General features: G+C 67.4%; 110 protein-coding genes and 1 tRNA gene (2 of these 111 cut by a window edge). 58 read left to right on the top strand and 53 right to left on the bottom strand.

All coding sequences use genetic code 11. The annotated features are described in order from the left end of the window. Nucleotides 1-362, top strand: the 3' portion of a protein-coding gene (locus C8D03_RS16680; RefSeq protein ID WP_181301048.1) for a siderophore-interacting protein. Its footprint begins 751 nt before the window's first position; the window shows 362 of its 1,113 coding nt (coding positions 752-1,113); its start codon lies off the left edge, out of view; the stop codon is at nt 360-362. Nucleotides 363-421: 59 nt separating this feature from the next. Here C8D03_RS16680 and C8D03_RS16685 read toward each other — a convergent pair whose 3' ends face one another. The 4 genes from C8D03_RS16685 to C8D03_RS16700 all read right to left on the bottom strand — a co-directional run bounded on the left by C8D03_RS16685 (nt 422) and on the right by C8D03_RS16700 (nt 4,117). Continuing rightward, on the bottom strand, nt 422-1,723 hold the full coding sequence (locus C8D03_RS16685; RefSeq protein WP_108047841.1) for an NAD(P)/FAD-dependent oxidoreductase: 1,302 nt from the start codon (nt 1,721-1,723) through the stop codon (nt 422-424). Nucleotides 1,724-1,734: 11 nt separating this feature from the next. Beyond that, nucleotides 1,735-2,466: an amino acid ABC transporter ATP-binding protein gene (locus tag C8D03_RS16690; protein WP_108051738.1), complete on the bottom strand. Its 732-nt coding sequence runs from the start codon at nt 2,464-2,466 to the stop codon at nt 1,735-1,737. Nucleotides 2,467-2,510: 44 nt separating this feature from the next. Then, nucleotides 2,511-3,173, bottom strand: coding sequence for an amino acid ABC transporter permease (locus C8D03_RS16695; RefSeq protein ID WP_108051739.1), 663 nt, complete (start codon nt 3,171-3,173; stop codon nt 2,511-2,513). 188 nt (nt 3,174-3,361) lie between these two features. Beyond that, nucleotides 3,362-4,117, bottom strand: coding sequence for an ABC transporter substrate-binding protein (locus C8D03_RS16700; protein WP_108051741.1), 756 nt, complete (start codon nt 4,115-4,117; stop codon nt 3,362-3,364). Between the two features lie 136 nt (nt 4,118-4,253). On the opposite strand from C8D03_RS16700, the gene C8D03_RS16705 reads away from it, so the two are divergent. Beyond that, nucleotides 4,254-4,856 carry a helix-turn-helix domain-containing protein gene (locus tag C8D03_RS16705; RefSeq protein WP_108047843.1) on the top strand — a complete coding sequence of 201 codons (603 nt, stop codon included), beginning with the start codon at nt 4,254-4,256 and terminating at the stop codon, nt 4,854-4,856. On the opposite strand, the gene C8D03_RS16710 is transcribed toward C8D03_RS16705, so the two are convergent. Beyond that, nucleotides 4,843-5,832 carry a Gfo/Idh/MocA family protein gene (locus tag C8D03_RS16710; RefSeq protein ID WP_108047844.1) on the bottom strand — a complete coding sequence of 330 codons (990 nt, stop codon included), beginning with the start codon at nt 5,830-5,832 and terminating at the stop codon, nt 4,843-4,845. The two genes, C8D03_RS16705 and C8D03_RS16710, sit on opposite strands and share 14 nt — an antisense overlap. 240 nt (nt 5,833-6,072) lie before the next feature. Between C8D03_RS16710 and C8D03_RS16715 the strand changes: the two genes are divergently transcribed. From C8D03_RS16715 to C8D03_RS16740, 6 genes are read left to right on the top strand one after another with little or no spacing between them, the layout of a single operon-like run. Beyond that, complete coding sequence (locus C8D03_RS16715; RefSeq protein ID WP_108047846.1) at nt 6,073-7,116, top strand: ABC transporter ATP-binding protein; 1,044 nt, start codon at nt 6,073-6,075, stop codon at nt 7,114-7,116. Between the two features lie 53 nt (nt 7,117-7,169). Further along, nucleotides 7,170-8,462, top strand: coding sequence for an ABC transporter substrate-binding protein (locus tag C8D03_RS16720; protein ID WP_108047848.1), 1,293 nt, complete (start codon nt 7,170-7,172; stop codon nt 8,460-8,462). A 16-nt stretch (nt 8,463-8,478) separates the two neighbouring features. Further along, the gene (locus C8D03_RS16725; RefSeq protein ID WP_108047850.1) at nt 8,479-9,357 is read left to right on the top strand and encodes a carbohydrate ABC transporter permease; all 879 of its coding nucleotides are present in this window, start codon (nt 8,479-8,481) and stop codon (nt 9,355-9,357) included. Further along, entirely contained in the window at nt 9,354-10,220 is an 867-nt protein-coding gene (locus C8D03_RS16730) for a carbohydrate ABC transporter permease (protein WP_210203940.1), read from the top strand. Before C8D03_RS16725 ends, C8D03_RS16730 begins: the two co-directional genes overlap by 4 nt. Nucleotides 10,221-10,250: 30 nt before the next feature. Further along, nucleotides 10,251-11,108, top strand: a complete 858-nt coding sequence (locus tag C8D03_RS16735) for an endonuclease/exonuclease/phosphatase family protein (protein ID WP_108047852.1) — start codon at nt 10,251-10,253, stop codon at nt 11,106-11,108. Between the two features lie 6 nt (nt 11,109-11,114). Further along, nucleotides 11,115-11,939, top strand: a complete 825-nt coding sequence (locus C8D03_RS16740) for an inositol monophosphatase family protein (RefSeq protein WP_108047854.1) — start codon at nt 11,115-11,117, stop codon at nt 11,937-11,939. Nucleotides 11,940-12,022: 83 nt separating this feature from the next. Here C8D03_RS16740 and C8D03_RS16745 read toward each other — a convergent pair whose 3' ends face one another. Further along, nucleotides 12,023-12,940 carry a LysR family transcriptional regulator gene (locus C8D03_RS16745; RefSeq protein WP_146170210.1) on the bottom strand — a complete coding sequence of 306 codons (918 nt, stop codon included), beginning with the start codon at nt 12,938-12,940 and terminating at the stop codon, nt 12,023-12,025. Nucleotides 12,941-13,078: 138 nt separating this feature from the next. Here C8D03_RS16745 and C8D03_RS16750 point away from each other — a divergent pair, with 138 nt between their 5' ends. The 7 genes from C8D03_RS16750 to C8D03_RS16780 are packed head-to-tail and all read left to right on the top strand — an operon-like array spanning nt 13,079 to nt 18,813. After that, nucleotides 13,079-13,723: an isochorismatase family protein gene (locus C8D03_RS16750; RefSeq protein WP_108051745.1), complete on the top strand. Its 645-nt coding sequence runs from the start codon at nt 13,079-13,081 to the stop codon at nt 13,721-13,723. A 60-nt stretch (nt 13,724-13,783) separates the two neighbouring features. Then, the gene (locus C8D03_RS16755; RefSeq protein ID WP_108047858.1) at nt 13,784-14,770 is read left to right on the top strand and encodes an ABC transporter substrate-binding protein; all 987 of its coding nucleotides are present in this window, start codon (nt 13,784-13,786) and stop codon (nt 14,768-14,770) included. Between the two features lie 14 nt (nt 14,771-14,784). Further along, entirely contained in the window at nt 14,785-15,564 is a 780-nt protein-coding gene (locus C8D03_RS16760) for an ABC transporter permease (RefSeq protein WP_248308506.1), read from the top strand. Between the two features lie 38 nt (nt 15,565-15,602). Beyond that, nucleotides 15,603-16,418 carry an ABC transporter ATP-binding protein gene (locus C8D03_RS16765; protein WP_108047862.1) on the top strand — a complete coding sequence of 272 codons (816 nt, stop codon included), beginning with the start codon at nt 15,603-15,605 and terminating at the stop codon, nt 16,416-16,418. 1 nt (nt 16,419) lies between these two features. Beyond that, a complete protein-coding gene (locus C8D03_RS16770) occupies nt 16,420-17,226 on the top strand; it encodes an ABC transporter permease (RefSeq protein WP_108047864.1) in 807 nt (268 codons plus the stop codon). A 51-nt stretch (nt 17,227-17,277) separates the two neighbouring features. Then, nucleotides 17,278-17,925 (top strand): polysaccharide deacetylase family protein, encoded by a 648-nt coding sequence (locus C8D03_RS16775; RefSeq protein WP_108047866.1) that lies wholly within the window; start codon nt 17,278-17,280, stop codon nt 17,923-17,925. A gap of 42 nt (nt 17,926-17,967) precedes the next feature. Beyond that, a complete protein-coding gene (locus C8D03_RS16780) occupies nt 17,968-18,813 on the top strand; it encodes a fumarylacetoacetate hydrolase family protein (RefSeq protein WP_108047868.1) in 846 nt (281 codons plus the stop codon). 98 nt (nt 18,814-18,911) lie between these two features. On the opposite strand, the gene C8D03_RS16785 is transcribed toward C8D03_RS16780, so the two are convergent. The 4 genes from C8D03_RS16785 to mnmA form a co-directional block, all read right to left on the bottom strand. Continuing rightward, the gene (locus C8D03_RS16785) at nt 18,912-19,901 is read right to left on the bottom strand and encodes a succinylglutamate desuccinylase/aspartoacylase family protein (protein WP_108047869.1); all 990 of its coding nucleotides are present in this window, start codon (nt 19,899-19,901) and stop codon (nt 18,912-18,914) included. Nucleotides 19,902-20,134: 233 nt separating this feature from the next. After that, a tRNA-Met gene (locus C8D03_RS16790) sits at nt 20,135-20,211 on the bottom strand. A gap of 70 nt (nt 20,212-20,281) precedes the next feature. Further along, nucleotides 20,282-20,938, bottom strand: a complete 657-nt coding sequence (locus tag C8D03_RS16795; protein WP_108047871.1) for a class I SAM-dependent methyltransferase — start codon at nt 20,936-20,938, stop codon at nt 20,282-20,284. Between the two features lie 50 nt (nt 20,939-20,988). Next, nucleotides 20,989-22,167: a tRNA 2-thiouridine(34) synthase MnmA gene (gene mnmA, locus C8D03_RS16800; protein WP_108051747.1), complete on the bottom strand. Its 1,179-nt coding sequence runs from the start codon at nt 22,165-22,167 to the stop codon at nt 20,989-20,991. Nucleotides 22,168-22,409: 242 nt separating this feature from the next. On the opposite strand from mnmA, the gene C8D03_RS16805 reads away from it, so the two are divergent. The 3 genes from C8D03_RS16805 to sciP all read left to right on the top strand — a co-directional run bounded on the left by C8D03_RS16805 (nt 22,410) and on the right by sciP (nt 25,045). Then, a complete protein-coding gene (locus tag C8D03_RS16805; RefSeq protein WP_146170211.1) occupies nt 22,410-23,981 on the top strand; it encodes a flagellar hook-length control protein FliK in 1,572 nt (523 codons plus the stop codon). 16 nt (nt 23,982-23,997) lie between these two features. Next, complete coding sequence (locus C8D03_RS16810; protein WP_108047875.1) at nt 23,998-24,663, top strand: flagellar hook assembly protein FlgD; 666 nt, start codon at nt 23,998-24,000, stop codon at nt 24,661-24,663. A gap of 106 nt (nt 24,664-24,769) precedes the next feature. Continuing rightward, nucleotides 24,770-25,045, top strand: a complete 276-nt coding sequence (gene sciP, locus C8D03_RS16815) for a CtrA inhibitor SciP (protein WP_038359348.1) — start codon at nt 24,770-24,772, stop codon at nt 25,043-25,045. A 231-nt stretch (nt 25,046-25,276) separates the two neighbouring features. On the opposite strand, the gene C8D03_RS26230 is transcribed toward sciP, so the two are convergent. Next, entirely contained in the window at nt 25,277-25,534 is a 258-nt protein-coding gene (locus C8D03_RS26230; protein ID WP_146170212.1) for a hypothetical protein, read from the bottom strand. A gap of 124 nt (nt 25,535-25,658) precedes the next feature. Between C8D03_RS26230 and fliF the strand changes: the two genes are divergently transcribed. Genes fliF through flbD form a run of 5 tightly spaced genes read left to right on the top strand, consistent with a single transcriptional unit; the run spans nt 25,659 to nt 30,797 of the window. Continuing rightward, the gene (gene fliF, locus C8D03_RS16820) at nt 25,659-27,332 is read left to right on the top strand and encodes a flagellar basal-body MS-ring/collar protein FliF (protein WP_108047877.1); all 1,674 of its coding nucleotides are present in this window, start codon (nt 25,659-25,661) and stop codon (nt 27,330-27,332) included. 14 nt (nt 27,333-27,346) lie between these two features. Continuing rightward, nucleotides 27,347-28,432 (top strand): flagellar motor switch protein FliG, encoded by a 1,086-nt coding sequence (gene fliG / locus C8D03_RS16825; protein WP_108047879.1) that lies wholly within the window; start codon nt 27,347-27,349, stop codon nt 28,430-28,432. Nucleotides 28,433-28,434: 2 nt separating this feature from the next. Then, complete coding sequence (locus C8D03_RS16830) at nt 28,435-29,028, top strand: FliH/SctL family protein (RefSeq protein ID WP_248308507.1); 594 nt, start codon at nt 28,435-28,437, stop codon at nt 29,026-29,028. A 9-nt stretch (nt 29,029-29,037) separates the two neighbouring features. Next, a complete protein-coding gene (fliN, locus tag C8D03_RS16835; protein WP_108047883.1) occupies nt 29,038-29,388 on the top strand; it encodes a flagellar motor switch protein FliN in 351 nt (116 codons plus the stop codon). 44 nt (nt 29,389-29,432) lie between these two features. Next, complete coding sequence (gene flbD, locus C8D03_RS16840; RefSeq protein ID WP_108047885.1) at nt 29,433-30,797, top strand: sigma-54-dependent transcriptional regulator FlbD; 1,365 nt, start codon at nt 29,433-29,435, stop codon at nt 30,795-30,797. A gap of 15 nt (nt 30,798-30,812) precedes the next feature. Here the strand turns inward: flbD and C8D03_RS16845 are convergent, their stop codons facing one another. The 3 genes from C8D03_RS16845 to C8D03_RS16855 form a co-directional block, all read right to left on the bottom strand. Further along, complete coding sequence (locus C8D03_RS16845; protein WP_146170213.1) at nt 30,813-31,127, bottom strand: hypothetical protein; 315 nt, start codon at nt 31,125-31,127, stop codon at nt 30,813-30,815. A gap of 128 nt (nt 31,128-31,255) precedes the next feature. Further along, complete coding sequence (locus tag C8D03_RS16850; RefSeq protein ID WP_108047888.1) at nt 31,256-32,767, bottom strand: MFS transporter; 1,512 nt, start codon at nt 32,765-32,767, stop codon at nt 31,256-31,258. A gap of 78 nt (nt 32,768-32,845) precedes the next feature. Further along, a complete protein-coding gene (locus C8D03_RS16855; protein WP_146170214.1) occupies nt 32,846-33,154 on the bottom strand; it encodes a hypothetical protein in 309 nt (102 codons plus the stop codon). 255 nt (nt 33,155-33,409) lie between these two features. On the opposite strand from C8D03_RS16855, the gene flhA reads away from it, so the two are divergent. Both flhA and C8D03_RS16865 read left to right on the top strand, forming a co-directional pair. After that, nucleotides 33,410-35,491, top strand: a complete 2,082-nt coding sequence (gene flhA / locus C8D03_RS16860) for a flagellar biosynthesis protein FlhA (RefSeq protein WP_248308701.1) — start codon at nt 33,410-33,412, stop codon at nt 35,489-35,491. A gap of 85 nt (nt 35,492-35,576) precedes the next feature. Continuing rightward, nucleotides 35,577-36,464 (top strand): DMT family transporter, encoded by an 888-nt coding sequence (locus C8D03_RS16865; RefSeq protein WP_108047893.1) that lies wholly within the window; start codon nt 35,577-35,579, stop codon nt 36,462-36,464. A gap of 71 nt (nt 36,465-36,535) precedes the next feature. Here the strand turns inward: C8D03_RS16865 and C8D03_RS16870 are convergent, their stop codons facing one another. The 3 genes from C8D03_RS16870 to C8D03_RS16880 form a co-directional block, all read right to left on the bottom strand. Continuing rightward, entirely contained in the window at nt 36,536-37,573 is a 1,038-nt protein-coding gene (locus tag C8D03_RS16870) for a lysylphosphatidylglycerol synthase transmembrane domain-containing protein (RefSeq protein WP_108047895.1), read from the bottom strand. Between the two features lie 141 nt (nt 37,574-37,714). Further along, on the bottom strand, nt 37,715-38,098 hold the full coding sequence (gene copM, locus C8D03_RS16875) for a CopM family metallochaperone (RefSeq protein ID WP_108047897.1): 384 nt from the start codon (nt 38,096-38,098) through the stop codon (nt 37,715-37,717). Nucleotides 38,099-38,190: 92 nt separating this feature from the next. After that, the gene (locus C8D03_RS16880) at nt 38,191-38,616 is read right to left on the bottom strand and encodes a hypothetical protein (protein WP_108047899.1); all 426 of its coding nucleotides are present in this window, start codon (nt 38,614-38,616) and stop codon (nt 38,191-38,193) included. Between the two features lie 120 nt (nt 38,617-38,736). Here C8D03_RS16880 and C8D03_RS16885 point away from each other — a divergent pair, with 120 nt between their 5' ends. Further along, nucleotides 38,737-39,351, top strand: coding sequence for a GNAT family N-acetyltransferase (locus C8D03_RS16885; RefSeq protein WP_108047901.1), 615 nt, complete (start codon nt 38,737-38,739; stop codon nt 39,349-39,351). A 5-nt stretch (nt 39,352-39,356) separates the two neighbouring features. Here the strand turns inward: C8D03_RS16885 and C8D03_RS16890 are convergent, their stop codons facing one another. Continuing rightward, the gene (locus C8D03_RS16890) at nt 39,357-39,671 is read right to left on the bottom strand and encodes a hypothetical protein (protein WP_108047902.1); all 315 of its coding nucleotides are present in this window, start codon (nt 39,669-39,671) and stop codon (nt 39,357-39,359) included. Between the two features lie 129 nt (nt 39,672-39,800). Next, nucleotides 39,801-40,205, bottom strand: a complete 405-nt coding sequence (gene fliJ, locus C8D03_RS16895; RefSeq protein WP_108047904.1) for a flagellar export protein FliJ — start codon at nt 40,203-40,205, stop codon at nt 39,801-39,803. Nucleotides 40,206-40,454: 249 nt separating this feature from the next. On the opposite strand from fliJ, the gene C8D03_RS16900 reads away from it, so the two are divergent. Beyond that, nucleotides 40,455-41,669: an MFS transporter gene (locus C8D03_RS16900; protein WP_181301050.1), complete on the top strand. Its 1,215-nt coding sequence runs from the start codon at nt 40,455-40,457 to the stop codon at nt 41,667-41,669. 3 nt (nt 41,670-41,672) lie between these two features. Here C8D03_RS16900 and fliI read toward each other — a convergent pair whose 3' ends face one another. Then, nucleotides 41,673-43,013, bottom strand: a complete 1,341-nt coding sequence (gene fliI, locus C8D03_RS16905) for a flagellar protein export ATPase FliI (RefSeq protein WP_108047908.1) — start codon at nt 43,011-43,013, stop codon at nt 41,673-41,675. A 346-nt stretch (nt 43,014-43,359) separates the two neighbouring features. On the opposite strand from fliI, the gene ctrA reads away from it, so the two are divergent. Then, on the top strand, nt 43,360-44,061 hold the full coding sequence (ctrA, locus tag C8D03_RS16910) for a response regulator transcription factor CtrA (protein ID WP_103873732.1): 702 nt from the start codon (nt 43,360-43,362) through the stop codon (nt 44,059-44,061). A 151-nt stretch (nt 44,062-44,212) separates the two neighbouring features. Here ctrA and C8D03_RS16915 read toward each other — a convergent pair whose 3' ends face one another. The 6 genes from C8D03_RS16915 to chpT all read right to left on the bottom strand — a co-directional run bounded on the left by C8D03_RS16915 (nt 44,213) and on the right by chpT (nt 50,587). Continuing rightward, nucleotides 44,213-45,097, bottom strand: coding sequence for a CheR family methyltransferase (locus C8D03_RS16915; protein ID WP_108047910.1), 885 nt, complete (start codon nt 45,095-45,097; stop codon nt 44,213-44,215). Further along, nucleotides 45,094-46,209, bottom strand: a complete 1,116-nt coding sequence (gene cheB / locus C8D03_RS16920) for a chemotaxis-specific protein-glutamate methyltransferase CheB (protein WP_108047911.1) — start codon at nt 46,207-46,209, stop codon at nt 45,094-45,096. The genes C8D03_RS16915 and cheB overlap by 4 nt, the downstream gene beginning before the upstream one ends. Before the next feature lie 96 nt (nt 46,210-46,305). Continuing rightward, a complete protein-coding gene (locus C8D03_RS16925; protein WP_108047913.1) occupies nt 46,306-46,671 on the bottom strand; it encodes a response regulator in 366 nt (121 codons plus the stop codon). A 30-nt stretch (nt 46,672-46,701) separates the two neighbouring features. Then, nucleotides 46,702-47,211: a chemotaxis protein CheW gene (locus C8D03_RS16930; RefSeq protein ID WP_108047915.1), complete on the bottom strand. Its 510-nt coding sequence runs from the start codon at nt 47,209-47,211 to the stop codon at nt 46,702-46,704. Beyond that, nucleotides 47,208-49,832, bottom strand: coding sequence for a hybrid sensor histidine kinase/response regulator (locus C8D03_RS16935; RefSeq protein WP_108047917.1), 2,625 nt, complete (start codon nt 49,830-49,832; stop codon nt 47,208-47,210). Before C8D03_RS16935 ends, C8D03_RS16930 begins: the two co-directional genes overlap by 4 nt. 113 nt (nt 49,833-49,945) lie before the next feature. Continuing rightward, the gene (gene chpT, locus C8D03_RS16940) at nt 49,946-50,587 is read right to left on the bottom strand and encodes a histidine phosphotransferase ChpT (protein WP_108047919.1); all 642 of its coding nucleotides are present in this window, start codon (nt 50,585-50,587) and stop codon (nt 49,946-49,948) included. Between the two features lie 138 nt (nt 50,588-50,725). On the opposite strand from chpT, the gene C8D03_RS16945 reads away from it, so the two are divergent. Further along, on the top strand, nt 50,726-51,604 hold the full coding sequence (locus tag C8D03_RS16945) for a 3'(2'),5'-bisphosphate nucleotidase CysQ family protein (protein ID WP_108047921.1): 879 nt from the start codon (nt 50,726-50,728) through the stop codon (nt 51,602-51,604). A 24-nt stretch (nt 51,605-51,628) separates the two neighbouring features. Here the strand turns inward: C8D03_RS16945 and C8D03_RS16950 are convergent, their stop codons facing one another. Next, the gene (locus tag C8D03_RS16950; RefSeq protein WP_146170215.1) at nt 51,629-52,273 is read right to left on the bottom strand and encodes a YHS domain-containing (seleno)protein; all 645 of its coding nucleotides are present in this window, start codon (nt 52,271-52,273) and stop codon (nt 51,629-51,631) included. 221 nt (nt 52,274-52,494) lie between these two features. Here C8D03_RS16950 and C8D03_RS16955 point away from each other — a divergent pair, with 221 nt between their 5' ends. The 4 genes from C8D03_RS16955 to C8D03_RS16970 all read left to right on the top strand — a co-directional run bounded on the left by C8D03_RS16955 (nt 52,495) and on the right by C8D03_RS16970 (nt 56,431). Then, a complete protein-coding gene (locus C8D03_RS16955) occupies nt 52,495-53,028 on the top strand; it encodes a DUF1134 domain-containing protein (protein ID WP_248308703.1) in 534 nt (177 codons plus the stop codon). A 160-nt stretch (nt 53,029-53,188) separates the two neighbouring features. Beyond that, on the top strand, nt 53,189-54,448 hold the full coding sequence (locus C8D03_RS16960; protein ID WP_146170216.1) for a coiled-coil domain-containing protein: 1,260 nt from the start codon (nt 53,189-53,191) through the stop codon (nt 54,446-54,448). Nucleotides 54,449-54,590: 142 nt separating this feature from the next. After that, nucleotides 54,591-55,571: a sugar kinase gene (locus C8D03_RS16965; RefSeq protein ID WP_108047928.1), complete on the top strand. Its 981-nt coding sequence runs from the start codon at nt 54,591-54,593 to the stop codon at nt 55,569-55,571. Beyond that, nucleotides 55,571-56,431 carry a TIGR01459 family HAD-type hydrolase gene (locus tag C8D03_RS16970; RefSeq protein ID WP_108047930.1) on the top strand — a complete coding sequence of 287 codons (861 nt, stop codon included), beginning with the start codon at nt 55,571-55,573 and terminating at the stop codon, nt 56,429-56,431. The genes C8D03_RS16965 and C8D03_RS16970 overlap by 1 nt, the downstream gene beginning before the upstream one ends. A 327-nt stretch (nt 56,432-56,758) precedes the next feature. On the opposite strand, the gene C8D03_RS16975 is transcribed toward C8D03_RS16970, so the two are convergent. Together C8D03_RS16975 and ribA are read right to left on the bottom strand one after the other, a co-directional pair. Further along, a complete protein-coding gene (locus C8D03_RS16975) occupies nt 56,759-59,161 on the bottom strand; it encodes a hypothetical protein (protein WP_248308508.1) in 2,403 nt (800 codons plus the stop codon). 73 nt (nt 59,162-59,234) lie between these two features. Beyond that, nucleotides 59,235-60,362 (bottom strand): GTP cyclohydrolase II RibA, encoded by a 1,128-nt coding sequence (gene ribA, locus C8D03_RS16980; protein WP_108047932.1) that lies wholly within the window; start codon nt 60,360-60,362, stop codon nt 59,235-59,237. 337 nt (nt 60,363-60,699) lie between these two features. Here ribA and C8D03_RS16985 point away from each other — a divergent pair, with 337 nt between their 5' ends. Next, the gene (locus C8D03_RS16985) at nt 60,700-61,281 is read left to right on the top strand and encodes a cytochrome b (RefSeq protein ID WP_108047934.1); all 582 of its coding nucleotides are present in this window, start codon (nt 60,700-60,702) and stop codon (nt 61,279-61,281) included. A gap of 15 nt (nt 61,282-61,296) precedes the next feature. Here C8D03_RS16985 and C8D03_RS16990 read toward each other — a convergent pair whose 3' ends face one another. Genes C8D03_RS16990 through C8D03_RS17010 form a run of 5 tightly spaced genes read right to left on the bottom strand, consistent with a single transcriptional unit; the run spans nt 61,297 to nt 65,122 of the window. Next, complete coding sequence (locus C8D03_RS16990) at nt 61,297-62,136, bottom strand: class I SAM-dependent methyltransferase (protein ID WP_108047936.1); 840 nt, start codon at nt 62,134-62,136, stop codon at nt 61,297-61,299. Beyond that, nucleotides 62,136-63,200: a glycosyltransferase family 4 protein gene (locus tag C8D03_RS16995; RefSeq protein WP_108047938.1), complete on the bottom strand. Its 1,065-nt coding sequence runs from the start codon at nt 63,198-63,200 to the stop codon at nt 62,136-62,138. Before C8D03_RS16995 ends, C8D03_RS16990 begins: the two co-directional genes overlap by 1 nt. Then, nucleotides 63,197-63,598, bottom strand: coding sequence for a 6-pyruvoyl trahydropterin synthase family protein (locus tag C8D03_RS17000; RefSeq protein WP_108047940.1), 402 nt, complete (start codon nt 63,596-63,598; stop codon nt 63,197-63,199). The genes C8D03_RS16995 and C8D03_RS17000 overlap by 4 nt, the downstream gene beginning before the upstream one ends. A 34-nt stretch (nt 63,599-63,632) precedes the next feature. After that, a complete protein-coding gene (locus C8D03_RS17005; RefSeq protein WP_108047942.1) occupies nt 63,633-64,091 on the bottom strand; it encodes a bleomycin resistance protein in 459 nt (152 codons plus the stop codon). Next, nucleotides 64,088-65,122 carry a zinc-dependent alcohol dehydrogenase gene (locus tag C8D03_RS17010; protein ID WP_181301052.1) on the bottom strand — a complete coding sequence of 345 codons (1,035 nt, stop codon included), beginning with the start codon at nt 65,120-65,122 and terminating at the stop codon, nt 64,088-64,090. The genes C8D03_RS17005 and C8D03_RS17010 overlap by 4 nt, the downstream gene beginning before the upstream one ends. An 81-nt stretch (nt 65,123-65,203) precedes the next feature. On the opposite strand from C8D03_RS17010, the gene mdoH reads away from it, so the two are divergent. From mdoH to C8D03_RS17035, 5 genes are all read left to right on the top strand, one after another. Beyond that, nucleotides 65,204-67,054 (top strand): glucans biosynthesis glucosyltransferase MdoH, encoded by a 1,851-nt coding sequence (mdoH, locus tag C8D03_RS17015; protein WP_248308509.1) that lies wholly within the window; start codon nt 65,204-65,206, stop codon nt 67,052-67,054. Next, a complete protein-coding gene (locus C8D03_RS17020) occupies nt 67,051-67,809 on the top strand; it encodes an FkbM family methyltransferase (protein WP_108047944.1) in 759 nt (252 codons plus the stop codon). The genes mdoH and C8D03_RS17020 overlap by 4 nt, the downstream gene beginning before the upstream one ends. Before the next feature lie 6 nt (nt 67,810-67,815). Then, entirely contained in the window at nt 67,816-68,799 is a 984-nt protein-coding gene (locus C8D03_RS17025) for a hypothetical protein (protein WP_108047946.1), read from the top strand. A gap of 141 nt (nt 68,800-68,940) precedes the next feature. Then, a complete protein-coding gene (otnI, locus tag C8D03_RS17030) occupies nt 68,941-69,750 on the top strand; it encodes a 2-oxo-tetronate isomerase (RefSeq protein WP_108051757.1) in 810 nt (269 codons plus the stop codon). Beyond that, nucleotides 69,750-70,748, top strand: coding sequence for a glucokinase (locus tag C8D03_RS17035; protein WP_108047948.1), 999 nt, complete (start codon nt 69,750-69,752; stop codon nt 70,746-70,748). The genes otnI and C8D03_RS17035 overlap by 1 nt, the downstream gene beginning before the upstream one ends. Nucleotides 70,749-70,774: 26 nt before the next feature. Here the strand turns inward: C8D03_RS17035 and C8D03_RS17040 are convergent, their stop codons facing one another. Further along, nucleotides 70,775-71,113, bottom strand: coding sequence for a hypothetical protein (locus tag C8D03_RS17040; RefSeq protein WP_108047950.1), 339 nt, complete (start codon nt 71,111-71,113; stop codon nt 70,775-70,777). A 131-nt stretch (nt 71,114-71,244) separates the two neighbouring features. Here C8D03_RS17040 and C8D03_RS17045 point away from each other — a divergent pair, with 131 nt between their 5' ends. Both C8D03_RS17045 and C8D03_RS17050 read left to right on the top strand, forming a co-directional pair. Beyond that, entirely contained in the window at nt 71,245-73,050 is a 1,806-nt protein-coding gene (locus C8D03_RS17045) for an ABC-F family ATP-binding cassette domain-containing protein (protein WP_108047952.1), read from the top strand. Nucleotides 73,051-73,168: 118 nt separating this feature from the next. Beyond that, nucleotides 73,169-73,915, top strand: a complete 747-nt coding sequence (locus tag C8D03_RS17050) for an SDR family oxidoreductase (RefSeq protein ID WP_108047954.1) — start codon at nt 73,169-73,171, stop codon at nt 73,913-73,915. Between the two features lie 158 nt (nt 73,916-74,073). Here C8D03_RS17050 and C8D03_RS17055 read toward each other — a convergent pair whose 3' ends face one another. Beyond that, nucleotides 74,074-74,967 (bottom strand): metallophosphoesterase family protein, encoded by an 894-nt coding sequence (locus tag C8D03_RS17055; protein WP_108047956.1) that lies wholly within the window; start codon nt 74,965-74,967, stop codon nt 74,074-74,076. Nucleotides 74,968-75,357: 390 nt separating this feature from the next. Here C8D03_RS17055 and C8D03_RS17060 point away from each other — a divergent pair, with 390 nt between their 5' ends. Both C8D03_RS17060 and C8D03_RS17065 read left to right on the top strand, forming a co-directional pair. Then, nucleotides 75,358-75,816, top strand: a complete 459-nt coding sequence (locus tag C8D03_RS17060; RefSeq protein WP_465246449.1) for an NUDIX domain-containing protein — start codon at nt 75,358-75,360, stop codon at nt 75,814-75,816. A gap of 190 nt (nt 75,817-76,006) precedes the next feature. Beyond that, nucleotides 76,007-76,516, top strand: coding sequence for a GNAT family N-acetyltransferase (locus C8D03_RS17065; protein WP_108047960.1), 510 nt, complete (start codon nt 76,007-76,009; stop codon nt 76,514-76,516). A 111-nt stretch (nt 76,517-76,627) separates the two neighbouring features. Here the strand turns inward: C8D03_RS17065 and C8D03_RS17070 are convergent, their stop codons facing one another. The 4 genes from C8D03_RS17070 to C8D03_RS17085 form a co-directional block, all read right to left on the bottom strand. After that, nucleotides 76,628-78,727, bottom strand: a complete 2,100-nt coding sequence (locus tag C8D03_RS17070; RefSeq protein WP_108047962.1) for a hypothetical protein — start codon at nt 78,725-78,727, stop codon at nt 76,628-76,630. 3 nt (nt 78,728-78,730) lie between these two features. After that, a complete protein-coding gene (locus C8D03_RS17075) occupies nt 78,731-81,583 on the bottom strand; it encodes a DUF4159 domain-containing protein (RefSeq protein ID WP_108047964.1) in 2,853 nt (950 codons plus the stop codon). Between the two features lie 3 nt (nt 81,584-81,586). Further along, complete coding sequence (locus C8D03_RS17080; RefSeq protein ID WP_108047967.1) at nt 81,587-82,501, bottom strand: DUF58 domain-containing protein; 915 nt, start codon at nt 82,499-82,501, stop codon at nt 81,587-81,589. 128 nt (nt 82,502-82,629) lie between these two features. Then, complete coding sequence (locus C8D03_RS17085; protein WP_108051759.1) at nt 82,630-83,655, bottom strand: AAA family ATPase; 1,026 nt, start codon at nt 83,653-83,655, stop codon at nt 82,630-82,632. 205 nt (nt 83,656-83,860) lie between these two features. Between C8D03_RS17085 and C8D03_RS17090 the strand changes: the two genes are divergently transcribed. From C8D03_RS17090 to C8D03_RS17105, 4 genes are read left to right on the top strand one after another with little or no spacing between them, the layout of a single operon-like run. Then, on the top strand, nt 83,861-84,451 hold the full coding sequence (locus C8D03_RS17090) for a DUF1285 domain-containing protein (protein WP_108051761.1): 591 nt from the start codon (nt 83,861-83,863) through the stop codon (nt 84,449-84,451). Then, nucleotides 84,451-85,095 carry a CoA pyrophosphatase gene (locus C8D03_RS17095; RefSeq protein ID WP_108047969.1) on the top strand — a complete coding sequence of 215 codons (645 nt, stop codon included), beginning with the start codon at nt 84,451-84,453 and terminating at the stop codon, nt 85,093-85,095. Before C8D03_RS17090 ends, C8D03_RS17095 begins: the two co-directional genes overlap by 1 nt. A gap of 21 nt (nt 85,096-85,116) precedes the next feature. Next, on the top strand, nt 85,117-85,374 hold the full coding sequence (locus tag C8D03_RS17100; RefSeq protein ID WP_108047971.1) for a DUF6111 family protein: 258 nt from the start codon (nt 85,117-85,119) through the stop codon (nt 85,372-85,374). Beyond that, the gene (locus tag C8D03_RS17105) at nt 85,371-86,612 is read left to right on the top strand and encodes a CCA tRNA nucleotidyltransferase (protein ID WP_248308510.1); all 1,242 of its coding nucleotides are present in this window, start codon (nt 85,371-85,373) and stop codon (nt 86,610-86,612) included. Before C8D03_RS17100 ends, C8D03_RS17105 begins: the two co-directional genes overlap by 4 nt. Nucleotides 86,613-86,615: 3 nt before the next feature. Here C8D03_RS17105 and hemF read toward each other — a convergent pair whose 3' ends face one another. Beyond that, a complete protein-coding gene (hemF, locus tag C8D03_RS17110; protein WP_465246475.1) occupies nt 86,616-87,485 on the bottom strand; it encodes an oxygen-dependent coproporphyrinogen oxidase in 870 nt (289 codons plus the stop codon). Nucleotides 87,486-87,538: 53 nt separating this feature from the next. After that, entirely contained in the window at nt 87,539-88,018 is a 480-nt protein-coding gene (locus C8D03_RS17115) for a tRNA (cytidine(34)-2'-O)-methyltransferase (protein WP_108051765.1), read from the bottom strand. 192 nt (nt 88,019-88,210) lie between these two features. Here C8D03_RS17115 and C8D03_RS17120 point away from each other — a divergent pair, with 192 nt between their 5' ends. Beyond that, the gene (locus C8D03_RS17120; RefSeq protein WP_108047975.1) at nt 88,211-89,092 is read left to right on the top strand and encodes a hypothetical protein; all 882 of its coding nucleotides are present in this window, start codon (nt 88,211-88,213) and stop codon (nt 89,090-89,092) included. A 184-nt stretch (nt 89,093-89,276) separates the two neighbouring features. Next, entirely contained in the window at nt 89,277-91,142 is a 1,866-nt protein-coding gene (locus C8D03_RS17125) for an ABC transporter ATP-binding protein (protein ID WP_108047978.1), read from the top strand. Nucleotides 91,143-91,245: 103 nt separating this feature from the next. On the opposite strand, the gene C8D03_RS26875 is transcribed toward C8D03_RS17125, so the two are convergent. Further along, nucleotides 91,246-92,817 carry a methyl-accepting chemotaxis protein gene (locus C8D03_RS26875; protein ID WP_181301054.1) on the bottom strand — a complete coding sequence of 524 codons (1,572 nt, stop codon included), beginning with the start codon at nt 92,815-92,817 and terminating at the stop codon, nt 91,246-91,248. Continuing rightward, entirely contained in the window at nt 92,814-93,122 is a 309-nt protein-coding gene (locus tag C8D03_RS26505) for a hypothetical protein (protein WP_181301056.1), read from the bottom strand. The genes C8D03_RS26875 and C8D03_RS26505 overlap by 4 nt, the downstream gene beginning before the upstream one ends. Before the next feature lie 439 nt (nt 93,123-93,561). On the opposite strand from C8D03_RS26505, the gene petA reads away from it, so the two are divergent. The 7 genes from petA to C8D03_RS17165 all read left to right on the top strand — a co-directional run bounded on the left by petA (nt 93,562) and on the right by C8D03_RS17165 (nt 99,728). Next, nucleotides 93,562-94,113 carry a ubiquinol-cytochrome c reductase iron-sulfur subunit gene (petA, locus tag C8D03_RS17135; protein ID WP_282568600.1) on the top strand — a complete coding sequence of 184 codons (552 nt, stop codon included), beginning with the start codon at nt 93,562-93,564 and terminating at the stop codon, nt 94,111-94,113. 53 nt (nt 94,114-94,166) lie between these two features. Then, nucleotides 94,167-95,450 (top strand): cytochrome b, encoded by a 1,284-nt coding sequence (locus tag C8D03_RS17140; RefSeq protein WP_108047982.1) that lies wholly within the window; start codon nt 94,167-94,169, stop codon nt 95,448-95,450. 8 nt (nt 95,451-95,458) lie between these two features. Beyond that, complete coding sequence (locus C8D03_RS17145; RefSeq protein ID WP_108047984.1) at nt 95,459-96,331, top strand: cytochrome c1; 873 nt, start codon at nt 95,459-95,461, stop codon at nt 96,329-96,331. A gap of 157 nt (nt 96,332-96,488) precedes the next feature. Then, on the top strand, nt 96,489-97,367 hold the full coding sequence (locus C8D03_RS17150) for an S-methyl-5'-thioadenosine phosphorylase (protein WP_108047986.1): 879 nt from the start codon (nt 96,489-96,491) through the stop codon (nt 97,365-97,367). 4 nt (nt 97,368-97,371) lie between these two features. After that, entirely contained in the window at nt 97,372-97,899 is a 528-nt protein-coding gene (locus C8D03_RS17155; RefSeq protein WP_108047988.1) for an adenine phosphoribosyltransferase, read from the top strand. Between the two features lie 10 nt (nt 97,900-97,909). Beyond that, entirely contained in the window at nt 97,910-99,019 is a 1,110-nt protein-coding gene (gene mtnA, locus C8D03_RS17160; protein ID WP_108047990.1) for an S-methyl-5-thioribose-1-phosphate isomerase, read from the top strand. A 64-nt stretch (nt 99,020-99,083) separates the two neighbouring features. Continuing rightward, a complete protein-coding gene (locus tag C8D03_RS17165; protein ID WP_108047992.1) occupies nt 99,084-99,728 on the top strand; it encodes a class II aldolase/adducin family protein in 645 nt (214 codons plus the stop codon). 56 nt (nt 99,729-99,784) lie between these two features. Here C8D03_RS17165 and C8D03_RS17170 read toward each other — a convergent pair whose 3' ends face one another. From C8D03_RS17170 to C8D03_RS17200, 7 genes are all read right to left on the bottom strand, one after another. Beyond that, nucleotides 99,785-100,720, bottom strand: coding sequence for a dihydrodipicolinate synthase family protein (locus tag C8D03_RS17170; protein WP_108047994.1), 936 nt, complete (start codon nt 100,718-100,720; stop codon nt 99,785-99,787). Between the two features lie 111 nt (nt 100,721-100,831). Then, nucleotides 100,832-102,043 (bottom strand): M24 family metallopeptidase, encoded by a 1,212-nt coding sequence (locus C8D03_RS17175; RefSeq protein ID WP_108047996.1) that lies wholly within the window; start codon nt 102,041-102,043, stop codon nt 100,832-100,834. Between the two features lie 80 nt (nt 102,044-102,123). Then, nucleotides 102,124-102,843: a GntR family transcriptional regulator gene (locus tag C8D03_RS17180; protein ID WP_210203941.1), complete on the bottom strand. Its 720-nt coding sequence runs from the start codon at nt 102,841-102,843 to the stop codon at nt 102,124-102,126. A 10-nt stretch (nt 102,844-102,853) separates the two neighbouring features. Beyond that, nucleotides 102,854-103,708 carry an ABC transporter permease gene (locus C8D03_RS17185; RefSeq protein WP_108048000.1) on the bottom strand — a complete coding sequence of 285 codons (855 nt, stop codon included), beginning with the start codon at nt 103,706-103,708 and terminating at the stop codon, nt 102,854-102,856. Between the two features lie 2 nt (nt 103,709-103,710). Next, the gene (locus tag C8D03_RS17190) at nt 103,711-104,754 is read right to left on the bottom strand and encodes an extracellular solute-binding protein (RefSeq protein ID WP_108048002.1); all 1,044 of its coding nucleotides are present in this window, start codon (nt 104,752-104,754) and stop codon (nt 103,711-103,713) included. Between the two features lie 71 nt (nt 104,755-104,825). Further along, nucleotides 104,826-105,920: an ABC transporter ATP-binding protein gene (locus tag C8D03_RS17195; protein WP_108048004.1), complete on the bottom strand. Its 1,095-nt coding sequence runs from the start codon at nt 105,918-105,920 to the stop codon at nt 104,826-104,828. Beyond that, a complete protein-coding gene (locus C8D03_RS17200) occupies nt 105,920-106,741 on the bottom strand; it encodes an ABC transporter permease (protein ID WP_181301058.1) in 822 nt (273 codons plus the stop codon). Before C8D03_RS17200 ends, C8D03_RS17195 begins: the two co-directional genes overlap by 1 nt. 231 nt (nt 106,742-106,972) lie before the next feature. Between C8D03_RS17200 and C8D03_RS17205 the strand changes: the two genes are divergently transcribed. Together C8D03_RS17205 and ggt are read left to right on the top strand one after the other, a co-directional pair. Next, the gene (locus tag C8D03_RS17205) at nt 106,973-108,202 is read left to right on the top strand and encodes a metal-dependent hydrolase family protein (protein ID WP_108048009.1); all 1,230 of its coding nucleotides are present in this window, start codon (nt 106,973-106,975) and stop codon (nt 108,200-108,202) included. Nucleotides 108,203-108,245: 43 nt separating this feature from the next. Beyond that, the gene (ggt, locus tag C8D03_RS17210) at nt 108,246-109,853 is read left to right on the top strand and encodes a gamma-glutamyltransferase (RefSeq protein ID WP_108048011.1); all 1,608 of its coding nucleotides are present in this window, start codon (nt 108,246-108,248) and stop codon (nt 109,851-109,853) included. A gap of 22 nt (nt 109,854-109,875) precedes the next feature. Here the strand turns inward: ggt and C8D03_RS17215 are convergent, their stop codons facing one another. Beyond that, a complete protein-coding gene (locus C8D03_RS17215) occupies nt 109,876-110,901 on the bottom strand; it encodes a MaoC family dehydratase (protein ID WP_108048013.1) in 1,026 nt (341 codons plus the stop codon). 18 nt (nt 110,902-110,919) lie between these two features. After that, on the bottom strand, nt 110,920-111,477 hold the 3' portion of the coding sequence (gene ychF / locus C8D03_RS17220; protein ID WP_108048015.1) for a redox-regulated ATPase YchF. It continues 540 nt past the right edge of the window; only the last 558 of its 1,098 coding nucleotides appear in the window; the start codon falls outside the window, past its right edge; it ends in the stop codon at nt 110,920-110,922.

Raw genomic sequence — 111,477 nt, forward strand, 5'->3', positions numbered from 1 at the left:
TCGAGAACCTGGCCGGGACGGCGCAGGGCATCGCGCTGATCGAGGTCGCCGATGCGAGGGAAGAGTTGCCGCTGGCAGCGCCCGCCGGGGTCGCGGTTCGCTGGCTGCATCGCGATGCGCGCTCGCCCGGCGCGCCGTCACCGCTGCTGGAGGCGTTCGATGCGCTCGCATGGGATGCGGACGGGCCGGACCTATATCTCTGGTCGGCGACCGAGCATGAGGTCTTTCGCCAGATCCGCAGCGCGGCGAAGGAGCGGCTGCGGGCCGGTCAGGATCAGCAACTGATCGTCAGCTATTGGCGCGCGGGGCTTTCCGAGGACCAGCACGCCGCCGAAAAGCGGGCCGCAGCGCGCGCCGCCTGATACGCCACCCGCAAGACATGGCGGTGGGAGGGGGGCGGATGATCCCGCTCGGATGAGGTTCACGCCGCCTTGTCGGTCATCCCGCCATCGGTCAGCCGATACCAGGCGATGATGGCCGAGACGTAAAGTTCGTTGAGCGCATGCAGCGGCAGCGGCTTGATCGGCACGACGGGGAAGGGCAGGCGGCTCCGGTCGCCGCTGGCGATATACTCCGCCATTGCCTTGCCCATGGCGCTCTGGAGGCCGACGCCGCGCCCCATGCAGCCGATATCGACCAGCAGCCCAGGCTCCGGCTCGTGCAGATGTGGCAGGAAATCACGTGTCAGCGCCACGCGTCCGCACCAGCGGAAGTCGAAGCGCACGCCCTTCACCTGCGGATACATCTTGCCGACGACGCGTTCGAGATGAGCCCAGTCGGAGGCGTCCCTTGGCTCCCGGAATGGGCCACGTCCTCCCATCAGGAGGCGGTTCTGGTGGTCCTTGCGGAAATACAGCAACAATTGCCGCGTGTCGGAGGTCACCTGCCCCCCGGGCAGGATCGTGCCGGCGAGGTTGTCCGAGAGGGCTTCCGTCGCGACGATGAAGGAGTTCGGCCGGATCACGGTCTGGCGGAGCTTCGGGATCAGGTCGCCGGTATAGCCATTGGTGGCGACCACGACGCGCGGCGCCGTGACGGCCGCGCCCTGCGCGGTGCGGATCGTCCAGTGCGTACCTCCGCGCTTCAGCGAGACGACCTTGCTCTGTCCGTGGATGCGCGCACCGGCTGCGATGGCGGCTTTCGCCAGTCCGCGCGCATAGGCGAGCGGCTGCACGCCGCCGGCGCGCCTGTCGATCCAGCCAGCAAGATAGCGCTCGGTGCCGAGCAGCCTTGCGACCGCGTCCTTGTCGAGGAACGCGGCGTCGATGCCGCGCTGCTGCCATTCGCCGGCCCGGCGTTTCACCGTCTCGGCCATGGCCGGGGTATGGGCTCCCTGAATCCAGCCGGCGCGCTTGTACGGCACATCCATGCCGTGGCGCGCGATCAGGTCGAAGACGAGGTCGGCGGTGGAACCGACGAAGCGCGTCAGGGCCTCACCCGCGGCGGGGCCGAATTTGGCTGCGATCTCGCTCGGATCATATTTGATGCCGGGGATGACCTGGCCGCCATTGCGGCCGGAGCCGCCCCAGCCGGGTTCATGCGCCTCGAGCACGACGACGGAGACACCGGCTTCGGCCAGATGCAGCGCCGTCGAGAGGCCAGCGAAACCTGCGCCGATCACGCAGACATCGGCCGTGGTGTCGGCGGAGAGCGCCGGAGTCGGGATGGCTTCCGGTGCGGTCGCGTACCAGAGCGAGGGCTGGAGCGGAAATGGCTCGGCCAAGCTGGCCTCCTTCAGATCGGGCGCAGCACGCGGCGCAGGAAATCCTGGGTACGCGGATGGCTGGGAGCGCTGAGAACCTCGCGGGCCGGGCCCTGCTCGACGATGACGCCGCCATCCAGGAACAGCACGCGGTCGGCGACCTCGCGGGCGAAACCCATCTCATGGGTGACGACCAGCATGGTCATGCCGTCATCGGCCAGGCTCTTCATCACCTGCAGCACTTCGCCGACGAGTTCTGGATCGAGCGCGGAGGTCGGTTCGTCGAACAGGATCGCCTTGGGCTGCATGGCGAGAGCGCGCGCGATGGCGACACGCTGCATCTGCCCGCCGGACAACTGGCCGGGATAGGCGTCGATCTTCTCCGCGAGGCCGACCCGGGCGAGCAGTTCGCGTCCCCGCGCCATCGCCTGTGCCGGAGGCTCCTTCTTCACGAAGATCGGGCCTTCGACGACGTTCTCCAGCGCCGTGCGATGCGGGAACAGATTGAAGCGCTGGAACACCATCGCCATCGCCGTACGGATGCCGATGATCGAGGGCTTGTCGTGTTCGACACGCTCGCCATCGATGGTGATCGCGCCGCCATCATAGGATTCGAGCCCGTTGATGCAGCGCAGGATGGTCGATTTGCCCGAGCCGGAGGGGCCGATCAGGCAAACGACCTCCCCCTTGTCGACGCTGGCGGTGATGCCCTTGAGCACCGGGAAAGCGCCGAAGCTCTTGGTGACGCCGGCGATCTCGATCATCGGGCGGCTCATCGGCGGGCTCCCGGTCATCACCTGGTCCCCGATCATCGCCTGGTTCCCTTGCCGAAGCGCTTTTCGAGCCAGCTGGTGACGCCCATCAGTGGCAGGCACATGACCAGATAGAGCAGGGCGACGAGCGAATAGACGGTCATGTTCTTGAAGGTGGAGGAGGCGATCAGCGTGCCCTGCAACGTCAACTCGGCGACGGTGATCGTGGAAGCCTGCGAGGAATCCTTCAGCATCATTACCATGATGTTGCCATAGGGCGGCAGGACGAGCCGGATCGCCTGCGGCAGGATCACCCGGCGCATGGTCAGGCCCCAGCCCATGCCGATGGATTGCGCCGCCTCGACCTGGCCGTGGTCGATCGCCTCAATGCCGGCGCGGAAATTCTCCGACTGGTAGGCGGAATAGGCGATCCCGAGGCCGATGATGGCGGCCTGCAACGCCGTCAGCGCAATGCCGAATTCGGGCAGCACGAAATAGATGTAGAAGAGCTGCACCAGGATCGGGATGCCGCGCAGGGTGTTGACGATGACCTTGGCGAGCGTCCCGAGCCAGCCGATGCCGGACACCCGCATCAGCGCCCAGACGAGGCCGAGCACGGTCGACAGCGCGAGCGAGCCCAGCGCCACGATCAGCGTGAACTTGATGCCCTGCAGCAGCAGCGGCAGGAACTGGGTGGCATCCCTCAGGAAGGCTTGCATCGGGACCTGGAGGTCGGAGGGTTTCCGGAAGAGGTGTTCGAACCTGCAACCGTCATCCCGGACGAGCGGCAAAGCCGCGCCGCTCCGGGATCCATCGTGGGGCTCGGTTCGTTACGATGGATCCCGGAGTTCCGCTTCGCGGCATCCGGGATGACGGTGTGGTTCGCGCGGGAAAACCCGAGCAGTGCTCAGCCCAGGCCCCACTTGGCCAGGATCTTGTCGACCGTGCCGTCCGCCTTGAGCTTGGCGAGGCCGGCATTGATCTTCTTGAGCAGTTCGCCGTCGCTCTTGCGCACGCCGATGCCGACCGAGCCCGAGATCACGGGCTTGTAGGACTTGACGATGCGGACCTTGGGGAACTGACCCTGCGAGAGATTATAGGCGATGATCGGCAGGTCGAAGACGGCGGCCTGGACGCGGGCGGCGTTCACGTCGGCAAGGATGTCCGGCAGTGTCTTGTAGAGCTTGACCTCGGAGAACAGGCCGGATTTCTGCAGCACGTCGACATAGGCGGTGCCGATCTGGACGCCGATCGACATGCCCTTCATCTCCTCGAAGGAGACGTAGTCCTTCGTGTCGGTCGAGGGCACGATCAAGCCTTCGCCATAGGTGTAGATCGGGTCCGAGAAATCGATGACCTCCTTGCGGACCGGGGTGATGTACATCGCGGCCGCGACGATATCGACCTTGTTGCCCGTCAGCGACGGGATCAGCGTCGAGAACTGCATGCCCTCGACCTCGACCTTGAAGTCGGAAACGCCGGCGATCGCCTTGATCAGGTCGACCATCACGCCCTCGATCGTGTTGGTCTTGGTGTCGAGGAAGGTGAACGGGCTGCCCGTCGGCGTCGAGCCGACCTTGAGCACGGACTGCGCCTGGGCGGGAAGAATTCCGGCAGCCACGGCGCTGCCCGCCAGCATGGACAGAAAGGTCCGACGTTCCATCGCATTGATCCCCTGCTTATCGCGCGCCTCTTGCGCGGCGGTCATGATTTTCATGAGCGTGAAGATACGAGCATAGGATGATCTTGTCGGCAAGCAATTTCACGTGCATGAAATAGCGGCGACGAATGGAGCCTTCATGAGCAGCCCTGCCGCCAAGGCGTTACCGGACAAGACATCCCCGCCGGAGGTCGATCAGCAGATCGGGGCGGGCCTGCGCCGCCTGAGGCGGGAGCGCAGCCTCTCGCTGGTCGATCTGGCCGCCCGCACCAATCTCTCGATCGGCTTCCTGAGCCAGATCGAGCGCGGCAAGTCCTCGCCCACGCTGCGCGCGCTCGTCAGCATGGCCGATGCGCTGGGCATCGGCCTCGGCGATCTCTTTCCCCCGGCAGGTCTTGCCGGGGACCAGACGGCGACGATCGTACGCGGCTCGGCGCGCAGCGAGCTCCAGTTGTGGCGTTCCGGAATCCGCAAACAGTTCCTGACGCCCCACTCCGAGGGCTCGAAGCTCGGCCTCTACATCGTGGAGATGGAGCGCGGCGCCAGCACCGGCGACGAACTCTACACCCATGGCGGGGAGGAGGCCGGGCTGGTCATGAGCGGCGCGATGGCGTTGAGCGTCGAAAGCGAAAGCTGGACGCTGCAGGAAGGCGACAGCTTCCGCTTCCTGTCCTCGCGCCCGCATCGCTTCGCCAATGCCGCTGATGGCCCGACACGGGTGCTCTGGGTCAACTGCCTGTAGCTGCGGCCGAATTCACCAGAATGGACTCGACGATTTCCTGGACCTCCAGCGCCTCATCGAGCGTCGCCAGATGGTGCGTCTCGCCACGCGCCAGTTTGATCACGCCCTCGAGCTGCCGCTTGAGCGCCAGCGGACGCGCCTGTTCCTGAGGCAAGGCGCCGGGGTCGCGCTGCCACCTTCCATCCGGCAGGCGGCGCTCGGCAATCGACCAGTCGCAGAGCCGCACCGCTCCCTGGTCGCCCTCCAGCATCCAGATGTTGTGGTCGTCCTTCGGTGTTGTGCCGACGCCGCCGCTGAGCGAAACGGAGATGTCGCCCGCCTTCAGGCTCGCCTCGATCGCGCGCTCGGATCTGCCGAGTTCGGGGAAGGATGCCGTCGCGACGAGGCCATGCAGCGGGCCGACCAGCCGGCGGGTCAAGAACAGGAAATGCGACACGACCTCGCGCGTGAAGCCGCCCTGCGCGGTGCGGTCGAGCCAACCGGCGGCGTCGGCCTGCCATGGCCGCGGCCAGGTCGCAAAGCCGATCTCGATCGTGACCTTCGCGACGGTGCCGATCTCGCCCTTCGCGATCCAGTCGCGCAGGCTGGCCACCGCCGGTGAAGAGGCAAAGGGGAAGTTGACCGCCCCCCTGCCCCCGGCCTGCGCGACGAAAGCACGGGCATCGGCAACGTCGACCGCCAGCGGTTTTTCGCAGAACACGGCCTTGCCCGCGGCGAGCGCTGCTCGCGCATGCGCAAGATGCGCTGCCGGCGGCGAGGCGATGTAAACGCAGTCGCTCGCGACGATCAGCGCGGCGGCGTCGGGCTGATGCGGCACGGGAGGCAGGGTGGCGGCGATGCGCGCGAGCGCTTGCGGGGACGGGTCCCAGATGCCGGCGACGCGAAGTGTCTCCGGAGGCTGGTCGAGGATCGCACGCAGCAGCCGCTCGCCCATGATGCCCGCGCCGATGATGCCGATGGAGAGGGGGCTGGGCATGGTTGGGACTTTCGGGAATCGGCGGCGCAGGAGTTGCTCTCTGCCGCCATGCGCAGCCGCAGTCCAGCGCAACCGAGAACCGCTGGCACGAAAAGGCGGGCAACCGTCCTGCCATGATACTTTCCGGGGATTGGGCCGCCCTTGTGCCACGGCGCATTTTAGCTTCATGGTTCGTGCCACGAGGACAATGGATCATGTGCCGGCTCAGCATGGCATTTGGTGGAGCGAGCCGCGCGGCGCATGGTATCTGTCGAGCTGAAAGCCGTTTCGAAAAGCTGGGGCGGCGCTGCTGCGGTTGACGAGGTCAGCTTCTCCGTCGAGGGCGGCAAGTTCTTGGCGCTGCTCGGTCCGTCCGGCTGCGGCAAGTCGACGACACTGCGCCTGATCGCCGGGCTGGAGGAGACCAGCAGCGGCGCGATCATGATCGGCGGGCGGGACGTCACCCATGCCCAGCCGTCAAAGCGTGGCATCGCGATGGTCTTCCAGAACTACGCGCTGTTCCCGCATCTCTCCGTGGCCGAGAACATCGCCTTCGGCCTGCAGGTGCGGAAAGTCCCGCGGGCGGAACGCGATGCGCGCCTGGCGCGTGCGGCCGAGATTCTCGGGCTTTCCGGCCTGCTCGACCGCAAGCCGTCGCAGCTCTCCGGCGGGCAGCAGCAGCGCGTCGCGCTCGGGCGTGCGATTGTGGCGGAGGCCCCGGTCTGCCTGATGGACGAGCCGCTCTCGAATCTCGATGCACAGTTGCGGGTCGAGATGCGCCGTGAACTGCGGGAGCTGCAGCAGCGGCTCGGCATCACCATGATCTACGTCACCCACGATCAGATCGAGGCCATGACGATGGCGGACCAGGTCGTGCTGATGCGCAATGGCCGCATCGAGCAGGATGCTGCGCCCGACGAACTCTACGAGAATCCGGCGAGCATCTTCGTCGCGCGCTTCGTGGGGACGCCGCCGATGAACGTATTGCCGCTTTCCGCCGTGCTTGCAGCGGGCGGAGCCGGCCAGTTGACGCCGCCACCCGGGCTCGACCCGACCAAGCTTGCCGTCGGCATCCGTCCGGAAATGACTGAACTCGGCGACGCGGGCATCGCGGCCGATGTCGTGGCTGTCGAATATCTTGGAGCCGACACGCTGGTCGAGACGCGTATCGGAGGGCATGGCTTCATCGTCCGGCGCCCAGGAAAAGTGCACACGAAACCGGGCGAAAGCGTCTACATCACATTGTCACAATCGGCACTGCACTGGTTCGACCAGGCGTCCGAGCGCAAAGTGGTTCGGGGTTAAGACTCGTCACAAGGGTCGGGCGCGCGAGCCACCTCACAGGGGAGAAAACACAGATGGACAGGCGTGAATTCATGGGCGGCGCCACGGCGCTTGCGGGATCTCTGGCCCTGCCGGGTATCGCCGGCGCGCAGGCGGCCACCGAGATTGCGTTCTTCTATCCGGTCGCGGTCGGCGGGCCGATCACCAAGCTGATCGACGCCTATGCGGCCGGGTTCGAGAAGGAAAACCCCTCGATCAAGGTCAAGCCGATCTATGCCGGCACCTATCAGGAGACCATCGTCAAGGCGCTGACCGCGCATAAGAGCGGCACGCCGCCGGTGCTTTCGGTGCTGTTGTCGACCGACATGTTCACGCTGATCGACGAAGAGGCGGTGGTTCCCTTCGACAGCTTCATCAAGACCGACGATGACAAGAAGTGGCTCGGTTCCTTCTTCCCCGGTTTCATGGAAAACAGCCAGACCGGTGGCAAGACCTGGGGCATCCCGTTCCAGCGTTCGACGGTCGTGCTCTACTGGAACAAGGAGCTGTTCAAGGAGGCCGGGCTCGATCCCGAGAAGCCACCGAAGACCTGGGCGGAGCAGCTCGAATTCGCGCAGAAGCTGACCAAGCGCGACGTGTCCGGCAACGTCACGCAATGGGGCATTCAGATCCCGTCCTCCGGCTTCCCCTACTGGCTGTTCCAGGGGCTCTCGACGCAGGCCGGCGCGATCCTCACCAACCCCGCCGGCGACAAGACGGACTATGCCAATCCCGGCGTCGTCGAGGCGCTGCAGTACTGGGTCGACCTCGCGCAGAAGCACAAGGTGCATCCGCCCGGCATCGTCGAATGGGGCACGACGCCGAAGGACTTCTTCGAGCGCAAGGTCGCGATGATGTGGACCACCACCGGCAACCTGACCAATGTCCGCGCCAACGCCAAGTTCCCCTTCGGCGTCGCCGTGCTCCCCGCCGGCAAGAAGCCGGGCAGCCCGACCGGCGGCGGCAATTTCTACCTCTCCAAGAAGGCGACGCCGGCCGAACAGGAGGCCGCCTTCAAGTTCGTGCGCTGGATCACGACGCCCGAGCGCGCCGCCCAGTGGAGCGCCGAGACCGGCTATGTCGCGGTGACGCCGGCTGCCTACGAGACCGAGGCGATGAAGAAATACGTCGCCGATTTCCCGCAGGCGCTGGTCGCCCGCGACCAGTTGCCGACGGCGGTCGCCGAGCTTTCGACCCATGAGAACCAGCGTGTCACCAAGGCGCTGAACGACGGGCTGCAGGCGGCGCTGACCGGCACCAAGACGCCGCAGAAGGCGATGGAGGACGCGCAGGCCGAGGCCGAGCGCATCCTGAAACCCTATCGCTGAGCGAGAACGCTCGACGATGAACAACCGCGCGACCGCCACGGTCCATGGCTGGCTGCTTCTGCTGCCGGCCATGGCCTGCCTTGTGATATTCACGCATTGGCCGGCGGTGGCGAGCTTCATCGAGAGCTTCCATTCGACACCCAAGGCGCGCCGCCCGGCGCGCTTCGTCGGGCTCGACAATTACGAACAGTTGCTCGCCGACCCGATCTTCTGGAAGGCGATGTCGAACAACCTCTGGTTCGCACTCGGCACGATCCCGGCCTCGATCGCGCTCGCGCTCCTGATGGCGGTCTGGGTCAACGACAAGATCGTCGGGCGGACCTGGGTCAGGATGGCCTTCTTCACGCCGACGATCCTGCCGATGATCGCGGTCGCCAATATCTGGCTGTTCTTCTTCACCCCGCAATACGGGCTGCTGGAGCAGATCGTCGGCTTTTTCGGCGGGCGCAGCACCAACTGGCTGGGATCGCAGGATACCGCGCTCTCCGCTATCACCATCGTGGCGATCTGGAAGGAAGCCGGCTTCTTCATGATCTTCTACCTCGCGGCGCTGCAGGCCTTGCCGCCGAGCCTGGGCGAGGCGGCGGCGATCGAGGGGGCGTCGCGCTGGACTTACTTTCGGCGCATCCAGTTCCCGCTGCTGATGCCGACGACGCTGTTCGTGCTGATCAACGCGGTGATCAACGCCTTCCGCATGATCGACCACATCTTCGTCATGACGCGCGGCGGTCCCGACAATGCGACGACGCTGCTTCTGTTCTACATCTACCAGGTCGGCTTCAGCTTCTGGGACACGGCCTATGCGGCGACGCTGACCTGCGTGCTGTTGGCGTTGCTCGCGCTCGTCGCCTTCGTCCAGTACGGCTTCCTCGAGCGCAGGACGCATTATCGATGAGCGCGCCCGCCGGACAGACGGTCGCGGCCGCGACGCGGACCGATCCCTATGCGCCGAAGGGCCTGTCGCTGACGCTGGAATCGATCGGTGCGATCCTGCTCGCTTTGCTCTGGATCCTGCCGCTCGCCTATGCGGTGTGGGCCGCGATCCACCCGGCCGAGTTCACGACGCGCTTCGTGCTGACCGCGCCGCTGACACTGGACAACTTCACGCGCGCCTGGGCGGCGGCGCCCTTCGCCCGCTATTTCCTCAATACGTTCGTGCTGGTGACGATGATCCTCGCCTTCCAGCTCGTGCTGGGCACGCTCGCGGCCTATGCGCTGGCGCGGCAGGATTTCTGGGGTCGCGATGTCGCCTTCGCGCTGATCCTGGCCCAGTTGATGATCATGCCGGATGCGTTGATCGTCGAGAACTACCGGACTCTGGCCAAGGTCAGCCTGATCGACACGATTCCCGCGATCGCGCTGCCCTATATCGCCTCGGCCTTCGGCATCTTCCTGCTGCGGCAGACCTTCAAGACCGTGCCCAAGGAACTGGACGACGCGGCCCGCGTCGAGGGCGCGAGCCCGCTGCAGGTCCTGATGAAAGTCTATGTCCCGCTCGCGAAACCAACCTATATCGCTTATGGGCTGGTCTCGGTCAGCTATCACTGGAACAACTTCCTCTGGCCGCTGCTGGTGACGAATTCGGTCGAATCCCGGCCTCTGACCGTCGGCCTGCAGGTGTTCTCGTCGAGCGACCAGGGCATCGACTGGGCCGTGATCTGCGCCGCGACCCTGATGACCTCGGCGCCACTGCTCGTTGGCTTCCTGCTGTTCCAGCGCCAGTTCGTGCAGAGTTTCATGCGCGCGGGGATCAAGTGATCGCGAGGCTGATCGCATGAAACTGATCGCATGAAACTCATCACCTGGAACATCCAGTGGGCGCGCGGCGTCGACGGGCTGGTCGATCCGCGCCGCATCATCGACCATGCCCGGACGATGGCCGATTTCGACGTGCTCTGCCTGCAGGAGGTCGCGGCCAATTTCGTTGATCTCGACGGCAACGACGCCACCGACCAGTTCGCGCTGTTTGCCGGGCTGCTACCCGGTTTCACCGCGGTCGAGGGCATCGGGGTCGATGTCGATGACGGCAAGGGCGGACGCAAGCGCTTCGGCAACCTGATCCTCAGCCGTTACCGCGTGGCGCAGGCGCTGCGCCACCTCCTGCCCTGGGAGGCGGCCGTGACGCGCAACATGCCGCGCGTACTGGTCGAGGCGGTTGCGACGACGCCGTTCGGTCCGGTCCGCCTGATGACGACGCATCTGGAATACTCCTCGCCCCTGCTGCGGGCGACCCAGGTCGAGGGCATCCGCGAGGCGCATCGCATGGGAGCGGCACGCCAGCGCATGCCGCGCGAAGCCGGCCCGCACACCTATGCGCCGACGCCGAACACGGCGAGCGCGATCCTGACCGGCGATTTCAACATGCGGCCGGAGGATCCGTCGCTGGCGCGGCTGATGGCGCCCTTCGCGGACGAGACGCCGCCGCTGGTCGATCTCTGGCCGGCCGTGATGGGGGAGGCGCCTCCGCCGCCGACGGCCTTCATCGTCGACCGGACCTATGGTCCGCCCGGCTGCCTCGACTATGTGCTGGCGACGCCCGATCTCGCAGCCCGCGCCCGCAGCATCGTCTGCGATGTCGAGACGCGCGTCTCGGATCACCAACCCATCCTGGTCGAATTCGATGTCGGGCCAGCGCAGGCGGATTGACGGACGATGATCTTCACGCAGCAGGACCATGACAGGCTGACCGGCATTCTCGTCGAGGCCGCGCGCCGCGAGATCATGCCGCGCTTCCGCAATCTGGCGACGGGGGATGTCCGCGAGAAATCGGCGCCGGGCGATCTCGTGACCGAAGCCGACGAGGCGGCCGAGCGCTTCATCTGCGCCGAACTCGAACGGGCTTTCCCCGGTGCGGTCCTCGTCGGCGAGGAGGCTGCGACACGCGATCCGGCCCTGCTGCGCCGATTGGCGGATGCCGACCTCGCCTTCGTGATCGACCCGATCGACGGCACGCTGAACTATGCCTCCGACCTGCCGCTATTCGCGGTGATGGCGGCGGCCATCGTCCTGGGCGAGACCGTCGGCGCGGTGATCCACGACCCGGTGGTCGACGACAGCGCGCTCGCCCTGCGCGGAGAGGGCGCCTGGCTGTGCGGGCCCGGCGGCAAGGTCCGCGACCTGCGCGTCGGAGCAGCCTCCGCGCCGGAGGCGATGGGCGGCATGGTGAGCTGGCAGTATTTTCCCGAGCCGCTGCGCCAGGCGATCCCGGGGCGGTTCCCGGCCTTCGCCCACGTCTCGTCATTGCGCTGCTGCGGGCAGGAATACCGCCTGGCGGCCGCGGGGCATTGCGATTTCCTGCTCTACGGCGTGTTGAATCCCTGGGATCACGCGCCGGGTACCCTGCTCTACAGCGAGGCTGGCGGCCATGCGCGCCTGCTGGATGGCAGCGTCTACCGCACAGGGCAGCCATCCACCGGCCTGCTATGCGCGCCGGATGCCGAAAGCTGGCAGCGCGTCAGGGCGCTGCTGGTGCCCTGACACGGCCCCTTCCGCCGGACTCTTTCAGACGATTCCCCGAGGTCGATGTCGGCATCGCTTGTCAGGCGAGTTGGCTTCCGGGATCAGGCGCGACGCGCCGTCAGCCGCGTCACGAATTCGATGAAGGCTTTGGTCTGCGGCCGCACGATCTGCCGGTGCGGGATCACCGCGTAGATGTTCTTCGGCTTGCTTTCATAGGCAGGCAGGACGTGGACGAGCCGGCCTGCGTCGAGGTCCTCCTGAACATGGAAACGGTAGAAATTGCCGATGCCGCTGCCCATCAGGCAAGCTTGGCGCAACAGGTCGCCATTGTCGGAGAGCAGCCGGCTGCGGACATGGACCGCTTGCCAGTTGCCCTGGTCTCGCAGGAACCACGCCTCGGCCAGTTCCGAGAAGCGGCCCGAGATGCACTCGTGCCCGGCGAGATCGCGCGGATGCTCCGGCATGCCGAAGCGGTCGAGGTAGGCTGGCGAGGCGCAGAGCGCCCGTGGGCTTTCCGCCAGCAGGAAATGCGCGAGCTTGGATTCCGGCTCCTCCTGCAGCGTGATCGCGACGTCGATGCGGTCCCGGATCAGATCGGGTGTGGCGCTGCTCACCATGACGTCGACGGAGAGGCCGGGATGGCCGGCCAGGAATTCGTGAAGATGAGGCCCGAGCAGCGTCGCGGCGAACGAGGGCGGGGCGACGACGCGCAGATGCCCGCTCAACGCGCGTTCGGCGATCATGACGGCGGCGGCACTGTCGATCTGCGCGAGGATACCGAGACACTGGTCGTAGAAGCGCTCGCCGGCATCCGTCACGCTGATGCGCCGCGTGGTGCGGTGGACGAGGGCGACGCTGATCGCGTTCTCCAGCAATTGCACATGCTTGGTCACGGAGGAGGCGGCGAGGCGAAGCTGCCGCGCGGCCGAGGAGAAGCTCTGCGTCTCGACTACGGCGACGAAGCAGCGCAGCGAGAGGATGCTGGCATCGTTGAGCATGCCGTGTGGAAGTGTGGTCACGCGAAGACCCTATTATCGATGATATGGAAATAATATCTTCGGTTCATTCCCGGTTATCAAGACCGCCCGTCTCCTTCATGATCCTTGGCAAGGCAGCGGGGACCGCAAGGCTTCGACTGCCAGCACGAGGAGATGACCATGGACGAGATCGAGCGCGTGCAGCGCCGCGGCTTCGGCAATCGCGTCGGCTTCGGCCGCAAACCGGCCCTGCTGGTCGTCGATTTCAGCCGCAGTTTCACATCGCCGGCGAGCAGCCTCGGCGCCGACATGGCTGCCGAGATCGGCGAAGCCAATCGCCTCATCAGGGTAGCGCGCGCCGCCGGGGCACCGATCTTTCTCTCGACGATCGCCTATCACGACCCGGTCGGCGAGGCCGGCGTCTGGGCTGTGAAGATCCATGGCCTGCGCGATCTCGTGCTGGGGACGGACGGCGTCGAGCAGGACCCGCGCGTCGAACGGACGCCGGGCGACCGGATCGTCGTCAAGCGCTTTGCGAGCTGCTTCTTCGGGACGAGCCTCGCCGACGATCTGAGCCGGGACGGCATCGACACATTGATCATCGCCGGCTGCACGACGAGCGGTTGCGTCCGCGCCAGTGCCGTCGATGCCTGCCAGCACGGTTTCAGGACGATCGTGGCGCGCGAGGCGACCGCCGACCGGCTGCGGGACGCGCATGAGCAGAGCCTGATCGACATCGACCTGAAATATGGCGACGTGCTGCCGGTCGACGCGATCCTGAGCGCGTTCTCCAGCCTGAACCAAGAGATGCGCCGCACAGCCTGAGCGGTGACAGACGCGCCGAGCAGAAGCGCGAGACAACGACAATCCACCGGGAGGACTGACATGAGCGACGGAATTTCAACACGCGTGACGCGCCGTGGAGCACTTGGGCTGGCGGCGGGGGCCGCCGGGCTGGCGCTTGGCGCGCCACCGCTTCTGGCGGCCGCCCAGAAGATCCGCGTCGGGTTGCCGACCAAGACCTGGTGGCCGACGGTGCTCGCCGAGACAGCAGTGGCGCAGGGCCTGTTCGCCAAGGCCGGCCTCGACCCCGAACTGACGATCTATCGCAGCGGCGGTGAGGCTTTCGAGGCGCTCGCGGCCGGCGCGACCGATTTCACGATCGGCCTCGTCTCGCAGCAGGGCACGGGCCGCAAGCGCGGCATCATGACCAAGATCGTCGCGCTCGGCGTCGAGGCGAACACTGGCTGGAAGTTGATGGTGAAGCCGGCTTCGCCGATCAAGAGCGTCGCCGATCTCGCTGGCAAGAAGGTCGGCATCACGGCGGCCGGCTCGCTTTCGGACTTCATGGCATTGTGGACCCGCAGCAATGCCAAGGTCGACTTCACCAGCGTGCCGCTCGGCGGCGGCGGGCTGGTGCCGAACCTGATGTCGGGCAATGTCGATGCGGCGGTCGTCTATTCGCCGTTGAGCTTCCAGATGATCCAGAACGGTCAGGCGCGCGAGATTCTCGACTACGCCAAGGCGATTCCGCCGCATCTGGCGTCGGGCTGGGCGACGACCGACAAGATCATCAATGAGCGCAAGGACCTTCTGCGTGGCGCGCTGCAGGCGATGTACGGCGCGGTTGCCTACATGCAGAGCAACCCGGCAGCGGCGATCAAGATCATCGCCGAGGCCAACAGCGTGCCCGAGGCGATCGCGAAGCAGGAATATGAGGAGACGTTCCTGAAGCTGTCGAAGGATGGCCGCTTCACGCTGGAGCAGACCAAAGTCGCGATGGAACTCGCCCGCATCGGCGGTTTCGACAATCTGGCTCCGGCGGAGGAGATCGTCACCATGGACTTCACTCCGGTCTCGTCGAGCGCGTGATGGCGGAGGCGGCGGTGGCATCGAAAGCCGGCAAGCCGGCCAGCGGCGGGGTCGCTGGCCTCGTCGTCTGGATGGCGGCGCTCGGCGCACTGTTCGGCATCTGGCAGGGCGCACTTGCTCTCGGCCTGATGCAGCCCGAACTGCTGCCGCCGGTTGCCGATGTTCTCGCCACCGCTTTCGACCTGGTCAGGCGCCCGAGCTTCCTCGGCCATGTCGGCGTGACCATGGCCGAGGTGATGGTGGCCTTCGTGATCGCGGTGCCGCTCGGCATTCTGGCCGGTACGGCGATCTCGGAGAGCCCCTATTGGAGCCAGGTGCTGAAACCGATCGTCTTCCTGATCTTCTCGATTCCGAAGACGATCTTCCTGCCGATGTTCATCCTCGCCTTCGGGATCAATTTCGGCCAGAAAGTCGGTTTCGGCGTGTTCTCGACGATCTTCATCGTCCTGATCAGCAGCTTTTCAGCGCTGGAATCGATCACGAGCGATCATGTCCGCGTCGCCCGTGCCTATGGCGCGACGCGCAGCCAGATCGCCTGGCGGGTCTATCTGCCCTCGATGGCGCCGATCCTGCTCGAGGCGGTGCGCCTCGCGATGATCTTCAACCTGACCGGCATCCTGCTGGCGGAGATGTACGCCTCGCGCGCGGGGCTCGGCCAGCTCATCGCCAACTGGGGTGAGAACTTCATGCTGAAGGAGCTGCTCGCCGGCATCCTGCTGATCTCTGCCGCCGCGATCCTCTTCAACGAGGCGGTGCGCTGGTTCGAGCAGAGATGCGAGCATTGGAGGACATGATGCCTGGTACCCTGCGTTCCCGGAAGGATTCTCCCGCCATGGTCGAGGCTGCCGCCAAGCCACCGCTGCGTGTGGTCGCGTCGCTGTCCGGCGCGGTCGAGGTCAAGGATCTCGACCACACCTACAGTGCGGCGGGCCGGGTAACCCAGGCGCTCGCCGATATCCGGATCTCGATCAAGCCCGGCCGCTTCGTCGTCATCGTCGGGCCGAGCGGCTGCGGCAAGTCCTCGCTCCTGATGATGATGACCGGGCTGGTCACGCCGACCTCGGGCACGATCCTGTGCGGCGGCAAGCCGATGACCGAGCCCGACCCCGACCGTGTCGGCGTCGTCTTCCAGGAGGCGAGCCTCTACCCCTGGCTGACGGCGCAGGACAATGTCGAGTTCCCGCTCTCTCTGCGTGGCGTGGCAAAATCCGAGCGGGCCGCCCGCGCCCGCGAGAAGCTCGCTCTGGTCGGGTTGAAGGGCTTCGAGGACCGCTACCCGCATGAATTGTCGGGCGGGATGAAACAGCGGGTCTCGATTGCGCGGGGGCTGGTGCAAAACCCGCCGATCCTGATGCTGGACGAACCCTTCGCCGCGCTCGACGAGCAGACTCGCATCTCGATGGGCGATGAATTGCTGCGGATCTGGGAGGAGACTGGCAAGACCGTCGTCTTCGTTACCCACAGCCTGACAGAAGCGGCTTATCTCGCCGACGAGATCATCGTCATGTCGGCCCGCCCCGGCCGTATCATCGACCGGATCGAGGTCGATCTGCCGCGGCCGCGCACCTATGCGATGATGGCGACGCCGCGTTTCGCCGAGCTGCGGGAACGGATCTGGAGCCAGATCAAGACACAGGCGAGCGAGTAAGATGACGCTCGCCGTTTCCTCATCGGGCACTGCGGGCCTGCGCATCGAGCCGCGCACCGTACGGGGGCTTCTCGGCGTCGCGCTCCTCCTCGCCTGGGAGGCCCTGCCGCGCGCCGGGCTCATTCCCTCGCTGTTCCTGCCGCCGCTGAGCGAGACGCTCACGGCGCTGGGCAGTAACTGGCGCGATTATGGCTGGCATCTTCTGGTTTCGCTGAGGGCCATCGGCATCTCGATGCTGATCGCCTGCGGGCTGGGAATTGGCGGTGGTCTGCTTTGCGGCTCGATCGCTTCGGTCAGGCGCGTGGCCCAGCCTCTGGCCTCCGGCCTGTATGCGGTGCCCTTCGTCATCCTCTATCCGCTGTTCACCGCCTGGTTCGGCATCGGCCCGCAGGCGAAGATCGCCTTCGCCAGCATCTACGGGCTGTTGCCCTGCCTGCTCGGCACGATGGCCGGCGTCCAGACGATCGACCGCCATTATGTCACCGTCGCCCGCAGCCTGAAGGCCTCGCGCTGGCAGATGATCAGCCGGGTGCTGCTGCCGGCGGCGATCCCGACCGTGCTGTCCGCCTTCCGCATCGGCGGAGCGCTCGTGATCGTGGGCATCGTCGTCGCCGAGATGCTGACCTCGGCCGAAGGCATCGGCTATCTCATCACCCGCTACCGCACCCTGCTCGACAGTCCCCGCGTCTTTGCCGGCATCCTCGTCGTCATCGCGCTGGTCTTCGCCTTCGACGGGCTGGTGCAACTGTTCGTGCACCGGACGCGGCACTGGCGGCTCTCGACCCGCTCCGGCGAGAGCGATCCCTGAGCCGAGACCGGCCTTTCCCGATCCCACAGACACCCCGAGCTGGAGTCAGCGATGACGACCATTACCCTGTCGTTCGACAATGGGCCCGATCCCGACGTGACCCCGCAGGTGCTGAACACGCTGCGGTGCCACGATCTCCAGGCCACCTTCTTCGTGCTCGGCGACAAGCTGCGTGACCGGCGCAGGCTTTGCGAGCGGGCCCATGCCGAAGGGCACTGGATCGGCAACCACACCTTCAACCACCTCGTGCCGCTCGGCATGAGCGCGGAGGCTGGCGTGGCTACAGCCGAGATCGTCCGGACCGAAGCGCTGATCGGCGATCTGGCGCATGAGCGCCGATTCTTCCGCCCCTTCGGCGGCGGCGGCCTTCTCGACCGGCGGCTGCTCAACGGCGAGGCGCTCGCCCGTCTCCAGAGCGAAGCCTATACTTGCGTGCTCTGGAACGTCATTCCTGAGGACTGGATGCATCCGGAGGGTTGGGTCGAGCGCGCCCTGGCGCTGTGCTTCGCGCAGGAGCACGCGCTGATCGTGCTGCACGACCTGCCGACGGGCGCCATGAAGCAGCTCGACCGCTTCATCGTCAGCGCGCGCGATCGCGGTGCGTCCTTCCAGCAGGATTTCCCCGCCAGTTGCGTGCCGATCGAACGCGGCCGGCTCGTCAGCCCGGTCGACGGCTATGTGACCGATCTCGCGGCCTGAGCCGCTGCCCTTCGCCTTTCAACCCGCAACATCAGGTGTTCCATGAAGCTCTGCCGCATCGGCCAGCCCGGCCAGGAAAAACCCGCTCTCGTCGATCGCGACGGAGGGCTCCGCGACCTGTCGGGCATCCTGCCCGACCTCGGGGGCGCTGCCTTGTCGGCGGCCGGCCTGGCAAAGCTCGCCGCGATCGACCCCGCGAGCCTGCCGCTGGTCGCGGGGTCGCCGCGCTACGGGGTCCCGGTCGCGGGCACGTCGAAATTCATCTGCATCGGCCTGAACTATTCCGAGCATGCGGCTGAAGCGAACCTGCCGACGCCGCCGGAGCCGATCGTCTTCCTCAAGGCGAATTCGGCGATCTGCGGGCCGAACGACGATACGGTCGTGCCGCTGAATTCGACGAAGCTGGACTGGGAGGTCGAGCTCGGCATCGTCATCGGCGAAACCGCCCGCAACGTCGCGCCGGACAAGGCGCTGGATGTCGTCGCCGGCTACTGCGTCATCAACGACGTCTCCGAGCGCGCCTTCCAGATGCAGAGCACGCAATGGGACAAGGGCAAGGGCTGCGACACGTTCGGGCCGACCGGTCCCTGGCTGGTGACGCGAGACGAGATCCCCGATCCGCAGGCGCTGGGCATGTGGCTGACCGTCAACGGCAAGACAATGCAGGACGGCAACACCCGCACGATGATCTTCGACGTCAGGACGATCGTCTCCTATGTCAGCCGCTACATGACGCTGATGCCCGGCGACATCATCGCGACCGGGACGCCGTCCGGCGTCGGCATGGGCAAGAAGCCCGAGCCAATCTGGCTGAAGCCCGGCGACGTCGTCGAACTCGGTATTGCGGGCCTCGGGCAGCAGAAGCAGGCGATCGTTCCCTACCGCTGAGTGCGCGGCTCTGTGCTCCTGGGCGCTGGCGTGCAAGGGGGTACAGGCGTCGGCGGACAGACGCGCTGCAAAAGGACGTCAACCCGCGCAGGGTCGGTTCAGGGCCGGCTCTTGCGCGGGCTCGCCACGCCGAAATGGCAGATCGGCTCGCCGGGCCTGGCGGTCTTGCTTGGGAAGATGATGTAGCCGTCGCAGGGCGCAGTCACGGCCGTGCCGTCGGCGCGCCTCGCCATCACGGCGCCCACGGGCACGATATCGCCTGTCTTCCAGCCGTCTTCGACCACATCGCCCTCCGCCTCGCAGATCACGACCTCGGTCATGTGGATGACGCAGTCGAGCGCTCCCGGGGGAGGGCGCGCATCGATCAGGCCGAGATGGGCCAGCGTGTTGCGGATTGCAGCATAGCCGACCTCGATCGAAGCCGGGTCGTCATGCCGGCCGCATTCGAGCGTCACCCCGTAGGCGCCAGCGAAGCGCATGAATTCGGTCGTGCCGTAGCCTTCCGTCACGGCCAGGCGCGGCAGGTTCAGCCTCTCGCGCGCGGCGATCAGCTTCACGTAGTTGTCGAGCCAGCCATGGATCGCGACCGGAACGCCGAGGCATGCGGCGAGGGCCAGTTCCGCGGCGTCGTGCCGGAAAGGTTCAAGGTTGCCGTTGTTGTTCTCGGGGCCGAAGAAGGCGAAGGGCTCGCCCTCGCCGCGGAAGGAATGCACGTCGAGCAGCACCTCGTGCTCGCGCAGCAGCGCGCAGAGGCGCCGCCCGATCCTGTCCTCGTTATCGATCGGCTGCGGCCGCTCATACATGTCGCGGTTGAGGTTGCGGTCTCCCTCGCGGCTGTTCTGACGGTAGGCCTTCGGGTTGGTCACCGGCACGAAGGTGACCTCGCCGCGCCGGATCAGCAGGCGTCCCGCACGGCAATCGTCGATGATGCGCGCAATGGCGTTCGGGCCGCAGGTCTCGTTACCATGCACCGCGCCGAGCACGAGCAGCTTCGGTCCGGATTTCAGGCCATGGAACCGCACGCTTTCGAGCGGAGCCTCATCATCGGCCGGCACGGTCCAGGCGGCGTTGGCTGGCTGCGATGGCATGTCTGATCCTGATGGCTGGAGAGCGTGGGGGCGGGCTCTCGCCGTCCACGCCGATCATGCCCCTTACAATGATTCGCCGATGTCGAGGCCGGGGCGCAGCACATGGTGGCACGCCATCCGGGGACAGCGGGGCGATGCCGGCAGGATAACCTGCGGCGATCGAGGTCACAGCGCATCTGACGAAAGGGATCGGAGGTCGGTAAGCCCCCTCGACGCATATCGTCGGAGGCCGATGGTAGCGGGAGAGGGACTTGAACCCCCGACACGCGGATTATGATTCCGCTGCTCTAACCAGCTGAGCTACCCCGCCCCACAGATCGGTGCACCGCTGAGCGGCGATCCGTCGGAGGCCGCGATATAGGGGGCGGGGCAGGGGCTCGTCAAGCCTTGGTGGAGGAGAGCTTGGCAGAGGAGAGCTTGCGCAGGCGCACCACCTTGAAATAGCCGGAGCCGACATGGACCGTCTCATAGCGGCCCGTCTTCGCCGCCCAGCCGGTCAGGCGGCTGACCTTGAAGTCTGAACTCCAGCCGACGGCGCGCGCCAGCGGAGCCAGCGCGGTCCAGACAGCGGCGAAGGGGCCGCCATCGTCGACGAGGCGGCTCGAGATGACGATCTCGCCGCCGGGCTTGAGCACGCGGTCCATCTCGGCCAGGGCCTGCTCGGCGTCGGGCACCAGCGTGATGACGAACTGCGCGGTCACGGCATCGAAGCGCTCGGCCGCGAAGCCGAGCCGGCAGGCGTCCATCACCATCAGGCCCCGGACATGCGTCAGCTTCTGGTTTGCCACCTTCCGGTTGGCGACCTTCAGCATGTCGAGCGAGAGATCGGCGCCGAGGACGTGCGAATCCGGTCGGAAATAGGTGAGCGTCAGGCCGGTGCCGACACCGATCTCGAGAATGTCGGGCCCGCAGGCGCAGGCGGCTTCCACAGCTTCGCGCTGCGGCCTGGCGAGCAGGCGCTGATAGATCTTGTCGTAGATGCGCGCCCAGCCTGCATAGATGCGCTTCTGGGTTTCGAGATGGTCGGGCACCGGCATGGAGCGGCTCGCGGAATTCGGAGGAGATCGGAAGGTCGGCCGGGCCGACGTCAGGACAGGGCGAGGGTGAGGCCCGGCCGCGCTGCGGGAAGCCGCAGTTCCGGCCTGATGATGGTGCCGCCGCCGAGTACGCGGGTGCCGGGCCCAGCATCGGCATAGATCACGCAGGCCTGGCCGGGCGAGACGCCCTCCTCGTCGGTGGCGAGGTCGACCTTGAGCCCGGCCTCGTCGCGCGTCAGCCGCGCTTCGCGCGGGGGCCGCGTCGAGCGCACGCGCACGGCGACGTCCAGCCCCTCCGGCGGCAGGGCGTCCAGGGGGATCTCGCCGAGCCAGTTCAGGTCGCGCAGCCTGATCTCGCGGACGTTGAGCGCCTCGCGCGGGCCGACGATGACGCGGGCCGTATCGGCGTCGAGGCGCAGCACATAGAGCGGTTCAGGCGTGCTGAGGCCCAGCCCCTTGCGCTGGCCGACGGTGTAGCGCAGCACGCCGTCATGGCGCCCGAGCACGCGGCCGTCGAGATGGACGATGTCGCCGGGACGGGCAGCGCCCGGCTTCAGCCGCTCGATCACATCGGCATAGCGGCCATTGGGAACGAAGCAGATGTCCTGACTGTCGGGCTTGTCGGCGATGCCGAGGCCGAGCTCGGCCGCGAGCGCACGCGTCTGCGCCTTGTCGATATGGCCCAGCGGGAAGCGCAGCAGGTCGAGCTGTTCCTGCGTCGTCGCGTAGAGGAAATAGCTCTGGTCACGGTTCGGGTCGGCCGCGCGGAACAGTCCGCGATGGCCGTTCGGCAGCTCCCGGCCGACGACATAATGGCCGGTCGCCAGGGCATCGGCGCCGAGTTCGCGGGCGAGGCCGAGAAGGTCCTGGAACTTCACCGTGCGGTTGCACTCGACGCAGGGGATCGGCGTCTCGCCCGAGAGGTAGCTCTCGGCGAAGCGCTCGATCACCGCGTCGCGGAAGCGGCTCTCATAGTCGAGCACATAATGCGGGATGCCGATCTGCTCGGCGACGCGGCGGGCATCATGGATGTCCTGCCCGGCGCAGCAGGAGCCGACCCGGTGAACAGCCTCGCCATGGTCATAGAGCTGGAGCGTTACGCCGATGACCTCGTAGCCCTCGCGCTGCAGCAGGGCCGCGACGACGGAGGAATCGACGCCGCCGGACATCGCCGCGACGACGCGCGTCGCCGCAGGCGGCTTGGCGATGTCGAGGGAATTGCGGGGCATGGTCATGGAAGGATGCGGAGTCCGGCGGGAAAGCGGGCCATCGCCGGCTCTATACCGGCTTTGGGGCGCCGCTGCCAGCGGTGATGGGCAAATCCTGCCGCCCGGCCGGGGCAGGGTGGCCGTTCTTGCCGCCGATTTCGCCGGACGCTCCTTATAACCCATTGAAATACTTAATCTGGCCTGTGGCTTGGCATTTGCTCCAAGGGCTGGTGGCGCTCTGTGCCCATGCACCGGATGAACCGATGTCGATTCAGCCTCTGTCGAATTCTCCGCCCTCCGCCGAGCCTGCGGTTCAGCGCCGGCGTGCGGCCGAGCGGGAGACGGGGGGCGAGAGCGAGAGCTTCGTCCTCCCGCGCGAGGAGCCCGCGCGGGAGGCTGCGGCCCCGGTTCGGGAGAGTGCGCGCGAGACGAGGCGCGAGGCCGGCGAAGCGCGCCGTGCCGCCGACGAACCAGCCTCGACCGAGACGCCATCCGAGACCGCCGCGAAGCCGACAGCCTCGGAAGCCGATTCCAAGACGCCGGCGGCCGAGACGGTCAAGACGACCGGCAAGACGGGCGCGAAGACGGCCGGCAAGGCAGCTGAACCGGCATCGACCGCGCCGCCGGCATCGCCGAACCTGGATATCGGAGCGCTGGTCAGCATTGCCGTCGCAGCGCAGGCCGCATGCCTGTCGGAGGTGGCGGGAAAGACCGGCGCGGCGGGCGAGACCAAGATTGGCGAGGGCAAGGAGACTGCCGTCGCGGGTGACAAGGCCGAGGTTGACGCAGCCAAAGGCCCGATCGCAGCGGAAGCGAAGGCCGAGGGCGTTCCCGTCCTCCTCGCTGCCCTGCCTGTGCCCGTCGCAGCCGTTCCGCCAGGGCCCGCCCCGACGCTGCCACCCGCTCCGGCGGCGACTGCCGCTGCGGCCGAAGGCGATCGCCTGTCCGGCAAGGCATCCGCCACGGCCGCTGCCGCGCTGGCCCTGGCCTCGGCGCGCGAGGCCGCGACGGGGCCCGATTCCGAAACCGCGCCATCGCCCGCCGCGACAGCAGCTACGTCGCCGGTCGCCAGGCACGGCGTGGCGAATGCCGCGGCCGAGGCGATGCCGCTTCCCGCCGCTGCCGATGCCGCCCCGACGCAGGGCGCGGGGCAGGGCGGCAGCGATCCGCTTGCGCCGACGCAGGTTCAGGCACAGGCTTCGGGACCGGCTGCTCCGGCGCCGACCGATGTCAATCCGATCGAGGCGCTGCAGCAGGCTCTCAATCCGATCGATCTGTCCGCGCTCGGCCAGCAGGGCGGGGCCAGGCCCGAGCCATTCCGCATCCTGACGACGCCGGAGCAGGTCGCCGCGCAGCAGCTTCCTGTCGCGCAAGGCCAGGGGGCGGCAGACGGCCCGCCGACCCCGCTGCATGTGCTGCCGATCGAGATCGGCCTCAGGGCACTGGCTGGCGCGCGCCAGTTCGACATCCGGCTCGACCCCGGCGAACTCGGCCGGGTCGACGTCAACCTCTCGATCTCCGACAAGGGCGAGGTCAGCGCGAAGATGGTGGTCGACCGCGTCGAGACGCTGCATCTGCTGCAGCGCGATGCGCGCACGCTGGAGCGGGCCTTCGAGCAGGCTGGCCTGAAGCCTTCCGATGCGGGCGTCGAGATCACCCTTCGCGACCCGTCCTACCAGTCGGGCTTCCGCCAGAACCGGCAGCAGGACGAGGCGCCGCAGGGCGCCCGCCGCTTCGGCTCCGAGGCCGAGGCCGGCGAGGACAGCCCCATTTCCACGCAGCCCGCGCCCGTTCGCCGTTTCGTCAGGCTCGGCGGCGTGGATCTCAGCGTCTGATCAAAGGAGGAGCGCCATGGCCGTCTCCGGCACAAGCAACAGCTCGTCGACAAGTAACAATACGTCCACGATTTCGGGCGGTGCGTCGATCGCCAACAACTTCGACCAGTTCCTGACCCTGCTGACGACGCAGCTCAAGAACCAGTCGCCGCTCGACCCGCTCGACACCAACCAGTTCACGGCGCAGCTCGTTCAGTTCGCCGGCGTCGAGCAGCAGCTCAAGACGAACGAGACGCTGAGCTCGCTGCTCAGCCTGAACGCAGCCGGGACGGCGACCAGCGCGGTGGGCTTCATCGGCTCGACCGTCACAGCCGATGGCGCGACGACGCGCCTGGAAAACAACAAGGCCGAATGGCAGGTCAACGTTCCGCGCGGCGGCTCCGCGACGATCACGATCAAGGATTCCAAGGGCAGCGTGGTGCAGACGCTGACGAAGAGCCTCGTCGCGGGCGACCAGACCTATACTTGGGACGGCACGACCTCGACGGCGCAGAAGGCCCCGGCCGGCGAGTACACGGTCACGATCGATGCCAGGGACGCGGCGGGCGCCGCGATGACGGCCACGACGAAGATCAGCGGCGTCGTCGACGGCGTCGACTTCACCGGCTCGATTCCGACATTGAAGATCGGCGCGATCAGCGTGCCGATCGACCAGGTGAAGAGCGTCGTCCGTGCGAAATGATCGCGAATCGCAAATGCAGAAAGCCAGCGTCTTCGCCTTAGGCAATTCTTAAAGCCGCAGGCCTATGCTCAGCACAAGTAGCTCTGTTGAGTTGTGTGAGTGTACCATGACCGAGCCTTTGCGACCACGGGTGAAGTACGTGATCGGACCGGATGGCAGTCCGCTGACGATTGCGGATCTCCCCCCGATGAATACCCGCCGCTGGGTGATCCGGCGCAAGGCCGAGGTCGTCGCCGCGGTGCGGGGCGGCCTGCTCAGCCTCGAGGAAGCCTGCCAGCGCTACACGCTGACGGTCGATGAATTCCTGAGCTGGCAGATGTCGATCGATCAGCACGGTCTCGCCGGCCTGCGGACGACGCGAATCCAGCACTACCGCCAATAGTCCGGCGTTCTTCGGACATCGTTCAAGGCGCCGGTCCTTCGGGACCGGCGCCTTTCTCGTTTTGGCGCCAGAGTGCGGGGGCAGCTCAACCGGCTCCCCAGCGTCGAAAACGCCGTCGGAGCCTGTTTCGCCGTGCGGGACCCGTCATGACAGGGCGCGATCCGGCGTCACGCGCGCTTGCGCCTGTCGGGCGCCTTCAGGCCAGATGGCGAGGGAATGCCGACGAAGGCGTCAGTCCAGAGCGGGCGCGCGTTCCGCCATATCGAGAAAGATCGCTGCGCAGCCAAGCCAGAATATTGCAGTCCAGAGCAGCATCCTATCCTCCCAGGTTGCGCTTTTCGTTGCCGTCGCAACGCAACTCAGCATCAGGTCACCGGCACTATGAACGAATTTCAGCGCGGCATAACTGCTGATTTCGTTGCTGCGTTGCGAATTTTCGCTCGCATCTGCGAAATTCCAGCCCGACGGACATAGCCCGCAGCGGGCCATGGAGACAATCTTTAATGCTGGCCCGGCAAAAATTAACCGGGCGCTAACCATGCACCGGGAAAAACTTGCCTAGTGAGCCGCTCCCCATGCGCGGCCACGACGGCTTTGTGAAACGGATAGCGGCGTGAGCGGCATCGTCCAACAGTTCCAGCGCTTCGGAGCGGCCCGCCTGGCGGCCATGCTCGCGGTGACGCTCGCGCTTGTCGGCTTCTTCGGCTTCGTCATGCTGAGGATGTCGCAGCCGGCGATGAGTGTTCTGTTTTCCGATCTGTCGCAGCAAGACGTCAGCGCGATCCTGAAGGATCTCGACACGCGCGGCGTCAAATACGAGCTGCGCGGCGACGGCCAGACCGTACTCGTCGCCAAGGCGGATGTGCCGCGCCTGCGGCTCGACCTCGCCAGCAAGGGTATCCCGGCCGGCGGCGGGGTCGGCTACGAGATCTTCGACAAGGGCGATGCCTTCTCGTCGACCAGCTTCGTGCAGAACATCAACCATCTGCGCGCGTTGGAGGGCGAGCTGTCGCGGACGATCCGGTCGATCAGCCGGGTCCAGGCGGCGCGGGTGCATCTCGTCATTCCGGAAAAGCGCCTGTTCGAGCGCGACCGCGAGCCGCCGCGGGCCTCGATTGCCCTGAAACTCGCCGGCGAGCTCGATGCGGCGCAGGTGCGGGCCGTGCGCCATCTCGTCTCGTCTGCGGTGGATGGGCTCAAGCCCGAGCGGGTCTCGATCGTCGACGAGCGCGGGCGATTGCTGGCCGATGGCGCCCAGTCCGACAACGGCATCGCCGGCCTTGGCATCGAGGAGCGCCAGGTCGGTATCGAGAAGCGCCTGAAGCTCCAGATCGAGGACATCGTCGCCAGCATCGTCGGCCATGGCCGGGCGCGGGTGCAGGTTTCGGCCGCCCTCGACAGCAACCGGATCGAGAGCCGCTCTGAGACCTTCGACCCCGAGAGCCGGGTCGTGCGCTCCAGCCAGAACCGCACCGAGGCCTCGACGACCTCGGAGGGCGGTGGCGCCGTGACGGTCGGCAACGAATTGCCGGGCGCCCAGCAGAACCAGGGTGGCGGGGCCGCGCCCAAGGATGCCACGCAGAAGAACGAGGAAGTGGTCAACTACGAAATCTCGCGCACCACCCGCACCGAGGTTCTGGAGGGCGGCAGGGTCAAGAAGCTCTCCGTCGCCGTGCTGGTCGATGGCACCTATACGCGTAGCCCCAACGGCGACGTGACCTATCAGCCGCGCAGCAACGAGGATCTCGAGCGCATCGGCCAGCTGGTCCGCACGGCGGTCGGCTTCGACGATGGGCGCGGCGACAAGATCGAGGTCGTCAATCTGCGTTTTGCCGAGGCGCCGCCGGCGGTGACCGATCTGGTCGAGCAGAGCCTGATGCAGCAGCTCCTTTCCTTCACCAGGGAGGACCTGATCCGTTTCGCCGAGCTTGGCGTGATCTCGCTGTTGACGCTGATGGTCATCATGGTCGTCGTGCGGCCGTTGCTCAAGCAGGTGCTGGCGCCGGAAGCCGGTGCGCGCCTGCTGCCGGGTTTCATCCGCAACGGCGTGCTGGTCGCCGCGGACGACACCACTGGCGATCCGGCCGGATCGCGGGCCCTCGCCACGATATCGGAGGGCATGCCGGTCGAGGTCGAGGCGCCGTCCGAGCGGATGCTGGCGGTCGCCCAGATCAAGGGGCAGCTCAAGGCCCAGTCGGTCGAGAAGATCGGCCAGATGGTCTCGCAGAACCCGGCCGACAGCGTCGCCGTTCTGCGTGGCTGGATCCACGAAAAAGCCACGGCATGACGGGTCTCTGAGCCATGGCGGAAGCACGTTCCATCGCCACGCAAAACACGGGCGGCCGCGAGACCGGCGCAATCGAGGGCGGCGGCGGCGGCGTCACCAATATCGCCGAGATGACGGGCCCGCAGCGGGCTGCCGTCATCCTTCTGGTTCTCGGCGAGGATCATGGCCGCAAGATCTGGTCCGAGTTCGACGACGAAGAAATCCGCATCATCACCCGCGCCATGGCCGAGCTCGGCACCGTCGATGCCGACGATGTCGAGCGGCTGATGCTGGACTTCGTCGGAAAGCTGTCGAGCGCCGGCGCAGTGACCGGCTCGTTCGACCGCACGATCTCGCTGCTCGAAAAGATCCTGCCCGGCGACCAGGTCGCGATGATCATGGAGGAGATCCGCGGTCCGGCCGGGCGCAACATGTGGCAGAAGCTCGGCAACATCGACGCCGTGGTGCTCGCCAACTTCCTGAAGAACGAATATCCGCAGACGATCGCGGTGATCCTCTCCAAGATCCGGCCGGAGCATGCGGCCAATGTCCTGCGCCATCTCCCGAATGATCTCTCGATCGAGGTCGTCGGCCGGATGCTGCGGCTGGAATCGGTGCAGAAGGAAGCGCTCGACCATATCGAGAATACACTGCGCACCGAATTCGTCGCGACGCTGACCCAGACGCGCCGCCGCGATCCGCACGAGATGATGGCCGAGATCTTCAACGGCTTCGACCGCCAGACCGAGATCCGCTTCCTCTCGGCGCTCGATGCGTCCAACCAGGAATCGGCCTCGCGCATCCGCGCCTTGATGTTCACCTTCGAGGATCTGTCGAAGCTCGATGCGGCTGGCCTCCAGACCCTGATGCGCCAGGTCGACAAGGACACGCTGGCGCGTGCGCTCAAGGGGGCCAGCGAGAGCATGCGGGAGTTCTTCTTCGGTGCCATGTCGCAGCGCGCCGTCAAGAACATGCAAGACGACATGCAGAGCCTCGGACCGCTGCGTCTCAAGGAAGTCGACGAAGCGCAGACCAAGCTGGTCACGCTCACCAAGGACCTGGCCGACAAGGGCGAGATCGTCCTGTCCAAGGGCAATTCGGAAGACGAACTGGTCTATTGATGATGAGCAGCGCCACGAAATTCACGTTCGGCACCGATTTCCGCGAAGGCGGGCGGCGTGCCGCGGGCGAGGCGGACATCGCGGCCGCGCGGGCCGAGGGCGTCGTCGCCGGCCGCGAGCAGGGCCGCCGCGAGGCGGAGAGCCAGCTCAACGGTCTCGTCGCGCAGCTCGCGCGTGCCGCCGAGCGCCTGGTGGCGCAGGAGGCGGCCCATGCTGCCGAGGTCGAGGCCCAGGCGGCCTATGTCGCGATCGTCGCGGCGAAGGCGCTGGCCGGGGCGGCGCTGTCGGAGCGGCCGCTGGCCGCGCTGGAGAACGGGCTGCGCGAATGCCTCTCCCATGCGCGGCTCGCGCCGCATCTCGTCATGCGCGTCAACGAGGGCGCGGTGGAGGCGGCCGAGAGCCTGGTCAAGCGCATGGCGCAGGAGACGGGCTTCGCCGGGAAACTCGTTGTCCTGGGCGAGCCCGACATCGCGCTCGGCGACGGGCGCATCGAATGGGCCGATGGCGGCTTCGTCATCGAGACGGAACGACTTGCGCGGCTGGTGGAGCAGGCGGTCGCGAACGCCTTTCCCGGCTTCCGCCCCCCTGGACGGTAAGGACGACAGATGAGCGCGGACAACGATCTCAACCTGCCGCCGCTGAACCCGGCCGACCTGTCCTTCGACCACAATGACAGCTCGGTGGCGCGGTCGGGGCCGATTCCGGTGAAGACGGCGGAGGATCTCGAACAGGTCTTCGACGTGCCGGTCAACGTCTCGGCGGTGCTCGGCTCCTCGAAGATCGCGATCGGCGACCTGCTCCAGATCGTGCCCGGGGCCGTGCTCGAGCTCGACCGGCGTGTCGGCGAGGCGATCGACATCTTCGTCAACGAGCGCCTGGTGGCGCGCGGCGAGGTCGTCGTGGTCGAGGACAGGCTCGGCGTCACCATGACCGAAATCATCAAGGCCGACCGGTGATGTCCGGCCGACCCGTCACGCATTCACGCAGAAAGGCCTGAGCCATGCGCCTCATCATCGCCGGCGGTCTCAAGGGACAACTCATTGCGGCCGCGAAGATCGCGATCGCCCATGGCGCCAACGTGACCCACACCGAAGGGCTGGAGCAGACGCTGGCCGTGCTGCGCGCCAAGGGCGCCGACCTGCTGATGGTCGAGGTCGCGCTGCCGGTGGCGCAGTTCGTGGCCGCGCTGGAGGCCGAGCGCATCCGCACGCCGATCGTCGCCTGCGGCACCTCGACCGATGCGCGCGCCGCCGTCGCCGCCATCCAGGCCGGTGCGCGCGAATATGTGCCCCTGCCGCCCGATCCCGAGCTGATCGCCGCCGTGCTGGAGGCGGTCGCCGCAGACCAGTCGAGCCTGATCTGGAAGGATCCGGCGATGGAGCGCGTCGTGCAGCTCGCCTCGCAGATCGCGCGCTCGGATGCGCCCGTGCTGGTCACCGGCGAAAGCGGCACCGGCAAGGAGGTGATCGCGCGCTACCTGCACCAGAAGTCGCTGCGCAAGGACAAGCCCTTCGTCGCGGTCAACTGCGCCGCCATCCCCGACAACCTGCTCGAATCCGAGCTGTTCGGACATGAGAAAGGGGCCTTCACGGGCGCCATCGCGCGCCGTATCGGCAAGTTCGAGGAGGCCAATGGCGGCACGCTGCTGCTCGACGAAATCTCGGAGATGGATGTCCGCCTCCAGGCCAAGCTGTTGCGTGCACTGCAGGAGCGGATGATCGACCGCGTCGGCGGCAGTCAGCCGGTGAAGGTCGATCTGCGCATCATCGCCACGTCGAACCGCAATCTCGGCGACGCCGTGCGCGAAGGCTCGTTCCGGGAGGATTTGTTCTACCGGCTCAACGTGGTGCATCTGCGCCTGCCGGCGCTGCGCGAGCGGCCGGGGGACATCCTGGCGCTGGCCGATCACTTCGCCCGGAAATATGCCGAACTCAACGGCATGCCGCTGCGCCCCGTCGCGGCCGATGCCCGCAAGCTGCTGCTCTCCAACGCCTGGCGCGGCAATGTCCGCGAACTGGAGAACACGATCCACCGCGCCGTGCTGCTGGCGAAGGGCACCGAGATCGGGGCGGATGCGGTGATGACGCCGGAAGGCGAAACGCTCGGTCCGGCGGGGGCGCGTGACAGTGCCGCGCGCGCCGCGCAGACCGCTGAAGCGGTGACGCGCTCGCTGGTCGGTCATACGGTCGCCGATGTCGAGCGCGAGCTGATCCTCGATACGCTCGACCATTGCCTCGGCAACCGCACCCATGCGGCCAAGATTCTGGGAATCTCGATCCGCACGTTGCGCAACAAGCTCAGCGAATACACATCCGCCGGGATCGTGGTTGCCGAACCGGGTCAGGCGCGGGTCAACGCGCTCTGACCGGGTCCTGGATGTTTACCAGTAGCGCCTGCGGTAATAGCGCGGGCGGTAGTAGCGCGGACGCGCATAGTATCGCGGCCGGGCGTAATAGCGCGGCCGAGCATAATAGCGCGGGCGGCGATAATAATAGTACTGGCTGAAGTCGGCGTCCGTCTTATCGAGGGCATCCTTGACCTCGGCGGTCACCGCCTCGTCGTCGCGGGCCGGCACCGGCGCCGGATCCGGCAAAGGCGCGACCTTGGGCTGGGCAGCTTCAACCGCAGCCACCCCGCCAATGCTGGCGGCGGCCATGCCGCCGATCAGTGTCATGATGAATGAGCGTCTATCCACGACGTCCTCCAAAGGCTGTTGCACCGCATCTTCCATTGCCTTCATACGGTGAAAGCGCGGGTGAGAGGTAATGCATTTAGATGATGCTTTGTTCCCTGCAGCGGATTTTCGCTCTTATGGCTAAGGCTCTAGGCTTTGCTTTGTAACGAGCCGGGCCCCGTATGGTGTTCGTGCTCGAGCGCCTGTTCCTCGACCGCGTTCAGCGGACGGGCGACGCTCTCCAGCGGCTGGCGTTCCGCCCTGACAGCGTAGCGGGCCGCGAGCAGGGCTGCTGCCAGCATCAGGAAGGCGCCTAACAGGTAGCCCGCGAAGACGCTGCCACGCGAGCCGGTGTCGATCAGGATGCCGAAGAGCCAGGGGCCGGCGATGCCGCCCGCGCCCGTCCCGACCGCGTAGAAGGCGGCGATCGCCAGAGCCCGCATCTCGACGGGGAAGGTCTCGCTGACCGTGAGATAGGCCGAGCTCGCCGCCGCCGAGGCGAAGAAAAAGACGACGCTCCAGCACAAGGTGAGCTGCTGCGCGCTCAGCAGGTCGCGCCAGAACAGATAGCCCGTTCCGGTCAGCAGGAGGCCGGAGAGCGCATAGGTCAGCGCGATCATGGTGCGGCGACCGACCGTGTCGAAGAAGCGTCCAAGGATGAGCGGGCCGAGAAAGTTGCCGGCGGCAAAAGGCAGGATGAACCAGCCAATGGCCTGTGACGAGACCTGATAGAAATCGGTCAGGATCAGCGCATAGGTGAAGAAGATCGCGTTGTAGAAAAAGGCCTGCGAAACCATCAGGGCAAGCCCGACCAGCGCACGCTGCCGGTGGAGGACGAAAAGGGCATGGAAGACCTCGCCCAGCGGCGTCACCGCGCGCGGGCGAAGCCGCGTCATGTGCAGCTTTTCGTCGGGGTTCCAGGTCACGCCCGCGCGGGCCTCGATCGACGCGACGATGGCGGCAGCTTCATCGGTCCGGCCGTGGCTGATCAGCCAGCGCGGACTTTCGGGAATCCACTGCCTCAGGATCAGGATGACGAGCCCGAGTGCAGCGCCGATGAAGAAGGCGAGGCGCCAGCCGATCTCGGGGTCGATCACGGCGGGGTTGAGCAGGACGATTGCGCCTGCGGCGCCGAGTGCGGCGCCGACCCAGAAGGAGCCGTTGATGACGAGATCGACCCAGCCGCGCACGCGGGCCGGGACCAACTCCTGGATCGTCGAGTTGATTGCTGTGTATTCGCCGCCGATGCCCATGCCGGTCAGAAAGCGGAAGAGGATGAAGCTCCAGAAGCTCCAGGAAAAGGCCGTCGCGGCGGTGGCCGCGAGATAGACCAGAACGGTGATCGTGAAGAGCTTCTTGCGGCCGAGGCGGTCGGTCAGCCAGCCGAAGAACAGGGCGCCGAGAACGGCGCCGGCGATATAGGCCGCGCCGGCCATGCCGATTTCGGTGTTGGTGAAGCGCAGCGCCGGGCTTTCCTTCAGCGCGCCGGAAACCGAGCCGGCGAGCGTGACCTCAAGCCCGTCGAGAATCCAGGTGACGCCGAGAGCGACCACGACCAGCGTGTGGAAACGCGACCAGGGAAGGCGGTCGAGCCGTGCGGGAACGTCCGTCGCAATGACGGCGGGGCCGGCTGTGGTCCTGGGCGAATCCGGCGCTGTCATGCCGGGATCTCCTTTCTGCTGTCGCCTTGGTTCGATGCGAAAAGGCGGAGGCGGCGCTGGCCGCCTCCGCCTGCCGAATCAGCGGACGATGACGCGTCGGCGCACGACCGTCCGGCGGCGATAATAGGGCCGCGGCCGGCGGCGCACGATCACACGTTCACGCACAACGGGTGGACGATAGGGACCACGACGGCGCACGACGCGCTCGCGCACCACGACCTGGTTGAAATCGGCATCTGTCTTGTCGAGACCCGCTCGGGTGGCCGCATCGAGATCACCAGCCTTCACCGGAACCTGAGGCTCGGCCGCCTGGGACAAGGCGATGCCTCCGAGGCTGGCTGCGGCGAGACCGCCGAAAAGGCTCATCACGAATGAACGTCTATCCAAAGTCATTCTCCAGTATTCTGGTTCTTCAGAACCGGTTATGTCGCCACGCGCCAAGTGGGGCGGCCGAATGGGGCTGTAGAGCGGCAGTTCAATAACGATCCGTTCAGGAAAGGGTTCCCGTCGCGGTTTTTTGGCCGTCTTAACCACTCGTTCACCATGAGGCCGGCAAGAATTGCCGGGTTGCGCATGTTTTCGGCGCAGGGAGCAGGCTGGTCGATGACCGATGTGACGGCAGGAGGGGGCGGCGGCTTCGACATGAGTCGCGGGGCGATGGGGAAACTCCTCAACCGCCCGGACCTGTTTCTCGCCATCGGCGTCATGGGCATCCTCGTGGTGCTCATCTTCCCGCTGCCGGCGCTGCTGCTCGACCTGCTGCTGGCGCTCTCGATTATCCTGTCCGTGCTGGTGCTGATGACGGCGCTGTTCATCGAGGAGCCGCTGGAGTTCTCGGCCTTCCCGACCGTGCTGCTGATTGTCACCATGTTCCGGCTGGCGCTGAACATGGCCTCGACGCGGCTGATCCTGCAGCATGGGCATGAGGGTGGCGCGGCCGCCGGCCATGTCATTGAGGCCTTTGCCAATTTCGTGATGGGCGGCAATTTCGTGATCGGGGTGATCGTCTTCACCATCCTGATCATCGTGAATTTCGTCGTGATCACAAAAGGTTCTGGCCGTATCGCGGAAGTTGCGGCGCGCTTCGCCCTGGACGCCATGCCGGGCAAGCAGATGGCGATCGACGCCGATCTCTCGGCCGGGCTGATCGACCAGGATGTCGCAAAAGTCCGGCGCAAGGCGCTTGAAGACGAGGCCAATTTCTTCGGCTCGATGGACGGCGCCTCGAAATTCGTGCGTGGCGATGCGATCGCGGCGCTGCTGATCACCTTCATCAACGTGCTCGGCGGCATCATCATCGGCGTCGCGCAGCAGGGCATGAGCTTTGGCGCGGCGGCCCACAACTACACCACGCTGACGGTCGGCGACGGCCTCGTCAGCCAGATCCCGGCGCTGATCGTCTCGACGGCGGCGGGCCTGCTGGTCTCGAAATCGGGCGTGCGCGGCGCCGCCGACAAGGCGCTGGGCAAGCAGCTTTCGGGCTATCCGAAGGCGCTCGGCATGTCGGCGGCGGTGATGCTGCTGATTGCGATCCTGCCCGGCATCCCGATGCTGCCCTTCCTCGTGCTGGCCGGGGGCTCGGCCTGGCTCGCTCGCCATTTCGGCCGCCTCGCCAAGGCGAAGGAGGCCGAGGTCGCCGACGCGGCGCAGGCGGCCTCGCCGCTGCAGGCCGACGGCACGCCGAAGGAAGAGACGCTCAACGACCTGCTCAAGCTCGACGAGCTCAAGATCGAAATCGGCTACGGCCTGTTGCCGCTGGTCAATTCGGCCGGCGGGCAGGACCGCCTGACCGACCAGGTGCGCGCGCTGCGCCGGCAGCTCGCGGCCGAACTCGGCTTCGTCATGCCGGCGGTGCGCATCGTCGATAACGTCCAGCTCGAGGCGAACCACTACTACATCAAGATCAAGGAGATCGATGCGGGCCACGGCATCGTCTATGCCGGCCAGTACATGGCGATGGACCCGATGGGCGGCAGCGTGAACTTGCCCGGCCACAACGTGCTGGAGCCGACCTTCGGCCTGCCTGCGACCTGGATCGACGGCGCGCTGCAGGACGAGGCGCAGCTGCGCGGCTTCACGGTGGTCGATGCGGCGACGGTGATCTCGACGCATCTCACCGAGGTGCTGAAGTCGAACATGCCGGAGCTGCTCTCGCATGGCGAGGTGCAGAAGCTGCTGCGCGAGCTGCCCAAGGACCATGCCGACCTCGTCAAGGAGATCGTGCCGAGCCAGATCTCGACTACCGGCATCCAGCGCGTGCTCCAGCTCCTGCTTTCGGAGCGCATCTCGATCCGCGACCTCGCCACCATCATCGAGGGCATCGCGGAGGCCGCCGGCGGGCTCAAGAACCCGCGCGACATCGCCGAGCATGTCCGCATGCGGCTGGCCCGCCAGATCTGCGCCCAGTTCTCGAACATGCAGGGCAACCTGCCGATCATCACGCTCTCGCCCGCCTGGGAGAGCGTCTTCGCCGAATCGATCGTCGGGCAGGGCGAGGAGCGCCATCTCGCGATGCAGCCGTCGCGGCTGCAGGAGTTCGTGCATCAGGTCCGCGAGAAGTTCGAGGACGCGGCCCGCATCGGCGAGATGCCGGCGCTGGTCACCTCCGGCATGGCAAGGCCCTTCGTGCGCCAGATCGTCGAACGCTTCCGGCGCGAGACCCCCGTGCTCTCGCAGGCCGAAATCCATCCCCGCGTGCGGTTGAAGACCGTCGGCACCGTCTGAGGCCGGCCGCGGCCGCGCATTTCCACGGGTGAGGAATGCCGGCGGCGCAGTGGTCAGCACGGCAGGGCGCCGCTAAGCCGGCCCGATGTCGCGAAACGCCCTCTTCTTCGCCGTGATGTGCCTGGTGTGGGGGCTGACCTTCCTGCCGGTGAAGATCGCCGCCGTCCATGTGCCGCCGGTGTTCTTGGCATGCGTGCGCTTCGTTTTTGCCGGAGCGGCGCTGTTGGCCTGGGCGGGGCGGGACGCGTTCAGGGTGCCGGTGCGGGTTTGGCCCCGTCTCGCGGGGACGTCGCTCCTGGTCAATGCCGGGGGCTATTCCCTGGTGTTCTGGGGCGTGGCCCATGCGCCGACCGGGCTGGCGGCAATCGTCAACATGGCGACGATCCCGATCTATTCGCTGCTGGCGAGCCGGGTGATCGAAGGGCAGCCGATCGGGCGCTCCCAGGTCGCGGCGATCGCGCTCGGTACGGCCGGGCTCGGCTTCCTGTTCGCGACGCGGGCCGCCGGTGGCCTTGATGTCACCAAAGGCGATCCGCTGGAACTCTGGGGGCTGGCTTCGGTCGCCTTCGGGACGCTGCTCTACTGTGTCGGCGCCGTGCTGACGCGTACGATCGCGACGACGATGCCAACGCTGACGCTCGCCGCCTGGCAGACCCTGTTCGGTGCGGTCGCGCTGGCTGGCGTGTCGTTCGCCATCGAGCCTGTCGGGGTGCAACAGATCGCGGCGGTGTTCCAGTGGCCGGTGCTGCCGGCGGTGCTGTTCCTGGTGGTCGCGGGTTCGCTGATGGGCTTCACCATCTATCTGCGGCTGCTGCGCGACTGGGGAGCGTTCAGGGCAGGGCTCTACGCCTTTGTCAGCCCGGTGATCGCGGTCGGTGTCGGCGTCGCGGTGCTGAACGAGCCGTTCGGCTGGGCGGAGGGCGCTGGCGCTCTGATGATGTTCGGCGCGGCGGCGATCGCGTTGCGACGCTGAGGCGTCGTTTTCTTAAGCGAAGCGAAGATCCGGGAAACGCCAGATGCCGGGCTCAAGCCCGCGCGAAGGCCCTATGGCGGCGGCGCGATGCGGGTGTTGCGCTTGAGCTGGGCTCGTTCGAAAGCGAGCACGACCGGCAGCGAGATCACCAGCGGGAGGATGAGATAGAACATCCTCCAGACCAACAGGGCGGCGAAGACGGCAGGCGCCGGGATGCCCGGCATGACGGCGAGGAAGACCGCCTCCATGACGCCGACGCCGCCGGGAACCTGGCTGAGGAGCCCGGCGGAGAAAGACAGCAGGAAGGCACCGAGCACGATCAGGAAACCCGGATTGCCCTGCGCGGGCAGGGCGAAATAGATGATGCCGGCGGCGCCCGCCAGTTCCAGAGGCGCAGCGAGATATTGCCGCGCCACGATCGGCAGCCGCGGATAGATGACCTCGAACCTGCCGATCCGGAACGGCCTGAACTTGAGCCAGGAACCGATGGTGTAGAGCGCCACGAAGCCGAGCATCCCGACGCCGATCAGCCGCGCCGTGCTGTCGCCGATCGTGAACCAGCGCGACAGCCGCCCGAGCGGGCGCAGGATTTCGGGCTCGTAGATCAGCACGAGCCCCATCAGCAGGATCGTGCCGAAGGCGAAGGTGAAGGAGCACAGCGCCACCAGCACGGCGACCTCGCCGGCCGTCAGCCCCTTCGCCGTATAGGCGCGATAACGCACCATGCCGCCGGAAAAAACCGAGGCGCCGATATTGTGCGACAGCGCATAGGTCACGAAGGAGCACAGCGAGATGTAGAACCAGGAGATGCCCTTCTCCTTGCCGATATGGATGAGGGCGATGCGGTCGTACCAGGCCAGCGCGGCATAGGCGACGAGGGTCGCGAGCGCTGCGTGCAGGAAGGCGTCGGTGGGAATGACGGCGATCTTCTGGCCGATCCGGCTGGCGACGATGCGCAGATTGTCCCAGAAGCTGCCCTGCTCGAGCAGGGCCTCGATGGCGGCGTCCGTTCCCGCTTCGGCCTTGAGCTTCTCCCAGAGCAGATCGACCGACCAGACGACCGCGACGAGTCCGATGATCGGCCAGAGATAGTCGAGATAGCGTTTCATGAGACCCGCGGGCTGCGAGGAGGCGTCGGATAAGACGAAGGCACGCCATCCGCCGGGATGGGGCGGCGCGCCTTCGCCTGTGTGCCAGTGGGCCGGGGCAAGGGCAAGCGGCGTCGCCGCCGCCCGCCTGCGATGGGAGCGCTATTTGCCGTTCGTCTTCAGCCACTCGCGCATCATCGCGATTTCCTTCTCCTGGTCGGCGATGATGCCGGTCGCGAGCGTCTTCAGGGCGGGGTCCTTGCCATGGGCGAGCACGACCTTCGCCATGTCGATCGCGCCCTGATGATGCGGGATCATGCCGCGCACGAAATCGGCATCGGCATCGCCGGTGAAGGCGATGTCCATGTCCTTGTGCATCTTCATGTTCGCGGCCTTGTAGGCCGTGGTCGCAACACTGTCGCGGGTCTTGGCGGCCGGGGCGGCCTGGCTGGAATGGCTCTGATGCTGCTGGGCGAGGGCAGGGCCGCCGAGCGCGAGCAGGCTGATGAAGGCAGAGGCGATGCCGGTGGAGATCAGGCGATTCATGGGTGTTGTCCCTGGTTCGGAGATGGCGGCGCGCCGGCCGTTCGGGCCCGGGCGACCGCTCGTCGATGTCGGTTGGGTTCAGAGGGGCTTTTTCAGGGAGCCGCGCGTCGTGGCGGTCGCTCGGCCGGTTCCGGGCCGGCTTCGGCGACGGCGCGGGCCTGGTGCAGGATGAGACGCTGCCAGCCTGTCGTCAGGGGTTCGACATCCAGTGCCGGGGCCGAGCCGAGCAGTCCGCAGCCGAGAATGCAGCAGGACGGCATGGAAGGGCCGGCCTTGCCGGGTTGGCTGTCGTCGTCATGACAGGGCGCCGGTGACTGTGCCTGATGGGCGCCGTGATGGGCGTGGGGTTTCGCCATGGCCGGCGACCGGGCCGGGGCGGTGGCATGGAGGGAGGAAGCGGCCAGCGTTGCATGCGGCAGGACCGCCAGCAGCATGACCGCCAGCGCCGCCGCGAGACGCCAGAGCGCCGCGCCGCCGCGCCGCCGCCGTCCCGATATCGAAGGAATGCCGTGCCTCATCGCGTCATGATCTTTCCGCCGCGATCATGTCATGATCGCGGCGCGGCGCTCTTTCAGATTCGTGATTGCCGAACAGACCTGCCGGATTCTCCAACCGGCCCGTTTCCCGAAGATGACGCGATGACATCAACGCTGACCATCAGCCTCACCGGCACCACCGATCTGCCGCCGGGCAAGATCGCCGCCATCGTGACATCGCTCGAGATGCTCGCGCCGCCGCCGGTCCGGCCCGATCCGCCCGGCGTCGAAGGCTTTGCGCTGGAGCGCATCGGCGCTGCCGAGGTCGAACGCTATCTCGCCATGTATCGCCGGCTCGGCGAGCGCTGGATGTGGTTCAGCCGGCTGGTCAAGCCTGTCGGCGAGGTCGAGGCGATCCTGGGCGATGCGAACGTCGAGACCTTTGTGGTCCGGCACGAGGGCGCTGATGTCGGCCTGCTGGAACTGGATTTCAGGGTCGGGAGCGAAGCCGAGCTCGCCTTCTTCGGCCTCGATGAGCGCGTGCTGGGCAAGGGGGCCGGGCGCTGGCTGATGAACCGGGCGCTGGCGCTCGCCTGGGCGAAGCCGATCTCACGCTTCTGGGTGCACACCTGCACGCTCGACCACCAGGGCGCGCCGGAATTCTACCAGCGCTCGGGATTCGTGGTGTTCAAGCGCGGGATCGAGGTCGATGACGATCCGCGGCTGGCCGGCCGGATGCGGCGCGACTGCGCCCCGCATCATCCGGTCATCGGCTAGCAACGTCAGAGGCGGGCCAGCCCCCAGCAACCCGCGCCAAACAGGGCCAGCCATGGCCATGCCAGCGCATCGAGCCAGTTGGGGCCGTGGTGGACCGGGCTGCCGCTGGCCCAGAGGGTGAAGAGCGCTGCAAAGCCGGCAAGCGTCGAGAGCCCCATCAGGGCGCTGGATCGGGCGATTTTGCGAGGACGGGCTGCCATCGCCGGCCGTGCCAGCGCGGTAGCCCAGGCCAGCAGGGCGATCAGACCGTAGATCGCTGCGCTGGCCGCAAGGACGGCCAGCAGGATGAGGCCGTCCATGCGAATGGCGATGTCGCTCATCCGGCTCTCATCAAGAGGGCAAAGCCGGATTCAGGCGAAAAGCCGGTTCCCGCTTCTTCGCATCCCGCTCTGGCATCAACGCAAACCGGCCGCGACGCTTCGGTCGGTTTACCGATTGGACGCGGCCGGTCAGGCGCGCGGGCGCAGGCCGATCGAATCCATCATCGCCTGGTCGCGGGCGGCTTCGGCTGCGCGCTCAGTGGCCCGCTCGCGGTCGTCGAGAATCTCGACCTTCTTCATGTCCTCGAAGGCTTCCTGCAGCTCGGCCTTGGCGTCGTCGAGCTGACCCTTCAGATTGTCGGCGGACTGACGCAGATTGTCGCGACGGCCCAGCGCGGCCTTGGCATAGGTCGGATAGGCGAAATGGGCAGGGTCGGAAATGCCGGCCCGCGCTTCCTCGCTCTGGATTTCACGATCCAGGTCGGTCGCCATGCGATGAAAATCGGCGATCATCATCTCGATCTGGCTTACCCGGCGGCGTTTTTCATCCACCTGGAAGCGTTTGAGACGCAAAAGTGTCTCTCGCGACTTCATGTCGTTTCCAACTCCTGATTACGCATCGATCGAACGCCGACCCCTCGGCGCGCGACCGGAACTCCATACCGCGAGACAAAAAGCACAATGGCGCAAGGAGGTTGACCGTTCCTTACCGAAAACCGCTGCTTTTGACGCATGGCGCAGCCGCGCCCGGGCTGCTGACGCCTGCGGACGGGGCGGTCTAGTAGCTGTCGCCTGCATCACGACCCGCAGCATCGTCCTGCGTCCCGCCCGTGGATCCTCGCCTTGCCAGCCTTGCCGCGCCTTCCGGAGCATGGACTGCTGATCTGCGGTCTCGTCGTCACGCGCATCATCGGCTGGGGCACGACATTCTATGCGCCCTCTGTGCTGGCGCGCGACATCGGGCGCGATCTCGGGCTCGACATCACCGTGCTGTTCGGCGGCATCACCATCCTGCTGGTGACGGGGGCTGCCCTCGCCCCGGCCGTCGGCCGCCATCTCGACCGCGAGGGCACGCGCCGGGCGATGTGCATCGGCGCCGTGGTCTGCGCGATCGGGCTGGCGTTGCTGGGCGCGGCGCAGGGGCCGGTCAGCTATCTCGCGAGCTGGGTCGTCATCGGTGTCGGGCATGCCTTTTCGCTGGCGAATGTTGGCAGCGTCACGGTGGCCCAGTTGATGGGCTCGCGCACGAGGCGGGTGCTCGGCCTGATGATGCTCGCGACCGGGCTGTCCTCGTCTGTGTTCTGGCCGCTGGCGGCGCTGCTCTCCGAAGCCTGGGGCTGGCGGGCGACCTGGCTGATCTTCGCCGCGATGCAGATCGTCATCGTGCTGCCGATCTATGCCGCGGTCCCGCGCCGGCACAGGCCCGATGCCGAAATCGCCAAGGCCGTGCCGCCCGGAGCCGAGCTCGAGGCCGACAGGGAGCGCGTGCCGCCGCAGCATCGCCGTGCGGCATTCTGGCTCGTCGCGGTGGTCTTCTCGGCGAGCGGGCTGGTGTCCTGGGGCCTGCCGCTGCATCTGATCGACCTGTTGCACAACTCCGGCATCGGCCAGGCCGAGGCGGTCGGCATCGCCGCGCTGAGCGGCCCGGCGACGCTGCTGGCGCGGCTGGTCGACGCCATGATCGGGGAGCGGCTGCCGGTGGAGCGGACGGCGCTGGCCGGGTTGATGCTCGGGCCGCTATCCTGTTTTCTGCTGGTGCTCGGGCCCGGGTCGCAAGTTGCGGCAGTCGCCTTCGTGCTCTGCTTCAGCGGGGCGATGGGCGTGATTTCCGTCGCCCGGGCGACGCTGCCGCTCGCGCTGTTCGGACGGCGCGGCTTCGCCACGATGATGGGCCGGCTGACCGTGCCGCAGAACCTCGCCTTCGCAGCGGCGCCGCTGCTCTTCGCGGTGATGATCGAGCAGTTCGGGCGGGATGTGGCGCTGATCGCGTCCGCCGCGATCCAGGTTTTCGCCCTGCTGGCGATGGCGGCGCTGATGCGGCGGCTCGGCCGGTCCTGACGATCAGCTGTTCATGATCGCAGCGAGCCTGGCATAGCATTCGGCCAGCGGCGTGGCGTCGTCCTTCGCCTGCTTCAGGAAGCCCTCGAGCGCGGGGTTGAGGCGGATCGCCTCGTCGACCTCGGCCGAGGCGCCCTGCCGATAGGCGCCCAGCCGGATCAGCTCCTCCATGTCGGCATAGGTCGCGAGCGTCGCACGCGCCTTCTGGACGACCGGGTAGAAGGCCGGGTCGCAGGAGCGTGGCATGGTGCGCGAGACCGATTTCAGCACGTTGATCGCCGGGTAGCGCCCGCGCTCGGCGATCGAGCGTTCCATCACGATATGGCCGTCGAGGATGCCGCGTACTGCGTCGGCGACGGGTTCGTCGTGGTCGCCGCCATCGACGAGGACGGTGAAGAGGCCGGTGATCGCACCGCTTCCGACGCCCGGACCGGCGCGTTCGAGCAGGCGCGGCAATTCGGCGAAGACCGTCGGCGTATAACCCTTGGTGGTCGGCGGTTCGCCGGCCGCGAGGCCGATCTCGCGCATCGCCATGGCAAAGCGCGTCACCGAATCCATCAGGCACATCACCTGCTTGCCCTGGTCGCGGAAATATTCGGCGAGGGTGAGCGTGGTCATGGCGGCCTGCTTGCGCATCAGCGCCGGCTCGTCGGAGGTAGCGACCACGACGACGGAGCGGGCGAGGCCCTGCGTTCCGAGATCGTCCTGCAGGAACTCCTGGACCTCGCGGCCGCGCTCGCCGACGAGGCCGATCACGTTGACATCGGCGCGCGCATAGCGCGCGAGCATCGAGAGCAGCACCGATTTACCGACGCCGGAGCCGGCGAAGATGCCCATGCGCTGGCCGAGGCAGCAGGTCAGGAAGGTGTTCAGCGCCCTCACGCCGAGATCGAGCGGCATGCCGACGCGCTGGCGCGAATGGGCGGGCGGCGGGTCGTTGCGGAAGGTGAAGAGGGTCTCGCCCTGCGGCAGGGGAGGGCCGCCATCGACCGGCCGGCCGAGCGCATCGACGACGCGTCCTAGCCAGGCGGAGGTCGGCCTGATGCCGGGCGGGGTCTTGTCGACATAGGCGGGGCAGCCGCGGCGCACGCCATCGAGCCCGCCATAGGGCATCACCAGCGCCTTTTCGCCCGAAAAGCCGATCACCTCGCAGGGGACGCGGCTGCCCGGTGCGATCTCGATTTCGACGCGGCCGCCCAGGCTCATGGCGCCGATCGGCCCGGCGATCTCGACGAGCAGGCCGCGCACGGCGACGACCCGGCCGTACACGGTCAGCGAGTCAAGCCCCGCGATCGTGGAGGCGAGGCCGGAGAGGCGATCGTGGCCATGCGCGGCGCTGTTCATGACTGCTTCCGTAAACCTTTCATTTACCCGAGTGATTAACACTGTGTTTCGAGGCTGCGTCGCGGTACGGGGTCATTTCGACCCGGTTCTTCGAGGCAGTCTCCGCGAAAGGCAATTTCGCGGGCGAACAGCGAAACGATCCGTGTCAAATTCGACTCACCTCGACAAGGATCGTCGTATTTCTCCCAGGAAGCGCTTGCGCACGGGAATCACGGTTTGTTAACCATTGTGCCCGTAGCGTGTCGCGTGAAGTTTCATCGGGCAAGCGCCTTCTCGCTCAAGACCGTGCGGGTCCGGGCGAATCACTCAGGTCGGCTTGCCTGCGGGCGAAATTGGGGACGTTGACATGCGGGTTCTGCTGATCGAGGACGATAGCGCGACCGCCCAGTCGATCGAGCTGATGCTCAAATCCGAGAGCTTCAACGTCTATACGACGGATCTCGGTGAAGAGGGCGTCGATCTCGGCAAGCTCTACGACTACGACATCATCCTGCTCGACCTGAACCTGCCTGACATGTCCGGCTACGAGGTGCTTCGCTCTCTGCGCGTCGCCAAGGTCAAGACCCCGATCCTGATCCTGTCGGGCCTCGCCGGCATCGAGGACAAGGTCAAGGGCCTGGGCTTCGGCGCCGACGACTACCTGACCAAGCCGTTCCATAAAGACGAGCTCGTCGCCCGCATCCACGCCATCGTGCGCCGCTCGAAGGGCCACGCACAGTCGGTCATCACGACGGGGGACCTCGTCGTCAATCTCGACACCAAGACCGTGGAGGTCGACGCCGCCCGCGTTCACCTGACCGGCAAGGAATACCAGATGCTGGAGCTGCTCTCGCTCCGCAAGGGCACGACCCTGACCAAGGAAATGTTCCTGAACCACCTTTATGGCGGTATGGACGAGCCCGAACTCAAGATCATCGACGTCTTCATCTGCAAGCTCCGCAAGAAGCTGGCGAATGCGTCGGATGGCAAGAACTACATCGAGACGGTCTGGGGCCGCGGCTATGTGCTGCGCGAGCCGTCCGAAGTCGAGGAACGCATCCCGGCCTGATGCCGGGTCGGGCGGCCGTCACAGGGCGGTCATGTTCCGATGACATGAAGATCGCAACCTGATCGTCGGATGTACACGACAGGTTGACGGGGACCCCGCCGAGAGGCGGGGTTTTTGTTTGGCCGGAGTTTCCGGGCATCGGCTATGGCCGTCAGAACCGGGCGCTGCCCTGGGCGAGAACCGGCTCGATGGGCAGGGACATGTTAGCCGCCTGTGCGCTGGCGGAACGGCGCTCGCGATAGAGCCCGCGATGCTGCCGGTCGGGGACGATCGTCGTGGTGATGCCGATGACCGTCTCGGCTGCACCGAGGACGACGGCGCCTTCCGGCGCCAGCCGCGGTGCGAGCGCGGCCAGAACCTTCGCCTTGGTCGGCACATCGAAATAGATCAGCACGTTGCGGCAGAAGATCACGTCGAACTGACCGAGATGGGCGTTGGGATCGAGCAGGTTGTGCTGCTTCAATTCCACCATCGCGCGCAGGCGGTCCGAGACCTGCCATTTGTCGCCCTGCTGATGGAAATGCTTCAGCAGCATCTGGATCGGCAGGCCGCGCTGAATCTCGAACTGGCTGTAGATGCCAGTGCGGGCTCGCTCCAGCACTTCGCCGGAGATGTCCGTGCCGATGATGCGGATATTCCAGCCGGCGAGACGGGCGGCCATCTCGTCCAGGATCATCGCCAGCGAATAGGCCTCCTGGCCGGTCGAGACCGCCGCGCACCAGATGCGCAGGGACCGCGTCGCCGCATTGGAGGCCAGCTTCTCCGGCAAGATCACGTTGCGGAACAATTCGAACGGCGTCTGGTCGCGGAAGAACAGCGTTTCGTTCGTCGTCATCGCCTCGATGACGGCGTTCTCCAGCGAGGCGTCGCTGCCCTGACGCAATTGTGCGACCAGCGTCTCGATGCCGTCGATGCCGCGCCGCCGGCACAGGATGCCGAGCCGGCTCTCGGCGAGATAGCGCTTTTCCAGGCTGAGCGAGAGCCCGGAGCGCAGATGCAGGAGCAGGCGCAGGAAGTTGAAATCGGCGTCCGTCATGAGGGCTGACCGGCACGCACGAGGCCGCGGATCGCCGGGCCGATTTCGTCGAGCGGGATCACGGCGCTGGCATGCTGCGCCCGCACCACCGAGCCGGGCATGCCCCAGATGGTGCTGGTGAGCTCGTCCTGCGCGATCACGGCGGCGCCGGCGCGACGCAGCGCGCCCGCGCCCTCCGTGCCGTCCGCACCCATGCCGGTCAGCACGAGGCCCAGGGCGGCCGGGCCGAGATGGCGGGCGGCGTCGTTGAACAGCACGTCGACGGCGGGGCGGCAGAACCTGACCGGCGGGCCGTCGCTGATGCTCGCCGCGATATGGCCGAGCCGTCGGTCGATGCCGAGATGGCGGCCGCCGGGCGCGACATAGATTGTGCCGCGGCCGAGGCGCTCGCCGTCGAAGGGCTCGCGCGCGGGGATGCCGATATAGCTCGCGATCTGTTCGGCGAAGGAGGCCGTGAATAGGGGAGGCATGTGCTGCACGATGATCGTGGTTAGATCCTGCAGGGCCTCGCCGATGTCAAAGAGCACCCTGGCCACGGCGCGCGGGCCGCCGGTCGAGGCGCCGATGACGAGATAGCGCGGCACGGCCGAGACGATCTGGCGCAGGCTGGCCGGACCGGCCGGCGTGAAATCGACATCGAGATCCGGTGGCAGGCCGCCCGGCCTGACGCGGGTCTGGGCGATGTTTCCGAGCTTGAGCAGGAATTCGCTGCGGAAATCTAGGGACAGGGTCAGGCCGCTGCGGCTGTCGGGCTTGGAGACGACATCCATCGCGCCCTTGGTCATGCATTCGAGTGCGATTCGCGTGTTGCGCTCGGTCAGCGTGGTCGCCAGCAGAATGCCGGTATGGGGGCTTTCCTTGAGGATCTGGGGCAGCGCGGTCGCGCCATCGACGCCCGGCATGTCGAGGTCGAGCACCATCACGTCAGGCTTGAAGCGCCCGGCATGGGCGACCGCGGTCTCGCCATCGCCCGCGACGGCGACGAGATGGAACTGTCCGCTCTCGCCGAGCCAGCGCGCGAAGAGGCCGCGCACGACGACCGAATCATCGGCGATCACGACCGTCTTGTGCCTCTGGGCGCTTCCTGCGCCGGCCGGCGAAGGTCTGCTCATGCGTCACACATTCTGCTGCGCCGCCCTGTCATCGTCAGCTCTGCGACCGGCAAGCCCGAAGCGCTGTGCCGATCCGCGGCCTGGTGGCGGCTTCGCTCAAAGCAGCCCGACCTGATGGAACTTGGAGGCGACGATCTCCTTGTCGAACGGCTTCATGATGTATTCGTCGGCGCCTGCATGCATGGCCCGCGCGATGTGGGCGATGTCGTTCTCCGTGGTGCAGAACACGACCTTGGGGCGCTTGCCACCCGGCATCTGGCGCAGCGTGCGCAGGAAGTCGTAGCCGTCCATGATCGGCATGTTCCAGTCGAGCAGGACGGCATCGGGCATCTCGCCCTTGCAGGCGTCGATGGCACGGGCGCCGTCCTCGGCTTCCGTGATGCGGAACTGGAGGCCCTCCAGAATGCGGCGGGCGACCTTGCGGATCACGGCCGAGTCGTCGACGACGAGACAGTATTTCATGGTCAATCTCCAGATCGGTACGGCGACGCGTCAGGCCGCGGCTTGCAGGTCAAGTGCGAGAATGGCGTCGACGTCGAGAACGACGAGCAGGCGGTCTTCCAGGCGGTGAACGCCCGTTGCGAGGGCCGCCCAGCCCCGGTCCAGGTGAACCGGGGTCGGTTCGAAGGTGGATTGATCGAGCCGCATCACTTCGCCGACGGCGTCCACGATCAGGGCATAGGCCTCGCCCTCATGGTCGATGCCGACGGCGACCAGCTCCGTCTTGCCCTCTCTGTCTTGCTTGAGGGTGACCGGTCGCCCGAGGCGCCGGCGCAGGCAGATCGCGGTGACGATGCGGCCGCGCAGATTGAGCAGGCCGATGATCTCGGACGGCGCGCGCGGCACGAGTGTGATGCGGTTGGTGATGAAGACGTCGTGCACGCGGCCGATCGGCAGCCCGAGAATCTGGTCGCCGATCATCACGGTGACGTAGTCGAGCGAGTCGAAGGTGCCAACGGAGGCATCTACCGTGAGGCTGCGATCTGTCTGGTGAAACGTCATGCCGCCTCCCTGATGCCGGGCCTGCGCTCGGCGAGTTCGCCCAGCAGGGCACGGCGGTCGAATTTGGCGACGACCTCGTCCATGCGCTCCTGGCTGGCGCGCATATGCAGATCGGGCGTCACCAGCGTCGTCATGCCGATGAGCCGCAGGCGCTCGCCACCCGGCCCGGCGCGCAGCGCCGCGGCAAAGGCGAAGGCACCGTCGATGTCGCCGTCGATATCGATCAGGACGACGCTGATGGCGCTGCCGGCCAGTTGCTGGCGAGCGGTCTCGAAGGCGGTGGCGACGGCGATGCGATGTCCGGAGGCCTTGAGCACGGGCGTGAGCATGTCGCGCAGGAAGGCCGAGGGTTCGACGAGAAGAATCTGCGCCGGGGCCGATGGATCGGCGCGGTCGTAACCCGCCTGGCGCCAGCCGCGCTCCTGCATCGGCAGGTAGTGGGCGAGGTCGATGATGTCCGTGGCGCGCCCGCGGATCATCGCCGAGCCGACGATGCCCTTGTCCTGCGCGGTCGCCATCTCGATGTCGAGCACCTCGTCGACGATGTCGACGATCGCATCGACTGCCAGGGCGACCGTCAGCTCGCCTTCGGAGATGATGACGAGCGGTTGCAGCCCCTGCCTGCGAATCTCCGTCTCGCCGACCGGTACGACCGGCACGAGCCGGTCGCGATAATGCAGCAGAATGCGACCGCTGCCGCTCTGGAACAGCGCGGCGTCGACCTCCTCGAGGCGCGTGACGAGCGAGAGCGGCACGGCCCTGAGCCCGTCGGCGCCGGCCTTGAACACCAGCACGGTGGTCTTCTCGCTCGCGGGGGCGATGGCGGCCAACGGCGCCTCGCCGTGAAACGCGTCGCCGCTTCCCGCGGCGCCGACGAGGCCCGCCACGCCGTTGGGGTCGACGATCAGGACGACGGCGCCATCGCCGAGAATCGTGTTGCCCGAGAAGATCGGGATGTGCCGAAGCTTGCTCGACATCGGCTTGACGACGATTTCCTCGGTGTGGAAGACGCCGTCGACGAGAATGCCGAACTGCCGTTCGCCGATCTGCGTGACGACGATGAAGCCGTCGTCGAGCGAGGCTTCGGCCGTACCCATCAGCCCCGACAGCGCGATGATCGGCAGCAGGCGGCCGCGCAGCCGCAGGATCGGCGCGCCGTTGATCTCCTCGATCCGATGGTCGGCGCCGGCTTTCACGCGGACGAGTTCGCGGACGACGATCTGCGGGATGGCGAAACGCTGGTCGCCGGCAACCACGATCAGCGCCGCGACGATCGCAAGCGTGAGCGGGATTTTGATCGTGATCGTCGTGCCGAGGCCCGGCTTGCTGGCGATGTCGATCAGGCCGCCGATGGCATCGACATTGACCTTGACCACGTCCATGCCGACGCCGCGCCCGGAAATGGCGGTGACGCTGTCGGTGGTCGAGAAGCCGGGATGGAAGATGAAGCGACTGACCTGGGCGTCGGTCATGCGCTCGGTCTCGCCTTCGGTGGCAAGGCCCTGCTGGATCGCCTTGCGCCGGATGCGCTCGATATCGAGGCCGCGGCCGTCATCCGACACCAGGATGGTGACGGAGCCGCCCTCGTGATAGGCGGCGAGGCGGATCGTGCCATGCTCGGACTTGCCTGCGGCGAGGCGTTCGGCCGGGGTCTCGATCGCATGGTCGGCGCAATTGCGGACCATGTGCATCAGGGGATCCTTGATCAGGTCGAGGATCTGCCGGTCGAGCTCCGTCTCGGCGCCCTCGGTGACAAGCTCGATGCGCTTGTCGAGTTCGCCACCGAGATCGCGCACGATGCGGGGCAGCTTCGACCAGGCATTGCCGATCGGCTGCATCCGCGTCTTCATGACGCCTTCCTGCAGCTCCGCGGTGATCAGCGAGAGGCGCTGCAGCGGGGTCTTGAGGCCGTTATCTTCCTGCTTGCGCGCGATTTCAAGGAGCTGGTTGCGTGTCAGCACCAGCTCCGAGACCATCGTCATCAGATGCTCGATCGTTTCGACATTGACGCGCAGCGTGGCCGGGCCGACGGGACGGACCTCGCGGGTCGCCGTGTCGTCGCCGAGCTCGGCCTGCTCGATACGGCCGTCGCGTCCGCGCTGCGGGCCCGGCGCGTTGCGGAAGACGAGATCGAGCCCATCCTCGGTCGGCGTCCCGGCCGCCGGGGCGGCGTGGCGTGCGAGATAGGCGGAGACGGGGTCGGAGATGTCGGCCGGCGGCGGCTGCTTCTGTTCGAGCTCGGCCTTGGCATATTGCGCGAGGATGTCGAGTTCGCGGATCAGGTTCTCGTCGTTGCCGGGCGGCTCCTCACCCTTCTCGGCGAGCTCGGAAAGGATGTCCTTGACGCGGTCGATCGTCTCCAGGATCGCGGTGACGGCCATGGCGCTCACGCCGGCGCCGTCGCGGAACTGCCCGATCACGGATTCTGCAGCGTGGGTCAGCGCCTCGAGGCGCGGCAGGCCGATGAAGCCGCAGGTGCCTTTGACGGTGTGAACCAGGCGAAAGATGTTGCGCAGGATGTCGCGGTTGTTCGGTTCCTGCTCAAAGCGCACGAGTTCCCGATCGACCGTGTCGAGATTCTCGCCGGTCTCGGTCAGGAACTCTTGCAGCAAGTCGTCCATACGGGGGACCACCACTCAACGCGACAACACACTGCATCAATCTAAGCAGCAGAAGGGTTTATGATCGGTTGAGATCAAGACGAAAGCCGCGATTATTCAGCGGCTGTGCCGTTTCACGCCGCTTTATTCGCGGTGATCGTGACGGTGTCGCCGTCGATCGCGAAGGCGATGACCATTCCGGCGGCACGGGCGACCATCCCGGTGTAGAGCGGCTGGACGGCATGCGCGTCAATCGTCCCGGTCTCCGAGCGGCCGGCGATCAGCTCCTCGACATGGGCTGGAATGCGCGCATGCGAACCCGTTGCGGTGATCGTGAAGCTGCCCTGTTCGCCCTCGACTGTCGCCCGCGAAACCAGCTTGCCGCCGCGCGGGATGGCCTGGGCTGCCAGAACCAGCAGGTTGAGCAGGAGCTTGACCTGGTTCTTCGGCAGCAGGGCCCGGGGCGCATCCCAGTCGAGCGAGAGCTTCTCGTCGTTGAGGAAGCCATTCGCGACATTGCCGGCGTCGCCGATGTCGATCATCGCGCCGGCCGAGCCGGCGGCGCCGAAGGCGAGCCTGGCGAATTGCAGCCGGGCCGAGGCGTTGCGGGCGCTTTTCTTGATCAGTTCGAGCGCGAAGTCGCGCATCGAAGGATCGTCCTCCTCCAGCACCTCCAGCGCGTTGACAATGGCCCCGACCGGGCTGATCACGTCATGGCAGACGCGGCTGCAGAGAAGCGCGGCCAGGTCGAGCGGCTCGAGCGAGATGGCGGTCATGGGGCATGTCCTGGGGTCATTGCTGCGTGGCGCTCTGGGCGGAATGGACGCCGTTGCCCTGAGATATGATGGCATCTTGGTTTTCATGTGGTTAAGCCCACATATCCGGCCAGGCGAAGCGAAGGACGAGTTGCAGTGATGACGGCCCAGGGGCATGCACACCAGGCGAACGAGCGTCAGGAGACGCCGGGCCAGGGGGATTCGCGCCTTGCCGACCGGAACGAACTGGCACGATGTTTGGCGGAGGCGGCCCGCCTCAGCGGCGCCGTTCTCTTGGCGATGCGAGCCGCGCGCGACGTGACGATCAAGCCGGACGGCTCGCCGGTCTGCTCGGCCGACATGGCGGCCGATCATGCGGCCAAGCAGGCATTGGCGCGGCTTCTGCCGGGTATCCCGGTGGTCAGCGAGGAGAGCGCCTCGGCCGTCGCGCCCGCGCCCGTCTTCATCCTGCTCGACCCGCTCGACGGTACGCGAGAGTTCCTGGCCGGCGGCGACAGCTATTGCGTCGCTATCGCTGTGATCTGCGGCGAGAGGCCGATTGCGGGCGCGATCGCCGCGCCGGCCAGCGGCCGGCTCTGGTTTGCGGGGGAGGACGCCTTCGCGCAGGGCCTGACGCCTGACGGCGCCACGATCGGCGAGGCGCGCCGGATCGCCGTGCGCGCTTTGCCGGCCGAGGGGCCGGCGACGCTGGTCAGCCGCTTCCATGGCGACCGGCTGAGCGACGCCGTCGCGGCCGCATTGGGCTCCACCACCACGGTGCCGATGTCCTCGGCCGTCAAATTCGGCCTGCTCGCTTCGGGCGAGGCCGATCTGCATGTGCGCGGCGGCCCGACCATGGAATGGGACATTGCGGCCGGCGACGTGATCCTGCGTGCCGCCGGGGGGATCATCCTGATGCTGGACGGCACGACCCCCAGCTATGGCCGGATTGATCGCGACTATCGCAACCCGCCCTTCATCGCCGCGTCGAGCGAGGCCCTGGCCCGGCGCGCGGTGGCTGCCGCCGCCGCGGGCTGAGCCAACCGGCGCAGCCCGTCCGCCTCAGCGGGCGATGCTCCGCGAGACATCGTCCCATTTCGTTTCAGCCGTTTTGAGGAGATTCGCGTCCTCGACGAAGCTGCGGCGGTTCTCCGGCGTGCGGAACAGGAACAGCCGCGAGCCGATCACGGCGAATTGGCGCGGATCGGTATCGACGGCGCGACCTTCGGCGACAGCCGACGCGTCGAAGCCGTCAAAGGCGGGTTCGTAGATGTCGGGCGCATCGCGGAACGCCTCGCGGTTGGCGGCGGAGACGAAGCGCCAGACGGCACCTTGATGGACGATCTCGTAGTCCGGGTGCCCGGACATCGCGTGCTTCTCGATTCGATAGGCAACGGGATCATAACCCCGCAAGGCGAGGCCCGAATGCGGGTCGCGCTGCATGCCCTCGTCAAGCGAGGGCAGCTCGGGCAGGCCCGCGGGCAAGCCGGGCGTGGTGGCGAAGGCGGGTGTTGTGAAAGCCGCCACGGCGAGCGCGCCGATGACCACCATTCGATTGGCAACGGAAATCCGTCGCTGCCATGTTCCAGCCTTCATCGCGGCAAATCCTGAGCGTGTGCTGCCGGCGGACCCTGAGTCCGCCCTGCAATCTTCACGGGTTGGATACACTTTCGAGGGTATCAAACTGGTTACGGAACTGGTTCGCATTTGCGCAGCATCGTGCCTGGAGTTCGGATTCCGCCGGATCGCCCGGGTCGGCGTCCCCCTCTCACCGTTCTGGCGAGACCTTGCCAGGCTGTCGGCAGCCTTGGGGTCGAGACGCCGGAGCGGATCGACGGCGCGAGCTGGCGCCCCACCCGGAGACCGATTTCATGACTCATACCCGCCGCAGCCTGATCAAGGGTGGCCTGGCGCTCGCCGGTGCCGGCATGGCCCAACTGCCCGGTGCCGCTTCGGCCCAGCAATCTTACGGGCAGAGCCGGTCCTTCTCGCAGAACGAGCTTGTCGGCTCGGGCCACCAGTTCTTCGGCAATGTCTCGCGCGGGCTTGCTCTCGCGGTCGAGGAGGCGGTCCGCCGCTGGGGCGAGCCGAACGGCTACGTCCTGGGTCAGGAGGCGTCCGGCGCCTTCGTCGGAGGGCTTCGCTATGGCGAGGGCACATTGTTCACCCGCAATGCCGGTGACCGCAAGGTGTTCTGGCAGGGGCCGTCTGTCGGCTTCGACTTCGGCGGCGAAGGTGCCCGCACGATGATGCTGGTCTATGGCCTTCCGGCGGTCGAGGCGCTCTATCAGCGCTTCGTCGGCGTCGATGGCTCGGCCTATTTCATCGGCGGCTTCGGCTTCACCGCGCTGGCGGCCGAGGGCGTGACCGTCGTCCCGATACGCACCGGTGTCGGCTGGCGGCTTGGCGTCAATCTCGGCTATCTGAAGTTCACGCCGCAGGCGACCTGGAACCCCTTCTGACGCGTCCTGGTCGAAGCCAGGCCTGAAGGTGTGCGCAACGCGGATGCCGTGCCGTAACGGCAGCAATGGTGGTCTTGGCAGGCTGCCGCGCGAAAGCCGATTTCCGCTTTCCGGCGCGATGCCCTAATCTGCCGTCCCCCCGGATGTGGAGCCGTACATCTTGATCGAAGCTGTCATGCTCGTAGCGCTCGGCTTCCTGTCGGCCAGCCTGCTCGCGCTGGCGGCTGTGCCGGCGCTGGCCCGCCGGGCCGACAGGCTGGCGCGCAAGCGCGCGGAGGCTGCCTTTCCGCTGTCGCTGGCCGAGATCGCCGCCGACCGCGACCATCTGCGCGCCGAACTCGCGCTGCGCGCCCGTACCCTCGAACAGGAGGCCGAGCGCGGCTTCGCGGCCAAGGCGGCTGCGTTGCAGGATCTCGGCCGACGCGACATGAAGATCGGCGAGCTCGATGTCGCGCTGCATGATCGCGACGGACGGATCGCGGTGCTGGAAAGCGACCTCGAAACCACGCGTGGCGAACTGGCCGAGACCCGCGCGGCGCTTGCACGGGAAACCGCGACGCTTGCCGAGACGACCGCGATCCTCGACAGGCGCGTCGCCGATCTCGCCAGCGTCGAGCACGTGCTCGCAGAGACGCGCGCTTCGTTGACGGGCACCAGCGCCGATCTCTTGGCCCGCGACGGCGAACTGGCGCGGGAGCGCGAGACGCTCGGCCGCAGCCAGTCCCTCCTGGTAGAGAGCGAGTGCGAGCTTGCCCGGCTTCGGCAGGACCACGACCAGTTGCGGGTGGCGCAGGTCGAGGACCGCACGAAGATCATGGTGCTCGAAGGCAATGCAGGCGGCCTCTCCGACAGGCTGGCGGCGCAGCAGCAGGCCTTCGCGGAGAGCCAGGCAGCACTGAAGGCGATGACCGTCGATCGTGACAGCGAGCGGCTGCGGGCAAACGCGCTGGCGGCGCGGGCGGAGCAGGCGGAGGCCGGGCTCGCGGCGGCCGATGCGCGCGCCGTCGCAGCCGGGACCGCGGCGCTGCGGATCGAGGCGCTGCTGGCGCAGGAGACGCAGGCGCATGGCGGAGAAACCGAGGCGAGGCAAGCGATGGAGCAGGAGCTGACACAGGCCAAGGCGGCGCTCGACGCGGAGCGGCAGCGCGTCTCGCTGGAGGTCAACGGTCTGCGCGAGGATCTGCGGGCCCGCGAGGCACAGCTCGAAACAGTGCATGCCGAGGTCCAGACGTTGCACGGGGCTCTCGAACAGTCCCGCGCCGAGCGGGCCAAACTGAAGCGGGAAGCCGCCCAGGCACGCAAGGCGGGAGCTGTTGCGGCGGTGCCAGACCCGGCCGCCCATGCGGCGCTGCGCAAGGAGATCATGGTCGTCGCCGAGCGTCTGATGACCTTGCCGCCCGCACAGGAGGCGGCCGAATAGCGGTCGCTTCGTTCGAAAACGGCTTTCCCCCGATCGCGATCATGCTCTAGGAAGGCGCGCATTCGTCCGCGTGCCTTCGCCCGCCCAGATTTCCGCCTGCCCAGAGTCCGCTCCGATTCCTGATCGAGATGGTTCCAGCCCCGTGACAGAACCCCGCTTCGACCTCCTCTGCATCGGCGAGCCGCTGGGCGAGTTCAACGCGACCCGGGCCGAGACCGGCGCCTTCCAGTTCGGGCATGGCGGTGACACCTCGAACTGCGCCATCGCGGCCTCGCGGCAGGGGGCGAAGGCCGCCTATCTCGGCGCGCTCGGCGACGACATGGCGGGCCGTTCGATCCGCGATCTCTGGCGCCGCGAAGGGGTCGACGATGTCCATGTTTCGACGCATGCGAGCGCGCCGACGGGGCTGTATTTCGTCGATCACGGACCGAGCGGTCATGTCTTCTCCTATCTGCGCGCCGGTTCGGCGGCGAGCCTGGTCGGGCCACGCGACGTTTCGCGCGAGCTGATCGCCTCGGCGCGGATCGTGCAGGCCTCGGGCATCAGCCAGGCGATCTCGGCATCGGCCTGCGATGCCGTGTTCGAGGCCTTCGCGATGGCGCGCGATGCCGGCGTGCTCACGGCCTACGACACCAATCTGCGGCTCAAGCTCTGGCCGTTGACCCGCGCGAAGGCGATCATCAATGCCGCCTGCGGGATGGCCGACATCGTGCTGCCGGGCTTCGACGACGCGACCCAGCTCACGGGCCTGAGCGATCCCGACGCGATCGCAGATTTCTATCTCGGCCTCGGGGCGAAGATCGTGGCGCTGACACTCGGACATGAAGGCTCGCTGGTGGCGACGCCGGAGCGCCGCGAGCGGCTGGTGCCGATCAAGGTCGAGGCGATCGACGCCACCGGCGCCGGCGATTGCTATGACGGGGCCTTCCTGTCCGAGTATATCCGCACCGGCGATGCCTTCACGGCCGGCGCCTATGCCAATGTCGCGGCTGCGCTCTCCACCCAGGGTTTCGGCGCGGTCGCCCCGCTGCCGCGCCGCGCCGATGTCGAGGCCCGCATGGTGCTCGAGAAGACCATGGCGTTCGAGAAGACCTCGGCCCTCGCGGCGAAGAAAGCAGATTGATGGCGGTTCCGGTTCTCGACAAGGCGGGCACGCTGCTCGCCCGCTACGACGTGCTGATCAGCGATGTCTGGGGTGTGGTGCATGACGGCGTCTGGGCGATGCCGCCGGCCTGCGACGCGCTGACGACCTTCCGCGAGCAGGGCGGTGCGGTGGTGTTGCTCTCCAACGCGCCGAGCCCCTCTGAGCAGGTTGCTGAGCTGCTCGACAAGAAGCGCGTCCCGCGCGGCGCATGGGACCGGCTCGTCACCTCGGGCGACGTGACCCGTGCATTGATCGCCGAGAGCCATCACCGCAAGGTCTTCCATATCGGCTGGCAAAGTGATCGCGCGGTCTTCGATGGCGCCGATATCGAGTTGGTCGGCGAAGACGAGGCCGACCTCGTCGTCGCGACCGAGCTCAACGACTACCGTACCGAGACGCCCGAACAGTATCGCCCGCTGCTGGAGCGTTTCGCGGCGCGCGGCGTGCCCTTCATTTGCGGCAATCCCGATCTCGTCGTGCATGTCGGGCATGATTTGCTGCCCTGTGCGGGGGCGCTCGCTCTGATCTACGAAGATCTCGGCGGCAGCGTCGCCTGGGCTGGCAAGCCCTATCGCCCGTCCTATGATCTGGCGCTGGAGGCGGCGCGCAGCGCGCGTGGCGGCCATCCGGTCGATCCGGCGAAGGTGCTGGTGATCGGCGATGCGGTGCGCACCGATCTCGCCGGCGCCCGGTTGATGGGCTTCGACAGCCTGTTCATCGCGGGCGGCATCCACCGCGACGAGACGATCCGCGACGGGGTGGTCGATCCGGCCGGGCTGGAGGCCGTGCTGGCAGGTGTTACGGTCAAGCCGGTCGCGGCGATGGGGGCGTTGGCTTAGGCGGGCGGATCTGCCGCTCGAGCGATGTCAGAAGATCGAAGGCGGCGATCTGCGCTTCGGCAAAGCTTCCGGATCCTTCGCGCGTAAACGCGGCTACGGCCATCGCTGGATGACTTATGACGGCGTTCCAGCCCGCAGGCTTCTGAAATATCGTTATGCGGAATTGCCGGATCTCGATCTGCCAGTTGCCCGCTCGGTTCCGCCGCCAGCCTTTGAGCTTAGGGAACTGAGAGCGTCGTCGGGCCGTCCGGCTGTCCAATGTAAGCACTCCGGCAATTGTGACGAGCGCGAGCCAATCAAGAGTTTCCCTCGCCCTGCAGCGCGACTTCAACGCCGCAGAGCAGAGTCCGTCATCGTCCCTCGTAGCCGCTTCCCGACATCCTCGAACAGCCCGCGGAACGGCCTGAACATGAAGCGCACGGTCGAGCGACCGGACGGGACGGCGACGGCCCTGAACAGCACGTTGGCGCGCAGCATCTCCGCGGGCACGCCGTCGATCTCGACCTGCCACCAATGGTGCCAGACGTCGTTCAGCACGACATAGCCGCCTTGGGGCGCATCGACCTTCAGCGTGACCTCGGTGGTTCCGTAGTCGGCGATGCGAATGGAGCCCGGCGGAGGCGAGTCCGTCTGGCTGCGGAACGGCAGGGCCGGATTCGGTGGCAGGGGTGGCACGTCGCGATCGAGCAGCACGCTCCGGCGCGGATCGAATCCTTCAGGCCATCGGCCCGTCTGCAGGATCGCGTCGAAATCGGCCCTCTCGGCCTTCGTCACGAGCAGCACACGCGGAAGGGCGCGGGGATTTTCGTAGACATAGGCGTCGGGCGTGCGCGCGATCTGGAGGAGATCGCCGGGCTTCAGCGCCTTGTCGATCTGCTCGGCGGGCACGCCGGTCGCGATGAAGCGCAGGCCGAGCATGTCGGCGAGCAACGAGCGATAGCCGGGCATCAGGGCCGAGAAGGTTCGCTGGTCGGGCAGGGCGACATGGTCGCCGGCGCCGGTCGCCTTGCTGTAGAGCCCGAGCCTGAGCGGGTTGTAGCCAAGCGTGTTGTCGAGCCGGTGCACGAGGCTGGCATTGGGCCAGTGGAAGCCGATGCCGGCGAGTTCGATGCGGTCGCGCCGGTCGGGACCGGCGGTGCGGGCGGTTTCGCGCTTGAGCAGGGCGATGGTCTCGTTGGCGCTGTCGGCGCGCAGGACATCGTAGTCCTGCGAGGGCAGGGCGGTGGACTCGCTCGGGCCGTTATTGACCGAAAGATCGACCACCAGCGTCGCGGCCAGCACGATGGCGGCCGCCAGCCCGGCCCCGCGCAGCGCCAGCCCGCGCGCCGCGACCACTGCACCGACGGCCAGCACGGCGCAGAGAAGGGCTGTGACGAGCGGCACGGTCGCGACAGGGAGGCGCCCGACCGTCCAGGCGAGCCAGACGGCGAAAGCGAGCGCGCCTGCGAAAAGCGCGATCTCGACGATCCGCTGCCAGGGCCGCGCGCGCGGCGCGGTGCCGGTCATGACGAGATGGGTGACATAGCCGCCGAGCAGGGCGATGAGCGCCCCCAGGATGAAGAGGGCATCGGCCGGACGGCGGTAGAAGGAGACGCCCGGAAGCTCGAACAAGAGCTGGAAGCCCGGGGTGAAGCGCCCGAGCGCATAGACCAGCACGATCAGGGCCGCGAGGCTCAGAGCCACGATCTCGCGCCGGAGCAGTGCGCCGCGGACAAGGCCGACGGTCAGCACCAGCCCCATCGGGATCAGCCCGAGATAGAGCTGGCTCATGTTGCGGGCGAGGTAGAGGTCCTGCGGGCCGAAGCGCGCCTCGAAGGCGGGACTGGGGGCGCCCCAGAAGTTATCGAGCGGGCCGGCCGCGCCATAGAGATTGGCGAAAAGCCCGGTCAGCAATGCTACCGGGTGAAGCGAGCCCTTGCCAGCGTCGATGAGGTCGATGGCCGGGCGGTTGGATTCCTGCGCGAGGAAGGCGGTGAGCAGGATCGGGACCGTCGCGACCAGCACGGCGCCGAGCCCGCCCGCCAGCAGAGGCAGGAGGCTGGTGCGCAACGCCTGCCATGGGCTTCGGGCCATCGCGATCGCGGCGATGACGAGCCCGGCCAGGACATAGACGCCGATCAGCGCGACCTGGTCGCGGCCGAGGACCATGAAGCCGGCGACGATGCCCGCCGTGAAGCCATAGGCCAGCGAGCCGCGTTCCAGCGCCCGCGCCACCAAAGCGAGGGTGATGGCGAAGTAGCCGAGGCTCAGCACCTGCCCGACATGCTGGATGCGCCAGGCGGCGGCGGCCCCAAACGCGAAGGCCAGCGCCGCGACGACGGCTCCGGCGGGATGCCAGTCGCGGTCCCGGAAGATCACGACGAAGGCGAGCGCGCCGGCCAGCAGCGTGCCCAGCACGGCGCCGTCGCCGAGCCGGAAGCCGGGCACGGGTTCGATCGCGGCGATCAGGGCGAAGGGCGGCGAGAAGATCAGGGATTGCGGGTCAGCGATCTGAGGCGAGCCGGCAAAGACATAGGGCGTCCAGAAGGGCGAGCGCCCGCTGTGCCAGGCTTCGGCCAGGAACTGGAGCTGAGGCTGGAAATGCGCCTTGGCGTCCCAGGGAATGGTGACGATGCCCGACAGCCAGGGCCAGGACAGGGCGATCCAGGCCAGGATCACGATGCCGATCACGCCGGCCAGCGGCCAGCGCGACGGCGATTGTCCGGATTCGGGGTCGAGCAATTGCGACATCAGGCTGCGGTGCCCGAAGTCATCATGGCGATCAACCCCTTGCCGCTGGCGACGGGGCCTGCCCCATCGCGGCTCAATCCTTCGGAGCGGCCCGCGCCATCAGCGCGTCCATGTCGATGAAATGGCCGGCCCGGTCCCGCTTGGATGCGAGATAGCGGACATTATGGACATTGGGCCGCCCGAGCACGCGCTGGGTTGCCGCGACCTCGACACCGGCCGCCTTGATCGCGCCAACCTTGAGCGGGTTGTTCGTCAGTGCGGTGACGCGCGTGACACCGAGCTGCTTCAGCATCGTCGCGGCGAAATCGAAGTGGCGCTGGTCGAGATCGAAGCCGAGCACCTCGTCGGCGTCATAGGTGTCCCAGCCCTGGCTTTGCAGCTTGTAGGCGCGCATCTTGTTGGAGATGCCGTTGCCGCGACCTTCCTGATCGAGATAAAGCAGGATGCCGCCGTCGTTCTCGGCCATCCACTGCACCGTCTCGCGAAGCTGGTCGCCGCAATCACATTTCAGTGAGCCGAACAGGTCGCCCGTCAGACAGGCGGAATGCAGGCGCACGGGAACGGCAGTCGTGAGATCCGGGCTGCCGACGATGATCGCGACCTGATCGCGCAAGCCTTCGCCGCCACGGAACACGACGAACTCCGTCTCGGGCGCGCCTTCCAGCGGCACCGGAGCGCGGCCGACGATCGTCAGCGTCGCGGCCTGGGCGGCGCGATAGCTGTTCACGGCGTCGATAGCGACCTCGACCAGAGGTTCGCCGGCGATCGCTTCGCGCGAAACCGGGACGATGATGGCCGCCGGCAGCACGAGCGAGAGCCTTGCCAGTTCGAGCGCGGCGTCATCCACCCCGGAGGCCGGCGCGACGGGAGCGTCGACCTTGCCGTCGGTCTTGAGGGCCAGCATCTCGATGCGGGCCAGATCCAGCGTCGGCATCGCGAGAATGCCGGTTTCGGCCCGGTTTTTGGCGCCGAGACGGCGCAGCCGGGCCGCACTCAGCGCGACATGGGCCTTGCCGCCGGCCAGGCTGTCGAGCCGGGCGACCAGATCGCCATCCGCCAATTCCGCCGAGAGCACGAGCACCTGACGCTCTCCGGCCCGCAACAGAACCGGGCGGCCGGCGCGAAGTTCGGAAATGGCCCGGTCTACCGCCACGAGGCTCGTCTCGAGCGGGCGTCCGAACAGCGTACGCGACTGAGGCATCGGATTGTCCGTCAGAAAGGGCTTGCGCTCAGGAAGGCCTGGGCCCGGCGGGAGGTTATGCTTGTACGGGCGCAGCGTCGATATAGATCAATGCTGCACAGTTTTCCATCAAACGTGCCTGGAGCGAGGCCAGTTCCATCGCGCAAACAATTCCGAGCGACCGCCTCTCATCGAAGGGTCAGAGCAGGATCGAGCGAAAGCGGGTAGCCACTTTTTCGTGACCTGCTCGGCGGCCATGCAATCCGTTCGCGAGCGGTATAGGGTCCGGACGTTGAACGCGGGATGAATATGGAGACCGGCGCATCACGCCGGCAGGGCGGCTAGCAAGGAGGCAGGGATGACGCGGGAGCATGACGTCGTGACCAACGAGACGGCCGACCCGGTCTACAGCGCCGCCGCCCGCCACATGCACTGGGCGACGGCAGGGGCGGTCCTCGTCATGGTGCCGCTCGGCCTCGCCATGACCTATCGCGGCAACACACTGAATGTCTGGGACGGGCTGACCGACGCGCTCTACAGCTCGCACAAGCTTCTCGGCTTCCTCGTGCTCTGGCTGGTCGCCGGGCGGCTCGCCTACCGCCTGCTCAGGGGAGCGCCGCCGGACGAACCGACTTTGCTCTGGTGGCACAGGGCCGCGTCGCATCTGCTGCACTGGCTGCTCTACGGGCTGCTGATCGTGGTGCCGCTGCTGGGCTGGATCGGTGTCTCGCTCTACCCGTCGCTGACGCTGTTCGGGCTGGTCAATCTGCCGGCGCTGGCGGCGCCGAACGAGGATCTGGCGAATGCCGTGCTGACGGTTCACGGCAAGCTCGCCATCGTGACGGCGCTGCTCGCCTGCGCCCATGCCGGGGCGGCGCTCTACCACCACCTCATCCGCAGGGACGGCGTGCTGCGCCGGATGCTGCCGGGACTGAGATAACGCGTAGGTGGGCGCTCAGACGGGGCGCGCCCAGAGGTCCTGATGGCCGACCAGCGCCGAGGCGGATGGCGTCCGCGCGGCCAGCCAGCCGGCGACGGTCACCGGGTCCACCTGGCCGGTTTCCAGCGCCGCGTCGGCGATGCCTTTCGCCAGCGCCTGTGCCAGTTCGCCGCGCCGCTCGTCGATCCGCCAGGCACTGTCGCCGATCGAGACGGCGAAGCCCGCCTTGCGGAAGGCCTCCGCCATGACGTCGGTGGCATCGGGGCCGGCCGCCGGGCCAAAGCCCTTGTCGCCGTGCTGATGGTGCTTGAAAGCGGCCAGAATCCGGGAATCCGCCGGATGCGGCGGCGCCCAGGTCTCGCGGCCGTCATAGGTCAGCACGGTGTAGAGCGGCAGGCGCTGGCTGGTCAGGGCGGCGACGAAGCGCTCGATCCAGCGCTTTGAGGTAAGGTCGAACAAGGCGGCGGCCGTGACGAGATCGGGCTGCCAGCCGAGGATCCATTCGAGCTCCGTGCTCAGATCGGCCTGGCGGGTGTCCACGGTGATCATGTGGTTGCCCTTGGACAGCACGAGTTCCTCGCCCTGCTCGCGCGCCTCGTCGGCCCAACCCGCCAGCGTGTCGCGGGTGGCGGCGAGCAAGCCGGCATCGAGATCCACCAGTGTCCAGTGCTGGCGCGCCGGCAGGGCGGCATAGGTGCCGCGCAGGTTCGAGCCGGCGCCACAGCCGAGATCGACGATGGTGAGCGAGGGTTTGGCCGCGAAATGCGCGCCGACGGCGGCGAGGACCTGCGGGTTGCGGGCCGCGTGATCGGCGGGCTCGCGCAGAGCCAGCCATTCGGGGGAGAAACCACCCATCAGCCTACCTTTCGCCCGGTCTCGGGCAGACAAACCCTGGCCACGATCGCTGCCGTCTCGCGCCAGCGCGGCAACCCGGCGGCTTCCGCCCAGGCGGCATCGGCCAGGGTCCTGCGTCGGGCCGGCGCATCAATCAGGCTCGCGATCGCCTTGGCAAGCGCGCCGGCATCGCCGGGGGCGACTTTGAGCGCGGCGGCGTCCGGAGCCGTCTCGGCGGCGGCGCCGCCGGTCGTGCAGACGATCGGCAGGCCCCGCGCCAGGGCCTCGGTCAGAACCATGCCATAACCCTCGAACAGCGAGGGCATGACGAAGAGATCGGCTTGGTCATAGGCTTTCGCCAGGCTTGTGTCGTTCACGGCTCCTGCAAGCAAGATGCGGTCCTCGAGCCCGGCGGCAGCGATCTGGCCCGTCAGATCACGCATGGCATCGGGCGTGCGGTCGCCGGCGCCGACGATGGTGAGGTGCCATTTCCTGTCGCGCAGGGTGGAAAGCGCCTCGACCAGGACAGGGTAGCCCTTGCGCGGGACAATCGAGCCGACGGCGAGCAGTCGCAAGGGGCCGTCCGCTGGTCCGCCACTGGCACGCGGGGCGGGGTCGACGCCGGGCAGGGCGATGGTGATGCGTGCTTCGTCGACGCCGAAATCGGTGGCCAGCAGCCGCTTCATCGCGGGGCTCGTCGTCACGATCGCGCGGGCATAGCGCAGGGCGGCGGTCTCGCGCGCCAGCAGGCGCTGCGCTGTGTCCGGCGCAAGCCCGGTCTCGAGGCCGAGCGGATGATGGACCAGCGCGACGACGCGTCCGGCCAGCCCCGCCGCGATGCCCTCGGGAAAGGCACCATAGGCAAGCCCGTCGATCAGCAAGGTGTCGTCCCAGGGCCGGGACAGGATCGCTCTGCCCGTCTCCGCCAGATCCGCCTCTGTCGGAAAGGGGAAGGAGCCGGGCAAGGCGAGATGACAGGCCTCGATGCCAATCTCGCGCCATTCCGCCAGCAGCCTGCGGTCATAGGCGTAGCCGCCGGTCGGCAGGTCGATGTCGCCCGGGACGGCGAAGGCGATGGCGCTCACGCGAGCGCGCCCTCGAAGCTGGCGCGAGCGAGGTCGGTCTCGTGCAGGGTCACCCGGATGCGGGCCAATCCGGCACCGTCCTCGCCGAGCGCGCCGGATTTCGCCGCACCCGCCATGGCGTCGAAGATATGTTTGCAGAGGTATTCGGTGGTGGTCAGCACGCCGGCGAATTGCGGCAGCGCGTCGAGATTCTGGTAGTTCAGCGGCTTCAGCGTCCTGTTCAGCACATCAAGCGCGGCGCCGATGTCGACGACGACGCTCTGCTTCGTTAGCGTCGGCCGGAAGAAGGCCACGTCGACGACGAAGGTCGCGCCATGCATGTTCTGCGCGGGGCCGAAGAAGGGATCGGGCAAAGAATGGCCGATCATGATGCGGTCGCGGACTTCGACGGAGAACATGCGCGTTCCTTGGCGTTTAACGGGGGGCTGCGGTCTAGGTGGCGAGCGGCCTGCGGCCGAGCGACTGCGAGAGACGCAGCAAATAGCCGTCCGGATCCTGAACGAGAAATTGATGGACGCCGGTCTCCTGGCTGGCATCGATCCGATACCAGCGCTCCTCCGGACCGAAGAAGATCGGCCATGATGCCTGCCTCAGCGCGTCCAGCAGCATGTCGACATCTTTTACGGTGATCTCGAAATTGATGCCGCGTCCATAGGGCTTCTCTCGCGCGCCGGTCGTCCAGATGCCGAGCCTCTCGGCTGGGCCGGTGTCGTATTCCTCCAGCATGAACTCGACGCCGTCGCGCTCGATGGCCGCGAAACCCTGCTCGGGGCGGTCGTAGAGGATGCGGAAACCGAGCAGATCGCGCCAGAAGGCGAGGCTTGCCGGCAGCGAGGTGATGTTGAGTTCCGGCACGAGAGCGGGGCGCGGCTGCGAGCGGGGAGCGATCATGACGGCTCTCCGTAGCAAATCGCAGCGGTCAGACCAGCGGCGCCCGGCGCCAGGATGGCGGGCAGCCGGGCCGGTGCCTCGGCGAAGGGAAATTCGTCCGTGATCAATGCGTCGAGCCTGTCGTCGGCGAGCAGCGCCATGGCCGCGGTGGCGCGGCGGGCATAATCCCAGCGCGGGCGGCGGGAGGGCGCGATGCCGCCGACCTGCGTGGAGACGAGCTGCAGCCGCCTTGCGTGGAAGGCGCCGCCGAGCGGGGCCGGTACCGTGCCCTCGCCATACCAGCTCAGCTCGACGATGCGCGCCTCGACCCCTGCGGCCCGAATGGCGGTGGCGAGGCCCGGGGCCGAGGCGCTGGCGTGGAAGACGAGATCGGCCTCGGCTGGCGCATCGGCCGGTAGGGCGAAGCCGAAGCCGAGCGCCTGGGCCAGCGCCGCACGGCCGGGCTCGACATCGACCAGCGTCACCTCCGCACCCGGCAGCCTGGCGGCGAGCCAGGCGACGAGCAGCCCGAGCACCCCGCCGCCGACCACGACGATGCGATCAGCCGGGCCGGAACCGGCATCCCAATGAGCGTTGAGTGCGGTTTCCATGTTGGCGGCGAGGATGGCCCGCCGTGCCGGCACGGTCGCGGGGACGCAGGTCAGCCTGTCGGTCGGGGCGATGAAGCGGTCCTGGTGCGGATGCAGGCAGAACACCGTCTCGCCGCGCATGTGTTCCGGCCCCGCATCCACGATGCCGACGGCGCAGTAGCCGTACTTCACCGGGAAGGGGAAAGCGCCTTGCTGGAAGGGGGCCCGCATGCGCTCGTATTCGCCGATCGGAACGCGACCTTCGAAGACGAGGCGCTCGGTGCCGCGGCTGATGCCGCTCCAGAGCGTGCGGACGAGGCAGTCCTGTGCGCCGCGCTCGGGCAGCGTTTCGGCGTTCAGGGCACATTCACGCGGCGCTGCATACCAAAGCGCCGTCGCTGGTGCGCTTGCACTCGACGAAAATGCCGGCTTTAGCTCCTGCGCCGTGTCGTTTCGTGCCATGTCGCGGTCTCCTGTTCGCTCTGCCTCGTCCGCCTTGCCGAGATCGCCTTGCCCAGATCGCGCCTTGCCCAGATCGATCGCATGACAGAAACCGCCATGAACCAGCGCCCCGCTCCGACCACGTTCCAGCCGGCGGCGCAAGGCCCGGCTGTGCCGCAGGTCGACGCGAAAGCCGCCGGGCTGACCCCGGCCGGGATGCAGCCGCTCGCCACGCTGGCCAGGCGACGCCGGCTCGTCCTCGCGCTCAATCTCGCGACGCTGGGGGCGCTGCTTTGCGGCCTCTGGCAGGTTCTGGGCGCCGGCGGCTGGAGCGTGGCGGATGGCGCGATCTTCGTCGCCTTCCTGTTCGGCGCGCCCTGGACCGTGCTCGGCTTCTGGAATGCGGTGATCGGGTTCTGGCTGCTGCATGGCGTCGAGGACGGCATGGCGCGCGTCGCGCCCTTCGCGTTTGCAGGCAACGAGCCGACGCCGATCGCGATCCGCACCGCGATCCTGATGACGCTGCGCAACGAGGAGCCGGCGCGGGCCTTCCAGCGGCTGCGCGTGGTCAAGGACAGCCTCGATGCCACCGGCGAGGGCGGCTGGTTCGATTTTTTCATCCTGTCGGATAGCGACGATGCCGGTGTTGCCGCCGCCGAAGAGCAGCTCGCCGCGCAATGGCAGCGCGAGATCGGCGAGGACGGGCGCATCACCTATCGTCGCCGCAGCGACAATGCGGGGTTCAAGGCCGGGAATGTGCGCGATTTCTGCGAGCGCTGGGGCACGGATTACGAGCTGATGCTGCCGCTCGACGCCGACAGCGTGATGTCGGGCGAAGCGATCGTCAGGCTGACGCGGATGATGCAGGCTTATCCGAGGCTCGGCATCCTGCAGAGTCTCGTCGTCGGCATGCCGAGCAAATCCGCCTTCGCGCGCGTCTTCCAGTTCGGCATGCGCCAGGGCATGCGGCCCTACACGATGGGCTCGGCCTGGTGGATCGGCGATTGCGGTCCGTTCTGGGGCCATAATGCGATGGTCCGGATCGCGCCTTTCCGCGATGGCTGCCACCTGCCGGTGCTGGCCGGCGGCCCGCCGCTCGGCGGCGCGGTGATGAGCCACGACCAGGTCGAGGCGACGCTGATGCGCCGTGCCGGCTACGAGGTCCGCGTGCTGCCGGAGGAGATGGGAAGCTGGGAGGAAAACCCGCCGACCATGCTCGACTTCGCCAAGCGGGACCTGCGCTGGTGCCTCGGCAATCTGCAATATCTCAAGCTGCTCGACCTGTCCGGCCTGCGGCCGATGAGCCGCTTCCAGCTCGTCTGGGCGATCCTGATGTTCCTTGGCCTGCCGGCCTGGACGCTGATGATCGCGCTCCTGCCGCTCAAGGTCGTCGAGGATCGCGCCATCGAGGGCTACCCTGCGGGTCTCGCGGCTGCTCTCTACCTCCTGTTCCTTGGCATGTATCTGTCGCCCAAGCTCGCGGGCTTCGCCGACATCCTGCTCGGCAAGGGAGGCGCCGCACGCTATGGCGGCGCGCTACGCTTCGTCGTCTCGGCTGCGATCGAGGTCGTCTTCGCCTTCCTGCAGGGCGCGGTCTCGAGCTTTCGGACGACACTGTTCATGATCGGGCTGCTCTTTGGACGCTCCCGCATCGGCTGGAACGGCCAGGCGCGCGATGCCCGTGCGCTGTCGCTCGCGACTGCCTTCGCGGGCCTGTGGCCGCATCTGCTGTTTGCGGCTTATCTGTTCGGGACGCTGATCGTGCTGTCGCCGACCGTCCTGCTCTGGTCGCTGCCGCTGACGGCGGGCTATCTGCTCGCCATTCCCTTCGCGATGGCGACGGCGCTTCCTGCGCTCGGGGCGTGGTTCGCGGCACGCGGCCTCTGCGGCATCCCGGAGGATTTCGATCCGCCGGCCGAACTCGTCGCCATCCGCCGCGGAGGGAGCGCATGAACGCTCCGGTCTACCCGAAGGGCACCGCCAAGGCGCTGTCGCGCTCCTTGCGCGTCTATCATGGCGATGCGGCCCGCAATGCCGCGATGGATGCGCTGTATGGCGATTTCCTCCGGCCCGGCGATCTCGCCTTCGACATCGGCGCGCATGTCGGCGACCGGGTCTCGTCCTTCCGCCGGCTCGGCGCGCGCGTGGTCGCGCTCGAACCGCAGCCGGGACCGGCGCGGGTGCTGCGGCTGATCCATGGCCGCGATCCGAAAGTCACGCTGGTCGAGGCGGCCTGCGGCGACCATGACGGCTCGGTCACGCTCCGGATCAACAGCGCCAATCCGACGGTCTCGACCGCGTCCGATGCTTTCATCGGCGCGGCACATGGAGCCGATGGCTGGCGCGAGCAGGTCTGGGACCATGAGATCGCCGTCCGCTGCACCACCCTCGACTCGCTGATCGCGCGGCATGGCCTTCCGGCCCTGCTCAAAATCGATGTCGAGGGTTTCGAGGCCCATGTTCTGGCAGGGCTGACCCGGGCTGTTCCGGCGATCTCCTTCGAGTTCACCACGATCCAGCGCGACGTCGCCGAAGCCTGCCTCGCGCTGCTCGAAACGCTCGGTCCCTATCGCTTCAACGTCGCGCTCGGCGAAAGCCAGCGGCTCGAACTCGGCGCCTTCGCCAGCGCCGAGGCAATGGGCGGTTATCTGCGCGGGCTTCCCCACGCCGCCAATTCAGGCGATGTCTACGCCATCCTCGAGAGCTGAGCCTTCATGACGACACTCGCGACCCGCCTCCGCATCGCCCTGCTGGCCCTGATCTGCTCCGCTGCGCCCGCCTTTGCGGCCGGCGACGTCGCGGTCGAGGTCAGGAACGAGTCCGAGCCCGTGCTCTGCGCCGAGAAGGACAACGTCACGATCAAGGCGATCTCGCCCGAGGTCCGCCGCTTTCAGATCGAGGCCGCCCACCCGGCCTATATCGTGGGCCTCCTGCGCGACAACTGGGATGCCGACTGGACGGCCTGCGACATGACGGGCGATCCCGCCTTCGCAGCGCCGACGCCGCCGCGCCGCGTTACGTTTTACGAGAGCATCGAGTACTGGCTCGTCGGCTACACCTTCCCGACCTTCTGGCGCCCGGCGGATACGACCTTCAAGGTCGGTGACCGCGTCGAGAAGGGGCTGCACCTCGTCCAGCTCTGGAAGCTCGGCAAGACCGGCTCCTACGAGGTCCTGGTCGTCTATCCACAGGACGGCTACTGGCGGACAAGGCCGCTGCCACCGCCGCAGCTCTCGGCTGCAGCTTATGGCTCCTCGTTCCTGTTCGGGCCGATCGAGCAGGATGGCGCGCGCCCCGTCGTGAACATCAAGGAGATCGAGTTCGATCCCAAGACGACCTCGTTCAAGCTCAGCTTCAAGGACGGCTCATCCGGCACGCTCAGGCTCGACAATGTCGACGAGAACCGGATGGTGCTGGATGCCGTGCTCGACAAGCCGGTGACCGGCGGCAAGGCCTTCGTGGCGCTGCGCTCGATGTATGTCACCGAATTCAACAACGACGTCGCCCGGATCGCGCTGCGCGAGCCCGGCGCGAAGGGCTGGCGCGAGGAGCTGCTGATGCCGTTCTCCGGCGGCAAGGCGACCGATATCTGGATGGGCCGCACCACGCATTCGCGCCACAACACCTCATCACCCGACATGGTCTTCCGGCATTTCTCGGCCGATCCGAACCCACCTGCGAAGCCGGAGAAGAAATAGGCCGGGCGATAAGGCTCCTGCCGTCATTCCGGACGCAGCCGAGAGGAGGCCTGGAACGCAATCCGCTCCCGATGCGTTGGCCCATGACGCGGGCCGCGCATCGCGCTAGCGTTGGAAACCCTCACCAGCTTCGAGACCGTCATGCCTCGCTTTGCCGCCAATCTTTCGATGATGTTCAACGAATGGGCGTTCCTCGACCGCTTCAAGGCGGCGTCGGATGCCGGGTTCGCGGCAGTGGAGTTCCTGTTTCCCTATGAACATCCGGCCGAGCAAGTCGGCCTGGCGCTCGCCGGCGGAGAGCTGGAGCAGGCGCTCTTCAATCTTCCGCCCGGGGATTTCGCCAAGGGCGAGCGAGGGATCGCCGCGCTGGCGGGACGCGAGGATGAATTCAGGGCCGGCATCGAGACCGCTTTGACCTACGCCCATGAGACCGGCGTGAAGCGCCTGCACATGATGGCGGGCCTGGCCGATCCGAGCGATCCCGTCGCGCAGCAGACCTATCGCGCCTCGGTCGCCCATGCCGCCGATGCGCTGGCCCCGCATGGCATCGACCTGCTGCTCGAATCGATCAACGGCAAGGACATGCCGGGCTATTTCCTCAACGATTTCGACCGGGCGGCGGATTATGTCCGCGAGGCCGGGCGGGACAACGTCAAGCTCCAGTTCGACATTTATCATTGCGAACTGATCCATGGCGACGTCGCCGGCAAGCTGAAGGCGCTCTATCCGCTGGTCGGCCATGTCCAGATCGCCAGTGCCAACGGGCGCCATGAGCCCGACAGTGCCGGCCCCGATTATCCGGCCCTCTTCGCACTGCTGGACAAGCTGGGCTATGACGGCTTCGTCGGCTGCGAGTACCGGCCGCGCGCCGGCACGCTGGAAGGCCTCGGCTGGTTCTCGCCCTATCGCAGGCATGATCTGCACCGGCGCGACCCGATGGACGCCGGCTGATGGTCGGTTTCTCCTATCCGGTGCTGGTTGCCGATATCGGCGGCACCAATTGCCGCCTGTCGCTGGTCGAGCATGCCAGCGCCGGACACCAACCCCTGGCGCGGATCGCGACCGGCAGCCAGGCGACGCCCGAGGCCGCGCTGGAAGCGGTGCTGACGACGCTGGCGCAACGCCCGCGGTCGGCCGTTCTGGCGGTCGCAGGACCGCTCGAGGGTCGCAACGCGCAGCTCACCAATGCCAACTGGCATTTCGACGGACCGCAGCTCGGGCGGGCGCTTGGGCTGGAGCAGGGCCTGCTGGTCAATGATTTCGAGGCGCAGGCGGCTGCGCTCGCCGTGCTGGCCGAGACCGATTTGACCACACTCGTGACCGGCGAGCCGGAGGCGGGTGGTACGCGTCTCGTACTGGGGCCGGGCACGGGATTCGGTGCCGCGGCGCTGGTCCGGCGCGGCACTCGCGGCGTTCTGGTGCCGACCGAGTGCGGCCATATCGGGATCGGGCCGGAGGATGCGGCGGAGGAGAAGATCTGGCCGGCTCTGACGGCGGGGCTCCCCCGCGTCACGGTCGAGGGGCTGCTCAGCGGCGACGGGCTGGTGCGTTTCCATCGTGCCGTCGCGAGCGAATCCGGGATGCTGGAGGCCGATGTCAGTGCCGCCGATGTGACCACGCTGGCGCTCGACGGCGATCCCGCGGCGCTGATGGCCGTGGTCTGCTTCTGGCGCCTGCTGGCCCGGGTGGCGGGCGATCTCGCGCTCGCCTTCAAGGCGACGGGCGGCGTCTATATCGGTGGCGGCATCGTGCCGCGTTTGCTGCCTCTGGCCGACCGGGCGACGATCCATGCGGTCTTCTGCGGCAAGCCGCCGATGGAGGATCTGGCGGCGCGCTTCGCGCTGCATGTGGTGACCGCCCGCGACAGCGCCGAGCAGGGGCTGGCCGCGATCGCCGCTGCGCCCGAGCGCTTCGGCCTCGACGACCCGGCGCGGCTTTGGTTCGCCTGAAGGCAGGGCCTGCCCGCAGCCGGGCGTCATGTCAGGCGCTTGCCCTTCAGCGACTGGCCCACGACTCCGCCTGAACGGCGGCGCTCGGCCCGCTTCGCCTTGATCGCATCGGCATGCTCGGGCTGCGGATGATAGCCCCGCTCCATGATCTCAAGGGAATATTCCTCATAGGTCAGGCCGAGTGCCTCGGCCTTCTCCTCGCGGCGCAACGCGATGTCGCGCGGCTTCTTCCAGGCCTTGCGATGGGCGAAGCGCCAGTCGAAATAGCGGCCGACACCCCCGGACCCGGTCACCGAGCGGCGCTTGAGCTCCTTCAGTGGCGGGCCGCCATTATGGCCTATTCCGATGGGGCGTTCGCTCGGCATGGTTCTCGGGCTCAAGAGGCGCTGTGCCGAACGATAGGCGGCCGATCGGTTCTGGCAAGCGCCATCGCCTGCGAGCGTGACATGGCGGCGCTGCCGGTCTATCCCGCCTGCATTCCCCTCACGGACATGCCATGGCCCCCTTGCTCCATCTGCGCGACGTCGCGCTCACCTTCGGCGGACAGCCGCTGCTGGAAGCAGCCGAGATCGCGGTTTCGGCCGGGGAACGCGTCTGCCTGGTCGGCCGCAACGGTTCGGGCAAGTCGACCCTGCTCAAGATCGTCGCGGGCCTGGTCGAGGCCGACAGCGCCGACCGTTTCGTCCAGCCGGGCGCGACGATCCGCTATCTGCCGCAGGAGCCGGACTTCACCGGCTACAAGACGTCGCTGGCCTATGTCGAGGCGGGGCTCGGGCCGGGCGACGATCACTATCGCGCGCAGTACCTGATCGATGAACTCGGCCTCACCGGCGAGGAGGACCCCGCCACGATGTCGGGCGGCGAATCGCGCCGCGCCGCGCTGGCGCGCGTGCTGGCGCCGGAGCCCGATATCCTGCTGCTCGACGAGCCGACCAACCATCTTGACCTGCCGGTGATCGAATGGCTGGAGCAGGAGCTGAAATCGCTGCGCTCGGCCATGGTCCTGATCAGCCATGACAGGCGTTTCCTGACCAATCTCTCGCGCGCCACGATTTGGCTCGACCGTGGCCTGACACGGCGCATGGACAAGGGCTTCGGTGAGTTCGAGGCTTGGCGGGATGAGGTTCTCGCCCAGGAGGAGCTCGACCGCCACAAGCTCGACCGCAAGATCGCCCGCGAGGAAGACTGGCTGCGCTATGGCGTCAGTGCGCGCCGCACCCGCAACCAGCGAAGGCTCGGCGAACTGCACGGCCTGCGTGAGCAGCGTCGTACCGCGCGCTTTGCCGTCGGCAGTGTCAAGATGGAAGTGAGCGAGGCGCAGACGTCGGGCAAGCTGGTGATCGAGGCGGTCAACGTCGCCAAGGCGTTCGGCTCGAATGTCGTGGTCAAGGATCTGTCGCTGCGCGTGGCGCGCGGCGACCGGATCGGCATCGTCGGCCCCAACGGCGCCGGCAAGACGACGCTGATCAACCTCCTGACCGGCGCGCTCGCGCCTGATTCCGGCACGGTGAAGCTCGGCGTCTCGCTCGAGATGGTGACGCTCGACCAGCGCCGCGAAAGCCTCGACCCGGCGACACCGCTGGGCGATGCGCTGACCGGCGGCGGCTCCGACCAGGTCATGGTCGGCGACACGCCGCGCCATGTCATCGCCTATATGAAGGACTTCCTGTTCCAGCCGCTGCAAAGACGCACGCCGGTCGGGGCGCTCTCCGGCGGCGAGCGCGGCCGGCTGATGCTGGCGCGCGCGCTGGCCAAGCCGTCGAACATGCTGGTGCTGGACGAGCCGACCAACGATCTCGACCTCGAGACGCTGGACCTGCTGCAGGAGCTGCTGTCGGACTATCAGGGCACCGTGCTGCTGGTCAGCCATGACCGCGATTTCATCGATCGCGTCGTCTCGGCGACGCTGATCTCGGATGGGGACGGCGTCTGGACCGAGTTCGCCGGCGGCTACACCGACATGCTGGCGCAGCGCGGGCGCGGGGTCGGGGCGAAGATGCGGGCGCCTGTCGGCAAACCGCAGGCCGGCGTGCCGACACCGGCCGTTGCCGCCGCGCCGGTCTCGAAGCGCAAGCTCTCCTTCAACGAGAAGCATGCGTTGGAGACCTTGCCGAAGAAGATCGAGGCGCTCCAGGCCGAGGCCGCCAAGCTCGATGTGGCGCTGGCCGGCGATCTCTACACCCGCGATCCCAAGCTCTTCGCCAAGGCGACGAAGCGGCTGGAGGAGGTCACGCGCGAGATCGCGGGCTTCGAGGAGCGCTGGCTGGAGCTTGAGATGCTCCGCGAGGAAATTGGTGCGTGAGATCCTGCAAGGGAAGCGCGGGGCATGCAGCTCTGTCTGATCGACCGCCCGAAACCGCATTTGTCGCGGGCGGCCGATTCCCACAAAGATGCGCGCTTCGAGAATCCGAGGAAACACGATGAGACTCAAGGGCAAGACGGCGCTGATCACCGGCGCAGCGCAGGGGTTCGGCCTCGGCATCGCCGAAACCTTCGTCAGGGAAGGGGCCCGCGTGGCGGTGCTCGACCTCAATGGCGACAAGGCCAAAGAGGCTGCGAAGGCGATCGGTCGCAAGGCCTTCGCTGTGACCTGCGACGTCGCCAAGGCGAAGAGCGTCGACAAGGCGGTGGCGCGGGTCATCGCGAAGTTCGGCCGGCTCGACATCGTCGTCAACAATGCCGGCACGACGCATCGCAACATGCCGATGACCGACGTCACCGAGGAGGAGTTCGACCGCGTCTTCGCCGTGAATGTGAAGTCGATCTACCTGATGGCGAAGGCAACCGTGCCGCATTTCCGCGAGCATGGCGGCGGCGTGATCCTGAATATCGGCTCGACGGCCGGCGTGCGTCCGCGTCCCGGCCTGACCTGGTACAACGGCTCGAAGGGCGCGGTGAACCTGCTCTCGAAATCCATGGCGGTGGAACTCGCCGGCGACCGGATCCGGGTCAATGCGATCGCGCCCGTCGCTGGCGAGACGCCGCTGCTGGCGACCTTCATGGGCGAGGACACGCCGGAGAAGCGCGCCCAGTTCAGGGCCTCGATCCCGTGGGGCCGGCTGTCGACGCCGCAGGACATGGCCAATGCGGCGCTCTATCTCTGCTCTGACGACGCCGAGATGGTGACGGGAACGGTGCTGGCCGTCGATGGCGGGCGCTGCATCTGAGCGCGCCTGCCGATCCGCCATCGCGGCCGTCTGGCGCGGCGTTCTGTGCTTCCGGTGCTCACGGACCGATGTCCGCTCCGCTCCCGTTCTCGAACGCCACGCCAGCCGACACACGCTGACGAATTCTCAGGTGCTCTCGCGCGGCGTCTGCGGAGCCCCTAAACTGGCTTCGTATGCAGCACGATCTGCTGGCGCAGCATGACGGTGCCGTCGAGTTCGAAGCCGCGCTGCTCGACGGTGATGTGGGGGGCGGTCGCATCACCCTCGATCCGGAACAGGTGCCAGGTCGCCATTTCGCCATGCCCGAGCGGGCCGATCGAGGCCGACGGCACGCCGACGATCGGCACGTCGCGTTCGACACCCGGCCGCCAGGCCAGCGAGAATTTGTGATTATGGCCGTGCAGCACGAGGTCTGCGCCCTTGCGCGCCAGCATCGCCTCGAAGGCTGCGGCATCGACGAGCTCGCGTGAGCGCCGCGCTCCGCCGACATAGGGCGGATGATGGATCAGCACGACGCGGATCAGGCCCTCGTCGCGGGCACGGTCGAGCAGCGCCTCCGTCCTGGCGATCTGCTCGCGGCCGACGCGCCCCGTCGCCATCAGCGGCATGGTCGGGATGCCGGTGTTCAAGCCGATCAGCGCGACGTTGCCGCGCCGGCGATACCAGGGATAACCGATGCTGCCGTCGTCGCTGGCGACCCAGGGGCCGAGATGGCTCGCAAGCGCCTTGAGCGAGGAGCGGGCATAGGCATCGTGGTTGCCCGGCACGAAGCTGACGGCCTCGCGCGGGCCGAGCGTGTCGAGGAAGGCGACGGCGGTCTTGAATTCGTCGGGCAGCCCGATATGGGCGACATCGCCGGTGCAGGCGACGTGGTCCGGCATCTGCGCGCGGATATCCGCGACGATCAGCGCCAGAATCTCCATGTCATGGGCATGGCGACGCTTGCGGCGCCAGTTGACGTAGCCGGTGGCGCGCTTGCCGATGAGCTGATGCAGCGAGAAGCCCGCGAGCGGGCCGAGATGCGGGTCGGACAGATGCGCGAGTTTGAACACACCCTGCGCTTGCCCTCGCGACCACCTCTCCGTCAAGGGCGCAGATGCGTCGGCGTCGACGCAGGCTGCGCTGCAGGACGGATCAGTTGGCGGCGCCGGTCAATTCGGAGACGACGCGCGAATCGGTCAGGGTCAGGGCCGGCTTCCAGACATAGGCCGGCTTGGCCCGCAGGCGAGCAATGATGAAAGAGAGCAACATGACGACATTCCCCAGCGATGAGGCGGTGATATCTGCCTGCTTTGCGGCGCGTTTATGACGTAACGGAACGCGTAACGATGATCCGTTATGCGTTAATTGCATAGACAAATCAGTGTTTGTTAGGACATTCGCGTGTGACGACACCAGATCGGCCAACCGGACCGGCCCCAGAGCCCCAAACGCGCCGTCGTTTGCGCGAAAGGGCCCTGACGCGGCTGCTCCACCTGTATTTTCGGGTGTCGCGTGGCATGACGCTGGGCGTGCGTGCCGCCGTGCTCAACGCGGCGGGCGAGGTCTTCCTCGTGCGCCATACCTATGTCGCGGGCTGGCACCTGCCAGGCGGCGGCGTCGAGGTTGGCGAGACTTTGGAGCAGGCGCTTGCCAAGGAGCTGCGCGAGGAGGGGTCGATCCGGCTTTCCGGGCCGGCCGTGCTGCATGGCGTGTTCTTCAACCGGGCGATGTCGCGGCGCGACCATGTCGCGGTCTTCGTGGTCCGCGATTTCGTGCAGGATGGCGTCAGGCAGCCGGATCGCGAGATCGCGGAGGCCGGGTTCTTCCCACTCGATGCGTTGCCGGAAGGCACGACGGGCGCGACGCGGCGGAGGCTGACGGAGATCATCCAAGGGGTTGGCGCCGCGACGGAATGGTGAGTGTCCCTGCCGGATGGACGGCCGCCTGCCGCTCTGCTACAGCGCGGCCATCATGACGAACGGGCACCTCATCTCCCTGCTGCGACGACCGGCGCGCTGAACGCGCTTCCCGGCATGGCCCGCGTCTGTCGCGGACCCTGCGTTCTCCACGTCCAGTCCTTGTCTGCCCGTCCGCAGGTTCGCCGCCGTCATGACATCGTTGCCTTTGACCATTCGCCATGAGCTCCCTGTCGACGCGCCCGCCATCGAGCGGCTGCATGAACGCGCTTTCGGGCCGGGGCGCTTCGCGCGCACCGCGTTCCGCCTGCGCGAGGGTGTGCCGCCCGATCCGGCGCTGACCTTCGCGGCCCATGTCGGCACCTTCCTCGTCGGCTCTATCCGGGTGACGCCGGTTGCGGCGGGCGGTCACACGGCGCTGATGCTGGGCCCGCTGACGGTCGATCCCGCTTTCGAGGGGCGCGGCATCGGCGCTGCCCTGATGAACCGTTCGATCGAGGCGGCGCGAGCCGCAGGCTACGACCTCATCATGCTGGTGGGCGATGCGCCCTATTATGCGCGCTTCGGCTTCCGTGTGATCCCGCCCGGGCAGCTCGTGCTGCCCGGGCCGGCCGATCCGACACGTTTCCTGGCGCTGGAACTGGCAGAAGGCGTGCTGGCCGAGCGTCGCGGTGCGGTGACGGCGCTCAAGGCTGGCGCCTGAACCTCGCCGTCATGCTCGCCCTTGTGGCGAGCCTCCATGTGTTGAAACACGCCCCTCGACCAGCGACGACGTGGATGAGCGAGACAAGCCCGGCCATGACGGACGTGGCGGTTACGCCGTCATGTCAGGCCGCCGGTTGAAGCGCCGGCCGCTCTCTCCGATCCAGCCCGCGACGAGCGCGCCGAAGAGCAAGGCGAGGCCGATCAGGCCGATGAAGAGCGGCGAGACCTGGACGCCGCGCACGATGCCGGAATCGCTGATGCGCAGGCCGATCCAGTCCGCGCCGGCGAACTGGCTGCCGGAGCGCACCGGCACGATGCGCGGCACCGTGACGCCGGAGCCATTGTCCTGGCCGATGCGGCGCGAGGAGCCGCCGGTCGCCTCTGCGAGCGCCTGGAGCGCGGCCGGGTTGCTGACCACCTCCATCAGCTCGCGCGGGTTCTCGGGGCCGACGCTGGCGAAGGCGGTGAGGTTGTCGCCGGAGATGCGATGCAGGCCGAACTCGCTGCTCGGAATCCGCGCGGTGAACAGGCCGGGGCGTCCGGGTTCGAGCGGCACGGAGCGGGACTGGCCGTCCGGCCCGGTGACGATGACGGGCGCAGGGCTGTCGCCCAGCGTCTGGCGTTCGACCTCGATGACGCCGCCGCGCGCGACGGCGCGCAAGGCCTCTTCCTCCAGATCGGGCTCCTTCATCAGCCAGTGGCCGAGGCGGCGCAGCAGGTCGAGATGCGGGCCGCCATCGCGGAAGCCCCGGGCCCAGAGCCAGGCATGGTCGGACAGGAAGAGCGCGACGCGTCCCTTCTGCTCGCGGGCGAGCATCAGCAACGGCCGGTCGCCGGGGCCGGTCATCACCGGCGAGCCCGTGCGGGCGCGGGCGCCGACCATGCGCAGCCATTCGCCCCATTGCGGCGGCTCGACCTCGGAGCCCGGCAGGTCGCGGGTGACCGGGTGGCGCTTGCCGGGCTCGCTGACGCGGGCGCGGTAAGCCTCGTCGATGACGGAGCCGTCGGGCGCTGCCGGCAGAATCTGGTTGAGCGGCGTGCGGGAGAGCGACTGCGCGCCGGCATATTCCGGCCCCGCGGCGATCAGGAGCGCGCCGCCCTCGCGGACATAGCGGACGATATTGTCGAAATAGACCAGCGGCAGAATCGACTGGTTAGCGTAGCGGTCGAAGATGATCAGGTCGAATTCCTTGATCTTGACCTGAAACAGCTCGCGCGTCGGGAAGGCGATCAGCGAAAGCTCGTTGATCGGCGTGCCATCCTGCTTCTCCGGCGGACGCAGGATGGTGAAATGGACGAGGTCGATATTGGCGTCGGCCTTGAGCAGGTTGCGCCAGGTGCGCTCGCCCGGATGCGGCTCGCCCGAGACCAGCAGCACGCGCAGCTTGTCACGCACGCCGTCGATGGTGATGACGGCGCGGTTGTTGGCCAGCGTCAGTTCGTTGTCGAGTGGGGCGGCCTCGATCTCGATGACGTTGGGGCCGCCACGGTCGATTCTCACGGGTACCGACACGGTCTCGCCGACCGTGACCTCGCGGCGGGCGATGATCTCGCCGTCGCGACGGATCGTCAGGCTGGCGCGGCCGGGGCCACCCTTCTCAAGCACGCGCAGGCGGATGTTCTGGTCCTTGCCGACGATGCCGAAGCGGGGCGAATCGACCAGCACGATGCGGCGGTCGATCTCGGCGTTGCGGCCGGTCGTCAGCACATGCAGCGGCGCGCGCAAACCGAGCGCCTCGGCGGTCGGCGGGGTGTCATGGGCGAGCCCGTCGCTGATGACGATGGCACCGGCGACACGTTCGGAGGGCACGTCGGCGAGGCTCGCGGCCAGCGCTTCGAACAGCCGGGTGCCGTCGCCCGAGCCCTGAGCGTCGCGGACCTCGACGATGCGGGGCTCGACATTGCCGATCCCGCGCAACTGGCGCTCGACCTCGGCCTGGGCGGCTTGCGTCTGCGCGGCGCGGTCGCTCAGACGGTTCGAGCCGGAGCGGTCGACGACGACGGAGACGACGTCCTTGACCGGCTCGCGCTCCTCGAAGACCAGGGACGGGTCGGCCAGCGTCACCGTCAGCACGGTGAGCGCAAGCGCACGCAGGATGGCGCTCTTGCCCGCCAGCACGATCGCGGCGCCGGCCGCCAGTGCCGCCAGCAGGCTGAGGCCGATCAGCAGCGGCAGCGGGACGAGGGGGGCGAAGGAGAGGCTCCACATAGCTTACTGCCCCAGCCGTTCGAGCAGGGCCGGGACATGGACCTGATCGGCCTTGTAGTTGCCGGTGAGCGCATACATCACGAGGTTGACGCCGGCCCGCAGTGCCATTTCGCGCTGACGCGGATCGGAGCCGGACAGGGGCACGAGCGGCTCGCCGCGCCGGTTCACTGCCCAGGCCGAGGCAAGGTCGTTCGAGGTGATGACGATCGGCGAGACATTGTCGCCGGCCCGCGCCGGACGGCGGCCATCGGCACCGGCAGGCGGCAGGATCTCGACCCAGGTCGTGCCGGAATCGTAGCGCCCGGCGAAGCCGTCGAGGATGTAGAAGGTCTTGGTCAGGACGTGGTCGCGCGGCAGCGGCTCCAGCTCGGGGATGTCGAGCGTCTGCAGCATGCGGCGCAACTGCTCGCCCTCGGGCGTGGTGCCGCCGCCGGGCCTCGCGCTCATCGCGTCACGCGTGTCGAAGATCACGAGCCCGCCGCCCTTCATATAGGCTTCGAGCTTGCGCAGCGTCTCGGCGGTGGGGATCGGCCGTCCGGCGACGATCGGCCAGTAGAGCACCGGGAAGAAGGCGAGTTCGTCACGATCGGCATTGACACCAACGGCCTCGCCCGGCTCCAGCGCGGTGCGGGCGCCGAGTACGATGTTGAGGCCGGCGAGACCTGCCTTCGACATGTCGTCGACCGCCTTGTCGCCGGTGACGACATAGGCGAGCCGCGTCACGGCACCGGCTGCGAACAGCTCGCGCGGGATCGGCGGGCGCTGGTCGGAAGGAGCCGTCGCAGCGGGAGGCGTCGCGGCAGGAGGCTGTGTAGCCGTCTGGGCGCGCCCTGCTTCCGGCAGCAGCGTCGTCCCGGCGAGAGCCAGCGCGAGCAGGATCGCGGCCGGCGCGGCACGGCGGGGGCGGCGGGCGAAGGAGAGCCTGCCGCCAAGCCAGAGCGTCGCCAGCGTATCCGCCACCAGCAACAGCAAGGCCAGCACCAGCAATTGCGGGCGGATGTCCAGCGCGACGGGCTTGTCGACGGGCAGGATCGGCGCGCCGAGCGCGGCGAGGTCGATCACGCGCAGCGTATCGGTCGGATTCAGCGCATTCACGGCCAGCGAACCGTCCGCCGGCCCGTAGATGCCGGGCGGATGGGCGAGCGTGGCGCGGCCGGCAAAGCTGCGGGGCACCGGCTGGGCGGTTGCGGGTGGGCTGCGGAAAGTGCCGTTGCCGTCGAGGACGCGGGTCGGCGCCAGGGTCTCCACGCGGGCATCCTCTCCCTGGGGTTCAGCCGGTCCGGTGCCGGCGAGGCCGACGATCTTGCGCAGCATCTCGACGAACAGGCCCGACAGCGGCAGGTTCGACCATGTCGTGTCGGCGGTGACATGCATCATCGCGATCATGCCATCGCCGCGCCGCTCGCCGGTGACGACGGGCGTTCCGTCCTCCAGTGCCGCCCAGGTCTTGCGCGACAGGTCCGCCTCCGGCTCGGCCAGAATCTGGCGACTGACGCGGACGTCGTCGCTGATCTGGGTGCCGAAGAAGGGACTTTCGCGGCTGAAGGGCGCGAGCTTGCGCGGCGTCTCCCAGGAGAGCCCGCCGCCGAGCGTGCGGCCGCCCCGGCGCAGGCGCACCGGCGTCAGATCGTCGGAGGCGGCGGCCAGACGTGCGCCGGCGAAGCGCAGCAGCACGCCACCGCGCTGGATGAAGGCGTTGATCTTGCCGGCAGTGTCGCCGTCGAGCGCGCCGATATCGGCCAGTACCAGCACGGACAGGTTCTGCGCCAGCAATTCGCCGACGGGGTCGGTCGAGCCCGGGCGGGGCTCCCGGATTTCGGCGAAGGGCTGGAGCGCGCGCGAGACGTAGTAGGTCGGCGACAGCAGCGGCTGGGCGGTGTCCGTGGTCGCGCCCGAGACGATGCCGACGCGGCGGCGCTTGGCCCGGTCGTCGAGCAGGGCGACGGCCGCCGCGCTGCGCTCGGCCACGATCTCCAGCCGCGAAACGGCGTTGCGGACCTCGATCGGCAGCGTCAGCCGCGCCGTCGTCTGCAGTTCCGATCCGTTGAAGACGAAGGGCGCATCGCCGAGCGGCAGGCCCTTCAGGTCGAGCGCGCGGACCTGGCCGCTGGCAGGCGCCGCAGCGGCCGGGCGCAGCACCTTCACGGCGAGCGCACCGGCAAGGTTTTCCGGCGCGGCCAGCGCGATCTGGTCGGTCGGGCCGGCATGGATCGACAGGCGGCCTGCATCGGCCTCCTGCTTCAACCGGGCCAGGAAGGTCGAATCATCCGTCACGGACAAGCCATCCGCGATCCAGACGACCTCGGCATCCGGTGCGCTGCGCAGGAAGGCCTCGATCCGGGGCAGATGGGCAGAGCGGTCAGGGGCATGCGGCTGGAGCGCGAAGGCGCGCAGCCGGTCGAGCGCGGCGCGGGGCTCCGAAAGCGTGATCTCGGCCGGGTTCTCGGCAAGGCCCAGGATGGCGACGGGCCGGCCTTCGCGTGCCGCGGCGGCGAGGCGCGATTCCGCGACCAGAAGGCGCTCCGGCCAGTCAGTCGCAGCGCCGAAGCCATTGTCCATGAGCAGCAGCATCGGGCCGCGCAGCGGGCCTGCCTCGCGTGGCGGATTCCAGACCGGGCCCGCCACGGCGAGGATCGCGAGCGCGGCGACGAGCATGCGCAGCGCCAGCAGCCACCAGGGCGTATGGGCCGGCATTTCGCGCCTGGCGACGAGGTCGGCCATGATCTTCAGCGGCGGAAAGTCGATCCGGCGCGGGCGCGGCGGCGTCACGCGCAGGATCAGCCAGAGCGCCGGCAGCAGCGCCAGCGCCGCGAGCGCCAGCGGGGCGGAGAAGGCGAGGGGGAGAGCGTTCAGCATGGGCTATCTCCCCGTTCCGCGGGCCGCCGCGACGAGGCTGGCGATACGCAGCACGCCCTCGCTGGCAGGCCTGTCGGTGCGGTGAAGCGTCAGCGTCCAGCCAGCCCTGCGGCAGGCCTCGCGGATGGCGTCACGATGGGCCTCCAGCCGCTGGCGGTATTCGGCGCCCCAGGCGCCGGCATCGCCGACGCGCAGGCTGAGCCCGTCTTCCAGGTCGAACAGCTCCGCCTGGCCGGTAAAGGGGAAGGTTTCCTCGATCGGGTCGGCGATCAGCAGGACATGCCCGCGCGCGCCGCTCGACGACAGGGTGGCGATGCGTTTGGCAAGCGAGGCTGCCGGCGAGAGCCCGTCGGTGATGATGATGGCGTCGGCGAGACGCGGCAGGGGGGCGTCCGGCGGCAGGTCCGACTCCGCACCCTTCGCGTCGGCGAGGATCGCCTGCGCCAGCGTTTCGACGATGCGGCGCGAGGCCAGAGCCCGCGTCAGGCCGAGATGGCCGACGCGCTCGCCGCCATCGACCAGCGTCTCGGCGAGCGCGAAGCCTGCGATCAGTGCCCGATCGACCTTGGAGGCCAGCGCCAGCGACGAAGCGAAGCCCATCGAGGCGGAGCGGTCGATCCAGAGCCAGATCGCGTGCGAGGCCTCCCATTCGCGTTCGCGGACGAAGAGGTGCCCGTCGCGGGCGGAACGGCGCCAGTCGATGCGCGAGGAGGATTCGCCGGTGACCAGAGGCCGGTACTGCCAGAAGGTCTCGCCTGGGCCGGCGCGCCTGCGGCCATGGATGCCGTGCACGCTGGCCGAGACGCGGCGCGCTTCGAGGATCAACCTGGGCAGACGTGCCGCGAGATCGAGCGAGGCGGTGACGACCGGCCTGGCGGGCTGGCGTTCGGCGGACCCGAGAACGCGCGTGCGCAGCATCGGCTTCGGCCCTCCTAGATCACGTCGCTTTCGGACGACTTCGTCCGAAAGCGAAAAATGTGATCGATTCTAAAAGTTTAGAGCATTGCTTCAGCAAAAAACCGGTTCCCACTTGCTTGCGCAATACTCTATCCGATCCGTTCCACGAGCTTGCCGATGACGCCCTCGACCGTCTCACCATCGGCGCGGGCGGCAAAGGTCAGCGCGACGCGGTGCTTCAGCACGGGAATGGCGAGCGCGACGACGTCGTCGACGGAGGGCGCCAGACGGCCTTCCACGAGTGCGCGGGCGCGGCAGGCGAGCGTCAGCGACTGGCTGGCACGGGGGCCGGGGCCCCAGGCGAGCTTGTCGGTGATGCTGGCATCGCTGCCTTCGCCGGGGCGGGCGGAGCGAACGAGATCGAGAATCGCGTCGACGACGGCCTCGCCGACGGGCAGGCGGCGGACCAGCCGCTGCGTCGACATCAGCGTCTCTGCGGTCATCGCCTGGGCCGGCTTGTGCTCGGAGGCGCCGGTGGTCTCCATCAGGATGCGGCGCTCGGCCTCGCGGTCGGGATAGGCGACGTCGATCTCGAGAAGGAAGCGGTCGAGCTGGGCTTCGGGCAGGGGATAGGTGCCCTCCTGCTCGATCGGGTTCTGGGTCGCCAGCACGTGGAAGGGGGCGGGCAGGTCGTAACGCTCGCCGCCGACGGTGACATGGTGCTCCTGCATCGCCTGCAGCAGCGCCGACTGGGTGCGCGGGCTGGCGCGGTTGATCTCGTCGGCCATCAGCAACTGGGCGAAGACGGGGCCCTTGATGAAGCGGAAATGGCGCTTGCCGTCGGCAGTCTCGTCCAGGACTTCCGAGCCCAGGATGTCGGAGGGCATCAGGTCCGGCGTGAACTGGACGCGCCTGGCGCTCATGCCCAGCACGGTGCCCATCGCCTCGACGAGCTTGGTCTTGGCGAGGCCGGGGACGCCAACGAGCAGGCCGTGGCCGCCTGCGAGCAGCGTGATCAGCGAGAGATCGACCACCTTCTGCTGGCCGAAGATGACCCGGCCGATCTCGGTGCGTGCAGCGCCGATCGCGCCGAGCGCGGCTTCCGCGGCCTCGACGATTCCGGTATCGAGGCTGATCGGCGGGTTGGTCTCCGCCGCACGGACTTGCGCCACCATATCGATCTCCTTCACCCTCTGGGTCGCGTCTTGCAGGGTCTCGCAACCTGGCAACGGTCTGAGCCGTTGAGTGTGGACGGGGCGCCATGCCGGCTCAAGGGCGGAATGGCGCGGTGCACAGAACTCGGCTTCACGATTATGTGGAGTTCAAGGCAGAGGCGACGATGCAACCACTATGCCGCATGCGGCGCCTGCGGGCTTTTCGATGAGTGATCCGGGCCATTCCATCGCGCGTCTGGTTGCTGCGCTGCAAGGCGGCAAGCGCGGATTGCCGCCGGTCGAGCGCTGGAACCCCGATTTCTGCGGCGATATCGACATGAGGATCGCTGCCGACGGAACCTGGTTCTATATGGGAACGCCGATCGGCAGACCTGCTCTGGTGAAGCTTTTCTCCTCGGTCCTGCGCCGCGACGGGGACGATTACGTTCTCGTGACCCCGGTCGAAAAACTCGGGATCGTGGTCGAGGATGCTCCGTTCCAGGCTGTCGAGATGGCGGTCGAGGGCGAGGGCGATGCCCGCTCCATCGCTTTCCGGACGCATGTCGACGATCTCGTCACTGTCGGTCCCGAGCATGCGATTCGCTTCGAGCGGGAGGCGAAGGGCGGCTTGAAGCCCTATGTGCATGTCCGGCGCGGGCTCTGGGCCCGCGTCACCCGGGCACTGAGCTATGACCTGCTGGCGCTGGGCGAGGTGCGCGACGTCGAGGGCATCCCCATGTTCGGAGTCGCGGCGGCCGGCATCTTCCATCCGGCCGTGCCGGCAAGCGAGATCGAAGGCGAGATCGAAGGATCGTGATGCGCGCGCTGAACCTGACGATCGAGGAATTCGCGGCCTTGGCGAAGGAGCGGCTCCGGGCCGAGCCGCCGGCGTTGGGCGACGTGATCGCCCGGCCGCGCGGCGACCACGAGATGCAGTCGCAGCCGATGGCGCAGCCCGACGAGAAGGCGGCGGTTCCGGCTGCCGTCCTCATTCCGGTTGTCTCGCGGGCGGAAGGGCCGACGGTGCTGCTGACACAGCGCGCGGCGGCGTTGCGCAGCCATTCGTCACAAGTCGCGTTTCCGGGCGGGCGGGTCGATGCCGTTGATGGTTCGCCGCTGATCACCGCGCTGCGCGAGACGGAAGAGGAAATCGGGCTGCCCCGCGAGCGCGTCCGGACGCTGGGGTTCCTCGACGCCTATCTGACCGGGACGGGCTATCGCATCGTTCCCGTGGTGGCGTTGGTCGAGCCGCCGTTTTCGCTGACCCTGAATGCGCATGAGGTGGACGAGGCGTTCGAGGCGCCGCTGTCCTTCCTGCTCGATCCCGCCAATCACCGCCGCGACGGCCGCGAGTGGCAGGGGCTCCACCGCACCTACTATGCGATGCCGTTCGGGGATCGCTATATCTGGGGGGCAACCGCCGGCATGATCCGCAATCTCTACGAGCGGCTCGCCGGCTGAATCGACTGGACGACCAAGCCCATGCTGCGCTCGATCATCGAAGAGGTTCTTCTCTTCATTCTGCCCTTTTGCGTTTTCGCGGGGTATCTCATCGTCAAGCGCCGCAACCCGCTCGATGTCGAGCACTGGAGCCGGCATGTGTTCTGGCTGGCGATCGTCGGGCTGCTGCTCTCCATCGCGCTCGTTGCCTATGGCGGCTGGACCGCGCCGCGCAGCCAGGGCGCCTATGAGCCACCGCATATGGAGAACGGGACGCTGGTGCCCGGCCGCTTCAAGTGAGGCTGCCGCGGGAGCGCATCGCGGATTTCCTGGCGCGGCCGGCTCTCGCGGCGATGCTCGAGGCTCTCAACGGCGAGGGCGAGGAGACCCGTATCGTCGGCGGGGCGGTGCGGGACCTGCTGCTGGACGAGCCGATCGGCGATGTCGATCTCGCGACCACGGCGCCGCCGCAGGAGACGATCCGGCGCGGGAAGCGCGCCGGCTTCAAGGCGGTTCCGACCGGAATCGAGCACGGCACCGTCACGCTGGTCAGGGACGGCACCGGCTTTGAGGTGACGACGCTGCGGGAGGATGTCGCGACCGATGGCCGGCGGGCCACGGTCCGGTTCGGGCGCGATTTCGTCGCCGATGCGCTGCGGCGCGATTTCACGATCAACGCGCTCTCGCTCGACCGTGACGGCGCCGTGCACGACCATTGCGGCGGGCTCACCGACCTCGCGGTGCGGCGGGTCCGCTTCATCGGCGACGCGGGCAGCCGGATCCGGGAGGATTACCTGCGTATCCTGCGCTTTTTCCGCTTCCATGCCCGCTATGCCTCGGGAGCGCCCGACGCGGAGGGTGTCTCGGCCTGCATTGCCGGTCGGGCCGGGATCGCCGGGCTTTCGCGCGAGCGCGTCCGTGCCGAGCTGATGAAGCTCTTGGTTGCGCCGGGCGCGGCCGCGGTCGTCGCGGCGATGGCGGGTGCCGGGCTGCTGATGCCGGTGATCGGCGGCGTGCCGCACCTCTCGCGCTTCGCGGCAGTGGCCCAAGGGGCAGGGGGGCCCGTCTATCCGGCGTTCCGGCTGGCGGCGCTCACCGTGGCGGTGCGGGAGGATGCGCTGCGACTGCGGGAGGGCTTGCGGCTCTCGAACGAGGAGTTCGACAGGATCGGGTGGATCGCCGAAGCGCTCGAAGGACTTGGCGGACGCGCTGCGCCGCCGAGCATCGCTTTTCTGCGCCATCTCGCCCACCGGCTCGGCACGGACGCCGTGGCGGCGGGCCTCGTGCTGCTGGCTGCAACGGTCGACGAGACCGCACAGGCCGGGACGCAGGCGATGATCGCCGAATTGGGTGGCACGCCGCGTTTCCTGCCGAGCGGGCGGGACGTCATCGCGCTCGGTGTGCCGGCCGGGCCGCAGGTCGGGCGTGTGCTGGAGGCGGCGCGACGCGAATGGATCGAGGCGGGGGCCCCGGCGGGGAGCGCCGCGCAGGCCGAATTTGTGGCCGGCGCGGTGGCGGCATCGTCCGCCTCCCTATGAGGCTTACGGCCAGCGCACGGTCGGCGGCATCGAGGACAGGATCGAATCGACATTGCCGCCCGTTCTGAGGCCAAAGATCGTGCCGCGGTCGTAGAGCAGATTGAACTCGACATAGCGGCCGCGGCGGACCTGCTGCTCGTGGCGTTCGGCCTCGCTCCAGGGCTTGGCCATGTTGGCCCGCAGGATCGGCGGATAGGCCTTCAGGAAGGCCTCGCCGACGGCCTGGGTGAAAGCGAAGTCCCCTTCCGGGTCGCCCGACCAGATGTAGTCGTAGAAGATGCCGCCGATGCCGCGCGGCTCATTCCGGTGCTTCAGGAAGAAATACTCGTCGCACCAGCTCTTGAAGCGGTCGTAGTCGGCGATCGGCGCGCAGCGTTCGCAGGGATCACGCATCGCGGCATGGAAGGCGATGGCGTCGGGGTCGTCCTGTCGGCGCCTTGCGTTCAACACAGGCGTCAGGTCGGCGCCGCCACCGAACCAGGGCTTCGTCGTGACGACGAAGCGCGTGTTCATGTGGACCGTCGGCGCATGCGGATTCCAGGGATGGGCGATCAGCGAGATGCCAGTGGCGTGGAAGCGCGGGTCCTCGGTGGCGCCCGGAATCTGGCCGGCGAATTCAGGCAGGAAAGTGCCGTGCACGGTCGAGACATGGACGCCGACCTTCTCGAAGACACGGCCGCGCATGATCGACATGACGCCGCCACCTCCGGCTGCGCCGTCATGGTTGGTGCGCTGCCAGGGCGTGCGCTCGAAGCGGCCGGGCGCATCGGTTTCCGGCGGGAACGGGCCGGCGGCCTCGTCCTCGATCGCCTCGAAGGCAGTGCAGATCCGGTCGCGCAATTGCCTGAACCAGGCCTCGGCACGCGGCTTCATGGCGGCCACGACCGCGGGATCGGCGGAGGGCGTCTCGACGCGGTTGGGTTGGCTCATGCTTCGGTTCCGTCGCGGGGTGGATAGCTGCCGGTCTGCCTCAATGCCTCGCCCAATACCATCGCTGCCGCGAGCGCGACATTGAGAGAGCGCAAGCCGACCAGCATCGGAATGTGGACGCTGGCGTCCGCAGCCGCATGGACCTCCGGGGCGACGCCAGCGGATTCGCGGCCGACCATGACGATGTCTCCGGCTGAGAAGGCGAAATCGAGATGGCGCGCCGTGCCATCGGTTTCGGCCAGGATCAGGCGATGGCCCGCCTTGCGCCGCCAGGCCTCGAAGGCTGCGAAGGAATCATGGCGCGCGACCATGGCGCGTTCGAGGTAGTCCATGCCAGAGCGGCGGAAATGCCGGTCCGAGACGTCGAAGGCGGCCGGCTCGACGATGTCCACCGCGATGCCGAGACAGGCCGCCATGCGGATCATGGTGCCGGTGTTCTGCGGGATGTCGGGTTGGTAGAGGGCGAGACGCAGCATGGCTGCGGTCATGGTCGGGGGCCGGGGCAGCGTCAAGGCGGATGGCCGTGGCCGTCGCGATGTCCTCGCCGAAAGCGGGCCGATTGCAGGCTCGGTCCCTCAAATGAGGGATGCGCCCTGCCGTCCGGCGGTTCGACGATAGGGCCATCGGCGGCGTCTCCGGCCGCTGCGTTCGCGCCTGGGGAGGGACCGATGCCCTACGCCAAGATCCGCCAGAATTTCGAAGCCATGCGCAGCGCCTACAGGGACTTCAAGTCGCTGCCGCCGGACATCGAGAAATGGCTCAAGGACCAGCATGCGGTCGAGGACAAGGAAAACGAGAAGCGGAAGATCGAGAACATCGAGCGCGAGGCGCAGGGCAAGAAGCCCCTGCCGATGCTGCACAGCACCTCCTGCTGCCTGCAGGCGAGCCTGTCCTTCAACGCCACCTCACAGCCGATTCCCAAGGCCGGTCCCGTCGGCCGCGACAACACCACGCTGAGCGGTGGCAAGAACTATGTCCTCAATGTCGACGAGTTCCGCTCCTACCTCACCTACAAATACGGCCCGACCGACCAGGTCGTCGAGTTTTCGGAGATCGAGGGGCTGCAGGGCGTCCTGATCTTCGGTGGGGGGCATATCGAGTTCTGGGATGGCGAGGCCATCTTCCAGTCGGCGAAAGGGGCGGCCAAGCGTGCCGGCAACCAGAACGCCGTCATCGGCGCAGGCTTCCTCAAGAGCAGGCCGCTCTGGTTCTGGCAGATCACGCAGGAAACAACGGTCGCCAGCGGGCCCGACTGGTTGGTCGGTTGGTGGGACGTCAATGACGGCAACACCTATTACTACTATTTCCATCCCGACGGCACGGTGAACTACATCGACACCCGACCCTCGCCGAAATGGACGCCGTCGAAGAAGATCGGCAACCAGGGCCGCTACGTGATGCGCGCGAACGGTCCGTTCATCACCTGGCAGCCGAAACCGGGGGTGAAGCCGACGGAGGAAACCTTCAGCCGCGGCGATTCCGGCCGGAGCGAAACGGTGATGTCCGGAAGCTCCAACAATTACGGCGGGCTGATCGCACGCAAGATGTAGCCGCGCCTCGTGCCGTTGCGGGTGAGCCGACATAGCGTCTTGATCGTTGGCGGGCGCGGGGGCGCCGAGGACTGCTGTCACGCGGTGACGGCCCGGCATGCGTCAAGAACGCTGGTCTTCGCGGGCGAAGCGCCCCATATCACACCACGTTTTCGTCGCCATGCCGGTCCAGAGGAGGGCGGACATGTTTACCGCCCTGTTCCGCTGGCTCGAGAGCCGGATCGACGTCTTTGCGCCCTTCAACGAGCGCGAGACTCCGCCGCGCGGCGTCTGGCCGTTCATGTGGCACCACATCAAGGGCGTGAAGGGCTGGATGGCCCTGATCATGCTGACGGGCTTGGGCTTCAGCGGCATCGAGGCGGCGATGTATCTGATGGTCGGCTGGTTCGTCGACCTGCTCTCGACGCAGTCGCCGCAGACGATCTTCCGCGACCATGGCACGATGCTGCTGGCGGCGGCTTTCGTGCTCGTGGTGCTCAGGCCGCTGATCTATTTCGCCAACCACGCCATCGTCGACCAGGTCGTGGTGCCGCAGATCACCAACCAGATCCGCTGGCGCAACCATGTCTACACGCTCGGCCATGCGCTCGGCTATTTTCAGAACGATTTCGCGGGACGCTTGTCCTCGCGCGTCATCCAGGCGGGCCAATCGATCCGGGGCGCGACGATCGAGGTCATCGACGACCTCTGGTACGCGCTGATCTTCGCCTCGGTCGCGATCGGCTTCTTCGGTTCGACCTCGCTCTGGCTGGCGCTGCCGGTCCTGGTCTGGCTCGCGGCCTATATCGTGCTGCTGATCTACTTCGTGCCGCGCGCCAAGAAGCGCTCGGAAGCGAATTCGCTCGGGCGCTCCTCGACGACTGGGCGCATCGTCGATGCCTACACCAACATCCTGACGGTCAAGCTCTTCGCCCGTGCCGATGCCGAGCGCTCGGCCGTGCGCGATTCGCTGACGCGCTGGAATGCGTCCTTCCTGAACCTGTCGCGGCTGATCACCGGCGTCAGCGTCATCCTGCAGACGATGAACAGCCTGCTGGTCGTCGTCACGGCCTGGCTGTGCCTGTGGCTCTGGAGCCAGGGTTCGATGACGCCCGGCGCGGTCGCGGCCTCGATCGGGCTGGTGCTGCGGCTCGTCCAGATGTCGACCTGGCTGATCCATCTCGTGCGCGGCGTGTTCGAGAATCTCGGCTCCGTGCAGGAGAGCATGGAGACGATCGCCCGGCCGCATGACCTGACCGACGCGGCGGATGCCGTGCCGCTCGTCGTCGACCGCGGCAGCATCCGCTTCGACAAGGTCCGCTTCAATTACGGCAAGGGCGGCGGGCTGTTCGAGGGGCTCGATCTCGAGATCAGGCCCGGCGAGAAGATCGGGCTGGTGGGCCCCTCGGGCGCCGGCAAGTCGACGCTGGTCAACCTGCTGCTGCGGCTCTATCCGCTCGAGGGCGGGCGCATCCTGATCGACGGGCAGGACATCGCCCATGTCACGCAGGACACGCTTCGCGCCCAGATCGGCATGGTGACGCAGGATAATTCGCTGCTGCACCGCTCGATCGGCGACAACATCGCCTATGGCCGCATGGGCTCGACGTCGGCCGAGATCGCGGAAGCCGCGCGGCAGGCCTCGGCGCATGAGTTCGTGCTGGGGCTGAGCGATCAGGACGGTCGGCAGGGTTTCGATTCGCGCGTCGGCGAGCGGGGCGTGAAACTCTCGGGCGGCCAGCGCCAGCGCATCGCGATTGCGCGGGTCCTGCTCAAGGACGCGCCGATCCTGATCCTGGACGAGGCGACCTCGGCGCTCGATTCGGAGGTCGAGGCGGCGATCCAGGAGCAGCTCACCGCGCTGATGCAGGGCAAGACGGTGATCGCGATCGCGCATCGGCTGTCCACCATCGCCGCGCTCGACCGGCTGATCGTGCTCGACAAGGGCCAGATCGTCGATGTCGGCAGCCATGCCGAGCTGGTGGCGCGGGGCGGTCTCTATGGCCGTCTCTGGTCGCGCCAGTCGGGCGGCTTCCTGGCGGCTGCGGATCCGGAGACGATTTCCGCCTGAGCAGGGCGGACATCGCGGCTCCGGCGCTCCGCCGGAGCGGAGGCGCCATGGTCTTGGGCCAGGCGCTTCTCTGGCGAGGCGCTCTCGGGCCGGGCGCCGCTTGCTAGGCCGCTGTCCTGAAGCTCGTCACCAGCTTCGTCAACGTCTCGATCTGGCTGGTCTGCGACATGGCCGATGCCGAACTCTGCTCGGCCAGGGAGGCATTCTGCTGGGTCATCTCGTCGAGTTTCGCGACGGTTCGGCTCATGTCCTCGATGCCGCGCGACTGTTCGATCGATGCCGCCGCGACCTCCGACACTGTCGCAGCCACGCCGTTCGACGCCAGGACGATGTCATGCAAGGCCTCGCCGGACGAACGGACCAGCCGCGCGCCCTCGATCACGTGGCTGTTCGATGCGGCGATCAGGGCTTCGATATCCTTGGCCGCCTCGCCGGAGCGCTGCGCCAGAACCCGCACTTCGGCGGCAACGACGGCAAAGCCCTTGCCCGCCTCGCCCGCTCTCGCGGCCTCGACGGCCGCGTTGAGCGCGAGCAGATTGGTCTGAAAGGCGATGTCGTCGATGACGCTGGTGATGTCGGAGATCTTCTGCGCGGAGGTTTCGATCTCTGCCATGGCATGCACGGCCGAACCGACGATCTCCCCGCCCTTTTCGGCGATGTCCGTCGCATTGCGGGCCTGTGCGACGGCCTGCTGGGAGGATTGCGTGGTGAGCTTCACCGAAGCCGCGAGCTGTTCGGCCGTCGAGGCGCTCTCCTGAAGCGAGGCGGCCTGCTGTTCCGTGCGCTGGGCGAGGTCGAGAGAGCCGGTGCTGATTTCCTCGCCCGCGCCGCGAATCGCCTTCGCCACGATCGCGATGCTCCGCATCGTGTCGTTCAGCCTTTCGGATGCATGGTTGAAATCCGAGCGCAGCTTCTCGTAGTCGGCCGGGAATGCGGTGCCGATCCGATGGGTGAGGTCGCCGCGCGCCAGGCTGTCCAGGCCCTGCGCGAGACCGGCGACGATCAGTGCGCGCTCGCGATCGACGGCCTGCTGCAGGGCAGCACTCTCCGCCATCGAAGCCTGCTGCGCGTTGCGGGCGCGTTCGGTGAGTTCGCTTGCCGCCTCGGCTGCCTGTTGTGCGGTGGCGGCCTCGCCGAGCGCGGCGTCCGCCCGTGCGAGCGAATGCTCGGCGGCCGCGAGCGTTCCGCGAATGGTCTGGGCCGCCCAGGCCAGTGTGACCGCCTCGGCGACCAGGATCACGGCGTGGACGAGGACCCGTCCGAGTGCGCCGTCGCCGGGGAAGACGAGCCCGGGCATAACGAAGGAGAGGAGCAGATGGTGGACGGCGACAACCGCTGCCGCCGCGGCGATGACAACCCAGTCGCAGTAGATGATCAGCATGGCGAGGGCGGCGAAATAGGCCATGTGCAGGTCGATCTGCCAGGGATGGCCGGCAAGGGCGGCCACGACCAGCGAAACGGCGACCATCAAGGACACGCCGAGCGCGACCCGCGTCCCGGTCTCGCCCCGGTCGAACCACGCCAGTGCGGTCGCGGTTGCGCCCAGCGCGACTCCGGCGGCGGCGACGGCGCCCGGTGCATTCGGGACCAGCAGCACGGTCGGTACGGCAGCCCAGATGGCCGCGACGATGACGCGGTTTCCGAGCCGCCGAAAGTCGAAGATGCTCATCGTCATCGGGGTTCGGTCCTTGCACACATGGCAGCGCCATTGGGGTCGAGTGAAAAAAGAGCGCCCTGATCGCTCAGGCGCTTCGCCGCATCGCCGCCTGCGGAGCGCACGATGACGACGAAGGGCAGCGTTCCGGTCGCCAGAATCGCGCCGGCCCCCGCCGCTGCCGTCAGAATCTCGGCCTGGCTCCACCAGGGAGGAAACACGCCCGCCGCGAGCGATGCGTCCAGCGGGCGGGCGGCCAGAACAGGGATCATGGCTGTCGATATGGCGGCGATCATTATCGCGGGAAGCCAAGCAGAAAAACGCATCGTGTCGCGGGGCTCGGTCGGCGGATCGACGCTGCCGGTATCGCACGGGCATGGTTAATTTTCCCCTTGGCAGGCGGTTACGGCCGGCTCCGGACGCGCGAAGCGCTTGCCCGGGCGCCCGGGAATACGCCAGGGCGCCAAGGAATCGGGTTTCGAAGCCGATTCAGGCTGTGGGGCCGGCGAGCAGTTTGGACTCTGCTGCCGGCCGGAGGCGTCGTCGGAACTCGCCGAGGGCGACGTCGTGCGCGTCGCCGGAAAGCGTCGCGCCCGCTGCGACGGGAATGGGGCGGAACAGTAGACTTCGTCCAAACTGCATGCCAAAGAGCGCGACAGTGACGCGCCGCCGCATTGCGGCCGTGACGACACGCCCGTAAGACGGGCGCAGGGCTGTAATTTCGAGTTGTTCCAAGGCTCGACTGACGTTTTAGAGGATTGGATCGTGGCGCACGCGACCGATACGACATCGACCGAAACCACCCGCCGCGATTTCCTCATGCTGGCGACCGGCGCCGCCGGTGTCGTCGGCCTCGGTGCCGTCGCCGTGCCGCTGGTGATGCAGCTCGCGCCCGACGCCGCAACGGTCGCCGCCGGCGCGCCGATCGACGTCGATCTCGCTCCGGTCGCCGAAGGCCAGGCGATCAAGCTGTTCTGGCGCGGCAAGCTGATCTTCGTGCGCCATCGCACGAAAAAGGAGATCGACGAGGCCCGTGCGGTGAATGTCGCGACGCTTCCCGATCCGCAAGCCGACCAGGCCCGCGTCAAGGAAGGCCATGAGCAGTTCCTGATCGTCTATGGCAACTGCACCCATCTCGGCTGCGTGCCGCTCGGCAACTCCCCCGGCGATCCGAAGGGCGATTTCGACGGCTGGTTCTGCCCCTGCCACGGTTCGCACTACGATTCCTCCGGCCGTATCCGCAAGGGCCCGGCGCCGTTCAACCTGCCGGTGCCGCCCTATGCGTTCAGCGCCGACACCAAGATCAGGATCGGCTGAGCGATGCGCTCGACCCGTTCCCGCCTGGAAGAGACAGCCCCGAGGCATTCCGCATGAGTGGTCACAGTTCCTACGTCCCGAAGACCGGATTCGAGCGCTGGCTCGATGCGCGCCTGCCGATCATCCGCCTCGCGCATGATTCGGCGGTGTCCTACCCGGTCCCGCGCAACCTGAACTACTTCTGGACCTTCGGCGGCATCCTGATGTTCATGCTGGTCGCGCAGATCGTGACCGGCGTCATCCTGGTGATGCATTACACGCCGCATGCGACGATGGCCTTCAACTCCGTCGAGCACATCATGCGCGACGTGAACTATGGCTGGCTGCTGCGCTACCTGCATTCCAACGGCGCCTCGATGTTCTTCGTCGCCGTCTATGTCCACATCTTCCGCGGCCTGTATTACGGCTCCTATAAGGCCCCGCGCGAGGTGCTCTGGATCCTCGGCGTGGTGATCTTCCTGCTGATGATGGCGACCGCCTTCATGGGCTACGTCCTGCCCTGGGGCCAGATGTCGTTCTGGGGCGCGACCGTCATCACCAACCTGTTCTCGGCCCTGCCGGTGGTCGGCGAAACGATCGTGACCTTCCTGTGGGGTGGCTTCTCGGTCGATAATCCGACGCTGAACCGCTTCTTCTCGCTGCACTACCTGCTGCCGTTCATGATCTTCGGCGTGGTCATCCTGCACGTCTGGGCGCTGCATCACGTCGGGCAGAACAACCCGACCGGCGTCGAGGTGAAGAACGTCGAGAAGGACACCGTGCCGTTCACCCCCTACGCGACCATCAAGGACGTGTTCGGGATGGTCTGCTTCGTCTTCGTGTTCTCCTATTTCGTGTTCTATCAGCCCAACTTCATGGGCCATGCCGACAACTACATCCCGGCCAACCCTGCGGTAACGCCGTCGCATATCGTTCCGGAATGGTACTTCCTGCCGTTCTACGCGATCCTGCGCGCCATCCCCGACAAGCTCGGCGGCGTGCTGGCGATGGGCGCGGCCATCGTGGTCCTCGCCTTCCTGCCCTGGATCGACACCTCCAAGGTCAAGTCGATGAGCTATCGTCCGATCGCCCGCCAGTTGTTCTGGGCTTTTGTCGTGGTTTGCATCGGTCTCGGCTGGCTCGGTGCGATGCCGGCGGAGGGTGGCTATGTCACCGCCTCCCGGATCTTCACGGCGCTGTATTTCGGCTTCTTCGTGGCGCTCTTCATCGTCGGCCTGTTCGAACGGCCGAAGGCGCTGCCGAATTCGATCGCCGATTCCGTGCTCGGTCCGCTGCAGGGCGGATCGGGTGCGCGGATGGCCACCGCCGCCGCTGCCGAACCCAACGCCAAGGGCTGAGACGAACGATGAGCAAGATTTCGGTCCGTTCGGCCGCCTTCGGCCTCCTGCTTGCCGCCCTGCCGCTGACCGCGCAGGCGGCCGGCGACCGCATCGAGCCGCCGGCTCTGAGCTGGTCCTTCTCCGGACCGTTCGGCAAGTTCGACCGGGCCCAGCTCCAGCGCGGCTTCAAGGTCGTCAAGGAGGTCTGCGCCAACTGCCACTCGATGTCGCTGCTGCGCATCCGCAACCTGTCGCAGCCGGGCGGTCCGGAATTCAGCCCGGGTCAGGTCACGGGGCTGGCCGCGACCTACCAGGTCAAGGACGGCCCCAACGACCAGGGCGAAATGTTCGAGCGTCCGGGCCGCCCGGCCGATCCGTTCCCGGCCCCGTTCGCCAATGAGCAAGCGGCCCGCGCGGCCAATGGCGGGGCGTTCCCGGTCGATCTCTCGGTGATCGCCAAGGCACGCACCTATGAGCGCGGCTTCCCGCGCTTCGTGTTCGACATCTTCACGCAGTACCAGGAGCAGGGGCCCGACTACATCGCCGCGCTTCTGGGCGGCTACAAGGACCCGCCGCCCGAGGGCGTCACCCTGATGCCCGGCCAGTACTACAACACCTATATGCCCGGCCATCTGATCGCGATGCCGAAGCCGCTCAACGACGGGCAGATCGAGTATCCGAAGGGGCCGGACGGCCAGCCGCAGGTTCCCGAGACCGTGGCCCAGTATGCCAAGGACGTCTCGGCCTTCCTCGTCTGGGCAGCCGAGCCGCATCTCGAACAGCGCAAGCGCATCGGCCTGCAGGTGATGCTGTTCCTGCTGATCTTCGGCGGGCTGCTCTACTATACGAAGAAGAAGGTCTGGGCGCGCATGCCGGACGGCTCGCCGCTGCACCACTGATCGCATACGATATCAGGAGAGGGCCCCGGAGACGGGGCCTTTTTCGTTGGCGACCTGTGCTGTTGTACATGGCGCTGCGGCCGTTTGATAACACCGTCATGCAAGCCTGCTTGCCATGCAAGCTGCTTGCGTCGCGCTTTTGATCAGGGAAACACGCATGAGCGAATCCGTTCTCGGAATCATCGGCGGGTCCGGCATCTACGACCTGCCGGGATTGACCGATCTGCGCGAGGAGCGCGTCGAAAGCCCCTGGGGCGAGCCCTCGGACGTGCTGCGGATCGGCCGGATCGGGGCGACGAAGATCGTCTTCCTGCCGCGTCATGGCCGCGGCCACGCGATCCCGCCCTCCGAGATCAACTACCGTGCCAATATCGACGTGATGAAGCGGGCCGGGGTCACCGATCTCGTCTCGCTCTCGGCTTGCGGCTCCTACAAGGCGGAGCTGGCCCCCGGCCTGTTCGTGCTGGTCGACCAGTTCGTCGACCGCACCAGCGGGCGCCAGAGCTCGTTCTTCGGCAAGGGCTGCGTCGCGCATGTCTCGCTCGCCCGGCCCGTCGGGCCTGCCCTGCAGGCGCGCATCGCCGAGGCGGCCACGGCCGAGGGCCTGTCCTTAGTGCGAGGCGGAACGCTGGTGACGATGGAGGGGCCGCAATTCTCGACCTATGCCGAGTCCATGACCTACAAAGGTCTGGGCTATGACCTGATCGGCATGACCGCGATGCCGGAGGCCAAGCTCGCCCGCGAGGCCGAGATCACCTATGCGACGGTGGCGATGGTGACGGATTTCGACTGCTGGCACGAGGAGCACGGGCCGGTCGATGTCGCCGCCGTGGTCAAGGTGCTGCATGAAAATGCCGACAAGGCGAAGCGGCTGGTGGCGCGGCTCGCCGCCGATTTCCCGGCCGAGCGCGTGCCCTGTCCGGCGGGCTCCCACAATGCGCTCGACAATGCCATCATCACCGCGCCCGACGCCCGCGATCCTGCCCTGCTCGCCAAGCTCGACGCGGTCGCGGGACGCATCCTGAAAGCGGCCTGAGCCGATGAACCTTGCCGATACCATCCGCGCGATTCCGGATTATCCCAAGCCCGGCATCATCTTCCGCGACATCACCACGCTGCTCGGCAATGCGCGTGCGTTTCGCCGCGCCGTGGACGAGCTGGTGCAGCCTTTCGCGGGGCTGAAGATCGCCAAGATCGCCGGCATCGAGGCGCGCGGCTTCATCCTCGGCGGTGCCGTGGCGCACCAGCTCTCGGCCGGCTTCGTGCCGGTGCGCAAGAAGGGCAAGCTGCCGCACGAGACGGTCAGCGTGAGCTATTCGCTGGAATACGGCACCGACGAGATCGAGATCCATACCGACGCCGTCGTGCCGGGCGAGCGCGTGCTGCTGGTCGACGATCTGATCGCGACCGGCGGCACGGCCGAGGGGGCGGTCAACCTGCTGTCGCAATTGGGGGCTGAGGTCGTCGCCGCCTGCTTCATCGTCGACCTGCCGGATCTCGGCGGCGCCGACAAGATCAGGCGGCTCGGCGTGCCCGTGCGCACGCTGGTCTCCTTCGCGGGGCACTGAGGCGGTCGGCATGAGGATTCACGGTCAGGCCTACCGGACGATCTGGTTGGCGCAGGATGGCTGGCGCGTCTGCGTCATCGACCAGACACGGCTGCCCTTTCGCTTCGAGACCGTGACGCTATCCTCGGCCGAGGCGGCTGCCGAGGCGATCCGCAGCATGATCGTGCGGGGTGCGCCGCTGATCGGGGCAACGGCTGCCTATGGCATGGCGCTGGCGATGCGTGCGGAGCCGTCCGACGCGTCGCTGGAGGCAGCGCTTGTTTTGCTTGGCGCGACACGGCCGACCGCGGTCAACCTGCACTGGGCCCTGGCCCGGATGCGGGGGCGGCTCGTGGCGCTGTCGCCGGAGGAGCGGATGGCCGCCGCCTACAGCGAGGCCGCCGCGATCTGTGACGAGGATGTCGCGCTCTGCCGCGCCATCGGCGAGCATGGGCTCGGGCTGATCCGCGCCATCGCCTCGGGGCGTCCGGCCGAGCGGGCCATCAACATCCTGACGCATTGCAATGCCGGCTGGCTCGCAACCGTCGACTGGGGCACGGCTTTGGCGCCGATCTATCTCGCCCATGATGCCGGAATCCCCCTCCATGTCTGGGTCGACGAGACCAGGCCGCGCAACCAGGGGGCGGCGCTGACCGCCTATGAACTCGGGGCGCATGGCGTGCCGCACACCGTGATTGCCGACAATGCCGGCGGGCATCTCATGCAGCATGGCGAGGTCGACATGGTGATCGTCGGCACCGACCGGACGACGGCAACCGGCGATGTCGCAAACAAGATCGGGACCTACCTCAAGGCGCTGGCCGCGCACGACAACGGCGTGCCCTTCTATGTGGCGCTGCCCTCGCCGACGATCGACTGGGGGCTGTCGGATGGCCTGCGCGAGATCCCGATCGAGGAGCGCGCGGCGCGCGAGGTCACGCATCTGACCGGGCTTGGCGAGGATGGCGAGGTGAGGTCGTTCCGTGTGGTCGCGCCTGGCAGCGACGCGGCGAATCCAGCTTTCGACGTGACGCCGGCGCGGCTCGTCACCGGGCTGATCACCGAGCGCGGCGTCACACCGGCCAGCGCGGAAGGGCTCGCCCGGCTGTTTCCGGATCAGGTGAGGGGAGCGGCGGCATGAGCAGGCCGGGGCGATGAACAGGGCAGGACGATGAACAGGGCAGGACGATGAACAGGGCACGGCGATGAGCAAGGACGAAATCGGCGAGGCGATCGTCGCGGTCGCGCAGGCGATCGACAGGGCGGGCTTCTGCCCGTCGAAATCGGGCAATGTCTCGGCGCGGACGCAGGCCGGTTTCCTGATCACCCCCTCGGGGCTGCCCTATGCGGAGACGACGCCCGGGGATCTGATCGCATTGTCGCTTGATGGCGCGGTGCTGTCGGGGGCCGGCAAGCCGTCCTCGGAATGGCCGTTCCATGCTGCGATCTACCGCGCGCGGCCGGAGGCGCAGGCGATCGTGCACACCCATTCGCCGCGCGCCACGGCGCTCTCCGCGACGCGGCGCGGCATCCCCGCCTTTCACTACATGATCGCGCTTTGCGGCGGCGCCGACGTGCGCTGCGCGGAGTACGCGACCTTCGGCACGCCGGAGCTGGCGGAAAATGCGATGCGCGCGCTGGAGGGGCGGAAAGCGGTGCTGCTCGCCAATCACGGGGTCATCGCGTTCGGCGCTTCGCTCGCTGGCGCGCATCAGATCGTCGCGGAGGTCGAGAACCTCGCCGGGCAGTATCTCGACATCCTCGCATCGGGCCTTGAGCCGGTCATCCTCGACGATGAGGAAATGGCACGCGTCAGCGCGAAATTTGCTGGCTACGGCAAGGTCGGCTGAAACGAATAGAGCCCCGGTCCGATATGGGCCGGGGCTCATTGATGCCGCATTTTGCGTCAGGCCTTGGTCCAGCCCGCGTACCAGGTGTTGAACAGCGCGAGCTGCGTACGGGCGTAGTGCTTCTGGCCCGTGGTCAGGCTGTCGGAGGCGTTGAAGTGCAGCTCGTATTCCGGGCTGCCTTCGAGAACCATCAGGTATTTGTAGAACAGCACGAGGTCCGGCCCCTCGTCGAAGCTCGACAGCACGGCGAGCGCCCCATCGAGTTCGAGCGCCTTGGCACGCGCCCCGACATCGCCCTTCGCGGCCTGCTCGCAGAGCGCGACCAGATGCAGGACAGGCTTGGGCAGGACGTTGCCGATGCCGGTGATGGCGCCGCTGGCGCCGCAATTGACGAAGCCGTGGAAGACCTGCGTGTCGACCCCGACCATCAGCGTGATGTCGTCCGACTGGCCGGTGATGTTCTCCGCCGCATAGGTCAGGCTCTTGGCGCCGCCGAACTCCTTGAAGCCGATCAGGTTCGGGAACTTGGCGCGGAGCTGGAAGAACAGGTCGGCGCGGGTCTCGAAGCCGTAATAGGGGCTGTTGTAGATCACCGCGGGCAGGCCGTTGGCGGCTTCCAGGATCGCGGCGAAATGCGCGGCCTGGGCCGATGCGGAGGGGCCGCGCGAGAGCACGCGGGGGATGACCATCAGCCCCTTGGCGCCGACATCGCTGGCATGCTTGGCGAAGGCCGCGGCGCGCTGCGTGTTCTGGGCGCCGGTGCCGACGATCACGGGAACGCCGGCCTTGGCGAGCCTGGCGACGCCCTCCTGCCGCTGTTCATCGGTGAGCAGCGGCCAGTCGCCCATCGAGCCGCAATAGACGACCGCCGACATGCCGGCGGCGATCAGCTCCTTGCCCTTGCGGACGAGCGCATCAAAATCGGGGGTGAGGTCCGCCTTGCAGGGCGTCATGAGGGCGGGAATGGTGCCGGTGAAGACATCCGAAGCCATGGAGCGTTTCCTTTGCGTTTTCTTGGGCAGGCTTGAACGATCGGGAGATGGGGCAGGAGCGGCCCCGACGGCGTTTCGGTCGGGGCCCGGTGGTCTGAGGCGCGACGCGGCTCAGGATTCGTAGTGGAAGGGATCGTCGACGGTGTGTGACGGCTGGGTGAACCAGTGCGCGCCGTCGGCCGCCATATAGGCGATGTCCTCGAGCCGCACACCGAATTCGCCGTAGATGCACATCATCGGCTCGACCGAGAAGCACATGCCGAGCTGAAGCGGGGTCTTGTTGCCCTTCACCATGAAGGCCTCCTCATGGACATCTAGGCCGAGGCCGTGGCCGGTGCGGTGCGGCAGGCCGGGCACCTTGTAGCCGGGGCCGAAGCCCGCCGCCTCGATGACGCCGCGCGCGCCGAAATCGACGTTCTCGCAAGGCGCACCGAGCTTCGCGGCTTCGAAGCCGGCGAGCTGCGCCTTCTTCTCGAGGTTCCAGATCTCGCGCTGGCGGTCGCTCGGCTCGCCGAAGACATAGGTGCGGGTGATGTCGGAGCGATAGCCGCCGACCTTGGTGCCCATGTCGATCAGCACCATGTCGCCGTCCTGAAGCGTCTGCTCGTAGGGCACACCATGGGGATAGGCGGTCGCCTCGCCGAACTGGGCGGCACCGCTGGTCCAGCTCATGCCGAGCTTGCGGTGGGCCTGGTCGAGGAACATCTTGACCTGCGCCGTTGTGACGCCGACCTGCAGGGCGCGGGCGGCGGCGCGGTGCACCTCCATGGTGATGTCCATGGCACGCTGGATCAGGGCGATCTCGGCTGCCGATTTCAGCTGCCGGCAGGCGGCGGTGATGGAATTGCCATGGGTGAAGGAGAAGCGGTTGCCGGCCTTGCGCAGGCCGTCGGCGATGTAGAACGGGGTATGCGGATCGAGCGCGACCTGGCCGCTCTCGTAGCCCATGCTGCGGATCGTTTCGATCACCAGCTCGGTCGGGTCCTCATGTTCTTCCCAGCAACGGACGTCGTCGCCGAATTTCATGTATTCGCGCGTCTTCGGCTCCTCGAAGGCCGGGCTGAGATAGGCGATTTCGCCCTCGACGGGGATGATCGCGCCATGCAGGCGTTCGGTCAGATTGAGCTGGATGCCGGTGAAATAGGCCAGGCTAGTCGAGGTGTCGAGATAGAGCGCCTGCAGGCCCTGCTCACGCAGCAGCGCCTGCGCCTTGGCGACGCGCTCCTTGAATTCCTTCACCGCGATCGGCTCGATGCCGTCCGTCATCGGCTTCAGCCTGGCGAGTTCCGCCTCGAAGCTCGATCCGCCCACTCCGATCGTCATGGTCTCTTATCCTCGTTGGTCAGTCTTGAGAGTTCGTGGTGTCGAAAACGATGGCGTGTCAGGCCGCGGGTGAAACCTCTTCAGGCCGCAGGCGCTTGCGTCCCGGCCAGCCCGTCCTCGTGTGGTTCGAGGAGTTGGAGCAGGTCGTGGCGGACGGCGAGCACGTGGTCGAGCGTCAGCCGCGCCGCGCCCTCGGCGTCGCCGGCCCGGCAGAGATCCAGCAGGGCGGCATGCTCCCGCTTGGCCCGGGTGGTCGCGCCGTCCGACATGGCGAGCTGGACGCGGGTGTAGCGGTCGGTGTTGGCGAGCAGCATCCTGACCAGCTCGAAGGTCTGGTTGCGTCCGGCAGCCCGGTAAAGCGACAGGTGATATTCGGTGTTGAGTTCGCCCCAGGCATCGAGATCGCCATTGGCGATGGCCGTGGCGTAGTCGGCGAGGATGGTCTCCGCCCGGGCAAAATCGCTCGCCTGGAGCCGCGGCACGGCGCGCCGCATCAGGTCGGGCTCGAGCGTGGCGCGCAGGTCGAAGAGCTCGGCGATGTCGGATGCCGAGAGCGCGGTCACGACCGCACCGCGATGCGGGTGGAGCGTGACCAGCCCCTCGGCTGCGAGTTGGTGGAAGGCCTCGCGGATCGGGATGCGGCTGATGCCGAACTCCTTTGCCAGCGCGTCCTGCCGCAGCGCCTCGCCGGCGGCGACGGAGCCGGAGAGGATGCGCCGGCGCAGTTCGGCCACTGCGGCGCCGGTCACCGTCTGCCGGAACTGTGGCAGCGTCGAACGCATGGAGAGGGGGCCGGTCATGGGGGCTCGCTTACTGGGCCTTGTAGCGGCGCTGCACCAGCAGCCCGGAGATGGCCGTCAGCGAGAGCGTCGTCAGCATCAGGATGAAGGCGATCGCTGCCGCGAAGGGCCAGTTATTGTTCACCGCGAACTCGCGATACAGCATCGGCGCCATCATCTGGAAGCGCGCGCCGCCGAGCAGGAAGGGCGTGGCATAGGCGTTCATCGCAAGGATGAAGACGAGGATGCCGCCGGTGGCGATGCCGGGCAGCGCGAGCGGCAATACGACATGCCAGAAGCGCCGTGCCGGATCGGCTCCCAGGCTGTCGGCAGCCTCCTCGAGCCGCGCATCGATGCCTTCGATCACACTTTGCAGCGTCAGGATCATATAGGGCAGGTTAATCGAGAGGATGCCGATGGAGACGGCGAACGAGGTGTAGAGCAGCGAGATGCCCGGCCCGCCGAGCGCAGTGTAGATGGCATCGATGATGCCGCCCTTTGCGAGCACGCCCATCCAGCCGAGCGCACGCACCGTCGAGCCGATGAACAGTGGCAGGATGATCAGCAGCACGCCGATCGACTTCCAGCGGCTCTGCGAGCGGGCGAGCTTGTAGGCGATCGGGAAGCCGAGGATCAGGCAGAGCAGCGTCGTGACGATGGCGATGCCGAAGGTCGTCCAGAGAACCCCGGTATAGAACGGGTCCGTGACGAAGCGGAGATAGTTCTCCGGCGTGAACGCGTCGACCATGAAGGTCCTGCGGTCGTATTTGTTCAGGCTGAAGCGGGCGAGCAGCGCCAGCGGCAGCACGAGCGACAGCAGGACGACCATGGTCGCCGGCCCGATGAGCAATGAAGCGGTGAGCCCCTCGGGCCGACGGCGCGTCATGATCAGCGACGCTCCAGCGTGCGGCGCCACCAATCGTTCATGTCGTCGCGGACGGCGCTGAGCTGAGGATAGGGCGCGGGCAGCAGCTTCGTGCCCTCCGGCATGGCCAGACGCTTGGCGACTTCGCCTTCCAGCGCTGCATTGGTGATGGTCGGCTGATAGCCCATGCTGTCGGCGAAGCCGCGCTGGGCGCGCGGGTCGAGCGCGGCGTTGATATAGGCGAAGGCGGCGGCCTTGTTGGGCGCGTTCTTCAGCACGCACATGCTGGAGACATAGGTCATGCAGCCCTCGGCCGGGAAGGACGAGGTCATCTCGACGCCGCCCTTGTTCCAGAACAGTACGCGGGCATGCCAGACGAGGCCGACATCGATCTCGCCGGACTTGATCCCGGGGGCGAAGGCCTCGGTCGAGGTGTAGATCTTGGCGCCGGCCTTGACGAGCTTCTCCATGCTCGCCTTGACCTCGGCGATCTTGCCCGGATCGCCCTGCTGCTTCAGGGCGGCGGCCATCGCGACCCAGATGTAGCTGTTGTCGAGAATGCCGACCTTGCCGCCATAGGCCTCCATCTCGGTGTAGCTCTTCGGCGGCGTCTTCACGCGCTCGGGGCTGTAGGCGATGACCTGTGGGCTGTAGATATGCGGGATCGAATAGGGCGTCGCGAAGGTCGGCTGGACGTATTTGAGGTTGGGAACCTTGCCCTCGTCGAGCGGCTCCAGCATCCCGGCATCTTCGAGATCGTAGGCGGCGGGGGCCTGCACGCAGATGACGTCGACGCTGCCGCGCGGCAGGCGGCGCTGGGCGATCGACTTGGCGACGCGGGTCGGTTCGGTGCCGGCGTCCTGGACGACCTCGAGGCCCTTCGGCTTGAGCAGCGGGTCCTCGATGTTCTGGGTCAGGAGCTTGGCGTAGTCGCCGCCCCAGGTGCTCATCACGACGCGGCCGGAAGCTTCCTGCGCGCGCAGGATCGCTGGGGCGAAGGGCGCTGCGGCGGCGCCCGCAGCCAGTGTCAGCAGATGGCGTCGATTGGGCTTGAACAGATCCGTCATCGCGGTGATCCCCTCGTTTCGGGTTGGCGTTCGTTGTAAAAGTCGCTCAGGCAGTGGTCGTGCAGTCGGTGTCAGGTCAGAGCCGGGACCGTGGTCTCGCTGGCGTCGAACAGGCGCTCGTTCAGGCCGTCCCAGGTGATGGCGACGCTCTCGCCCATGGCGCGGCGTGTCCCGCCCATTGCGCCCGTCGGCTCGTGCAAGGCGAGGCTGCTGCCATCCTCGAAGGAGAGCAGATAGTCGACATGGCCGCCGACATAGGTCGCGTCCTCGACGCGGGCGGTCGCTCGCGGCGGCGCCGCATCGCCTTCCCGGTGTAGCCGGACGCGCTCGGGGCGCAGCGCCAGCGTGTGCTGCCCGCGCTGGGCATAGCTGCGGGCGAGCTTCACGACACTGCCGCCGGGCAGGCGAAAGGTGTCGGCGTCGACAAGCTCGCCGGTGACGAGATTGCTGTGGCCGATGAAGCGGGCGACGAAGGGGTTCAGCGGCTGCTCGTAGAGCTCTTCCTGCGTGCCGACCTGCTGGACCTTGCCCTCGTTCATCAAAACCAGCCGGTCGGCCATGGTCATGGCCTCGTCCTGGTCATGCGTCACCATCAGCGCTGTCAGCCCGGCGGCGCGCTGAAGCTGGCGGATTTCGCGGGCAACCGACTGGCGCAGATTGGCGTCGAGGTTCGACAGCGGCTCGTCGAGCAGCAGCACTTTGGGCCGGATCGCCAGCGCGCGCGCCAGGGCGACGCGCTGCTGCTGGCCGCCCGAGAGCTGGCGCGGGAAGCGGTCCGCCATGGCGGTCAGCTTGACCATCGCCAGCGTCTCCTCGAGGCGCCGGTCGATCTCGGGTTTGGGCAGCTTGCGCATGCGCAGACCGAAGGTGACGTTCTGCGCCACCGTCAGATGCGGGAACAGCGCATAGCTCTGGAAGACCATGCCCATTTCGCGCTGATAGGGCGGCAGCGAAGCGTAGTCCTTGCCCTCGACCAGGATGCGGCCGCTTGTGGCGGCGACGAAGCCGGCAACGAGGCGCAAGGTCGTCGTCTTGCCGCAGCCGGAAGGGCCGAGCAGGACGAGCATCTCGCCCTGGCGGACATCGAGATTGACGTCCTCGACCGCTGCGGTCGAGCCGTAGATCTTGGTCAGACCCTCGATGCGGAGATGGGAAGAGGTGCTCATCAGACGACCTTGCTCAGCTTGACGTACCGGTCGATCGCCAGCAGCAGCGCCGCGATCACGGCCGTCTGGACGACGACGACCGAGGCGACGAGGGGATCGAAGCGGTATTCGAGATATTGCAGCACGGAGATCGGGAAGGTGATCATTCCGGGGCTGATCAGGAACAGCGTCATCTCGATGTTCTCGAACGACACGATGAAGGCGAAGAGTGCAGCCGCGATGATGCCCTGCCGCATCATCGGCAAGGTCACGCTCCAGAGCACGCGGCCGGGCGAGGCGCCGAGATTGGCCGCAGCCTCCTCGATCGAGCGGTCTAGTTGCACCAGATTGGCGACGCAGAGGCGCACCACCCAGGGTGTCGTGATCAGGAGATGCGCCAGGATCAGCACCCAGTCGGAACCGATCAGCGGAAACTCGGTGCGAATCTCGATGTCGACCATCAGCACATAGATGCCGAGGCCGATGACGACGCCGGGAACGGTGAGGGGCGAGAGCAGCAGCACATTGAGCAGGCCGCGGCCGGGAAAACTGTAGCGCACCAAAGCGATGCTGGCCGGGACGCCGATCAGCAAGCTGCAGAATGTCGCCATGGCAGCGACGCGCAGGCTGGTGCCCAGCGACTGCCCGAATTTCGGGAATTCGGCGAGCCGGCCGTACCAGGACAGGGTGTAGCCGCTCGGCGGGAAGGTCACCACGCCATCGGCAAACAGGCTCATGAAGGCCGTCATCAGCAGCGGAATCAGCATCAGCGCGACGCCGATGACGACGAGCAGGCGGACAAGGCCATTCAACGCCGCGACGCTGGCCGGATGGCCCGGCACAGCCGTTCCGGGCGCTAATGCGACTGAATTCTGCGTGACCGCCAACCGGCTGACTCCCCTCGAAAGCCCGCTCAGGAGACCGGAGAAAGGATGCATCTGTCAATTGGATAAAATCGCCAATATGCAATTGCCTGTGTCGGGGTTCTGTGGAACGTTCCTTTTCCCACCTGCCCGCGGGCTGTTCGAGCGCCGTGGGGAACCAGCCGTTTTTGCCGTTCGGAGAGCCGTCTCATGAGCCTGATGCTGTTCACCGGGGGACGCTTCCTCGACCCCGCCCAGGACCGGCTGCTCGACGGCATCGAGGTGCTGATCGAGGGGGATCGCGTCGTCGAGGTGTCCGATCGCCCGATCAGTTCGCCCGCTGCGACGCGGATCGACCTGCGTGGTCGTACGCTGATGCCCGGCCTGATCGACATGCATGTCCATGTCGTGTCCGCGGTTGTGAACGGCGTGCAGAACGCGATGACGCCGTCCTCGCTCGTCGCCTTGCGCACGGCGCGGACCATGAAGGCGATGCTGATGCGCGGCTTCACCACGGTGCGCGATCTTGGCGGCGCCGATCTCGGCCTCGTCATGGCGGTCGAGGAGGGGCTGATCGAAGGCCCGCGCCTGATCATCTGCGGCAAGGCGCTGAGCCAGACCGGCGGCCATTCCGATCCGCGCGACCGTTCGGAGACGCGCCCGCTCTACACCGGCCGGCTCGGGCAGGTCGGCCAGCTCTGCGATGGTGTCGATGCGGTTCGTCTTGCCGCCCGCGAGCAGCTTCGCGCCGGCGCCACCTTCGTCAAGATCATGGCGAATGGCGGCGTCGCCTCGCCCAACGATCCGATCCACGCGCTCGGCTTCTCGAAGGACGAGATTCGCGCCGCGGTCGAGGAGGCCGAGAACGCCGGCACCTATGTCTCGGCGCATCTCTACACCGACAAGGCGATCGCGCGGGCCGTGGAATGCGGTGTGCACTCGCTCGAGCACTGCAACCTGATCCAGTCGGAGACGGCGAAGAAGGCCGCCGCGGCGGGGGCCTTCGCCGTGCCGACGCTGGCGGCCTATGAGGGGCTGGCACTGGAAGGTTCGAATTTCGGGCTTCGCCCGGAATCGGCCGCCAAGATCGAGACGGTGCGGAAGGGTGGCATGGAATCGCTCACGATCATGCGCGATGCCGGCCTGCCCATAGGCTACGGCTCGGACCTGCTCGGCCAGCTCCAGAAATACCAGACGCTCGAATTCGAGCTGCGCGCGCGGGTCCTGCCGATGCAGGAGGTCATGGCCTCGGCAACGACCATGGCCGCGAAGCTCTGCCGGATGGAGGGCGAGATCGGCGCGCTGGTGCCGGGCGCCTATGCCGATCTGCTGGTGGTCGACGGCGATCCGTTGAGCGATCCTGCGCTGTTCCAGAACGACGGCCGGGCCCTTCGGGCGATCATGCGTGGCGGGCAGTTCTTCAAGAACGAGCTGCACTGAGGCGGCAAACCTGCCGGCACGACGAAGAACGGAGAACGGTCCGATGCGCGGAATGATCGTGGCGGCGCAGCCCGAAGCGGCCGAAGTCGGGGCCGATATCCTGCGGCGCGGCGGCAATGCCGTCGATGCCGCCATCGCCAGCGCCTTCAGCCAGGGCGTGGTCGATCCGCAGATGTGCGGGATCGGCGGTTTCGGCGCGATGCAGATCTGCATGCCGAAGCGCGGTGTCCATACCGTGCTGGAGTTCCTCGCGCGCGCTCCACTCTCGGCGACCGCGGATATGTGGGCGGACCGTTTCGTCGGGCAGACGCGCGACGGCTTCGTCTTCCTGATGAGCGACCATGCCAACGAACTCGGCCACCTCGCCGCCGGCACGCCCGGCAATGTCCGGGGCTATACCGAGGCCTTGGCGCGCTTCGGCACGATGGCGCTGAAGGACGTGATGGCGCCCGCGATCCGGCAGGCGCGCGAGGGCTTCATGGTTCGCCCTTACGTCCACTATTACTGGGCGATCGACCAGCGGGCGACGGGCCAGGTCAACACCGAGGACAAGCTGCGCCTCAGCGAGACGGGGCGGGCGATCTATTTTCATCCCGATGGCAGCCTGAAGCGGCCAGGCGATATCGTCGCCAACCCTGATCTCGCCCGCACGCTTGAGCGCATCGCAGCAGCCGGCCCCGATATCTTCTATACCGGCGAGATCGCGCAGGAGATCGCGGCCGACATGGCTGCCCAGGGCGGCCTGCTCACGACGAACGACCTCGCGGCGTATCAGGTGCGCGAAAAGCCGCCGATCTGGGGGGATTATCGCGGCTTCCGGATCGCGGGCAATCCGCCGGCGGCGGGCGGCGCCTCGCTGATCGAATTGCTGCAGATCCTCCAGGAGTTCGATCTTTCGGCCCTGACGCATAATTCGGCCGAGCACATTCGCATCCTCGCCGAGGCGATGAAGTGGATGACGATCGACAAGGACGCCCATATGGGCGACCCCGACTTCGTCGACGTGCCGCTCGACATGCTGCTGTCGCCCGCCTATGCTGCCGACCGGGCCGCCCGCATTCGTGCCGGCGAGAAAGCCAGCGTGCCGCGCTCGGAACGCGCCAAGGATCCGCCGGACACCACGGTCACCTGCGTGATGGACGGCGAGGGCAATGCGGTGACGATCACGCATACGCTCGGCCAGCCCTCGGGCGCGATCACGCCGGGCCTCGGCTTCATGTATAACGGCACGATGAGCGGCTTCGATCCGCGCCCCGGCCGGGCGGCCTCGATCGCGCCGGGCAAGGCGCGCGGCAGCGCGATGGCGCCGACCATCGTCTTCAGGGACGACAAGCCGGTGATCGCGATGGGCGCGCCGGGCGGCACCTTCATCGTGCCGGCGATCGCCCAGGCGCTGAGCAACGTCATCGATTTCAAGATGAGCATGGCCGACGCGGTCGCAGCGCCGCGCGTCGTCTGCCTGAGCGATACGATCGACGTCTCCAATCGCGTGCAGCGGAGCGTGACCGACGAACTGGGGGCGATGGGCTACGCGGTCGCGCGCTCCTACCAGTCCTTCGCCTTCGGCGCGCCGCATGCCGTCAGGGCCGAGGGCTATGGCTGGACGGGTGGAGCCGATCCGCAGCGCGACGGCATGGCGATCGGGGTCTGAGGCGCGGCGGAAGGCCGGAGGCTCAGGCCGAAGCCTCAGACCGCTTGCGCTCGATGAAGACGCAGCCATCGAAGCTGAAGACCTCGTCGCCGTTCTGGTTCACGCCGGTGTTGTGGTGGAAGAACAGGCCCCATTGCGGGCGCGAGCCGCTGGCGCGCTTGTCGGACACGGCCGAGCGATAGGTGATGCGGTCGCCGGCGAAGACCGGCTTCGACCAGCGCAGGTTCTTGAAACCCGGCGAGGGCCCGAGCCGCGGAGCCTGCCCCGCGCCGACAGCCGCGATCTGGCGCCGGCGGTGGCTCACCATGGTCGCCATCCAGACGGATGCGGTATGCCAGCCGGAGGCCGCGAGCCGGCCGAAGGCGCTGGCACGCGCCGCACCCTCATCCATGTGGAAGGGCTGGGGGTCGAAGGCGCGAGCAAAGGCGACGATCTCGTCGGCCGTGAAGACGCAACTGCCGAGCTCGAACTCCTGGCCGATCTCGATGTCCTCGAAGAAACGCGCGGGTTCCGTCGGGCTCGACGGCGGCTCGATGGAGGAGGGCGAGGCCGGCGGCACATAGCGCGGCGGATGGGCCAGCCAGTCACCTGCCGGCTGCGCGGAGCCGAAGCCGCGCCGGCCGAACATGATCCAGTTCGCCTGCTCCAGCACCGGCTCGTCGCGCTGGTTGAGCAGTTCGAGCCGGAAGCGGACCAGCCCCATATCGGGGCGGGAGCGCGAGGGCTTGATCTCGGTCACGGTGCGGCGGCCGTTCAGCACATCTCCCGGCTGCACGGGGCGCAGCCATTTCACCTCCTCGATGCCGGGCGCGCCCATGCCGGAGGAGTTCAGCAGGAAGCTCTCCGCCATCAGCCGCATCAGCAGCGAGCAGCTATGCCAGCCCGATGCGATCAGCGTGCCGCCGAAGCTCGCCTTCGCGGCTTCTGGATCGACATGGAAATCCTGTGCATCGAACCGCTTCGCAAAGGCGATGATGTCGTCCTGCGAGACTGCGATGCTGCCCATCGCGACCGTCTCGCCGACGATGAAATCCTCAAAGAACAGCATCGCGCCGATGGCTCCGGTTCAGTTGGCGAAGCGGAAATGCAGCACGTCGCCATCGGAGACGACGTATTCCTTGCCTTCGAGGCGGAACTTGCCGGCTTCGCGCGCGCCCGACTCCCCCTTGTTGGCGACATAATCCTCGAAGGCGATGGTCTCGGCGCGGATATAGCCCTTCTCGAAATCGCTGTGGATCACGCCGGCGGCGGCCGGGCCCTTGGTGCCCTTCTCGATCGTCCAGGCGCGGGCCTCCTTTGGGCCGACCGTGAAATAGGTGACGAGGTGGAGCAGGGTGTAGCCGGCGCGGATGACGCGGTTCAGGCCAGGTTCCTCCAACCCGACCGCTTCCAGATAATCCTTCTGGTCGGCGGCCGGCAGCACCGCGATCTCGCTCTCGATCTTGGCGGAGACAACGACGGCGACCGCATTCTCCTCGGCGGCGCGCGCCTTCACGGCTTCCGAGAAGGCATTGCCCTTGTCGGCGCTGGCCTCCTCGACGTTGCAGACATAGAGCACCGGCTTCGACGAGAGCAGGCCGAGCATTTCGAAGGCCTTGCGCTCGTCGGCCGCGACCTGAACGAG

Source organism: Bosea sp. 124 (genome assembly GCF_003046175.1).
Taxonomy (GTDB): domain Bacteria; phylum Pseudomonadota; class Alphaproteobacteria; order Rhizobiales; family Beijerinckiaceae; genus Allobosea.

Coding starts and splice junctions, on each gene's coding strand:
- C8D03_RS16690 (WP_108051738.1), bottom strand. CDS start 2,466: ATGATCGAGATCGCCGGCGTCACCAAGAGCTTCGGCGCTTTCCCGGTG.
- C8D03_RS16695 (WP_108051739.1), bottom strand. CDS start 3,173: ATGCAAGCCTTCCTGAGGGATGCCACCCAGTTCCTGCCGCTGCTGCTG.
- C8D03_RS16700 (WP_108051741.1), bottom strand. CDS start 4,117: ATGGAACGTCGGACCTTTCTGTCCATGCTGGCGGGCAGCGCCGTGGCT.
- C8D03_RS16705 (WP_108047843.1), top strand. CDS start 4,254: ATGAGCAGCCCTGCCGCCAAGGCGTTACCGGACAAGACATCCCCGCCG.
- C8D03_RS16710 (WP_108047844.1), bottom strand. CDS start 5,832: ATGCCCAGCCCCCTCTCCATCGGCATCATCGGCGCGGGCATCATGGGC.
- C8D03_RS16715 (WP_108047846.1), top strand. CDS start 6,073: ATGGTATCTGTCGAGCTGAAAGCCGTTTCGAAAAGCTGGGGCGGCGCT.
- C8D03_RS16720 (WP_108047848.1), top strand. CDS start 7,170: ATGGACAGGCGTGAATTCATGGGCGGCGCCACGGCGCTTGCGGGATCT.
- C8D03_RS16725 (WP_108047850.1), top strand. CDS start 8,479: ATGAACAACCGCGCGACCGCCACGGTCCATGGCTGGCTGCTTCTGCTG.
- C8D03_RS16730 (WP_210203940.1), top strand. CDS start 9,354: ATGAGCGCGCCCGCCGGACAGACGGTCGCGGCCGCGACGCGGACCGAT.
- C8D03_RS16735 (WP_108047852.1), top strand. CDS start 10,251: ATGAAACTCATCACCTGGAACATCCAGTGGGCGCGCGGCGTCGACGGG.
- C8D03_RS16740 (WP_108047854.1), top strand. CDS start 11,115: ATGATCTTCACGCAGCAGGACCATGACAGGCTGACCGGCATTCTCGTC.
- C8D03_RS16750 (WP_108051745.1), top strand. CDS start 13,079: ATGGACGAGATCGAGCGCGTGCAGCGCCGCGGCTTCGGCAATCGCGTC.
- C8D03_RS16755 (WP_108047858.1), top strand. CDS start 13,784: ATGAGCGACGGAATTTCAACACGCGTGACGCGCCGTGGAGCACTTGGG.
- C8D03_RS16765 (WP_108047862.1), top strand. CDS start 15,603: ATGGTCGAGGCTGCCGCCAAGCCACCGCTGCGTGTGGTCGCGTCGCTG.
- C8D03_RS16770 (WP_108047864.1), top strand. CDS start 16,420: ATGACGCTCGCCGTTTCCTCATCGGGCACTGCGGGCCTGCGCATCGAG.
- C8D03_RS16775 (WP_108047866.1), top strand. CDS start 17,278: ATGACGACCATTACCCTGTCGTTCGACAATGGGCCCGATCCCGACGTG.
- C8D03_RS16780 (WP_108047868.1), top strand. CDS start 17,968: ATGAAGCTCTGCCGCATCGGCCAGCCCGGCCAGGAAAAACCCGCTCTC.
- C8D03_RS16785 (WP_108047869.1), bottom strand. CDS start 19,901: ATGCCATCGCAGCCAGCCAACGCCGCCTGGACCGTGCCGGCCGATGAT.
- C8D03_RS16795 (WP_108047871.1), bottom strand. CDS start 20,938: ATGCCGGTGCCCGACCATCTCGAAACCCAGAAGCGCATCTATGCAGGC.
- mnmA (WP_108051747.1), bottom strand. CDS start 22,167: ATGCCCCGCAATTCCCTCGACATCGCCAAGCCGCCTGCGGCGACGCGC.
- C8D03_RS16805 (WP_146170211.1), top strand. CDS start 22,410: ATGTCGATTCAGCCTCTGTCGAATTCTCCGCCCTCCGCCGAGCCTGCG.
- C8D03_RS16810 (WP_108047875.1), top strand. CDS start 23,998: ATGGCCGTCTCCGGCACAAGCAACAGCTCGTCGACAAGTAACAATACG.
- sciP (WP_038359348.1), top strand. CDS start 24,770: ATGACCGAGCCTTTGCGACCACGGGTGAAGTACGTGATCGGACCGGAT.
- C8D03_RS26230 (WP_146170212.1), bottom strand. CDS start 25,534: ATGGCCCGCTGCGGGCTATGTCCGTCGGGCTGGAATTTCGCAGATGCG.
- fliG (WP_108047879.1), top strand. CDS start 27,347: ATGGCGGAAGCACGTTCCATCGCCACGCAAAACACGGGCGGCCGCGAG.
- C8D03_RS16830 (WP_248308507.1), top strand. CDS start 28,435: ATGAGCAGCGCCACGAAATTCACGTTCGGCACCGATTTCCGCGAAGGC.
- fliN (WP_108047883.1), top strand. CDS start 29,038: ATGAGCGCGGACAACGATCTCAACCTGCCGCCGCTGAACCCGGCCGAC.
- flbD (WP_108047885.1), top strand. CDS start 29,433: ATGCGCCTCATCATCGCCGGCGGTCTCAAGGGACAACTCATTGCGGCC.
- C8D03_RS16850 (WP_108047888.1), bottom strand. CDS start 32,767: ATGACAGCGCCGGATTCGCCCAGGACCACAGCCGGCCCCGCCGTCATT.
- flhA (WP_248308701.1), top strand. CDS start 33,410: ATGAGTCGCGGGGCGATGGGGAAACTCCTCAACCGCCCGGACCTGTTT.
- C8D03_RS16865 (WP_108047893.1), top strand. CDS start 35,577: ATGTCGCGAAACGCCCTCTTCTTCGCCGTGATGTGCCTGGTGTGGGGG.
- C8D03_RS16870 (WP_108047895.1), bottom strand. CDS start 37,573: ATGAAACGCTATCTCGACTATCTCTGGCCGATCATCGGACTCGTCGCG.
- copM (WP_108047897.1), bottom strand. CDS start 38,098: ATGAATCGCCTGATCTCCACCGGCATCGCCTCTGCCTTCATCAGCCTG.
- C8D03_RS16880 (WP_108047899.1), bottom strand. CDS start 38,616: ATGAGGCACGGCATTCCTTCGATATCGGGACGGCGGCGGCGCGGCGGC.
- C8D03_RS16885 (WP_108047901.1), top strand. CDS start 38,737: ATGACATCAACGCTGACCATCAGCCTCACCGGCACCACCGATCTGCCG.
- C8D03_RS16890 (WP_108047902.1), bottom strand. CDS start 39,671: ATGAGCGACATCGCCATTCGCATGGACGGCCTCATCCTGCTGGCCGTC.
- fliJ (WP_108047904.1), bottom strand. CDS start 40,205: ATGAAGTCGCGAGAGACACTTTTGCGTCTCAAACGCTTCCAGGTGGAT.
- fliI (WP_108047908.1), bottom strand. CDS start 43,013: ATGAACAGCGCCGCGCATGGCCACGATCGCCTCTCCGGCCTCGCCTCC.
- ctrA (WP_103873732.1), top strand. CDS start 43,360: ATGCGGGTTCTGCTGATCGAGGACGATAGCGCGACCGCCCAGTCGATC.
- C8D03_RS16915 (WP_108047910.1), bottom strand. CDS start 45,097: ATGACGGACGCCGATTTCAACTTCCTGCGCCTGCTCCTGCATCTGCGC.
- cheB (WP_108047911.1), bottom strand. CDS start 46,209: ATGAGCAGACCTTCGCCGGCCGGCGCAGGAAGCGCCCAGAGGCACAAG.
- C8D03_RS16925 (WP_108047913.1), bottom strand. CDS start 46,671: ATGAAATACTGTCTCGTCGTCGACGACTCGGCCGTGATCCGCAAGGTC.
- C8D03_RS16930 (WP_108047915.1), bottom strand. CDS start 47,211: ATGACGTTTCACCAGACAGATCGCAGCCTCACGGTAGATGCCTCCGTT.
- C8D03_RS16935 (WP_108047917.1), bottom strand. CDS start 49,832: ATGGACGACTTGCTGCAAGAGTTCCTGACCGAGACCGGCGAGAATCTC.
- chpT (WP_108047919.1), bottom strand. CDS start 50,587: ATGACCGCCATCTCGCTCGAGCCGCTCGACCTGGCCGCGCTTCTCTGC.
- C8D03_RS16945 (WP_108047921.1), top strand. CDS start 50,726: ATGACGGCCCAGGGGCATGCACACCAGGCGAACGAGCGTCAGGAGACG.
- C8D03_RS16950 (WP_146170215.1), bottom strand. CDS start 52,273: ATGCGAACCAGTTCCGTAACCAGTTTGATACCCTCGAAAGTGTATCCA.
- C8D03_RS16955 (WP_248308703.1), top strand. CDS start 52,495: ATGGCCCAACTGCCCGGTGCCGCTTCGGCCCAGCAATCTTACGGGCAG.
- C8D03_RS16970 (WP_108047930.1), top strand. CDS start 55,571: ATGGCGGTTCCGGTTCTCGACAAGGCGGGCACGCTGCTCGCCCGCTAC.
- C8D03_RS16975 (WP_248308508.1), bottom strand. CDS start 59,161: ATGTCGCAATTGCTCGACCCCGAATCCGGACAATCGCCGTCGCGCTGG.
- ribA (WP_108047932.1), bottom strand. CDS start 60,362: ATGCCTCAGTCGCGTACGCTGTTCGGACGCCCGCTCGAGACGAGCCTC.
- C8D03_RS16985 (WP_108047934.1), top strand. CDS start 60,700: ATGACGCGGGAGCATGACGTCGTGACCAACGAGACGGCCGACCCGGTC.
- C8D03_RS16990 (WP_108047936.1), bottom strand. CDS start 62,136: ATGGGTGGTTTCTCCCCCGAATGGCTGGCTCTGCGCGAGCCCGCCGAT.
- C8D03_RS17000 (WP_108047940.1), bottom strand. CDS start 63,598: ATGTTCTCCGTCGAAGTCCGCGACCGCATCATGATCGGCCATTCTTTG.
- C8D03_RS17005 (WP_108047942.1), bottom strand. CDS start 64,091: ATGATCGCTCCCCGCTCGCAGCCGCGCCCCGCTCTCGTGCCGGAACTC.
- C8D03_RS17010 (WP_181301052.1), bottom strand. CDS start 65,122: ATGGCACGAAACGACACGGCGCAGGAGCTAAAGCCGGCATTTTCGTCG.
- mdoH (WP_248308509.1), top strand. CDS start 65,204: ATGACAGAAACCGCCATGAACCAGCGCCCCGCTCCGACCACGTTCCAG.
- C8D03_RS17020 (WP_108047944.1), top strand. CDS start 67,051: ATGAACGCTCCGGTCTACCCGAAGGGCACCGCCAAGGCGCTGTCGCGC.
- C8D03_RS17025 (WP_108047946.1), top strand. CDS start 67,816: ATGACGACACTCGCGACCCGCCTCCGCATCGCCCTGCTGGCCCTGATC.
- otnI (WP_108051757.1), top strand. CDS start 68,941: ATGCCTCGCTTTGCCGCCAATCTTTCGATGATGTTCAACGAATGGGCG.
- C8D03_RS17035 (WP_108047948.1), top strand. CDS start 69,750: ATGGTCGGTTTCTCCTATCCGGTGCTGGTTGCCGATATCGGCGGCACC.
- C8D03_RS17040 (WP_108047950.1), bottom strand. CDS start 71,113: ATGCCGAGCGAACGCCCCATCGGAATAGGCCATAATGGCGGCCCGCCA.
- C8D03_RS17045 (WP_108047952.1), top strand. CDS start 71,245: ATGGCCCCCTTGCTCCATCTGCGCGACGTCGCGCTCACCTTCGGCGGA.
- C8D03_RS17050 (WP_108047954.1), top strand. CDS start 73,169: ATGAGACTCAAGGGCAAGACGGCGCTGATCACCGGCGCAGCGCAGGGG.
- C8D03_RS17065 (WP_108047960.1), top strand. CDS start 76,007: ATGACATCGTTGCCTTTGACCATTCGCCATGAGCTCCCTGTCGACGCG.
- C8D03_RS17070 (WP_108047962.1), bottom strand. CDS start 78,727: ATGTGGAGCCTCTCCTTCGCCCCCCTCGTCCCGCTGCCGCTGCTGATC.
- C8D03_RS17075 (WP_108047964.1), bottom strand. CDS start 81,583: ATGCTGAACGCTCTCCCCCTCGCCTTCTCCGCCCCGCTGGCGCTCGCG.
- C8D03_RS17080 (WP_108047967.1), bottom strand. CDS start 82,501: ATGCTGCGCACGCGCGTTCTCGGGTCCGCCGAACGCCAGCCCGCCAGG.
- C8D03_RS17085 (WP_108051759.1), bottom strand. CDS start 83,655: ATGGTGGCGCAAGTCCGTGCGGCGGAGACCAACCCGCCGATCAGCCTC.
- C8D03_RS17090 (WP_108051761.1), top strand. CDS start 83,861: ATGAGTGATCCGGGCCATTCCATCGCGCGTCTGGTTGCTGCGCTGCAA.
- C8D03_RS17095 (WP_108047969.1), top strand. CDS start 84,451: ATGCGCGCGCTGAACCTGACGATCGAGGAATTCGCGGCCTTGGCGAAG.
- C8D03_RS17100 (WP_108047971.1), top strand. CDS start 85,117: ATGCTGCGCTCGATCATCGAAGAGGTTCTTCTCTTCATTCTGCCCTTT.
- hemF (WP_465246475.1), bottom strand. CDS start 87,485: ATGAAGCCGCGTGCCGAGGCCTGGTTCAGGCAATTGCGCGACCGGATC.
- C8D03_RS17115 (WP_108051765.1), bottom strand. CDS start 88,018: ATGCTGCGTCTCGCCCTCTACCAACCCGACATCCCGCAGAACACCGGC.
- C8D03_RS17120 (WP_108047975.1), top strand. CDS start 88,211: ATGCCCTACGCCAAGATCCGCCAGAATTTCGAAGCCATGCGCAGCGCC.
- C8D03_RS17125 (WP_108047978.1), top strand. CDS start 89,277: ATGTTTACCGCCCTGTTCCGCTGGCTCGAGAGCCGGATCGACGTCTTT.
- C8D03_RS26875 (WP_181301054.1), bottom strand. CDS start 92,817: ATGACGATGAGCATCTTCGACTTTCGGCGGCTCGGAAACCGCGTCATC.
- C8D03_RS26505 (WP_181301056.1), bottom strand. CDS start 93,122: ATGCGTTTTTCTGCTTGGCTTCCCGCGATAATGATCGCCGCCATATCG.
- C8D03_RS17140 (WP_108047982.1), top strand. CDS start 94,167: ATGAGTGGTCACAGTTCCTACGTCCCGAAGACCGGATTCGAGCGCTGG.
- C8D03_RS17145 (WP_108047984.1), top strand. CDS start 95,459: ATGAGCAAGATTTCGGTCCGTTCGGCCGCCTTCGGCCTCCTGCTTGCC.
- C8D03_RS17150 (WP_108047986.1), top strand. CDS start 96,489: ATGAGCGAATCCGTTCTCGGAATCATCGGCGGGTCCGGCATCTACGAC.
- C8D03_RS17155 (WP_108047988.1), top strand. CDS start 97,372: ATGAACCTTGCCGATACCATCCGCGCGATTCCGGATTATCCCAAGCCC.
- mtnA (WP_108047990.1), top strand. CDS start 97,910: ATGAGGATTCACGGTCAGGCCTACCGGACGATCTGGTTGGCGCAGGAT.
- C8D03_RS17165 (WP_108047992.1), top strand. CDS start 99,084: ATGAGCAAGGACGAAATCGGCGAGGCGATCGTCGCGGTCGCGCAGGCG.
- C8D03_RS17170 (WP_108047994.1), bottom strand. CDS start 100,720: ATGGCTTCGGATGTCTTCACCGGCACCATTCCCGCCCTCATGACGCCC.
- C8D03_RS17175 (WP_108047996.1), bottom strand. CDS start 102,043: ATGACGATCGGAGTGGGCGGATCGAGCTTCGAGGCGGAACTCGCCAGG.
- C8D03_RS17180 (WP_210203941.1), bottom strand. CDS start 102,843: ATGACCGGCCCCCTCTCCATGCGTTCGACGCTGCCACAGTTCCGGCAG.
- C8D03_RS17185 (WP_108048000.1), bottom strand. CDS start 103,708: ATGACGCGCCGTCGGCCCGAGGGGCTCACCGCTTCATTGCTCATCGGG.
- C8D03_RS17190 (WP_108048002.1), bottom strand. CDS start 104,754: ATGACGGATCTGTTCAAGCCCAATCGACGCCATCTGCTGACACTGGCT.
- C8D03_RS17195 (WP_108048004.1), bottom strand. CDS start 105,920: ATGAGCACCTCTTCCCATCTCCGCATCGAGGGTCTGACCAAGATCTAC.
- C8D03_RS17205 (WP_108048009.1), top strand. CDS start 106,973: ATGAGCCTGATGCTGTTCACCGGGGGACGCTTCCTCGACCCCGCCCAG.
- ggt (WP_108048011.1), top strand. CDS start 108,246: ATGCGCGGAATGATCGTGGCGGCGCAGCCCGAAGCGGCCGAAGTCGGG.
- C8D03_RS17215 (WP_108048013.1), bottom strand. CDS start 110,901: ATGCTGTTCTTTGAGGATTTCATCGTCGGCGAGACGGTCGCGATGGGC.